At 69.2% G+C, this 112293-nt stretch carries 108 protein-coding genes, 1 tRNA gene, 3 pseudogenes and 1 riboswitch (2 of these 113 running past the window's edge); of the genes and pseudogenes, 66 read left to right on the forward strand and 46 right to left on the reverse strand.

The annotated features are described in order from the left end of the window. From xylB to AB0269_RS01745, 3 genes are all read right to left on the reverse strand, one after another. Positions 1 to 376, reverse strand: the 5' end (the start) of a protein-coding gene (xylB, locus tag AB0269_RS01735; protein WP_366209455.1) for a xylulokinase. Its footprint begins 911 nt before the window's first position; 376 of the gene's 1287 nt are visible here — the first part of the coding sequence; the start codon lies at positions 374 to 376; the stop codon falls past the left edge of the window. Between the two features lies 1 nt (position 377). Beyond that, on the reverse strand, positions 378 to 1565 hold the full coding sequence (xylA, locus tag AB0269_RS01740) for a xylose isomerase (RefSeq protein WP_366209456.1): 1188 nt from the start codon (positions 1563 to 1565) through the stop codon (positions 378 to 380). Between the two features lie 106 nt (positions 1566 to 1671). Beyond that, the gene (locus AB0269_RS01745) at positions 1672 to 2670 is read right to left on the reverse strand and encodes a LacI family DNA-binding transcriptional regulator (protein ID WP_366209457.1); all 999 of its coding nucleotides are present in this window, start codon (positions 2668 to 2670) and stop codon (positions 1672 to 1674) included. A gap of 195 nt (positions 2671 to 2865) precedes the next feature. On the opposite strand from AB0269_RS01745, the gene AB0269_RS01750 reads away from it, so the two are divergent. The 6 genes from AB0269_RS01750 to AB0269_RS01775 are packed head-to-tail and all read left to right on the forward strand — an operon-like array spanning position 2866 to position 11282. After that, positions 2866 to 4152 (forward strand): extracellular solute-binding protein, encoded by a 1287-nt coding sequence (locus AB0269_RS01750; protein ID WP_366210477.1) that lies wholly within the window; start codon positions 2866 to 2868, stop codon positions 4150 to 4152. Positions 4153 to 4160: 8 nt separating this feature from the next. Continuing rightward, entirely contained in the window at positions 4161 to 5171 is a 1011-nt protein-coding gene (locus tag AB0269_RS01755) for a sugar ABC transporter permease (protein ID WP_366209458.1), read from the forward strand. Beyond that, positions 5168 to 6058, forward strand: coding sequence for a carbohydrate ABC transporter permease (locus AB0269_RS01760; RefSeq protein WP_366209459.1), 891 nt, complete (start codon positions 5168 to 5170; stop codon positions 6056 to 6058). The genes AB0269_RS01755 and AB0269_RS01760 overlap by 4 nt, the downstream gene beginning before the upstream one ends. Positions 6059 to 6091: 33 nt before the next feature. After that, complete coding sequence (locus tag AB0269_RS01765; RefSeq protein WP_366209460.1) at positions 6092 to 8506, forward strand: glycoside hydrolase family 3 N-terminal domain-containing protein; 2415 nt, start codon at positions 6092 to 6094, stop codon at positions 8504 to 8506. Then, complete coding sequence (locus AB0269_RS01770) at positions 8503 to 10080, forward strand: glycoside hydrolase family 43 protein (RefSeq protein ID WP_366209461.1); 1578 nt, start codon at positions 8503 to 8505, stop codon at positions 10078 to 10080. The genes AB0269_RS01765 and AB0269_RS01770 overlap by 4 nt, the downstream gene beginning before the upstream one ends. A 35-nt stretch (positions 10081 to 10115) precedes the next feature. Further along, positions 10116 to 11282: an ROK family transcriptional regulator gene (locus AB0269_RS01775; RefSeq protein ID WP_366209462.1), complete on the forward strand. Its 1167-nt coding sequence runs from the start codon at positions 10116 to 10118 to the stop codon at positions 11280 to 11282. 76 nt (positions 11283 to 11358) lie between these two features. On the opposite strand, the gene AB0269_RS01780 is transcribed toward AB0269_RS01775, so the two are convergent. Genes AB0269_RS01780 through AB0269_RS01805 form a run of 6 tightly spaced genes read right to left on the reverse strand, consistent with a single transcriptional unit; the run spans position 11359 to position 17887 of the window. Further along, positions 11359 to 12189: an HpcH/HpaI aldolase/citrate lyase family protein gene (locus AB0269_RS01780; RefSeq protein ID WP_366209463.1), complete on the reverse strand. Its 831-nt coding sequence runs from the start codon at positions 12187 to 12189 to the stop codon at positions 11359 to 11361. Further along, a complete protein-coding gene (locus AB0269_RS01785; protein WP_366209464.1) occupies positions 12174 to 12962 on the reverse strand; it encodes a fumarylacetoacetate hydrolase family protein in 789 nt (262 codons plus the stop codon). Before AB0269_RS01785 ends, AB0269_RS01780 begins: the two co-directional genes overlap by 16 nt. After that, on the reverse strand, positions 12959 to 14125 hold the full coding sequence (gene hpaD / locus AB0269_RS01790; protein WP_366209465.1) for a 3,4-dihydroxyphenylacetate 2,3-dioxygenase: 1167 nt from the start codon (positions 14123 to 14125) through the stop codon (positions 12959 to 12961). The genes AB0269_RS01785 and hpaD overlap by 4 nt, the downstream gene beginning before the upstream one ends. Before the next feature lie 10 nt (positions 14126 to 14135). Continuing rightward, the gene (gene hpaE, locus AB0269_RS01795) at positions 14136 to 15632 is read right to left on the reverse strand and encodes a 5-carboxymethyl-2-hydroxymuconate semialdehyde dehydrogenase (protein ID WP_366209466.1); all 1497 of its coding nucleotides are present in this window, start codon (positions 15630 to 15632) and stop codon (positions 14136 to 14138) included. Positions 15633 to 15644: 12 nt separating this feature from the next. Further along, on the reverse strand, positions 15645 to 16322 hold the full coding sequence (locus AB0269_RS01800; protein WP_366209467.1) for a GntR family transcriptional regulator: 678 nt from the start codon (positions 16320 to 16322) through the stop codon (positions 15645 to 15647). Continuing rightward, positions 16319 to 17887 (reverse strand): fumarylacetoacetate hydrolase family protein, encoded by a 1569-nt coding sequence (locus AB0269_RS01805; RefSeq protein WP_366209468.1) that lies wholly within the window; start codon positions 17885 to 17887, stop codon positions 16319 to 16321. The genes AB0269_RS01800 and AB0269_RS01805 overlap by 4 nt, the downstream gene beginning before the upstream one ends. Before the next feature lie 137 nt (positions 17888 to 18024). Here AB0269_RS01805 and AB0269_RS01810 point away from each other — a divergent pair, with 137 nt between their 5' ends. The 8 genes from AB0269_RS01810 (at position 18025) to AB0269_RS01845 (ending at position 27260) form a co-directional block, all read left to right on the forward strand. Beyond that, positions 18025 to 19398, forward strand: coding sequence for an MFS transporter (locus AB0269_RS01810; RefSeq protein ID WP_366209469.1), 1374 nt, complete (start codon positions 18025 to 18027; stop codon positions 19396 to 19398). A gap of 67 nt (positions 19399 to 19465) precedes the next feature. Further along, complete coding sequence (locus tag AB0269_RS01815) at positions 19466 to 21316, forward strand: FAD-dependent monooxygenase (RefSeq protein ID WP_366209470.1); 1851 nt, start codon at positions 19466 to 19468, stop codon at positions 21314 to 21316. A gap of 68 nt (positions 21317 to 21384) precedes the next feature. Then, positions 21385 to 22356 carry an ABC transporter ATP-binding protein gene (locus AB0269_RS01820; RefSeq protein ID WP_366209471.1) on the forward strand — a complete coding sequence of 324 codons (972 nt, stop codon included), beginning with the start codon at positions 21385 to 21387 and terminating at the stop codon, positions 22354 to 22356. 5 nt (positions 22357 to 22361) lie between these two features. Further along, entirely contained in the window at positions 22362 to 23123 is a 762-nt protein-coding gene (locus AB0269_RS01825) for an ABC transporter permease (RefSeq protein ID WP_366209472.1), read from the forward strand. Between the two features lie 10 nt (positions 23124 to 23133). Continuing rightward, positions 23134 to 24306 carry a histidine kinase gene (locus AB0269_RS01830; protein ID WP_366209473.1) on the forward strand — a complete coding sequence of 391 codons (1173 nt, stop codon included), beginning with the start codon at positions 23134 to 23136 and terminating at the stop codon, positions 24304 to 24306. Then, positions 24303 to 24923: a response regulator transcription factor gene (locus tag AB0269_RS01835; RefSeq protein WP_366209474.1), complete on the forward strand. Its 621-nt coding sequence runs from the start codon at positions 24303 to 24305 to the stop codon at positions 24921 to 24923. Before AB0269_RS01830 ends, AB0269_RS01835 begins: the two co-directional genes overlap by 4 nt. 81 nt (positions 24924 to 25004) lie before the next feature. Continuing rightward, positions 25005 to 25385: a VOC family protein gene (locus tag AB0269_RS01840; RefSeq protein WP_366209475.1), complete on the forward strand. Its 381-nt coding sequence runs from the start codon at positions 25005 to 25007 to the stop codon at positions 25383 to 25385. A 99-nt stretch (positions 25386 to 25484) separates the two neighbouring features. Next, on the forward strand, positions 25485 to 27260 hold the full coding sequence (locus AB0269_RS01845) for a Na+/H+ antiporter (protein ID WP_366209476.1): 1776 nt from the start codon (positions 25485 to 25487) through the stop codon (positions 27258 to 27260). 9 nt (positions 27261 to 27269) lie between these two features. Here the strand turns inward: AB0269_RS01845 and AB0269_RS01850 are convergent, their stop codons facing one another. Both AB0269_RS01850 and AB0269_RS01855 read right to left on the reverse strand, forming a co-directional pair. Beyond that, a complete protein-coding gene (locus tag AB0269_RS01850) occupies positions 27270 to 28118 on the reverse strand; it encodes a PhzF family phenazine biosynthesis protein (RefSeq protein ID WP_366209477.1) in 849 nt (282 codons plus the stop codon). A gap of 38 nt (positions 28119 to 28156) precedes the next feature. After that, positions 28157 to 29824, reverse strand: a complete 1668-nt coding sequence (locus tag AB0269_RS01855; protein ID WP_366209478.1) for a thiamine pyrophosphate-binding protein — start codon at positions 29822 to 29824, stop codon at positions 28157 to 28159. A 148-nt stretch (positions 29825 to 29972) separates the two neighbouring features. Here AB0269_RS01855 and AB0269_RS01860 point away from each other — a divergent pair, with 148 nt between their 5' ends. From AB0269_RS01860 to murQ, 4 genes are all read left to right on the forward strand, one after another. After that, complete coding sequence (locus AB0269_RS01860) at positions 29973 to 30476, forward strand: phosphoribosyltransferase (protein WP_366209479.1); 504 nt, start codon at positions 29973 to 29975, stop codon at positions 30474 to 30476. Between the two features lies 1 nt (position 30477). Further along, positions 30478 to 31551: a DUF998 domain-containing protein gene (locus AB0269_RS01865; protein ID WP_366209480.1), complete on the forward strand. Its 1074-nt coding sequence runs from the start codon at positions 30478 to 30480 to the stop codon at positions 31549 to 31551. A gap of 82 nt (positions 31552 to 31633) precedes the next feature. Further along, complete coding sequence (locus tag AB0269_RS01870; protein ID WP_366209481.1) at positions 31634 to 32521, forward strand: BadF/BadG/BcrA/BcrD ATPase family protein; 888 nt, start codon at positions 31634 to 31636, stop codon at positions 32519 to 32521. Beyond that, positions 32511 to 33455, forward strand: coding sequence for an N-acetylmuramic acid 6-phosphate etherase (murQ, locus tag AB0269_RS01875; protein ID WP_366209482.1), 945 nt, complete (start codon positions 32511 to 32513; stop codon positions 33453 to 33455). Before AB0269_RS01870 ends, murQ begins: the two co-directional genes overlap by 11 nt. 36 nt (positions 33456 to 33491) lie before the next feature. Here the strand turns inward: murQ and AB0269_RS01880 are convergent, their stop codons facing one another. Beyond that, on the reverse strand, positions 33492 to 34142 hold the full coding sequence (locus AB0269_RS01880; protein ID WP_366209483.1) for an HAD-IA family hydrolase: 651 nt from the start codon (positions 34140 to 34142) through the stop codon (positions 33492 to 33494). A 127-nt stretch (positions 34143 to 34269) separates the two neighbouring features. On the opposite strand from AB0269_RS01880, the gene AB0269_RS01885 reads away from it, so the two are divergent. Further along, positions 34270 to 35718, forward strand: a complete 1449-nt coding sequence (locus tag AB0269_RS01885) for a glyceraldehyde-3-phosphate dehydrogenase (RefSeq protein ID WP_366209484.1) — start codon at positions 34270 to 34272, stop codon at positions 35716 to 35718. A 178-nt stretch (positions 35719 to 35896) separates the two neighbouring features. Next, positions 35897 to 36970, forward strand: a complete 1074-nt coding sequence (locus AB0269_RS01890; protein WP_366209485.1) for a winged helix DNA-binding domain-containing protein — start codon at positions 35897 to 35899, stop codon at positions 36968 to 36970. 72 nt (positions 36971 to 37042) lie between these two features. Here the strand turns inward: AB0269_RS01890 and AB0269_RS01895 are convergent, their stop codons facing one another. Next, positions 37043 to 38485: a helix-turn-helix domain-containing protein gene (locus AB0269_RS01895; RefSeq protein WP_366209486.1), complete on the reverse strand. Its 1443-nt coding sequence runs from the start codon at positions 38483 to 38485 to the stop codon at positions 37043 to 37045. A 209-nt stretch (positions 38486 to 38694) separates the two neighbouring features. On the opposite strand from AB0269_RS01895, the gene AB0269_RS01900 reads away from it, so the two are divergent. Then, on the forward strand, positions 38695 to 40470 hold the full coding sequence (locus AB0269_RS01900) for a phosphoenolpyruvate carboxykinase (GTP) (RefSeq protein WP_366210478.1): 1776 nt from the start codon (positions 38695 to 38697) through the stop codon (positions 40468 to 40470). 187 nt (positions 40471 to 40657) lie between these two features. Here AB0269_RS01900 and AB0269_RS01905 read toward each other — a convergent pair whose 3' ends face one another. After that, positions 40658 to 42547, reverse strand: coding sequence for an ABC transporter ATP-binding protein (locus tag AB0269_RS01905; RefSeq protein ID WP_366209487.1), 1890 nt, complete (start codon positions 42545 to 42547; stop codon positions 40658 to 40660). A gap of 109 nt (positions 42548 to 42656) precedes the next feature. Between AB0269_RS01905 and AB0269_RS01910 the strand changes: the two genes are divergently transcribed. Beyond that, complete coding sequence (locus tag AB0269_RS01910) at positions 42657 to 43709, forward strand: S66 peptidase family protein (RefSeq protein ID WP_366209488.1); 1053 nt, start codon at positions 42657 to 42659, stop codon at positions 43707 to 43709. Positions 43710 to 43768: 59 nt separating this feature from the next. Here AB0269_RS01910 and AB0269_RS01915 read toward each other — a convergent pair whose 3' ends face one another. The 8 genes from AB0269_RS01915 to AB0269_RS01950 form a co-directional block, all read right to left on the reverse strand. Continuing rightward, a complete protein-coding gene (locus tag AB0269_RS01915) occupies positions 43769 to 45151 on the reverse strand; it encodes an MFS transporter (RefSeq protein WP_366209489.1) in 1383 nt (460 codons plus the stop codon). Between the two features lie 88 nt (positions 45152 to 45239). After that, positions 45240 to 45593, reverse strand: a complete 354-nt coding sequence (locus AB0269_RS01920; RefSeq protein ID WP_366209490.1) for a Fe-S protein — start codon at positions 45591 to 45593, stop codon at positions 45240 to 45242. Between the two features lie 56 nt (positions 45594 to 45649). Then, positions 45650 to 46144 (reverse strand): 6,7-dimethyl-8-ribityllumazine synthase, encoded by a 495-nt coding sequence (gene ribH / locus AB0269_RS01925; RefSeq protein ID WP_366209491.1) that lies wholly within the window; start codon positions 46142 to 46144, stop codon positions 45650 to 45652. Beyond that, the gene (gene ribA, locus AB0269_RS01930; RefSeq protein WP_366209492.1) at positions 46141 to 47415 is read right to left on the reverse strand and encodes a GTP cyclohydrolase II; all 1275 of its coding nucleotides are present in this window, start codon (positions 47413 to 47415) and stop codon (positions 46141 to 46143) included. The genes ribH and ribA overlap by 4 nt, the downstream gene beginning before the upstream one ends. Then, positions 47412 to 48041 carry a riboflavin synthase gene (locus tag AB0269_RS01935; protein ID WP_366209493.1) on the reverse strand — a complete coding sequence of 210 codons (630 nt, stop codon included), beginning with the start codon at positions 48039 to 48041 and terminating at the stop codon, positions 47412 to 47414. Before AB0269_RS01935 ends, ribA begins: the two co-directional genes overlap by 4 nt. Continuing rightward, the gene (gene ribD / locus AB0269_RS01940; RefSeq protein WP_366209494.1) at positions 48041 to 49072 is read right to left on the reverse strand and encodes a bifunctional diaminohydroxyphosphoribosylaminopyrimidine deaminase/5-amino-6-(5-phosphoribosylamino)uracil reductase RibD; all 1032 of its coding nucleotides are present in this window, start codon (positions 49070 to 49072) and stop codon (positions 48041 to 48043) included. The genes AB0269_RS01935 and ribD overlap by 1 nt, the downstream gene beginning before the upstream one ends. 52 nt (positions 49073 to 49124) lie before the next feature. Beyond that, a riboswitch (FMN riboswitch) is annotated at positions 49125 to 49270 on the reverse strand. Between the two features lie 54 nt (positions 49271 to 49324). Beyond that, entirely contained in the window at positions 49325 to 50188 is an 864-nt protein-coding gene (locus AB0269_RS01945; RefSeq protein WP_366209495.1) for a DNA-formamidopyrimidine glycosylase family protein, read from the reverse strand. A gap of 78 nt (positions 50189 to 50266) precedes the next feature. Next, positions 50267 to 50824: a GNAT family protein gene (locus AB0269_RS01950; protein WP_366209496.1), complete on the reverse strand. Its 558-nt coding sequence runs from the start codon at positions 50822 to 50824 to the stop codon at positions 50267 to 50269. Between the two features lie 268 nt (positions 50825 to 51092). Here AB0269_RS01950 and mfd point away from each other — a divergent pair, with 268 nt between their 5' ends. Continuing rightward, positions 51093 to 54623: a transcription-repair coupling factor gene (gene mfd / locus AB0269_RS01955; protein ID WP_366209497.1), complete on the forward strand. Its 3531-nt coding sequence runs from the start codon at positions 51093 to 51095 to the stop codon at positions 54621 to 54623. Positions 54624 to 54780: 157 nt separating this feature from the next. Beyond that, on the forward strand, positions 54781 to 55377 hold the full coding sequence (locus AB0269_RS01960; RefSeq protein WP_175985784.1) for a gamma carbonic anhydrase family protein: 597 nt from the start codon (positions 54781 to 54783) through the stop codon (positions 55375 to 55377). Between the two features lie 117 nt (positions 55378 to 55494). Here the strand turns inward: AB0269_RS01960 and gdhA are convergent, their stop codons facing one another. Both gdhA and AB0269_RS01970 read right to left on the reverse strand, forming a co-directional pair. Continuing rightward, positions 55495 to 56862, reverse strand: coding sequence for an NADP-specific glutamate dehydrogenase (gdhA, locus tag AB0269_RS01965; protein ID WP_366209498.1), 1368 nt, complete (start codon positions 56860 to 56862; stop codon positions 55495 to 55497). Between the two features lie 123 nt (positions 56863 to 56985). Beyond that, positions 56986 to 59616: a phosphoenolpyruvate carboxylase gene (locus AB0269_RS01970; protein ID WP_366210479.1), complete on the reverse strand. Its 2631-nt coding sequence runs from the start codon at positions 59614 to 59616 to the stop codon at positions 56986 to 56988. Between the two features lie 156 nt (positions 59617 to 59772). Here AB0269_RS01970 and nhaA point away from each other — a divergent pair, with 156 nt between their 5' ends. The 6 genes and pseudogenes from nhaA (at position 59773) to AB0269_RS02000 (ending at position 64577) form a co-directional block, all read left to right on the forward strand. Next, positions 59773 to 60939, forward strand: coding sequence for a Na+/H+ antiporter NhaA (nhaA, locus tag AB0269_RS01975; protein WP_366209499.1), 1167 nt, complete (start codon positions 59773 to 59775; stop codon positions 60937 to 60939). Positions 60940 to 60964: 25 nt separating this feature from the next. Then, positions 60965 to 61621 carry a MazG family protein gene (locus AB0269_RS01980; protein ID WP_366209500.1) on the forward strand — a complete coding sequence of 219 codons (657 nt, stop codon included), beginning with the start codon at positions 60965 to 60967 and terminating at the stop codon, positions 61619 to 61621. A gap of 157 nt (positions 61622 to 61778) precedes the next feature. Then, the gene (locus tag AB0269_RS01985) at positions 61779 to 63053 is read left to right on the forward strand and encodes an ATP phosphoribosyltransferase regulatory subunit (RefSeq protein WP_366210480.1); all 1275 of its coding nucleotides are present in this window, start codon (positions 61779 to 61781) and stop codon (positions 63051 to 63053) included. 9 nt (positions 63054 to 63062) lie between these two features. Further along, positions 63063 to 63242: pseudogene (locus AB0269_RS01990) on the forward strand (cold shock domain-containing protein); the annotation flags it as partial. A 123-nt stretch (positions 63243 to 63365) separates the two neighbouring features. Further along, positions 63366 to 63725 carry a DUF1294 domain-containing protein gene (locus AB0269_RS01995; RefSeq protein WP_366210481.1) on the forward strand — a complete coding sequence of 120 codons (360 nt, stop codon included), beginning with the start codon at positions 63366 to 63368 and terminating at the stop codon, positions 63723 to 63725. Positions 63726 to 63794: 69 nt separating this feature from the next. Further along, positions 63795 to 64577 carry an SGNH/GDSL hydrolase family protein gene (locus AB0269_RS02000; protein ID WP_366209501.1) on the forward strand — a complete coding sequence of 261 codons (783 nt, stop codon included), beginning with the start codon at positions 63795 to 63797 and terminating at the stop codon, positions 64575 to 64577. Here AB0269_RS02000 and AB0269_RS02005 read toward each other — a convergent pair. Beyond that, positions 64555 to 65793, reverse strand: a complete 1239-nt coding sequence (locus tag AB0269_RS02005; protein ID WP_366209502.1) for an APC family permease — start codon at positions 65791 to 65793, stop codon at positions 64555 to 64557. The two genes, AB0269_RS02000 and AB0269_RS02005, sit on opposite strands and share 23 nt — an antisense overlap. A gap of 37 nt (positions 65794 to 65830) precedes the next feature. Then, a complete protein-coding gene (locus tag AB0269_RS02010; protein WP_366209503.1) occupies positions 65831 to 66304 on the reverse strand; it encodes a DUF4442 domain-containing protein in 474 nt (157 codons plus the stop codon). Between the two features lie 106 nt (positions 66305 to 66410). Between AB0269_RS02010 and AB0269_RS02015 the strand changes: the two genes are divergently transcribed. The 9 genes from AB0269_RS02015 (at position 66411) to AB0269_RS02055 (ending at position 74733) form a co-directional block, all read left to right on the forward strand. Further along, positions 66411 to 66761, forward strand: a complete 351-nt coding sequence (locus AB0269_RS02015) for a GntR family transcriptional regulator (RefSeq protein ID WP_366209504.1) — start codon at positions 66411 to 66413, stop codon at positions 66759 to 66761. Next, the gene (locus AB0269_RS02020) at positions 66758 to 67744 is read left to right on the forward strand and encodes a DUF1648 domain-containing protein (RefSeq protein WP_366209505.1); all 987 of its coding nucleotides are present in this window, start codon (positions 66758 to 66760) and stop codon (positions 67742 to 67744) included. Before AB0269_RS02015 ends, AB0269_RS02020 begins: the two co-directional genes overlap by 4 nt. Beyond that, entirely contained in the window at positions 67741 to 68682 is a 942-nt protein-coding gene (locus AB0269_RS02025; protein WP_366209506.1) for a type II CAAX endopeptidase family protein, read from the forward strand. The genes AB0269_RS02020 and AB0269_RS02025 overlap by 4 nt, the downstream gene beginning before the upstream one ends. 52 nt (positions 68683 to 68734) lie before the next feature. Then, positions 68735 to 69415 carry an O-methyltransferase gene (locus tag AB0269_RS02030; protein ID WP_366209507.1) on the forward strand — a complete coding sequence of 227 codons (681 nt, stop codon included), beginning with the start codon at positions 68735 to 68737 and terminating at the stop codon, positions 69413 to 69415. An 89-nt stretch (positions 69416 to 69504) separates the two neighbouring features. Continuing rightward, positions 69505 to 70785, forward strand: coding sequence for a phosphopyruvate hydratase (gene eno, locus AB0269_RS02035; protein WP_366209508.1), 1281 nt, complete (start codon positions 69505 to 69507; stop codon positions 70783 to 70785). Between the two features lie 56 nt (positions 70786 to 70841). Then, on the forward strand, positions 70842 to 71351 hold the full coding sequence (locus AB0269_RS02040; protein ID WP_366209509.1) for a septum formation initiator family protein: 510 nt from the start codon (positions 70842 to 70844) through the stop codon (positions 71349 to 71351). A 39-nt stretch (positions 71352 to 71390) separates the two neighbouring features. After that, positions 71391 to 71912: a DUF501 domain-containing protein gene (locus AB0269_RS02045; protein WP_366209510.1), complete on the forward strand. Its 522-nt coding sequence runs from the start codon at positions 71391 to 71393 to the stop codon at positions 71910 to 71912. Next, positions 71909 to 73219, forward strand: coding sequence for a S8 family serine peptidase (locus AB0269_RS02050; RefSeq protein WP_366209511.1), 1311 nt, complete (start codon positions 71909 to 71911; stop codon positions 73217 to 73219). Before AB0269_RS02045 ends, AB0269_RS02050 begins: the two co-directional genes overlap by 4 nt. A gap of 53 nt (positions 73220 to 73272) precedes the next feature. Beyond that, positions 73273 to 74733, forward strand: a complete 1461-nt coding sequence (locus AB0269_RS02055) for an FAD-dependent oxidoreductase (RefSeq protein ID WP_366210482.1) — start codon at positions 73273 to 73275, stop codon at positions 74731 to 74733. A gap of 69 nt (positions 74734 to 74802) precedes the next feature. Here the strand turns inward: AB0269_RS02055 and AB0269_RS02060 are convergent. After that, positions 74803 to 74875, reverse strand: a tRNA-Leu gene (locus AB0269_RS02060). A 55-nt stretch (positions 74876 to 74930) separates the two neighbouring features. Here AB0269_RS02060 and AB0269_RS02065 point away from each other — a divergent pair. The 3 genes from AB0269_RS02065 to AB0269_RS02075 all read left to right on the forward strand — a co-directional run bounded on the left by AB0269_RS02065 (position 74931) and on the right by AB0269_RS02075 (position 78106). Further along, a complete protein-coding gene (locus AB0269_RS02065; protein ID WP_366209512.1) occupies positions 74931 to 76160 on the forward strand; it encodes an alanine racemase in 1230 nt (409 codons plus the stop codon). Then, the gene (locus tag AB0269_RS02070; RefSeq protein WP_366209513.1) at positions 76157 to 77470 is read left to right on the forward strand and encodes a D-arabinono-1,4-lactone oxidase; all 1314 of its coding nucleotides are present in this window, start codon (positions 76157 to 76159) and stop codon (positions 77468 to 77470) included. The genes AB0269_RS02065 and AB0269_RS02070 overlap by 4 nt, the downstream gene beginning before the upstream one ends. Before the next feature lie 69 nt (positions 77471 to 77539). Beyond that, positions 77540 to 78106 carry a LemA family protein gene (locus tag AB0269_RS02075; protein WP_175985817.1) on the forward strand — a complete coding sequence of 189 codons (567 nt, stop codon included), beginning with the start codon at positions 77540 to 77542 and terminating at the stop codon, positions 78104 to 78106. Between the two features lie 3 nt (positions 78107 to 78109). Here AB0269_RS02075 and AB0269_RS02080 read toward each other — a convergent pair whose 3' ends face one another. Together AB0269_RS02080 and AB0269_RS02085 are read right to left on the reverse strand one after the other, a co-directional pair. Next, entirely contained in the window at positions 78110 to 78583 is a 474-nt protein-coding gene (locus tag AB0269_RS02080) for a hypothetical protein (protein WP_366209514.1), read from the reverse strand. Continuing rightward, the gene (locus AB0269_RS02085) at positions 78580 to 79839 is read right to left on the reverse strand and encodes a crosslink repair DNA glycosylase YcaQ family protein (protein WP_366209515.1); all 1260 of its coding nucleotides are present in this window, start codon (positions 79837 to 79839) and stop codon (positions 78580 to 78582) included. Before AB0269_RS02085 ends, AB0269_RS02080 begins: the two co-directional genes overlap by 4 nt. Before the next feature lie 80 nt (positions 79840 to 79919). Between AB0269_RS02085 and AB0269_RS02090 the strand changes: the two genes are divergently transcribed. Beyond that, on the forward strand, positions 79920 to 81113 hold the full coding sequence (locus tag AB0269_RS02090) for an AI-2E family transporter (RefSeq protein WP_366209516.1): 1194 nt from the start codon (positions 79920 to 79922) through the stop codon (positions 81111 to 81113). Then, positions 81110 to 82339 carry a threonine ammonia-lyase gene (ilvA, locus tag AB0269_RS02095; protein WP_366209517.1) on the forward strand — a complete coding sequence of 410 codons (1230 nt, stop codon included), beginning with the start codon at positions 81110 to 81112 and terminating at the stop codon, positions 82337 to 82339. Before AB0269_RS02090 ends, ilvA begins: the two co-directional genes overlap by 4 nt. 111 nt (positions 82340 to 82450) lie before the next feature. Here ilvA and greA read toward each other — a convergent pair whose 3' ends face one another. Together greA and AB0269_RS02105 are read right to left on the reverse strand one after the other, a co-directional pair. Continuing rightward, positions 82451 to 82939 (reverse strand): transcription elongation factor GreA, encoded by a 489-nt coding sequence (gene greA, locus AB0269_RS02100; protein WP_175985822.1) that lies wholly within the window; start codon positions 82937 to 82939, stop codon positions 82451 to 82453. A gap of 113 nt (positions 82940 to 83052) precedes the next feature. Next, on the reverse strand, positions 83053 to 83439 hold the full coding sequence (locus tag AB0269_RS02105; protein ID WP_366209518.1) for a DUF4307 domain-containing protein: 387 nt from the start codon (positions 83437 to 83439) through the stop codon (positions 83053 to 83055). 67 nt (positions 83440 to 83506) lie between these two features. Between AB0269_RS02105 and AB0269_RS02110 the strand changes: the two genes are divergently transcribed. After that, the gene (locus AB0269_RS02110) at positions 83507 to 83767 is read left to right on the forward strand and encodes a hypothetical protein (RefSeq protein WP_366209519.1); all 261 of its coding nucleotides are present in this window, start codon (positions 83507 to 83509) and stop codon (positions 83765 to 83767) included. Positions 83768 to 83782: 15 nt separating this feature from the next. Here AB0269_RS02110 and AB0269_RS02115 read toward each other — a convergent pair whose 3' ends face one another. Both AB0269_RS02115 and AB0269_RS02120 read right to left on the reverse strand, forming a co-directional pair. Further along, positions 83783 to 84256: an S-ribosylhomocysteine lyase gene (locus AB0269_RS02115; protein WP_366209520.1), complete on the reverse strand. Its 474-nt coding sequence runs from the start codon at positions 84254 to 84256 to the stop codon at positions 83783 to 83785. Positions 84257 to 84286: 30 nt separating this feature from the next. Continuing rightward, positions 84287 to 85021, reverse strand: a complete 735-nt coding sequence (locus AB0269_RS02120; protein WP_366209521.1) for a hemolysin III family protein — start codon at positions 85019 to 85021, stop codon at positions 84287 to 84289. 100 nt (positions 85022 to 85121) lie between these two features. Here AB0269_RS02120 and AB0269_RS02125 point away from each other — a divergent pair, with 100 nt between their 5' ends. From AB0269_RS02125 to AB0269_RS02135, 3 genes are all read left to right on the forward strand, one after another. Next, positions 85122 to 85904, forward strand: a complete 783-nt coding sequence (locus AB0269_RS02125; protein ID WP_366209522.1) for an isoprenyl transferase — start codon at positions 85122 to 85124, stop codon at positions 85902 to 85904. Between the two features lie 58 nt (positions 85905 to 85962). Next, entirely contained in the window at positions 85963 to 87081 is a 1119-nt protein-coding gene (locus AB0269_RS02130; protein WP_366209523.1) for an aminotransferase class V-fold PLP-dependent enzyme, read from the forward strand. A gap of 275 nt (positions 87082 to 87356) precedes the next feature. Continuing rightward, a complete protein-coding gene (locus AB0269_RS02135) occupies positions 87357 to 88631 on the forward strand; it encodes a PhoH family protein (RefSeq protein ID WP_175986134.1) in 1275 nt (424 codons plus the stop codon). A gap of 91 nt (positions 88632 to 88722) precedes the next feature. Here the strand turns inward: AB0269_RS02135 and AB0269_RS02140 are convergent, their stop codons facing one another. The 6 genes from AB0269_RS02140 to xseA all read right to left on the reverse strand — a co-directional run bounded on the left by AB0269_RS02140 (position 88723) and on the right by xseA (position 94029). Further along, positions 88723 to 89556, reverse strand: coding sequence for a DUF559 domain-containing protein (locus AB0269_RS02140; RefSeq protein ID WP_366209524.1), 834 nt, complete (start codon positions 89554 to 89556; stop codon positions 88723 to 88725). Positions 89557 to 89760: 204 nt separating this feature from the next. Beyond that, the gene (locus tag AB0269_RS02145; RefSeq protein WP_366209525.1) at positions 89761 to 91155 is read right to left on the reverse strand and encodes a class II fumarate hydratase; all 1395 of its coding nucleotides are present in this window, start codon (positions 91153 to 91155) and stop codon (positions 89761 to 89763) included. Then, positions 91152 to 91826, reverse strand: coding sequence for a carbonic anhydrase (locus AB0269_RS02150; RefSeq protein ID WP_366209526.1), 675 nt, complete (start codon positions 91824 to 91826; stop codon positions 91152 to 91154). Before AB0269_RS02150 ends, AB0269_RS02145 begins: the two co-directional genes overlap by 4 nt. Beyond that, positions 91823 to 92464 (reverse strand): DUF4245 family protein, encoded by a 642-nt coding sequence (locus AB0269_RS02155; RefSeq protein WP_366209527.1) that lies wholly within the window; start codon positions 92462 to 92464, stop codon positions 91823 to 91825. Before AB0269_RS02155 ends, AB0269_RS02150 begins: the two co-directional genes overlap by 4 nt. Then, a complete protein-coding gene (locus tag AB0269_RS02160) occupies positions 92461 to 92709 on the reverse strand; it encodes an exodeoxyribonuclease VII small subunit (RefSeq protein WP_366209528.1) in 249 nt (82 codons plus the stop codon). The genes AB0269_RS02155 and AB0269_RS02160 overlap by 4 nt, the downstream gene beginning before the upstream one ends. A 42-nt stretch (positions 92710 to 92751) precedes the next feature. Further along, positions 92752 to 94029, reverse strand: a complete 1278-nt coding sequence (gene xseA, locus AB0269_RS02165; protein WP_366209529.1) for an exodeoxyribonuclease VII large subunit — start codon at positions 94027 to 94029, stop codon at positions 92752 to 92754. 75 nt (positions 94030 to 94104) lie between these two features. Here xseA and AB0269_RS02170 point away from each other — a divergent pair, with 75 nt between their 5' ends. From AB0269_RS02170 to AB0269_RS02180, 3 genes are read left to right on the forward strand one after another with little or no spacing between them, the layout of a single operon-like run. Continuing rightward, positions 94105 to 95178: a 4-hydroxy-3-methylbut-2-enyl diphosphate reductase gene (locus AB0269_RS02170; RefSeq protein WP_366209530.1), complete on the forward strand. Its 1074-nt coding sequence runs from the start codon at positions 94105 to 94107 to the stop codon at positions 95176 to 95178. Continuing rightward, positions 95175 to 95687 (forward strand): DUF6264 family protein, encoded by a 513-nt coding sequence (locus AB0269_RS02175; protein ID WP_366209531.1) that lies wholly within the window; start codon positions 95175 to 95177, stop codon positions 95685 to 95687. Before AB0269_RS02170 ends, AB0269_RS02175 begins: the two co-directional genes overlap by 4 nt. 48 nt (positions 95688 to 95735) lie before the next feature. Then, positions 95736 to 96983, forward strand: coding sequence for a hypothetical protein (locus tag AB0269_RS02180; RefSeq protein ID WP_366209532.1), 1248 nt, complete (start codon positions 95736 to 95738; stop codon positions 96981 to 96983). Between the two features lie 53 nt (positions 96984 to 97036). Here the strand turns inward: AB0269_RS02180 and fbaA are convergent, their stop codons facing one another. Next, entirely contained in the window at positions 97037 to 98065 is a 1029-nt protein-coding gene (gene fbaA / locus AB0269_RS02185; protein WP_366209533.1) for a class II fructose-bisphosphate aldolase, read from the reverse strand. Between the two features lie 183 nt (positions 98066 to 98248). On the opposite strand from fbaA, the gene glpX reads away from it, so the two are divergent. Together glpX and AB0269_RS02195 are read left to right on the forward strand one after the other, a co-directional pair. Beyond that, positions 98249 to 99235, forward strand: a complete 987-nt coding sequence (gene glpX, locus AB0269_RS02190; RefSeq protein ID WP_366209534.1) for a class II fructose-bisphosphatase — start codon at positions 98249 to 98251, stop codon at positions 99233 to 99235. A 120-nt stretch (positions 99236 to 99355) separates the two neighbouring features. Beyond that, positions 99356 to 99652, forward strand: coding sequence for a hypothetical protein (locus AB0269_RS02195; RefSeq protein WP_366209535.1), 297 nt, complete (start codon positions 99356 to 99358; stop codon positions 99650 to 99652). On the opposite strand, the gene AB0269_RS02200 is transcribed toward AB0269_RS02195, so the two are convergent. Genes AB0269_RS02200 through AB0269_RS02210 form a run of 3 tightly spaced genes read right to left on the reverse strand, consistent with a single transcriptional unit; the run spans position 99640 to position 102057 of the window. Beyond that, positions 99640 to 100965, reverse strand: a complete 1326-nt coding sequence (locus tag AB0269_RS02200) for a DNA recombination protein RmuC (protein WP_366209536.1) — start codon at positions 100963 to 100965, stop codon at positions 99640 to 99642. The genes AB0269_RS02195 and AB0269_RS02200 overlap by 13 nt on opposite strands. A 55-nt stretch (positions 100966 to 101020) precedes the next feature. After that, the gene (locus tag AB0269_RS02205) at positions 101021 to 101428 is read right to left on the reverse strand and encodes an ankyrin repeat domain-containing protein (protein WP_175985837.1); all 408 of its coding nucleotides are present in this window, start codon (positions 101426 to 101428) and stop codon (positions 101021 to 101023) included. Positions 101429 to 101463: 35 nt separating this feature from the next. Next, the gene (locus AB0269_RS02210) at positions 101464 to 102057 is read right to left on the reverse strand and encodes a 3'-5' exonuclease (protein ID WP_175985838.1); all 594 of its coding nucleotides are present in this window, start codon (positions 102055 to 102057) and stop codon (positions 101464 to 101466) included. Between the two features lie 59 nt (positions 102058 to 102116). Between AB0269_RS02210 and AB0269_RS02215 the strand changes: the two genes are divergently transcribed. From AB0269_RS02215 to AB0269_RS02250, 8 genes and pseudogenes are all read left to right on the forward strand, one after another. After that, positions 102117 to 102857: a class I SAM-dependent methyltransferase gene (locus tag AB0269_RS02215; protein WP_366209537.1), complete on the forward strand. Its 741-nt coding sequence runs from the start codon at positions 102117 to 102119 to the stop codon at positions 102855 to 102857. 137 nt (positions 102858 to 102994) lie between these two features. Next, on the forward strand, positions 102995 to 104068 hold the full coding sequence (gene ychF / locus AB0269_RS02220; protein ID WP_366209538.1) for a redox-regulated ATPase YchF: 1074 nt from the start codon (positions 102995 to 102997) through the stop codon (positions 104066 to 104068). A gap of 233 nt (positions 104069 to 104301) precedes the next feature. Further along, positions 104302 to 104766 (forward strand): ATP-binding protein, encoded by a 465-nt coding sequence (locus tag AB0269_RS02225; RefSeq protein ID WP_366209539.1) that lies wholly within the window; start codon positions 104302 to 104304, stop codon positions 104764 to 104766. Between the two features lie 150 nt (positions 104767 to 104916). Then, positions 104917 to 105197 (forward strand): annotated as a pseudogene (locus AB0269_RS02230) (type II toxin-antitoxin system RelE/ParE family toxin). Next, positions 105184 to 105485 (forward strand): annotated as a pseudogene (locus tag AB0269_RS02235) (HigA family addiction module antitoxin). The pseudogenes AB0269_RS02230 and AB0269_RS02235 overlap by 14 nt, the downstream one beginning before the upstream one ends. A 139-nt stretch (positions 105486 to 105624) precedes the next feature. Next, on the forward strand, positions 105625 to 105906 hold the full coding sequence (locus AB0269_RS02240) for a type II toxin-antitoxin system RelE/ParE family toxin (protein WP_366209540.1): 282 nt from the start codon (positions 105625 to 105627) through the stop codon (positions 105904 to 105906). After that, complete coding sequence (locus AB0269_RS02245) at positions 105893 to 106195, forward strand: HigA family addiction module antitoxin (protein ID WP_366209541.1); 303 nt, start codon at positions 105893 to 105895, stop codon at positions 106193 to 106195. The genes AB0269_RS02240 and AB0269_RS02245 overlap by 14 nt, the downstream gene beginning before the upstream one ends. A gap of 11 nt (positions 106196 to 106206) precedes the next feature. After that, entirely contained in the window at positions 106207 to 106686 is a 480-nt protein-coding gene (locus AB0269_RS02250) for a lincomycin resistance protein LmrB (RefSeq protein ID WP_366209542.1), read from the forward strand. Between the two features lie 86 nt (positions 106687 to 106772). Here AB0269_RS02250 and AB0269_RS02255 read toward each other — a convergent pair whose 3' ends face one another. Both AB0269_RS02255 and AB0269_RS02260 read right to left on the reverse strand, forming a co-directional pair. Then, positions 106773 to 107129 carry a YciI family protein gene (locus tag AB0269_RS02255; RefSeq protein ID WP_366209543.1) on the reverse strand — a complete coding sequence of 119 codons (357 nt, stop codon included), beginning with the start codon at positions 107127 to 107129 and terminating at the stop codon, positions 106773 to 106775. Next, positions 107126 to 108391 carry a DUF6596 domain-containing protein gene (locus AB0269_RS02260; RefSeq protein WP_366209544.1) on the reverse strand — a complete coding sequence of 422 codons (1266 nt, stop codon included), beginning with the start codon at positions 108389 to 108391 and terminating at the stop codon, positions 107126 to 107128. The genes AB0269_RS02255 and AB0269_RS02260 overlap by 4 nt, the downstream gene beginning before the upstream one ends. 196 nt (positions 108392 to 108587) lie before the next feature. On the opposite strand from AB0269_RS02260, the gene AB0269_RS02265 reads away from it, so the two are divergent. After that, on the forward strand, positions 108588 to 108998 hold the full coding sequence (locus tag AB0269_RS02265) for a hypothetical protein (protein WP_366209545.1): 411 nt from the start codon (positions 108588 to 108590) through the stop codon (positions 108996 to 108998). Here AB0269_RS02265 and AB0269_RS02270 read toward each other — a convergent pair. Then, on the reverse strand, positions 108992 to 109333 hold the full coding sequence (locus AB0269_RS02270; RefSeq protein ID WP_366209546.1) for a hypothetical protein: 342 nt from the start codon (positions 109331 to 109333) through the stop codon (positions 108992 to 108994). The two genes, AB0269_RS02265 and AB0269_RS02270, sit on opposite strands and share 7 nt — an antisense overlap. A gap of 101 nt (positions 109334 to 109434) precedes the next feature. Between AB0269_RS02270 and AB0269_RS02275 the strand changes: the two genes are divergently transcribed. The 4 genes from AB0269_RS02275 to AB0269_RS02290 all read left to right on the forward strand — a co-directional run. Continuing rightward, entirely contained in the window at positions 109435 to 110631 is a 1197-nt protein-coding gene (locus tag AB0269_RS02275) for a hypothetical protein (RefSeq protein ID WP_366209547.1), read from the forward strand. A 270-nt stretch (positions 110632 to 110901) separates the two neighbouring features. Further along, positions 110902 to 111318: a helix-turn-helix domain-containing protein gene (locus tag AB0269_RS02280; protein ID WP_366209548.1), complete on the forward strand. Its 417-nt coding sequence runs from the start codon at positions 110902 to 110904 to the stop codon at positions 111316 to 111318. An 80-nt stretch (positions 111319 to 111398) separates the two neighbouring features. Then, on the forward strand, positions 111399 to 111938 hold the full coding sequence (locus AB0269_RS02285; RefSeq protein WP_366209549.1) for a VOC family protein: 540 nt from the start codon (positions 111399 to 111401) through the stop codon (positions 111936 to 111938). A gap of 109 nt (positions 111939 to 112047) precedes the next feature. Further along, positions 112048 to 112293: the start of an alpha/beta fold hydrolase gene (locus AB0269_RS02290; RefSeq protein WP_366209550.1), read on the forward strand. Its footprint extends 312 nt past the window's final position; the window shows 246 of its 558 coding nt (coding positions 1–246); the start codon lies at positions 112048 to 112050; the stop codon falls past the right edge of the window.

The following is a 112293-nucleotide window of genomic DNA, read 5'->3' on the forward strand; positions in this document are numbered from 1 at the left end:
TGATCGTGAAGGATGCCACGGGCACGAGTCCGGTGCGGGCGGCGAGCTGCTCGGCACCGGACTCCGCGATGAGGTCGGCCGCCGCATCCGCCGACCGGGTGTCGTTCCACAGCAGCGCGTCGCGGATCACGCGCCCGTCGGCATCCAGCGCCACCATCCCGTGCTGCTGGCCCGCGATGGCCCAGGCCGCGATGTCGGCCATGCCTCCGGCATCCGCGATCGCGGTGCGGAGCGCCTGCCACCATGCCTCGGGGTCGACCGACGTGCCGTCCGGGTGCGAGGCGCGACCGGTGCGCACGACGGCGCCGGTCGCGGTATCGACCACGACGACCTTGCAGGACTGGGTCGAGCTGTCGACCCCGAGGGCGAGCGGCATCTCAGCGAGCGCCGAGGAGGTGCTCGGTGGCGAGCTGCTGCAGGCGCACGAACCCGAAGCCCTTGCCGCCCAGGTACGCGTCGGCGTCGAAGTCCTCGAACGCGCTGCGGTCGGCGAGGAAGTCGTCGTACGACTCGCCGGGGCTCAGCGTCGGCGTCGAGAGCTCGTCCACCTTGGCGGCGGCCAGAGCCTCCTGCACCTCGGGGTCGGCGCGGAAGGCCGCGGCGCGCTCCTTCAGCAACAGGTACGTGCGCATGTTGGCCGCTGCGGAGTCCCACACGCCCTTCTCGTCCTCGGTGCGGCTCGGCTTGTAGTCGAAGTGGCGCGGACCCTCGTACGCAGGAACCCCGCCGGGGCCGCCGTTCTCGAGCAGGTCGACGAGTGCGAAGGCGTTGTGCAGATCGCCGTGGCCGAACACGAGGTCCTGGTCGTACTTGATGCCCCGCTGACCGTTCAGATCAATGTGGAAGAGCTTGCCGTGGTACAGCGCCTGGGCGATGCCGGCGGCGAAGTTGAGCCCCGCCATCTGCTCGTGGCCGACCTCGGGGTTGAGGCCGACGAGCTCGGGGCGCTCGAGCGAGTCGATGAACGCGATCGCGTGACCGAGCGTCGGCAGCAGGATGTCGCCGCGGGGCTCGTTGGGCTTCGGCTCGATCGCGAAACGGATGTCGTAGCCCTTGTCGGTGACATAGTCGCCGAGCAGGTTCACGGCCTCGCGGTAGCGCTCCAGCGCGGCGCGGATGTCCTTGGCGGAGTCGTACTCGGCGCCCTCGCGGCCGCCCCACATGACGAACGTCTTCGCCCCCAGCTCTGCGCCGAGGTCGAGCTGGCGGAACACCTTGCGCAGCGCGTAGCGGCGCACGTCGCGGTCGTTCGAGGTGAAGCCGCCGTCCTTGAAGACCGGGGCGCTGAAGAGGTTGGTGGTGACCATCGGGACGACGAGCCCGGTGTCGGCCAGAGCGCCCTTCAGACGGTCGATCTGATTCTGCCGCTCGGCGTCGGAGGATCCGAAGGCGAAGAGATCATCGTCGTGGAAGGTCAGGCCGTACGCGCCGAGCTCGGCGAGCTTCTCGACGGCGTGCACGACGTCCATGGCCGGTCGGGTCGGCCCGCCGAACGGGTCGGTGCCGTTGTACCCGATCGTCCAGAGGCCGAAGGAGAACTTGTCGTCGCGGGTGGGGGTGGGCATGGCTGCTCCTCTGCAGGCGGATGGACGAATATAAGTTGTGAGGCACAACATATAACATCCGTCGAGTGTCCGCAATCGCGTCGCGGCGCGTCCGGCAGTGGCGCGGTCAGGGCTGCGGCGGCGCGGTGGATTCGCGCACCACGAGCGTCGTCGGCATCCGGATCGGCTCCGGCTTGTCGCCCTGCAGGACATCGAGCAGCATCCGGACCGCGGCGGTCCCCATCTCGGGGAGCGGCTGGCGCACCGTGGTCAATTGCGGCACGTGCGATGCCGCGTCGATGATGTCGTCGAAACCGACCACGGACAGGTCAGTCGGCACGCGCAGTCCCCGCGCGGCGGCGACGCGCATCATCTCGATGGCGGAGAGGTCGTTGGCTGCGAAGACGGCGGTCGGCGTGTCGGCGAGGTCGAGGATGGCGTTCGCGCCGACGGTCGAGTCGGCCGCGCGATAGCTGCCGTCGACGACGAGCGTGGGATCGAACGGGATGCCGGCCGACTCGAGCGCGCTGCGGTAGCCCTGTTCGCGCTCCTGGGCGGATTCGAGGTCGGTGCGTCCGCGCAGGTGCGCGATGCGCCGGTGACCGAGTGCGATCAGATGCTCTGTCGCTGCGCGCGCTCCCTCGACGTTGGCCACGGTCACCGTGGCGGCGTCTGCGGCGCCGACGTGCGGATCGACCGCCACGATGGGCACCGCGGTCTGGGCGGGGGTGGTGGTCGGGGTCACGAGGATCGCGCCGTCGATCAGGGTCCCGCCGAGGCGTGACAGCGACCGCCGCTCCCAGCCGAGGTGCTCGCCGGCCGAGACGCTCCCGGCGTAGGCGAGCACGTCGTAGTCGGTCGTCTCGAGGGCTGTCGAGACGCCGCGCAGCAGCTGCAGCGCGAACGGCTCGAACTCGGCGACGAGCACGCCGATGACGTTGGTGCTGCGTCTGCGCATCGATGTCGCGACGAGGGAGCTCTCGTACCCGAGGTCCTCCACGACCCCCATGACGTGGGAGAGCGTCTCGGGGGAGACGCCGTACCGGCCGTTGATCGCCTTGGACACGGTCGCGACCGAGACTCCGGCGGCGAGGGCGACATCGTTGATCGTGGTCCGGCGGTTCATGGCATCATGATATCCACCTTCTAGAAAACGTTATCGATATCGATTGACACGCGCTCGGCTCTGGTGTCAGAGTGGGCGCACAGCATATTGGTGTTGCTGGCAACAAATTGGCGATGGGGCACCCTCCCTCCGCCGCATCCCACCGCTCGGCACAGCGGTGCAATCACTCGATGAAGAGGAGACACGGCAATGAAGATGCGCAATGCACGGGTCGCAGCGGCAGCCGTCGCAGCCCTGATGGCGGTCGGGCTGACGGCCTGTTCCGGCGGGACCGGCGACTCAGGCGATGGTGGCGAGACCACGCTCACGATGTGGCACAACTCGACCACCGGCCCGGGCAAGCAGTACTGGGAGGACGCCGCGGCGGCCTTCCACGAGGAGAACCCCGAGGTGACGATCAAGGTCACGTCGATCCAGAACGAGGACATGGACGGCAAGCTGCAGACGGCCGTCAACTCCGGCGACATGCCGGACATCTTCATGGCGCGCGGTGGCGGCAAGCTCGCCGACATCGTCGGCGCCGGCAAGGTCAAGGACCTCACCGACCTGATCGACGACGACGTCAAGACGGCGTTCGGCGATGCGCCCTTCAGCGCGTTCACCGTGGACGGCAAGATCTACGGCATGCCCAGCTCGGTTCTGCCCGGCGGCATCTTCTACAGCAAGGATCTCTTCGAACAGGCGGGGATCACCAGCGAGCCCACGACGATCGACGAGCTCGGAGACGCCGTCGACAAGCTGAAGGATGCGGGCATCGCGCCCATCGCTCTCGGCGCGAAGGACGCGTGGCCGGCCGCGCACTGGTACTACTTCTTCGCCGTGCGCGCCTGCGGTGAGGACATCATCACCAACCTCGCGACGAACCCCGATTTCAGTGATGGATGCTGGCTCGACGCCGCCGAGAACCTCGCGGACTTCGTGGCCACAGAGCCGTTCAACAGCGGATTCCTGACCACCTCCGCGCAGGAGGGCGCGAACTCCTCGGCCGGCCTGCTCGCCAACCACAAGGCGGCCATGGAGCTCATGGGAGCCTGGGACGTCGGCGTCATCGCCGGTCTGACGCCCGACGAGCAGCCACTGCCGGATCTGGGCTGGTTCCCGTTCCCCGAGGTCGACGGCGGCGACGGCGCACCCGGCGCCATGATGGGCGGCGTCGACGGCTACTCCTGCTCGGCGGACTCGCCAGAGGCCTGCGAGCAGTTCCTCAACTTCATCTCGTCGCAGGAATGGCAGGAGAAGTACGCCGTCGCGTTCCAGACGGTCCCCGCATCGCAGGATGCCACCGGCGCCGTCACCGACCCGTCGTTGAAGCCGCTGATGGAGGCGTACAGCAAGGCTCCGTACGTGGCCCTGTGGCTCGACACCGCACTCGGCCAGAACGTCGGAAACGCCCTGAACACGGGCGTCGTCGAGATGCTCGCCGGCCAGGGCGACCCCGAGAAGCTCGTCACGAAGATCATCGACGCCTCGGCGAGGGGCTGATCGGGACGATGATCGAGACTCCGGTGTCGGCTGCTGCCGTGCCTGAGAGCGACGTCCGCACCGGGGCGGGGCACGCGCCCGCCCCGGTGCGCCGGCGCCCTCGCCCCGATTGGCGCAAGCGCGGTGAGATCGCGCTGCTCTCCGGGCCGGCGCTGCTGATGTTCCTCGGCTTCGTCATCTTCCCGGTGGCGATGGCCGCGTTCTACGGCTTCTTCAAATGGAACGGCTTCGGCTGGCCGACCGAGTTCGTCGGTCTGAACAACTATCTGCTCATCTGGCAGGACGAGTCGTTCCGCGACGCCGTGCTGCACAACTTCATCATCGTGGTCCTCTCGCTCGTCATGCAGGGCCCGATCGCGATCCTGTTCGCCCTGCTGCTCAACCAGAAGATCCGCGGGCGCTCGCTGATCCGCGTGCTGATCTTCATGCCCTACGTGATCTCCGAGGTCATCGTCGGCATCGGGTGGAGCCTGATGATGCAGGACGCAGGGGCGCTGAACTCCCTGCTCGATAAGTGGGGCCTCGGCGCACTCCAGCAGTCCTGGCTTGCCGACCCGTCCATCGCGATGTGGACGCTCATGGTCATCATCACGTGGAAGTACATCGGCTTCGCGGTGATCCTCATGCTCGCGGGCATGCAGTCGATCCCGGAGGAGCTGTACGAAGCGGCCGCCATCGACGGCGCCGGTTTCTGGAAGATCCAGTGGAGCATCACGCTGCCGCTGCTGGGTCCGACCATCCGCATCTGGGCCTTCCTGTCGATCATCGGATCGTTGCAGCTGTTCGACCTCGTCAACATCATCTGGGGCCAGTACATCGCAGCGACCGCCGGCACCTCGACGATGGCGACCTACATGTATCAGAACGGGCACCTCGCGGGCAGCTACGGCTTCGGCAACGCGGTCGCCGTCATGCTCTTCCTGATCTCCCTCGTCATCGCACTCGTCTACCAGCGCTTCGTCCTGCGGCGCGACACGGAGGGCGCCGTCACCGGCGCAAGCGGAAGGAAGCGCTCATGACGACCGACAGCCTGAGCACGTCGCTCGTGGTCCAGCCGAAGCGCCCGGACGGCCGGCGCCGAGCGCCGAAGGTGCGCTGGGGCAGCCCCGGCGTGTACCTCATCGCGATCGTGCTGATCTCGATCTGCATCACCCCCGTGCTCTACATCATCATCGGCGGATTCCGCACGAACGCGCAGATCACCGTCGACCCCTCGGGCTTCCCCGCCCCGTGGGAGGTCGCCAATTACGGCGACGTTCTGGCGAGCTCCGAATTCTGGAGCGCGATGGTCAACTCCACTATCGCGGCGGTCGGCACGACAGCGGGCGCGGTGCTCCTCGGCCTCATGGCGAGCTACGTGATCGCGCGCTACGACTTCGGCGGTCGGGGCGTCATGTACGCGCTGTTCGCCGCGGGACTGATGTTCCCGATCACGGTGGCGATCACCCCGCTGTACCTGCTCATCCGCAACCTCGGCCTGGTGAACAGCCTGGCCGGGATCATCCTGCCGCAGATCGCGTTCGCGCTTCCCACGACGATCATCATCCTCGTGCCGTTCCTGCGGGCGATCCCGAAGGAGCTCGAAGAAGCCGCGGCGATCGACGGCGCATCCCGGCTCGGGTTCTTCTGGCGGATGGTGATCCCGCTGAGCCTTCCCGGGGTCATCACCGTCGGCATCCTCGCCTTCGTCGGCTCGTGGAACGGATACATGCTGCCGCTGTTCATCCTCAGCGACCCCGGTCTGTTCACGCTTCCCCTCGGCGTGCAGAACTTCGCCTCGCAGTACTCGGTCGACACCGCGCGCGTTCTCGCGTACACGTCGTTGTCGATGCTGCCGGCGCTGATCTTCTTCAGCCTTTTCGAACGCCGCATCGTCGGCGGACTCACCGGCGCTGTGAAGGGCTGACCTGTGACCGACACGCTTTCGACGGAGACTCCCATGACCGCGGACATCCCCGCCTTCCCGACCGCCTCCCCTCGGGTGAGCGAGCTGCTCGCCCGCATGACGCTGGAGGAGAAGGCCGCCCAGCTCGTGGGCTACTGGTTGGACCAGGGCGGTGAGGTCGTCGCCCCGATGCAGAACGAGATGGGACATGCCGACGCCGGCGTCGCGCTCTCGGACATCACCAGGGACGGCATCGGGCACTACACCCGGGTGTACGGCACCCGCCCGGTCGATCCGGCCGAGCGCGCTGCCTGGCTGTGGGAGGAGCAGCGCCGGCTGAAGCGCGAGACCCGGCTCGGCATCCCGGCGCTCGTGCACGAGGAGTGCCTCACGGGACTCGCCGCCTGGAAGGCGGCATCCTTCCCGACCCCGCTCGCCTGGGGTGCCTCGTTCGATCCGGAGCTCGTGACCGAGATGGGGGCGCTGATCGGCGAATCGATGCGCGATCTCGGCATCCATCAGGGACTCGCCCCCGTGCTCGACGTGATCCGCGATCCGCGCTGGGGCCGTGTCGACGAATGCATCGGCGAAGACCCCTACCTGGTCGGAACCGTCGGGACGGCGTATGTGCACGGCCTGCAGTCCACCGGTGTTCATGCGACGCTCAAGCACTTCCTCGGATACTCGGGATCGCGCGCAGGCCGCAACCACGCGCCGGTCTCCGCCGGGCCGCGCGAGGTGGCCGACATCTTCCTCCCGCCGTTCGAGATGGCGATCCGCGACGGCCGGGCCCGAAGCGTCATGAACAGCTACGCCGAGATCGACGGGGTGCCCGTCGGATCCGATCCGGCCCTTCTGACCGGACTCCTGCGCGAGCAGCTCGGATTCGACGGCGTGGTCGTCGCCGACTACTTCGCCGTCGCGTTCCTGGAGGCCATGCACGCGGTCGCGGCCGACCGCGGCGAGGCGGCGCAGTCGGCTCTGACGGCAGGGATCGACGTCGAGCTGCCCTCCGGGGATGCGTACCTGGCGCCGCTCGTGGATCGCGTTCGGTCCGGGATGCTCGACGAGGCGTACCTCGACCGTGCCGTGATCCGGGTGCTGACGCAGAAGGAGGAACTCGGTCTGCTCGACGAGGACGCCTTCGAGGGGCAGCCGCCGCAGGACGTCGACCTCGACAGCCCGCGCCACCGCGCGGTCGCGCGCCTGCTGGCCGAAGAGTCGCTGGTGCTGCTGTCGAACGACCCGGTTCCGGATGCGGGCGGCCCCGTGCTTCCGCTTGCGGCGTCCGCTCGCCGCATCGCGCTGATCGGCCCGAACGCCGACCGCGCCGAGGCGCTGCAGGGCTGCTATTCGTTCGCGAACCACGTGCTCGCGCACCACCCGGGATACGAGGTCGGGTTCGAGATTCCGAGCGTTCGGGAGGCGCTGGTCGAAGCGCTGCCCGCAGCGGACATCGTCGTCGCCCGGGGCTGCAATGTCGAGGGAGGCGACCGGTCGGGGTTCGACGAGGCGGCCGCTGCGGCTGCCGATGCCGACGTGGCGATCGTCGTCGTCGGCGATCAGGCAGGGCTCTTCGGCCGCGGCACTGTCGGGGAGGGGAACGACGTCGAGTCGCTCGAGCTCCCCGGTGTGCAGAGACAACTCGTCCAGCGGCTGGTGGAGACGGGGACGCCGATCGTCATGGTCATGCTCACCGGCCGTCCGTACGCGATCGGCTGGGCTCTGGACGACGCTGCATCCCGCCCCGCCGCCGTGCTGCAATCGTTCTTCCCGGGCGAAGAGGGCGGACGCGCGATCGCCGCGGTCCTCACCGGCGCGGCATCCCCGTCGGGTCGGCTTCCCGTGAGCCTCCCGCGGTCGGCCGGAGCGCAGCCGTACAGCTACCTGCACCCGACCCTCGGCGGGGCATCCGACGTCACCTCGGCGGACTCGACCCCCGTGCGGCCCTTCGGCTTCGGGCTCGCGTACACCTCGTTCGCGTACGACGACCTGGACGTCGACCACCGCACAGCCACCGACGGACGATTCAACGCGTCGGTCACGGTGACCAACACCGGAGACCGGGCCGGCACCGACGTCGTCCAGCTCTACGCTCGCGACCTGGTCGCCTCGGTCACCCGACCGGTTGCTCAGCTGCTGGGCTATGCGCGGGTGACGCTGGCCGCGGGCGAGTCGCGCCGAGTGAGCTTCGACGTGCCGACGACGCGCCTGGCGTTCACGGATCGTCGCGGTGCGAAGGTGGTCGAGCCGGGTGACATCGACGTGTGGGTCGCCGCGCATTCCGCCGCCGCGTCGTCCACGACCGAGATGGATGCCGCCACCGGCGGAGTGATCTCGAACTCGCGCGGCCGCGACCACCGTGAGATCCCCGGCACAGCCACGCCACGTCGAACCCTGGTGCTCACGGGCGGAGTTCATGTGGTCACCGCCGCTGACGCGCGGATCGTGGAGGTCGCTCAGGAATGATCACGGCATCCAATCCGATCCTCCCCGGGTGTCACCCCGACCCGTCGATCTGCCGGGTCGAGGACGAGTACTTCCTGGTCACCTCGACCTTCGAGTACCTGCCGGGACTGCCGATCATGCGCTCGCGCGACCTGGTGCGGTGGGAGACGATCGGACACGCCGTCGACCGCGCCGGGATGCTGGACTATCGGGGAGTCCCGTCGTCCGGAGGGCTGTACGCCCCGACGATCCGGCACGACGGCGAGCGGTTCTGGATCGTCTGCACGCTCGTCGACCCTGCGGACGCGAGCCGCGGCGGGAATTTCCTCATCACAGCGGCGGACCCCGCCGGCCCGTGGAGCGACCCGATCTGGCTGGATGCCGACGGCATCGATCCGTCGATCGTGTTCGATGAGGACGGGCGGGTGTGGATGCACGGAACGCGTCTCGCCCGCGACCCGCAATGGCATGATCAGACGGAGGTCTGGGTGCGCGAGTATTCGCGCGACGAGCAGACTCTGGTCGGCGACGAGAACGTCATCTGGCGGGGTGCTGTGCACGGTGCGGTCTGGGCCGAGGGCCCGCATCTGTACCGCATCGACGGGCGCTGGTACCTGATCGCGGCCGAGGGCGGAACGGAGTTCCACCACGCCGTAAGCGTCGCGCGGGCGGACTCGGTCATCGGGCCCTACACGGGCACGCGGTCGAACCCGGTGTTCACGCATCGTCACCTCGGACGAGACGCAGACGTCATCGGCGCCGGTCACGCCGACCTGGTCGCAGCGCCGGACGGATCATGGCACGCGGTCATGCTCGCCATGCGAGCGGCAGACGGGCATCACTATCCGCTCGGGCGCGAGACGTTCCTGTGCCCGGTCGCCTGGGAGGACGGCTGGCCCGTCTTCGCGCCGGGGCGGGGACGACTGCCCGACGCCGTCGAGATCCCCTGGGCGGACGGCGAGGTCCCGGCGGGAAGCTGGCAGCCGGATGACCGGCGTGCCGGCGCGGTCGAAGCCGGCGACGCGAGATGGACGTCGATGCGCGTCCTGCCGCACGAGATCGCCACCAGGGACCCGCAGGGCGCGTGGGTGCTTCCCGTCCGTCGCGAGACACTGGCGGACGCCGGCACCGTCGCCTTCCTCGGCATGCGCCAGCAGCACGCCCACGCCGATGCTGCCTGCACCCTCGACGTCTCCGGCCTCGTCGAAGGCGAGCGGGCGGGACTGGCCGTTCGGCAATCGGAGCAGGATCACGCCGTCGTGCACGTGACGAGGACGCCGGCGGGGCTCATGATTCGGGCGACCCACCGGCGGGCGGGCACGGAGGCCGTACTCGGTGAGCGCGTCGAAGACCCGACCGGTTCGGTGCAGCTCGGCGTCCGTGTGCGCGGATACTCCTACGAACTCGTCGTGGGCGGCGAGGTTCTCGGCACCGTCGACGGTCGTGAACTCGACGCGTCATCCACCGGTGGCTTCCTCGGGGTCTGGCTGGGAGTCTTCGCGACCAGCGACGGTCTGCCACCGAGCGGAGCGGTGCGAATCGACGAGTTCCGGTACGAGCCGCACGGTGATGCGATCACCGTGCCGATAGCCTGAGGACACCCGCCGCAGCCCACAGGAATGAGCCATCGATGAAGGAACGCGCGACCGCCGTCGAAGCGGTGCGCCGCACGAACCTGGGCGAGGTGCTGCGGCTGGTCCACCGGCATGGACCGCGATCGCGCTCGCTCCTCACAGCGGACACCGGGCTCAACAGATCGACGGTCGCCGATCTCGTGACGGCGCTCGCCGAGCGAGGGCTCGTGACCGAGCAGGAGCCGGATGGGAACAAGCGCGTCGGCCGCCCGAGCCCCGTGGTGTCGGCGAACCCTGACGTCGTGGCGATCGGCGTCAATCCCGAGGTCGATGCGATCGAGATCGGTGCGGTCAGCCTCGGCGGAGGTCTGCGGACGCGCGCGCGGCTCGAGCTCACCCGCGTGCCGACGGTTGCCGATGCCGTGGCCACCATCGCGGATCTCGTCACGCGCTGGCAGAGCGAGGAACTCAGCGGATGCCGCATCGTCGGCCTCGGCGTCGCCGTGCCGGGGCTCGTGCGGGCGTCCGACGGACTCGTGCGCCTCGCACCGCACCTCGGCTGGCGCGACGAGGACATCGCGACGCCACTCGCGGAAGCCCTCGGGCTGCCGGTGGCCGTCGACAATGACGCATCCCTCGGCGCCAGGGCCGAGCACCTGTTCGGTGCGGCGCGCGAGCACGCCGACGTCGTCTATCTCAACGGCGGCGCGAGCGGCATCGGCGGCGGCCTGATCCTGGACGGGACGCTGATCCGCGGATCCGGCGGCTACGCAGGGGAGTGGGGCCAGACGAGGCCGGGCATCGCGAACGAGGCGCACCGCCGGACGCACGACGGCGTTCTCGAGGACGAGGTCAACCGTGCCCGGCTCATGGCGGCGGCGATGCTGGTCGCCGGTGACGACCACGCGCTCGCCGCGGCGCTCGCCGGCGCCCCAGGGCCCACTGCCGACGAAGAGGTCGTGCGTCAGCGCCGGGTGCTGGCTGCGACGATCAGCAATGCGGCGAACGTCCTGAACCCGTCGATGATCGTGCTCGGCGGGTTCCTCGGCATCCTGCGCGATCGCGACCCCGAGGGCTTCGACGCCGACGTTCGGGAGCGGTCGCTCGCCGTCGCGGCTGAGGATCTCGAGATCGCCTCGGCGGCGCTCGGCCAGGACCGTCTACTCATCGGCGCCGCAGAGGCGGCGTTCGCCGGTCTCCTCGCCGACCCGCTGGGTTCCTGATCCCCTCGAATCCCCAAGGCCGCGCCGAGACTGCACCGAACCGGCGCAGTCTCGGCGCGGCCTTGCAGGCTCGGGATCAGTAGCCGGCGCGCTCGGCCTGGTCGGCGTCCGGGATCCAGTCGGCGGCGAGCTTCTCGGTCGCGCGCGCGAGGATCGACACGTCCGCGGCGACGAGCGCGAAGGATGCTCCGGCGTCGATATAGCGACGCGCGGTGGCCGGATTGAAGGCGTTGACGCCGACGGGCTTGCCCGCGGCGCGGACCTCGGCGATCGTGTGCTCCACGGCGGCGACGACATCCGGATGCTCCTGCTGGCCGAGCAGTCCCATGGAGGCCGCCAGATCGCTCGGGCCGATGAAGACGGCATCCACGCCGTCGACCTCGGCGATCGCGCGGGCGTTGCGCACCGCGGCATCCGTCTCGATCTGCACACTCAGCGAGGTGATCTCGTGCGCACGCTGCAGGTAGTCCTCGATGCGGTTGAACTGCCCGGCGCGCGCGAGCGCGCTGCCGACCCCGCGGATGCCGCGCGGCGGGTAGCGGGTCGCGGCGACGGCGGCTGCGGCATCTTCTGCGGAGTTCACCATCGGCACGAGCAGGTTCTGCGCACCCGTGTCCAGCACCTGCTTGATCCACACCGGATCCGCCGACGGCACGCGCACGACCGGGGTGATCGGGTACGCGGCGACGGCCTGCAGCAGTGCCACGATCTCGGTCAGTCCCAGGGGGCTGTGCTCGCCGTCGATCAGGGTCCAGTCCAGGCCGGAACCGGCCACGATCTCGGCGGCGATGGGGCTGCCCGAGCAGATCCACGCGCCGACGAGGGGGCGCCCTTCGACGGGGCTCAGGGACCGGGCGGACGCGAGGCGCTCGCGGAACGACACCGCAGGCTCTACACGAAACGGCATTCGATCACTCCCATCTCGCGGTAGTCGCACCGCACCTCATCGCCCTTGTGCACCCACATCGGCCTCGTGAACGATCCTGCCAGGATGATCTCGCCGGCCTCGAGCCGCGCGCCGTGCTGGTGGAACTTGTTCGCGAGCCACGCGACACCGGTGGCGGGGTGCCCGAGGACTCCCGCCGCGACGCCGGTCTCCTCGATCTCCCCGTTGCGGGAGAGGACTCCGGGAACCCAGCGCAGATCGATCTCATCCACTCGCTTGCGCACGTCGCCGAGCACCATCGCCCCGTAGGCGGCGTTGTCGCTGATCGTGTCGACGATCGTGCGGCCCTCGAGCTGGATGTGCGAGTTGAGCACCTCGAGCGCCGGCACGGCGTAATCGATCGCGGCCAGCGCATCATCGAGCGTGCAGTCAGGGCCTTCGAGCGGCGTCTTCAGGACGAACGCCAGCTCGACCTCGATCCGGACGTTCGAGAAGTCGTCGAACCGGATCTCGGAGCCCGAGGCGTACACCGTGTCGTCGAACATCACGCCATAGTCTGGCTCGGTGATGCCCGTCGCCTGCTGCATCGCCTTCGAGGTCAGACCGATCTTGCGTCCGACCAGGCGGCGCCCGGCAGCGATCTGCGAATCGCGCCATATGCCCTGAATGGCATAGGAGTCCTCGATCGTCGCATCCGGGTATCGCGCAGTGATGCGCTCGATCACGCCGTGCGTGCGGTCGGCCTCGTCGAGCTCGCCCGCGATCTGCTCGCGCTGCTGCGACGTGAGCGTCACAACTGGTGTCCCAGCTTGTACTCGCCCTGCTTCCAATCCGGCATCGAGCCCTCGCCTTCATCGGGGCGGGTGTACGAGAAGCCGTCGGCGCCGATCGTCACGGCCATCTCGCTGTTGTCCGTTCGGGCGACCACGGGCTGCGGGTTGCCGTCGAGGTCGAGCACGAGCGAGCCGTCGGTGTACCACGACGGCACCACGGGGTTGCCCCACCAGTCGCGGCGCTGATTGTCGTGGACGTCCCAGGTGACGACCGGGTTGTCGGGGTCGCCGGTGTAGTAGTCCTGCGTGTAGATCTCGACGCGGTGTCCGTCGGGGTCGCGCAGATACAGGTAGAACGCGTTCGAGACGCCGTGGCGGCCGGGGCCGCGCTCGATGGCGTCCGAGCGCCGGAGCGCGCCGAGCTTGTCGCAGATCGCGAGGATGTTGTGCTTCTCGTGCGTCGCGAAGCAGACGTGGTGCATCCGCGGTCCGTCGCCGCCGGTCATCGCGGTGTCGTGCACCGTGGGCTTGCGGCGCATCCACGCGGCGTAGACGGTGCCCTCTTCGTCCTGGATGTCCTCGGTGACGCGGAAGCCGAGATCCTGCATGTACTTCACTGCGCGCGGCACGTCCGGGGTGATCTGGTTGAAGTGATCCAGGCGCACCAGCTCGCCGGGGATGTGCAGGTCGTAACGCCACGACATGCGCTCCTGGTGGTCACTCTGGTGGAAGAACTCGTAGGGGAACCCCAGCGGATCGACGACGCGCACCGAGTCTCCGACGCCCTTGACGAAGCCGGACGGGTTGCGGCGGACGTCGCAGCCGAGTTCGGTAAAGAACGCCACCGCCCTGTCGAGGTCCTCGGGCGTGCGGACCCGGTACGAGAACGCGGCGACGGCCGCCACCGAGCCCTTGCGCAGCACGAGGTTGTGGTGGATGAACTCCTCCGTCGAGCGCAGATAGATCGCCTCGTCGTCCTCGGATGTCACGTACAGACCGAGGATGTCGACGTAGAACTCACGGGATGCCGCGAGGTCGGTGACGACGATCTCCATGTACGCGCAGCGGAGGATGTCGGGCGGCGAGGCCTGCGGGGTCGCGACCGGGTTGTCCGTCTCGATCGGGGCCTCCTGGCTCACGTAGTAGCCGGAGGAGGTCAGGGTCATGTCCTTGCGATTCGTCATGTCAGCGTCCTCACTGCTTGCCGAAGACGGGGTTGTGGACCTCGCCGAGGTTGATGTGCACGGCCTGCTGGTCGGTGTAGAAGTCGATCGAGCGGTAACCGCCCTCGTGACCGAGACCGGACGCCTTCACACCGCCGAACGGGGTGCGCAGGTCGCGCACGTTGTTCGAGTTGAGCCACACCATGCCGGCCTCGACGGAGCTCGCGAAGTTGTGCGCGCGCTTCAGATCGTTGGTCCAGATGTACGCGGCGAGACCGTACTTCGTGTTGTTGGCGAGGGCCAGCGCCTCTTCATCCGAGGAGAACGGGGTGATCGCGACGACCGGGCCGAAGATCTCCTCCTGGAAGATCCGGGCGTCGGGCATGACGTCGGCGAAGACGGTGGGTGCGACGTAGTTGCCGGTCTCGAAGCCCTCGGGGCGTCCGCCTCCGGCGACGAGGCGACCCTCGGTCTTGCCGATCTCCACATACGACATGACCTTCTCGTAGTGCTCAGGATGCACGAGTGCCCCGACCTCGGTGGTCGGGTCGTTCGGCAGACCGACCTTGACGCGCTTCGCCTGGGCCGCGTACTTCTCGACGAACTCGTCGTAGATCGACTGCTCGACGAGGATGCGCGAACCTGCGGTGCAGCGCTCGCCGTTGAGCGAGAACACGCCGAAGATGGTCGCGTTGACCGCGGCATCCAGGTCGGCGTCGGCGAAGACGACCGCCGGTGACTTGCCGCCGAGCTCCATCGACAGGCCCTTCAGGTACGGAGCGGCGCCTGCGAAGATGATCTGCCCGGTACGGCTCTCGCCGGTGAACGAGATCAGCGGCACGTCCGGATGCTTCACGAGTGCGTCACCGGCGTCTTCGCCGAGGCCGTTCACGAGGTTGAAGACGCCCTGCGGGAGCCCCGCCTCCTCGAAGATCCCGGCCCACAGGGATGCCGACAGCGGCGTGAACTCGGCGGGCTTGAGCACGACCGTGTTACCGGTCGCGAGCGCAGGTCCGAGCTTCCAGGACTCGAGCATGAACGGCGTGTTCCACGGCGTGATGAGGCCTGCGACGCCGATCGGCTTGCGGTTGACGTAGTTGATCTGGCGGCCGGGCACCTTGAAGGTGTCATCGGCCTGCGCGACGATCAGGTCGGCGAAGAAGCGGAAGTTCTCGGCCGCACGGCGCGCCTGGCCGAGCGCCTGCGTGATCGGCAGGCCGGAGTCGAACGACTCGAGCTCGGCGAGCCGGGCATCGCGCGACTCGACGATGTCGGCGATCCTGTGCAGGACGCGCGAGCGCTCGCGGGGGAGCATCTTCGGCCAGGGGCCCTCGTCGAACGCGCGCTTGGCGGCGGCGACGGCGAGGTCGATGTCGGCCTTCTTGCCGGCGGCGGCGGTGGTGTAGTTCTCGTTCGTCACCGGGTCGAGCACGTCGAACGTGTCGCCGTCTTGCGAGTCGACGAACGCGCCGTCGATGTAGTGCTGGATGTGATCGGGCAGATCTTCGGGGATGCGGGTGTCGCTCATGTTTCCTCCGGTTCAGTGGACGTGCGTGCCGACGGCAGCGTCGGTCTTCTCGCGGGTCAGGTAGGCGTCGAGGGTGGATGCGTGGTGGAGTCTGGCTGCGCGCTCGATCTCGAGCACGGGGGCGCCGTTCTCGATCAGCGCGACGATCTGCTCGTGCTCGCGCACGGACTCCTGGGCCCTGCCGGGGACGAAGCTGAACGTCGAGTCGCGCAGCCTGTTCAGGCGCTGCATCTCGACGGTGACCAGTTCGTGCAGGCGCGGGTTCGGGCACGGGGCGATGAGCGCGGCGTGGAACTCCTGGTTGAGCTGCGTGAACGCCGACGGGTTGAAGTGATCGAGGGTCTCGATCATCCGCTCGTTGATCGCCCTGGCGCGCTGCAGGTCGTCCGTGGTGAGGTGGCGTGCCGAGAGGGCGGTCGCGCTGCCCTCGAGGATGCTGAGCGCCTCCATGCTGTGCCGGTACTGGCTGTCATCGACCATGGCGACGCGAGCGCCGACGTTGTGCTCGAACTGGACCAGCCCCTCGGCCTCGAGCTGGCGGATCGCCTCGCGGACGGGGACCACGCTCATGTCGAGCTCACCGGCGATGCTGCCGAGCACGAGCCGGTAGCCGGGCGTGAACGTCTGGCTGGCGATCCGGCCCTTGATCCAGTGATACGCCTGCTGGGACTTGCTGAGCGCCTTGGTCATGATTCCGCTGGTTCCTGTGCTTCGACAGGCTCAGCAACCGTCTGGGCTTCGTACTTCGCGCGCCACTCGGCGTTCATCGGGAACAGGCCGTCGACCGGATGCCCCGCAGAGACCTGCTCGGCGATCCAGGCATCCTCGTCCTCCTGTGCGAGGGCCGCGTCGGCGACCTCTTCGGCCAGAGCCGGCGGGATCACGATGACGCCGTCGCCGTCGCCCACGATGATGTCGCCGGGCTGCACGGCGGCCCCGCCGCACGCGATGGTCTCATCGACGGCCCACGGCACGTGCTTGCGGCCGAGCACCGAGGGGTGCGCACCCTGCGAGAACACCGGCAGACCGATACGGGCGACCTCCTCGAAGTCGCGCACGCCGCCGTCCGTGACGACGCCCGCCGCACCTCGGCTCCGGGCCCGCAGCGCGAGGATGTCGCCGAGCGTTCCGGTCGTGGCATCCCCCCGTGCCTCGATCACGATGACCTCGCCCTCGCCGACCGCGTCGAACAGGCGCTTCTGCGCGTTGAACCCGCCGCCGTGGGTCTTGAACAGATCTTCTCGGAACGGGACGAAGCGCAGCGTGCGGGCTGTGCCGACGATCTTCGTTCCAGGCAGGTTCGCGCTCACGCCGTCGATGAAGCAGTGGTGGTGCCCGCGCTTGCGCAGCTGGGCGGAGAGCCCGGCCGTCGGCGCCTTCTCGAGCTTGGCGCGCAGGGCGGGGGAGAGGGAGCGCGCAGAGCCGCTCTCCGAGCCCGAGGAGCCGCTCCCTGAGCCCGTCGAAGGGTCGGCGGGTGTCGTTCCGGACCCTTCGACAGGCTCAGGGGCCGGAACGCCCCAGGCTTCACTGCGCTGCAGGTCGTCGACCGCGGGCAGAGACCCGAGAGCCGCATCGAACGGCACATCTCCTTGGGTGACGGTGGTCACCAGGCGACCGGACGTCGGCGCACCGGGGGCGTCCGGGGCATCCACCTCGACCTCGACGACGTCACCCGGCACGATCACCGAGGAGCCCGCCGGGGTGCCGGTGAGGATGACATCGCCGGTCTCGAGCGTGAAGTGCTGCGAGAGGTCGGCGACGAACTGCGCGAGCGGGAAGATGAGGCCTTCGGAGGTATCGTCCTGGCGCAGTTCGCCGTTGACCCAGGTGCGCACGCGGATGCCGTGCGGGTCGATCGTGCGCGCATCGATCAGGTCGGGCCCGAGGGGTGTGTAGCCGTCGCCCCCCTTGGAGCGGACGTTCGAGCCCTTGTCGTTCGCGCGCAGGTCGTAGAGGCCGAGGTCGTTCGCCGCGGTGACGTGGGCGACGTGCGACCAGGCGTCCTCGAGGGCGACGTGACGGGCGGGTTCGCCGATCACGAGCGCGATCTCACCCTCGAAGGCGAGGAGCTCGGTGCCGGCGGGGCGTTCGATCGTGCCGCCGGATGCCGCGACGGAGCTTGCGACCTTGAAGAAGTAGGAGGGGTGGGCGGGGCGCCGTCCGCGCTGATCGGCGCGCGATGCGTAGCTGAGGTGGATCGCGATGATCTTCCCCGGGCGGGAGATCAGGCCCGGACGTGAGATCTGGTCCGTCACAGTGAGCGCCTCCTTGCGTCATGAGCATCACCCTTGTGCGATGTATTTGAAATCGTATATCATCCTGACAACGGGTGGCAAGCATCGGTTCGACACTGCCGCAGCACCCCGACAACGACGTCGTACAAGGAGATTCAATGACTGAGAATCCCGGCTTCACGCCGACAGGCACCATCGCGAGCCCCGCGGATCGGCGACGCGTGGTCTTCGCCACGGTCGTGGGAACCACCGTTGAGTGGTACGACTTCTTCATCTACGCCACGGCCGTCGGGCTCGTCTTCGGAGAGCTGTTCTTCAAGCCGCTCGGCGCCGACAGCATCCTCATCGGCTTCGCCACGGTCGGCATCAGCTTCCTGTTCCGCCCCCTCGGCGCATTCCTCGCCGGCCACTTCGGCGACAAGCTCGGCCGCAAGCGCGTGCTCATGTGGACGCTCATCCTCATGGGCGCGGCCACGGCGCTCATCGGCGTGCTGCCCACCTACGACGCGATCGGCATGACCGCGCCGATCCTGCTCGTGCTGCTGCGCATCCTTCAGGGCCTTTCCGCCGGCGGCGAGTGGGGCGGCGCCGTGCTGATGGCCGTCGAGCACGCGCCGAAGCACAAGCGCGGTGCGTTCGGCGCGTCGCCGCAGATCGGCGTTCCGCTGGGCCTGCTGCTCGCATCGGGCGTCATGGCGATCATGACCGCCATCGCTCCGGGGGAGCAGTTCATCGCCTGGGGCTGGCGCATCCCGTTCCTGCTCAGCGTCGTGCTGATCCTCGTCGGCTACTACGTGCGCCGCAACGTGGAGGAGAGCCCCGTCTTCGCCGAACTCGCCGAGCGCAAGGAGAAGGCGAAGATGCCGATCGTGCAGCTGTTCCGCAAGCACCTGCTGCTCGTGATCATCGCCGCGCTCGTGTTCGCCGGCAACAACGCAGTCGGATACATGACCACCGGCGGGTACATCCAGAACTACTCCACCGACCCCGAGGGCCCCCTCGCTCTCGACCGCGGGCCGGTGCTCTGGGCCGTCGCGGGGTCCGCCGTCACCTGGCTGCTGTCGACCCTGCTCGCCGGTTTCGTCTCCGACCGGATCGGTCGCCGCACGACGTACATCATCGGATGGATCCTCCAGCTCGGCGGCGTGTTCGCCCTGTTCCCGCTCGTGAACACGGGGAACATCGGTCTGCTGTTCGCGGGACTCGCGATCCTCACGATCGGTCTCGGGTTCACCTACGGACCCCAGGCGGCGCTGTACACGGAACTGTTCCCCGCCAGCATCCGCTTCTCGGGCGTCTCGATCTCGTACGCGATCGGTGCGATCGCCGGCGGCGCGTTCGCCCCGACCATCGCCACAGCGCTGGTGAAGGCGACCGGCACGACCATGTCGGTGACCTGGTACCTCGCCGGCATGACGGTGATCGGCCTCATCGCGACGCTCCTGCTCCGCGACCGCAGCAGCATCCCGCTCGGCCCGGACCACGAGGAGGAGCAGGCCGTCAGCCCGATCCACGGTCTCGCCAGGGCCTGAATCATCTCGGGGGCGGATGCCGCGGCATCCGCCCCCGCCAACGAAGCACGTCGAAGAAGGAGTACCGATGCAGTTCCATCACCACGGCTACGTCTCGCAGGATCCGCGCATCGTCGCGGCGGCGGGCACGGGGATCGATCGCCCCGCTGATCTGCCGGACGAGATGGACGTGCTCATCGTGGGCTCAGGACCCGCCGGCATGCTGCTGGCCGCTCAGATGTCGCAGTACCCGTCCGTGACCACGCGGATCATCGAGAAGCGCGAGGGGCGGCTCGTGCTCGGGCAGGCCGATGGCATCCAGCCGCGCAGCGTCGAGACGTTCCAGGCGTTCGGATTCGCCGAGCGGATCACGGCCGAGGCGTACAACATCGGGTGGATGAACTTCTGGGGGCCCGACCCCGAGAACCCGGGCAGCATCGTCCGCACCTCGCGCACCGAGGACTACGGGTACAAGATCAGCGAGTTCCCGCACCTCATCGTCAACCAGGCGCGCGTGCTCGACTACTTCGCCGAGGCCGCGGCGCACGGCCCTGGACGCATCGTGCCCGACTACGGCGTCGAGTTCGAAGGCCTCACCGTGCACGACGAGGGGGAGTACCCCGTGGAGGTGCGGGTGCGCACGGCGACCGGCGAGCGCACGGTCCGCGCGAAGTACGTCGTCGGCTGCGACGGCGCGCGCAGCGGCGTGCGCGAGGCGATCGGCCGCAAGCACGTCGGAGCGTTCTCGGCGCATGCCTGGGGCGTCATGGACGTGCTGGTGAACACCGACTTCCCCGACTGGCGCACCAAGTGCGCGATCAACGCCGAGGCGGGCAACATCCTGCACATCCCGCGAGAGGGCGGCTACCTGAGCCGCGTCTACGTCGACCTCGGCGAGGTCGCCGCCGACGACAATCATCGGGTGCGTCAGACGCCGATCGAGAAGATCATCGAGAAGGCGAACGAGATCCTGCATCCCTACACGCTGGACGTGAAGGAGATCGCCTGGCACAGCGTGTACGAGGTGGGTCACCGCGTCACCGACGGGTTCGACGACGCTCTGGACGCCGAGCGCTCGCCGCGGGTCTTCCTCACCGGCGACGCCTGCCACACGCACAGCGCCAAGGCGGGGCAGGGGATGAACGTCTCGATGCAGGACGGCTTCAACCTCGGCTGGAAGCTCGGCTCCGTGCTCAGCGGCCGCTCGCCGCAGAGCCTGCTGGCGACGTACTCCGCCGAGCGGCAGCCCGTGGCGCAGCAGCTCATCGACTTCGACCGCGAGTGGTCCTCGCTCATGGCCCGCAAGCCCGAGGAGATCTCCGACCCGCAGGATCTCGCCACCTACTACCTGGCGACCGCCGAGTTCCCGTCCGGATTCATGACCCAGTACGCGCCGTCGGCGATCACCGGGGATGCTGCGCATCAGGCGCTCGCAGCCGGGTTCCCGATCGGCAAGCGCTTCAAGTCGTCCGAGGTCGTCCGCGTCTGCGACGGCAACGTCGTGCACCTCGGGCACCACGCCAAGGCGGACGGACGCTGGCGCGTCTACGCGTTCGCCGATGCGGGGGGTGCGCAGGTCCGCGAGTGGGCGTCGGCCGTGACTCCGCTGATCGCCCGGGTCACGCCCGCGGATGCCGATGCGGATGCCGTGATCGATGCGAAGGTCGTCTATCAGGAGTCGTTCGACGATCTGGAGCAGTTGTCCGCCCCGGAGCTGTTCCTGCCGCGCACCGGCCCGCTCGGGCTCATGGACTGGGAGAAGGTGTACAGCGCGGCACCCAACGCGTGGAGTCGCAGCGACATCTTCGACGAGCGCGAGGTCTCGCGCGCAGGCGCCGTCGTGGTCGTCCGCCCCGACCAGTACGTCGCCGCCGTGCTGCCGCTGGACGCCACGGCAGAGCTGGCGGCATTCCTCGAGGGCGTGTTCCTGCCCGCGTGACACGTGTCATGCGGATGCCGTGACAGCGGCCTCCTGATCATGCCCGCCCGTGCGGCCACGCTGGAAGCATGAGCACAACAGCGCACACGCAGCCACGCACGACGCAGGCGGTCGTAGCCCAGAGGGACACCCGCCAGGACGACGCCGTCGTCATCTCGGGCCTGCGGCGCTCCTTCGGCATCGGCGAGCGGGCCGTCAAGGCCGTCGACGGCATCGACCTCAGCATCCGGCGCGGCGAGGTCGTCGCCCTGCTCGGGCCCAACGGGGCCGGCAAGACGACCACGCTCGACATGCTGCTCGGGCTCACCGATCCCAGTGACGGCACGATCACGGTCTACGGGCAGCGGCCCGTGAGGGCTGCGCGCTCCGGCGTGATCGCCGGTGTCCTGCAGACGGGCGGACTGCTGTCGGATCTCACCATCCGTGAGACGGTTGAGGTGATCGCGTCTCTGCACGGCCGCGAGTCCCTCGCCAGGGTCCCCGAGATCCTCGAGCGCACAGAGCTTGCGCGGATCGCCCGTCGGCGCATCGTCAAATGCTCGGGAGGGGAGCAGCAGCGGGTGAAGTTCGCGCTCGCGCTCGTCTCGGACCCGGACATCCTCGTCCTCGACGAGCCGACCGCCGGCATGGATGTCACGGCCCGCCGCCACTTCTGGGACGTCATGCGCGCCGATGCGGATGCCGGGCGCACGATCATCTTCGCCACGCACTACCTCGAGGAGGCCGAGCAGTTCGCCCGGCGCACCGTCGTCATGCATCGCGGCCGCATCGTCGCCGATGCCGCTACGGCGCAGCTGCGCGCCAACCTCGGCGGGCGCACGCTCGCCGCAGACCTCCCCGCAGTCGGGGCGGAGGATCTGGTGCGCGGGCTCGAGCAGACCGACGGCGTCAGCGACGTGCGCGTCGACGCCGAGCGGGTAACGCTGCGGGCGCTCGACTCTGATGCCGCGGCATCCGCCCTTCTGAACGCCGGCGCCCATGACCTGGAGATCGCCGCTCCCACCCTCGAAACCGCCTTCACGGCCCTCACGGAGGACTGACCATCATGACCATGTCGATCTCGCCCACGATGCTGCGCGTCGAGGCGATCCGCCAGATCCGCAACCCTTACACGCTCGCGTTCACGCTCGGGATGCCGGTGGCGATGTATCTGCTCTTCGGGGCGAGCATGGGCTACGGCTCGATGTCGGCCGGCAACGGGAACGTCAAGTTCTACGTGATGGTCTCGATGGCCGCCTACGGAACAGCCGTCGCGATGAGCTCGCTCACCTCGCTCGCCGCGACCGAGGCCAAGCAGGGCTGGGGACGCCAGCTCGGGATGACGCCGCTGAGCACCGCCGGGTACGCGACGATCAAGCTGCTCACCGCCGTCGCATTCGCAGCCCTGGCCGTCGTGCTCGTGTTCGCGGCCGGCATCCTCACCGGAGCCGAGGCCACGGATGCCTGGCGCTGGTGGGCGGCCGCCGGCATCATCCTCGGCATCGGCCTCATGTTCGGGCTCTACGGTCTCGGCGTCGGACTGTTCTTCAACTCCGACACGGCGGCGGCACTGGCATCCATCTCGATGACGTTCTTCGCATTCTTCGGGAACGTCTTCATCCCGCTCGACGGCGTCATGCTCGATATCGCCCGCTTCACGCCGCTGTACGGCTTCGTGGCGCTCAGCCGCTGGCCGCTGACCGAGGGTGTGCTGACCACGGGGCAGACCGATCCGCTCTGGGGGGTCGTGCTGAACGTCGTGGTGTGGCTCGTGATCTTCGCGGTGCTCGTCGCGGCGGGCGTCAAGCGCTCGCGGTCGCGCCGCTAGGGTCGACTGCATGGCGGAAGACGTGACCCGCGACGCGGTGTCGGCCTCAGCGGCCGGCGCCGCGCCGGCGGCATGGGCGGCATCCGGCGCGAGGCGGCCCCGGCCGGGTTCCGGGTCGCCGTGGGAGCGCTACGGCTGGCTGATGGCCGTGATCTGGCTCGTGTTCCTCGTGTACCCGCTCATCCAGCTGGTCCGCTCGGAGGCATCACAGGGATGGATCATCGCGGGGTGGGCGGCGTTCGCGGCGTTCGTCGTCGTCTACGTCGCGGGCTTCATCAACGGCATGAGCTTCGGCGGCGGAGGGCTCGTCGATCCCCCCAGGCCCATCCAGTGGGCCGCCTTCTGCGGAATGATCGCGTGCGCCGCGCTGACCATTCCCAGCATCGGCGGATACGCCGTCGGCTTCCTGCCGTTCATCATGTCGTTCGCCTCGTACGGCCTGAACCGGCTCGCGCACTGGGCCACGGCGGCCGCGAGCGTCAGCGTCACGGCGATGCTCGTGTTCCTCACGCCCGGTGGTCTGTCGTACGTGTCGATCCTCGCGATCATCGTGCTGCTGGGCGTCGTGAACACCGTCTCGACGAGCCTCATCATCCGGTCGGCCGAGGCGGAGCAGCTGGGACTCGAACTCGCCACGAGCGAGGGCCGCGAGGCCGTCGCCCGCGACGTCCACGATCTCGTCGGGCATTCGCTCACGGTCGTGAAGCTCAAGGCGCAGCTCGTGCGCCGACTCATGGACACCGACCCGGAACGCGCGAAGGCCGAGCTGGCCGATATCGAATCCCTCACGGCGGAGGCGATCGCGGGCGTCAGGGCGACGGTCGCCGGCGTGCGCAGCGCGACGCTCTCGGATCAGCTGCAGTCCTGCCGCGACGCTCTGGCCGCCGCCGACATCGCCCTGCGTGTCGAGGGGGATGCCGCGGCCCTGTCTCCGGCGCAGTCGCTCACGGCGAGCTGGATCCTGCGCGAAGCGACCACGAACGTGCTGCGGCATTCCGGGGCGCGGACCGTGACGGTGCGGGTCGCGCCGGGGACATTCGCCGTGATCGACGACGGCCGGGGGATCGGCGGGGCGGAGGGCAACGGGGTGCGCGGGATGCGCGAACGGGCGACGACGGGAGGCGCGACCCTGGCCGTCAGCGCGCCGGAGAGCGGCGGCACGCGCGTGGAGGTGACGTGGTGACGCCGTCCGATCCGATCAGGCTCGTCATCGTCGACGATCAGGCGATGCTCCGCGGGGCACTGGCCGCGCTGCTGGAGCTCGAAGACGACCTGACCGTCGTCGGCGTCGCGGGCGATGGCGACGAGGCGGTGCGCGTCGTGTCCGACGCTGCGCCGGACGTCTGCCTCATGGACATCCAGATGCCGGGCATGGACGGGATCGCGGCGACGCAGGCGGTACGGGCCGCGAGCCCTGCGACCCGGGTCCTCATCGTGACGACCTTCGCCAGACCCGGCTACCTGCGTTCGGCGCTGGATGCCGGTGCGAGCGGCTTCGTCGTGAAGGATGCACCGGCCGAACAGCTCGCCGACGCCGTGCGGCGGGTGCACGCGGGGCTCCGGGTGGTCGATCCCGTGCTCGCCGAGGCCAGTCTGTTCGACGGCGCCAACCCGCTGAGCGAGCGCGAGCGGCAGGTGCTCCGGCTCGCGGCCGACGGCCGGAGCGCCGCGGCGATCGCTGCGGAGGTGTTCCTGTCGGCGGGAACCGTGCGCAACAACCTGTCGGCGGCGATCGGCAAGGTCGGAGCGGCGAACAGGGCTCAGGCGGTGCGCATCGCGCAGGACAAGGGCTGGATCTAGACGTCCGTCCCCTGTGCGATGTCCGACCCCGCGCGTAGCGTTGACCGCGGTCGGGCACAGGCCCGCCAGGAGGAGTGAGTGATGGACTGGAAGATCGAACTCATCCACGTGCCGGTCAGCGACGTCGACCGGTCCAAGGACTTCTACGTGAAGATCGGGTTCAACGCCGACCATGATCAGGTCGTCCACGAGGGCCTGCGGTTCGTGCAGATGACGCCGCCGGGATCGGCCTGCTCGATCGCGTTCGGCGAGGGCCTGGGGCTCGATCTCGAGCCGGGTCAGCAGAACACGATCCAGGTCGTCGTGCCCGACGCGGATGCCGCGCTGGCTCAGCTGCGCGACGCCGGTGTCGAGGCGAACGGGGTCGACGAGCAGGCGTGGGGCCGGTTCGTGACCTTCGACGACCCCGATGGCAACACGTGGACTCTGCAGGAGCTGCCGGACTACAGCGCGCAGGAGTGAACCTCTTCCGTACGCGCACCGACGGGAATACCGTTTGCTTGACGGGCGCTGTGCTTCTTCGCACGTCGCGCCCATTCGTGACGGCAGATGGGCGCGCGCATGGAGGGTCTTGAGGTCACAGTCCTGCTCGGACTGACGATCCTGGTCGGAACGCTGCTGGCGCCGCGGGTGCGCCTCGCGCTGCCGCTGGTGCTGGTCGTGTTCGGCCTGCTGCTCGGTTTCGTCCCGGCTCTGCGCGAGGTGCAGCTGCCGCCCGAGACCGTCCTGCTGCTGTTCCTGCCGGTCATGCTGTTCTGGGAGAGCCTGACGACGTCGCTGCGGTCGATCCGCCGCGACTTCCGCTACATCCTGCCGATGAGCACTCTGCTGGTGGTCGCCTCCGCATTCGCCGTGGCTGCCGTCGCCGTGCTGTTCGGGATGCCGTGGGAGATCGCTCTGATCCTCGGCGCCGCGGTCGCGCCGCCTGACGCCACCGCGGTCGCGGCACTGGGCAGGCTTCTGCCGCGCCGCAGCTTCATGAAGCTCAAGGCCGAGAGCCTGACCAACGACGGCACGGCTCTCGTGCTGTACGCGATCGCCGTCTCGCTCGCCGTCGGCGGGCAGATCACCCCGCTCTCGGTGACCTGGAGCGTGATCGTCTCGTACCTCGGCGGCATCGCCGTCGGCGTCGTGGTCGCCGCTCTCGCCTGGCTGCTGCTGCGGACCCCGCGGGCGACGATCCTCATCAACGTGACGCTGCTGCTCGTTCCGTTCACGGCGTTCATGGTCGCCGAGATGATCCACGCCTCCGGCGTGCTCGCCGTGGTCGTCGCAGGGCTCATCGTCGCGTACATCAACCCGACGATCAGCACCGCCGCATCCCGCCGCCAGGCCGAGACGGTCTGGCCGTTCGGCGTGTTCCTCCTCAACGGCGCGCTGTTCGTGCTCATCGGGCTCGAGGTGCAGTGGGTCGTGCACCAGACCTCGCTGGGCGAGATCGGCTGGCTCGTGCTCGCGACACTCGCCGCGTGGCTCGTGCTGCTCGCGGTGCGGTTCCTGTTCCAACTGCTGGCTATGCCGTTCCAGCGCGTCAGGGCGAGTGCGCGGCCTCCGCGCGGACTGCGGACGCGCATGCAGATCGTGACGACGGTCGCGGGAATGCGCGGCGCCGTCTCACTGGCGATCGCGCTGTCCGTGCCGCTCGCTGCGCCCGATGGTGCGCCGCTGGACGGCCGCGACGACATCATCTTCGTCACCGCAGGGGTCATCCTGCTGAGCCTGCTCGTGCAGGGGCCGCTGCTGCCGGCGGTCGTCCGGTGGGCGCGGTTCCCGGTCGACCACGGCGAGGACGAGGAGTTCGAACTCGCCGAGCGCGCGATCTCGGGCGCCGCCATGACCGCCCTCGACGCGCTGGCCACCGAGAACGGCATCAGCGATGAGATCCGCGACCGCGTACGGCGCGAGGGGTACGAGCGCCTCGAGCTCGCGAATGCGCGGGCGATGGCGAGGGAGCGCGCGCTCATCGATGCCGAGGTCGGGGCGATGGAGGACATGCTCGACGCGCCCGATCCGCTCGCCGACGGGTCGGTCGAGCTCGGCGACACGGCTACGGACGTGCGGGGCTCTGCGACGGACGTGCAGGGTGCGGCGATCAGCGTGCGGGGCACGGCGCTGCAGATGGTCGCGACGTCCACCGACGTCGATCTCGAGCAGCGGTCGCCGATCATCCGTCATGAGGAGTTCGCCCGTCTCAAGCTCGCGGTTCTCGACCACAAGCGCGAGGTGCTGCTCGGCCTGCGCCGCTCCGGTGCCGTGGACGACATGATCGTCCGCCGAATCTCGGCGAACCTCGACCTCGAGCAGGTCCGCGTGCAGGGGCTCGAACCGATCGAGTGACCGGACCGGTCAGCGGATCCGCGTCGCGCCGCCGGTGACCTCGATGCCGCCGGAGTCGGGGATCGTCACGGTGAGCGTGCTCGGCCTGCCGACATGACGGCCCTGCTCGATGCGGATCGTACGCTCGGGGTAACCGTGCTCGCGCAGGTACGCCCCAGTGGATGCCGCGGCGGACCCCGTCGCCGGGTCCTCGGTGATCCGGCCGACCGGGAACAGATTGCGAGCCTCGAAGGCCCCGGGGCGGAGCTCGTGCAGCACCGTCACCGTGCCCAGCCAGCTCTGTTCGCGCATGATCGCCGCGACGTCGGCGGGGGAGAATCGGAACTGATGGAACATCTCGCGGTCGGCGATGACCACGATGGGATGCCAGTTGCCCGCGAACGCCTCACGGACGGGGAAGCGAGGGTCGAGGTCGGAGTCGGTGAGCCCGAGAAGCGCCAGGAGGCGATCGCGCACTACGTCGTCGATGTCGCGCACCTCGGGATCCACGCTGGTGAAGGACACGGTGACAGCGCCGGTTCCGTCGGTCGCGGACCGCAGTTCGACCCGCCCGCCCAGCGTCTCGAACGCGACGTGCCCCGCGCCGTCGCGCTCGGCCAGAGCGACCGCCGTCGCCACGGTGGCGTGGCCGCAGAACGGGACTTCGGCGGCGGGTGACCAGAACCGCACGCGATAGGTCGGCTCATCGGCATCCTGACCGACGACGAACGCGGTCTCCGAGTACCCGATCTCAGCCGCGATCCGCTGCATCGCTGTGTCATCCAGGCGCGACGCATCGAGTACGACACCGGCCGGATTGCCGCCCTCCGGAGTCGCCGCGAATGCGCTGTAGCGCAGGACCTCGGGGTCGTCTGCCATGGCGAGGAGCCTATCGGACCAGGTGACACCGAGCCCTCTCAGCTGTTCACGCGAATGATCTCCTGCTGGTAGGGCGCGACGACGGCGGGGGAGACCCGCAGGTCCAGCAGCAGGAACGGACGCTCCTCGGCGGGCTGCGCAGACCACGTCGCCAGGCGATCCAGGTCGGCCAGGGTCTCGGCGACGACGCCCTCGGCGCCGACTGCGGCGGCGAACGCCGCGAAGTCGACCTGCGGGATCAGCATCGGGTCCTCGGCGAGGCCCTTGAGTCCGTACAGGTGCACCTCGGCGCCGTACGCGGCGTCGTTCCAGATCACGGCGCAGCCGCGACCGCCGGCGGAGCGCACGGCCGACTCGAGGTCGGCGACCGCCATCAGACCGCCGCCGTCGCCGCTCGTGAGCACGATCGTCGATTCCGGACGGGCACGGGTCGCGCCGACCACGCTCGGCCAGCCCTGCCCGATCGCCTGGAAAGCGGTGCCGACCATCATCATCCGGTCGGGGGATGTCACCGGCCAGTACATGTTCGCCCAGCCGATGAAGTGTCCGCCGTCCGAGACGACGACACGATCCGCCGGCAGCAGTTCGGCGATGCGGCGGGCAGCAGACCGCGGGTCGAGCCGGCCGTCGGGTGCGAGGTCGTCGCCGCGGTCATACGTGCGGGCAGCCGCGACATCGACGCTCTCCCGCCACGGCATCCGCCCCTGCAAGGGGAGATCGGGGGAGGTGGGGGAGAGGCGCTCTACGAGGGCCTCGGCGACGAGGCGGGCATCGCCGCGCACGTAGCCGCCGATGTGCGCGTGCGTCGCCGCCGGTGCGACATCGACCTGGAACACCCGCGTCCCGGGGGCGAAGAGTTCGCCGAAGCGCATCGTGAACTGATTGAGCGACGCGCCGAACACGACCGCCACGTCGGCCTCCCGCACGAGCGACATGGCACCCTCGGCGCCGAACCCGCCCGTCACCCCGAGGTCGTACTCCGCTGCGGGGAACACGCCCCGACCGAGCGCGGTGGACGCCGTCAGTGCTCCGACCCGGTCGGCCAGGGCACCCAGTGCATCCCCTGCGCCCGCCAGCCAGGCTCCGCGCCCGGCGAGCAGGAACGGACGCTCCGCGCCGCGCAGCGCCGCAGCGATCTCGTCGAGCATCCCGTTGGCGAACTCGCCCGCGGGGGCGAGCGGCGCGGGAACGCGCGGCGCCGGCGCGTCCGGAACGGCGCCCGCCTCGAGCGACGCGACGTCATACGGGATCGCGAGCACCACGGGCACCCGATACGTGAGGGCGTGCTCGACCGCGATGATCGTCGTCGCCGCGGCATCCGCTCGACCGACGGTATACGTGCGCGCGCCGACGGCGGACGCGAGCGCGATCTGATCGACGTCCCACGGTCGCGGCCCCGACGTCGGCTCGTCGCCGACGACGAGCACGAGCGGGATGCGGGCCTGCACGGCCTCGGCCAGAGCCGTGAGCGTGTTCGTGAATCCGGCGCCGTAGGTCGCCGTGCCCGCCGCGATCCTGCCCGAGGCGCGGTAGTGCGCATCGGCTGCGACGACGGCGCCCTGCTCGTGGCGCACGGCGGTGAACGAAGCGCCGGTATCGCGCTCGAGGGCGTCGAGGAAGTAGGCGTTGCCGTTGCCCATGACGCCGAAGACGTGGTCGACGTGCTGAGCGAGGGTGAGGGCGACGTGCGCGGAGACCGAGGGCATGACGGAGCCTTTCGAGACGGTATCGGGATGGATTCCGTATGTGTCTCGCGCGGCGCTTCGATGCGTCGCCTGCTTCGTGCCCTTTTTTCGAGCACCGGCTCGGCCGGACGTCTCGATTCTATCGACGAAGAGGCGCCAGAATGGTCGCATGACGGCTGACGTGCGCGAGACCCTCACCTGGGATGGATTCGGATCGGCGACGCGGGACCTCGCCCGCAGCATCCTCGACAGCGGCTTCGAGCCGGAGGTGGTGGTCGCGATCGCCCGCGGCGGGCTGCTCCCGGCCGGAGCGATCGCCTACGGTCTCGGCGCGAAGAACTGCGGCGCGATCAACGTCGAGTTCTACACCGGGATCGGCACCGTGCTGGATGCGCCGGAGGTGCTGCCGCCCGAGCTCGACATGGCCTACCTCGACGGGCGCCGCGTGCTGCTCGTCGATGACGTGGCCGACTCCGGGCGCACGCTCGCGCTCGCCGTCGAGCTCCTGGAGGCGAAGGGCGCCGAGGTGCGCTCGGTGACGATCTACACCAAGCCGTCCACGATCATCCAGCCCGACTACGCCTGGAAGGACACGGACCTGTGGATCGACTTCCCGTGGTCCTTCCAGGGAACTGTGCGCGAGGAAGACCTCGGGCTCCTGCCCACGGCCTGACATGTCTGCACGGACATCGCTCCGGCAGCGCATACGCGCGCGGATCGGCGACGCCCCTCCGACGCTCGAGAACGCCGCCCTCCTCGTAGGCGCCGCGTTCTTCGTCGTCGGGTTCGTGGTGTCGATCATCCTGTTCTGGGGGCGCGAGCTCGAGATCGCCGGCGCCTGGTCGATCGGCGCCTACGCCGCGGTGGGCGGAGCCGTCGTCGCCGTCCTGGCCGTTCTGCTCGGCCGCATGACGGTCCGTCGCGGCCGCATCGCGGCGAGCGTGGATCGCCTGACGATGAGAGACGACCGCCTGCGCTGGTACGACGTCGCCGCGATCACGCTCGCGTACGCCGCGACGGCGCTGCTCGGGTGGACCGGGATCGCGGCGCTGCTGGAACTGAGCTTCACGGGCGCCCCGGTCTACGACTTCCCCGGGGCGATCCTCGTCTCGGTGGCCTTCGCCCTGACCGCCTACGTGTGCTTCCTCAGTGCGGCGTCCCTCACCCCGATGATGCTGTCGCTCGTGCTGGCGATCTTCCTCGTGGTCGGGGCGTTCGCGAGCATGCTGACGGCGACCGATCCGCTCTGGTGGCGCGACAACCTCTCGGCCCTGGGCATGGCGAGCAACGACTCGGCCTGGATCTTCAACGGCACGCTCATCGTCGCGGGCGTCATCGTCACGACCGTCTCCCGGTACGCCACCGCCGGTCTCCCGGTCGCGGACCCGCGGCAGAAGCGCGGGCGCCACTACGTGCGGATCGGCTTGATCCTCATGGGCATCTTCCTGACGTGCGTCGGGATCTTCCCCGTCGATGCCTTCTTCCTGCTGCACAACACCGTCGCGACGGGCATGGCGGTGTGCTTCGCCGCCGTGGTGATCGCCCTGCCCTGGCTGCTGCCCTCGATCTCCCGCATCTTCGTCGGCATGGGCTACGTATACGTCGCCGTCATCGCGCTGCTGGGCATCTTCTTCGCCACCGGCTACTACAACCTCACCGCCGTCGAGCTCATCGCGGCGATCCTCATCTTCAGCTGGATCATCGTGTTCCTGCGGGCCGCGGACGACGTGGCCGCCGACGCGGAATGAGCGCGAAGCGCGGCATTATGCATAGACTCTTTACAATTACGCGCCGCTGATCGGCGCATCTCCCTGTCCTGAGAGCCGCCCCATGCCCATCACCGTCGCCGTGGATCTCGGCAAGACCCGTTGCCGGGTCGCGATCATGGATGCCGGCGCCCGGCGCGCATTCACCGGACCGGGCGCCCCTGGGCTGGCAACGCGCGGGGGCGTGGATGCGGCGCTGGCCGCGATCGAGCCGCTCGCCGCGCAGGCGGGCCGGATCGAGGTGCTCGGCGTCGGTGCGGCCGGCGCTTGGGCGGATCCGGATGCCGCGCACGACCTCGCACGATGTCTCGCGCGGTCGACCGGGGTACAGGTCGCCGTCGCATCGGATGTCGTCACGGCTCACGCCGGTGCGCTGGACGGCGGGCAGGGCACGCTGCTCATCGCCGGCACGGGAGCTGCGGCGCTGGGCGTCGATGACAGCGGAACCCGGCTCATCGACGGATGGGGACCCGACATCGGGGACCTCGGCGGTGGATCGTGGATCGGGCGGGAGGGCGTGCGCGCCGCGCTGCGTTCCCGCGACAGGCTCGGGGAGCCGACCGTGCTGTCGAACGCGATCACCGCGCACATCGCTCCTGCTCCGGATGCCGTCGCCTGGCTCGCAGGCGACCTCCCCGTCGCCCGGCAACTGGCCGGCATCGCCCCGCTCGTCCTGGATGCCGCCGCCGACGGCGACCAGATCGCCGCGCAGATCGCCGCGGAGGCGGTTCGTCTGCTCACGGCATCCGCCGTCGCAGCATCCGACCGCCCCGGCGTCGTCGTCCACGGCGGGCTCACCGAGCATCCGTGGTTCCGCGCCGAGCTCGAGCGCTCCCTGACTGACGCCGGCCGTACTCCGGTGCGCGCCCGAGGCGACGCCCTCGATGGCGCCGCCCTGCTCGCGCGGCGCGCCGACACATCTCACGAAAGGTTCGTCCACCGTGTCCGATGACCATCGCTCATCTGATCGCCTGTCTTCGCTGATCGGACAGCTCGCCCGGCTCGACACCGAGGCCGCGACCACCGAGCGGGGCGATCTCGATCTGCAGAACACCGCCGAGCTCGTGCGGCTCATGAACGCCGAGGACCAGCGGGTTCCCGCGGCCGTCGCCGAGCGCGCGGCGGACATCGCCCGCGCCGTCGACGGGATCACCGAGCGCTTCCGCCGCGGCGGCCGGCTCATCTACATCGGCGCCGGGACGGCCGGGCGCATCGGCGTGCTCGACGCGAGCGAGTGCCCTCCCACGTTCGGCACCGACCCCTCGATGGTGATCGGGCTCATCGCGGGCGGAGAGACAGCGGTGCGATCCGCCGTCGAGAACGCGGAGGACGACCGCGACGCCGCGGGCGTGTCGCTGCGCGAACTCGGGCTGACAGAGCGCGACACCGTCGTCGGCATCTCGGCATCCGGCCGGACCCCGTACGTGATCGGCGGACTCGAGTACGCGCGCGGAATCGGAGCGCTCACGGTGGCGATCGCGTCGAACCGCGACTCCGCCATCGGTGCGGCGGCGGAGATCCCCATCGAGGTCGTGACGGGTCCGGAGTTCATCTCCGGGTCCACGAGGCTGAAGTCGGGCACGACCCAGAAGCTCGTCGTCAACATGCTGACGACGCTGTCGATGATCAGACTCGGCAAGACCTATCGCGGGGTGATGGTCGACCTCGTCGCCACGAACGAGAAGCTGCACGCCCGATCGATCCGCACCGTCGCGGAGCTGACCGGCGCCGGCATCGACGAGGCGGATGCGGCGTTGCGGGCTGCCGACGGATCGGTCAAGCTCGCGCTGCTCACGACCATCACGGGCGCCGAGGTGTCCCGTGCCCGCGACGCGCTCGCTGCAGCGGACGGCATCCTGCGCGAGGCGATCGCGTCGCTGAGCTGAACGAGTCGAACGGGCTGAACAGGCAGGGCACGACGCTCAGCCGATCCTGACCTCGAACCCGTCCGCCACGGGCACGATCCCGACCTGCGTGAGGTCGTCGACGTGATGCGCCGGACCGAAGGACGGCGCATGCGGGCCGACGCCGACGACGGTCATCCCGGCGTCGAGGCCGGCGCGGATGCCGGCGCCGGAGTCCTCGAACACGACGCAGTCGGCCGGCGCGATGCCGAGCAGGGATGCCGCGAGCAGGAACCCCTCCGGGTCGGGCTTGCTGTTCGTCACCCGCTCCGCTGTGACCGCGAGTTCGGGGATGGCCAGCCCTGCGGCCCCCATGCGCGCGGTCATGAGTGCGACGTCCGCCGAGGTGACGATCGCGTGGGGGAGGTCCTCCAGTGCGTCGAGCAGGCCGTCGGCACCGGGGATCGCGACGACGCCGTCGGTCTCGGCGCTCTCGCGTGCGAGCATCTGCTGGTTCTCGATCAGGTTGATCTCGTGGTCGCGCTCGGGCAGCAGGATCGCCATGCTCTGCCACCCCTGGCGGCCGTGCACGGTCCGGAGCACCGTCGCGCGGTCCAGGCCGTGCGGCTCCGCCCATTCCAGCCACAGATGCTCGACGACGGCCGTGGAGTCGACGAGCGTGCCGTCCATGTCGAGCAGGGCAGCGCGGGCAGTGAAGGTCGTCGCCATGCATCCAGGCTAGCCCCGGTGAGCGACGGCTCCGTCGCGGACTATCCTGGAAGCATCCCCCGATGTTCCACCCGGCAACCCGCGCGCCGGACGACCTTCGGCGCGCTCAGAACATGCAAGGACGCAGATGAACGACTTCGCGGCACACCGTGATGACTGGTTGGTCAGAGAAGAGCTCGCAGAGCGGATGGTTCCGCTCGTCGGCGCGCTCCGCCGCGATCACGAGGTGGTGACGTCGCTGCACGGGCACCGCCTGCTCGGTCTGTCGACGACGGGCATCATCGAGTTGCACGAGCGGGTCGCCCAGCTCGGCCACGAGGAGCTCGCGCTCGAGGACACCCTCTCGGTGCTCGAGTCGCTTCGCGACCTCGCGCCCGGCGCCTCGTCGATCGACGTCGCGCGGCTCGTCGCCGGGCTCTCCGACACGGATGCTCCGCTCGACGCGTACCTGCGCGAGGTCCTGGCACCTGCCATGGGCGCCGAGCCCGCCGAGCCCACCGACGTCGTGCTCTACGGCTTCGGGCGCATCGGACGTCTGCTCGCCCGCATCCTCATCGCCCACAACAGCGGGGGCAGCGGACTGCGCCTGCGCGCCATCGTCGTCCGGCGCGGATCCGAGAACGACCTCGTCAAGCGCGCTTCGCTCCTCATGCGCGACTCGGTGCACGGCAGCTTCGCAGGGTCCGTCACCGTGGACGAGGACGCCGAGCAGATCATCGCCAACGGCACCCGCATCCAGGTCATCTACTCGAACGACCCGGCATCCGTCGACTACACCGCGTACGGCATCCGCGACGCCATCGTCGTCGACAACACCGGTCGCTGGCGCGACGAGGCGGGCCTCAGCCGCCACCTCGAGGCGAAGGGCGCAGCCCGTGTTCTGCTCACGGCCCCCGGCAAGGGTGCGCTGAAGAACATCGTCCACGGCATCAACGACGTCACGATCGAGGACTCCGACCGCATCGTGTCGGCGGCCTCGTGCACGACGAACGCGATCACCCCGGTGCTCAAGGCCATGGATGAGGCCTACGGCATCGTGCGCGGTCATGTCGAGACCGTGCACTCGTTCACGAACGACCAGAACCTCATCGACAACTTCCACTCCGGCGACCGTCGCGGCCGGTCGGCCGTCCTGAACATGGTCATCACCGAGACCGGAGCGGCCAAGGCCGTCGCCCGCGCGCTGCCCGAGCTCGAGGGCAAGCTGACGGGGTCGGCGATCCGCGTTCCCACCCCCGACGTGTCGCTGGCCGTCCTGCACCTGACGCTCGAGAACCCGGCGACCAGGGACGAGCTCAACGACTACCTGCGCCGCGTCTCGCTGCACTCGAAGCTCCGCCAGCAGATCGACTACGTCGAGAGCCCCGAGGTCGTCTCGACGGACTTCGTCGGCTCGCACCGCGCCGGCATCGTCGACGGGCTCGCGACGATCGCGAACGACCGCGACGTCGTGCTGTACGTCTGGTACGACAACGAGTACGGCTACTCGTGCCAGGTGATCCGTGTGCTCGAGGTCATGGCAGGGTCCCACCCCGTCGTGCTGCCGCCCCGCCGCGAGGTGACTCTGCAGGCTTGAGGCGCAGGCCCCGTATCAGCGGTCGACGCGGGCGGTCAGGTCGGCATCCACGTACCCGGTGAACCCGCGGATCGAACTCCGACGTGCTGTATCGATCCGGTCGGTTCTGGTCGTCTGTGACCGACGGATTCGATACGGCATGAGCGGCGATGTCCGACGCGCAGGGCAGGATGGGGGCATGAAGCCGGAGATGCTGCGTCAGGAGCGGCTGCGGTCGCACCGGCTGTCGGCCCCTGCGCGCTCGGTGGCGGATGCCGCACAGCACATGCTCGCCGTGCAGGCGCAGGAGTTCTGGGCCGGTCGCTGGGCGTTGGCCTCCCGCACCGCGGGCTCGCCGACAGTGAGCGCGGTGGACGGCCTGTTCGACCGCGGTGTCCTCGTGCGCGCGTGGACGCAGCGCGGCACCTTGCACATCGTCCCTGCACAAGACCTCGCGTGGATGCTGCAGGTGACCGGTGCACGCCAGATGCGCGCGCAGGAGCCGCGGCTGCGCGAGCTCGGACTCGACGCCGAGGCGCTGAAGCGGGTCGAGCACGTCGTTCGGACGGCGCTGCGAGGCGGCAACGCCCTGACACGCGCAGAACTCTTCGACCTGTTCGTCGGCATCGGCATCGACCCCGCCGGGCAGCGCGGCGCCCACGCGATCGGAGCCCTAGCGCTGCGCGGCATCATCTGCCAGGGACCGACCGTCGCGCGACCGGGCGGAGTGAGCCGCGAGCAGTACTTCGTGCTCTTCGACGAGCACATCCGCGAGTCCGCATCGCCCGTCGATCCCGCCGCCGAGATGTTCGCGCGATACATCGGCGGGCACGGTCCGGCGACGGCCGCCGACTTCGCATGGTGGGCCGGTCTCACGCTCACGGCGGCGCGCGCCGCGGCATCGGCGGCGCAGAATGACGAGCGCATCCACGAGGTGGACGACGGGCTCTTCGCGGCGAGCAACCGGCCGCGGCGCAGCCCGCGCGCGGCATCCGTGCTCGCGCTCGCCTCATTCGAGGAGTACTACATCTCGTACGCCGATCGCACGGTCGCGTGCCCGCCCGAGGACCTGGCCGCCGTGGGGCCGGGCAAGAACGGCATGGTGCGCCCGATCATCGTCCGCGACGGCGTCGTGATCGGCACCTGGCGGCAGTCGACGGCGATCGGCCGGCACGCCGAAGATCCCATCCCTGAGCTCCTGACGTCAGGCGCCGCGGACGCGGCCGACATCGGCGCAGCGCTCGACCGCTACGCCGCCTTCATCACGGGGTGATGCTGGATGCTTTTCGTCGGTTTCACGCGCTCGGAACCGACCGAAAGCATCCAGCATCGCGCGCTCCGGAGATCACTCCGCTGCGTGCCGATCGAGGAACGCGTAGACCTCGCTGTCATCGACGCCCGGGAACGCGCCGCGCGGGAGCGGCGAGAACATGTGCGTGTGCACGCGGGCGCTGGGCCAGGAGCGGCCGTTCCACCGGTCCGCCAGGCCCGGATCGGGTCGCCGGCAGCACGCCTCGTCGGGGCACGTCGACACCGCGCGGTCCGACGTCTCCCGTCCGCGCCACCACCGTGCGTCGTCGAAGGGCACGCCGACCGTGGCCGAGTACTCGCCGTCGCTGCCCGAACCCGTCTGCGTCGCGCACCAGAACGTCCCCGACGGGGTGTCGGTGTACTGGTAGCGCTCCGTGGTGCGGTTCTGCTGCTCGAATGCCGCCCGTGCCTGGAACTTGCGGCACACCGGCTGACCCTCCACGGCGCCGGTGACATCCATCGGCAGCGGCAGATCGTCATTCTCGTATACGCGCGTGATCGCGCCGCTGCCCTCGACACGCAGGAAGTGCAGCTTCATGCCGAGATGCTCGGTCATGAGATTCGTCATCCGCATGCCCGCAGCCTCGTGCGTGACGCCGAACGCGTCGCGGAAGTCCTCGACCGCGAGGTTGCGGTCCTTCTTCGCCTGCTGCAGGAACGCGATGCCCGCTGTCTCGGGGATGAGGCATGCGGCCGCGAAGTAGTTGATCTCGAGGCGCTGCTGCAGGAAGTCGGCGTAGTCGGTCGGGGGCGTGTGCCCGAGCAGGCGATGCGCCATCGCCTGCAGGGCCATGGACCGCAGGCCGTGACCGCCGGGGATGGATGCCGGTGGCAGGTAGATCCGGCTGTTCTCGAGGTCGGTGACCGAGCGTGTCGAGTGGGGCAGGTCGTTGACGTAGATGAGCTCGAACCCGAGCTTCTCGGCCATGATGATCACAGTCCGGTGGGTGAGTGCGCCGCTGACGTGCCCGGCCGACTTCAGCTGCTTCTCGGCGAGCTTCTCGATGTCGCCGATGTAGTTGTTCTGCGCTCGCATCCGCAGGCGCAGCTCGGTGTTGGCTCTGCGGGCCTCCTCCGGCGTGGCGATCGCCTCGCGCTCCCGGCGCTGCAGTTCGCGATGCAGCCCGAGGATCGACTCGATCGTCTCATCCGGCATCCCCTTCGAGACGCGCACCGGGCTGACGCCGAGCTGCCGGAAGACGGGGCTCGCCTGCGCCTTCTCGAGCTCGATCTCCAGCGCTGCCCGCCGGTTCGGCGGCTCGCCCGAGATGAGGTCGGCGACCTCGGTGCCGGTGGCCTGTGCGATGGACTGCAGCAGAGAGAGCTTCGGTTCGCGCTTGCCGTTCTCGATGAGGCTGAGCTGGGAGCCTGCGACGCCGACCTTCGCGCCGAGCTCGTCGAGGGTGAAGCCCTGCGCGACACGGTGGTGCCGGATGCGATGACCGAGGGTCGTGAGATGGATGCCGGAGCTGCTCATTCCTTGAGCATAGCGAAAGAAGTGCATTTCTTTAGATCGAAAGCGGCCTAAAACACCCGCCTGGGTTCCAGAGAATGGATGCAAGCACCGATCTCTACGATCCCAATCAAGGAGCAGACATGGCTATGGTCGAGACCTTCACCCCTCGCGTTCCCGCGGTCTCCGCAGTGCGAACCCTGGGCGCGGCTCCGACGTATGACACGCCGGCCATGGCAGAGCTCAAGGCATGGGTCGAGGAGATCCGCGAACTCACCCAGCCCGCAGCGGTCCACTGGGTCGACGGCTCGGCCGCCGAGAATGACGCGCTGCTGCGCGGGCTCGTCGACGAGGGCAAGCTCATCAAGCTCAACCCCGAGTGGCGTCCCGGTTCCTACCTCGCCCGCTCGCACCCCAGCGACGTCGCGCGCACCGAGGCGCGCACGTTCATCGCCTCCGAGCAGGAGAAGGACGCCGGTCCCACGAACAACTGGGCAGACCCCGCCGACATGCGCGCCAAGATGACGGGTCTCTTCGAGGGCTCGATGCGCGGTCGGACCATGTACGTCGTGCCGTTCTCCATGGGGGCCGTGGGCGGACCGCTGTCGCACATCGGCGTCCAGGTCACCGACAGCGCATACGCCGTGGCATCCATCGGCATCATGACCCGCGTCGGCGACGCGGTCACGCGTCAGATCGCCGAGGGCGCACCGTGGGTCAAGACGGTCCACTCCGTCGGCGCCCCGCTCGCACCGGGCGAGGCGGACGTCGAGTGGCCGTGCAACGACGACAAGTACATCGTCCACTTCCCCGACTCGCTCGAGGTCTACTCGTACGGTTCGGGCTACGGCGGCAACGCCATCCTCGCCAAGAAGTGCTTCGCGCTGCGCATCGCCTCGGTGATCGCCCGCGACGAGGGGTGGCTGGCCGAGCACATGCTGCTGATCCGCGTCATCGACCCGAAGGGCAAGGCGTACCACGTGGCCGCGGCGTTCCCGTCGGCCTGCGGCAAGACGAACCTCGCCATGCTGCGCCCGACCATCCCGGGCTGGAAGGTCGAGACCCTCGGCGACGACATCGCCTGGATCCGCCCCGGTGAGGACGGCCGCATGTGGGCCATCAACCCCGAGGCCGGCTTCTTCGGCGTCGCACCCGGTACCGGCGAGTCGACCAACGTGACGGCGATCGAGACCCTCTGGGGCAACACGATCTTCACCAACGTCGCGCTCCGCCCCGACGGCGACGTCTGGTGGGAGGGCCTGACCGACACGCCGCCGGCGAACCTCATCGACTGGCAGGGCAATGAATGGACGCCCGACTCCGGCCGCCCCGCCGCTCACCCGAACTCGCGATTCACCGTCTCGGCTGCGCAGTGCCCGCAGATCTCGGACGACTGGGAAGAGGCCGTCCCGCTCGACGTCATCCTCTTCGGCGGTCGTCGCGCCACCAACGTGCCGCTCGTGGTCGAGGCGACCGACTGGACGCACGGCGTCTTCCTCGGCTCTACGATCTCGTCGGAGCGCACCGCCGCCGCTGAGGGGACGCTCGGCGAGCTGCGCCGCGACCCGTTCGCGATGCTGCCGTTCTGCGGATACAACATGGGCGACTACTTCGCGCACTGGCTCCGGGTCGGTCGTGAGCTGCGCTTCGACCGGGCTCCGCGCATCTTCCAGGTGAACTGGTTCCGCCGCGGCGCCGACGGCCGCTTCCTGTGGCCCGGCTTCGGCGACAACGCCCGCGTGGTCGACTGGATCATCCGGCGCATCAGCGGCGAGGTGGCCGCGGTCGACACCCCGATCGGCCGTCTGCCGCTGGTGGAGGACCTCAACCTCGACGGCATCGACGTGCCGGCCGAGGACCTCGAGGAGCTGTTCTCCATCGATGCTCAGGCGTGGATGGCAGAGGCCGACTCGACCGAGGCGTTCTACGACACCTTCGGCGAGACGCTGCCGGCTGCGCTGCGCACCGAGCTCGCCTCGCTCCGCTACCGCCTCGAGAAGGCGCAGTAGCCGCACAAGACCCGCGTCGGCGGGATGGCAGGGACGAACCCATGGCTGAGTGGTCCCGCCATCCTGCCGCCGCGACAAGCCGGGCGCTTCGCGCCCGATCGACCGGGCCTGTCCCGATCTGCTGACGTTTCGGGGGAATCAGTCTGCAGATCGGGACAGCGTCCGCATTCTGTGACGCGTGTGGATGCTACGCCAGCAGCTGATGCCGGGCGAGATCGCGGTACAGCGGCACTTGCTCGACGAGCTCGGAGTGCGTTCCGGTGCCGACGACCTCGCCGTCCTGGAGCACGACGATGACGTCGCTGTCGACGACCGTCGAGAGCCGATGAGCGATCACGACAAGTGTCCGATCGGCCGAGACCGCGTCGATGGCCTCGCGCATGCGCTGCTCGTTCACGCCGTCGAGCGACGACGTCGATTCGTCCAGCAGCAGGATGGGTGCCTCGGTCAGCAGCGCCCGCGCGATCGCGAGACGCTGGCGCTCGCCGCCCGAGAGCATCACGCCGTCCTCGCCGACGGGCGTCTGCAGACCCAGCGGGCCGCGTTCGAGGACGTCGCCGAGATTCACGGCGCGCAGCACGCGCTCGCAGTCGGCGTCGGTGGCGTCGGGGGAGGCGAGGCGCAGGTTCTCGGCGAGCGTGCCGGCGAGAGTCGGAGCATCCTGCTCGACGTATCCGAAGTTCGCGCGCAGCTCGGCGCGCGGATACGTGCGGATGTCGTGTCCGTGCAGACGGATCGAGCCGCCCGTGGGGTCGTAGAAGCGCTCGATGAGCGACAGGATCGTGCTCTTTCCCGCACCGCTCGGACCGACCAGCGCCACCCGGGCGCCGCGCGGCACGTCGAAGGACACCCCGCGCAGCACTTCGGAGTTCTCGACCTGGTGGCGATCGTCGTCCGCCCGCTCCAGATGCGCGTCGACGAGCAGGGTGCGCGCCTCGTTCGCGGCCGCCTCACGGGCGGCGATCACGGCGTCGGGGTAGCGGAACCGCACGTCGCGGAACGAGATGGCGGCGACAGGTGCGTCGTCGTGCGGGTCGTCCGAGAGGGATGCCGCGATGGTGGCATCCTCCTGATCCTCCGTCGGCAGGTCCAGCACCTCCTGGATCCGCCCGAGCGCGCCGAGCGCCTGGCTCACCGACGTGATCGCTCCGAACGTCGTCGCGAGCGGCATGATGAGCATGAAGAGGAACATCACGAACGTCACGAGGGATGCCACGCTGATCGCCCCGGCCGCGACGCGGAAGCCGCCGACGCCGAGGACGGCGAGCAACGACAGCTGCAGCGCGACGCCCGCGATCGGCACGACGAGGGCCGAGACCTTCGCGATCCGCACGCCGATGCCGTACGCCTCGCCCGCGAGGCCGCTGACGGCATCCGTCTCGCGCTCGGTCGCCCCCGATGCGCGCACGGTGCGGATCGAGCCCACCGCGCGCTCCACGGCCGATGCGAGTTCGCCCACCTTCACCTGCTGCGCGGCCGACGCGGTGCGGATCCGGCCGCTGAGCAGCACGACGACCGCGAGCGAGACGCCGACCACCACGACGATGATCAGCAGCAGGAGCGGATCGATGATGAGCATGGCGATCAGGGCGCCGAGGAAGAGCAGGGCGCTGCCGACGGCGTCCGCGAGACCCTGGGTGAGCACGGCGTACAGGAGGGTCGTGTCGGTGCCGACGCGCGAGACGAGGTCGCCGGTGCGGCGGGCGTCGAACTCGCGGATCGGCAGGTGCAGGATGCGGGCGATGAGCTTCCGGCGACTGGAGTGCACCACGGCCGTGCCGGTGCGCTGCAGGAGATAGTGCTGGTAGCCCGAGATCACCGACGAGATGATCACGAATGCGACGAGTGCCCACACGAGCATCCCGAGCGGCTTGCTGTCCTGGACGAACCCGATGACCTGGCCGACGAGCAGCGGCTGGACGAGCGACGTCAGCGCTCCGATGACGCTGAGCACGGCGACGACGATCAGCGTGCGCTTGTGCTCGAACAGGAAGGGGAGGAGCTGGCGGAAGGTGGCGCGCGGACCGTCCTGCGGCGCGCCGCGTCCGCGTCGGCGAGTGGGCGCCGTACGAGACATGCGTGACCTCGATCTGAAGAAAAGGGCTTACCTACGACCGTACTTCCTGTGCGCGGCCTGTTTCACGCCGACGAGACGTGGTTTGCAGCATGAGACGTGCGTTGCCAGCATGGGTTTCATGCAGCAGACCTCGTCTCGTGCAAGAGCGACCCCCGGCGACCACGTCGCCGTCCTCTCGCCCGCGTTCGCCGCACCGGCAGTCGCTCCGGCCCTGCATGAGCAGGCGATGCGCCGGCTCACGGAACTGACCGGTCTGATTCCGGTGGAGTACCCGACGACACGCGAACTCGGAGCCTCGCCCGAGGCGAGAGCGGCGGATGTCAACGCGGCGTTCGCCGACTCGTCGATCAGGGCGATCCTCGCCACGATCGGCGGCGACGATCAGATCCTCGTGGTGCCGCATCTGGATCCTGCGCTCGCACAGGCCGACCCGAAGCCGTTCGTCGGGTACAGCGACAACACGAACATCCTGAACTGGTTGTGGGGTCTCGGCGTCCCTGGCTTCTACGGCGGCTCGACCGCCGTGCATCTCGGTCCCGGCCCTGCGGTCGACGACATCCACCTGCGTTCGCTGCGCGCCGCCCTCTTGGACGGCGGTGAGCTCGAGCTCACCGAGCCAGGCGAGTCCGAGGACGTTGGGCGACGCTGGGAGGACCCGCGCGCCCTCACGGAGTTCGGCGATCGCGTCCCCACCGAACCGTGGGCGTGGGCGGGGCCGGCGAAGCGCGTCGAGGGACGCACGTGGGGCGGATGCCTCGAAGTGCTCGACGGCGTGGCGTTCGCGGACCGGTTGCCGGCGGCATCCGATCTCGAGGGTGCGATCCTGCTCATCGAGACGAGCGAGGAGCGTCCGCTGGCATCCTGGGTCGGGCGATGGATGCGGGGGCTGGGGGAGCGCGGCATCCTCTCGGCGGTGTCGGGCGTCGTCGTCGCCCGTCCGCCAGTGAGCGACTTCGAATACCACCCGTCGCCGGACGAGGCCGAGGCGCTGCGCGCCGCCCAGCGCGACACCGTCATCGAGACTGTCGCCCGCTACAACCCGGATGCCGTGGTCTGCGTCGGGGTGCCGTTCGGACACACCCGCCCGCAGTGGATCGTGCCCTATGGCGGCCGGATGGTGCTCGACGGCTCGGTGCAGCGCGTATTCGCCGACTACCGCTGAAGTAACGCAAGTGACCGCATCTCAGCGTGAGATGCGGTCACTTGCGTTACTCGAAAGGGTTACAGCTCCGCGCTCTGCGCGAGACCGAGGTCTGCCTCGTAGTCGTGGTCCTTGGTCTCGGGTGTGAAGATCAGCGCGATGAACGTCAGCACGCCCATGGCCGCGAGATACACGCCCACGAGCACGGGCGATCCGCCGGCGGCGCTCCACAGCGCCACGGCGATGAACGGCGCCACCGCCGCACCCAGGATCGACGACACGTTGTACGAGATCGCCGAGCCCGAGTAACGGACGTTGGTCGGGAACAGCTCCGGGAGCAGTGCGCCCATCGGGCCGAACGTCGTGCCCATCAGCATGAAACCGATCACGAGCAGCGCCTGGGTGAGGGCACCGGTGAACTTCGGGTCGGCCTGCGGCAGCAGGAACAGGTTGAACGACAGCCCGAACACGATGATCGCCGCCGTCACCCACATGAGCAGGCGGCGCCGGCCGACCGCATCCGCGACCGGACCGGACAGCAACGTGAAGATGCCGAAGAACACCACGCCGATGATCTGCATGAGCACGAAGTCGGTGTACGCGAATCCGAGACCAGGTACGGCGGCGTCGGTCTGCGCGGTGCCGTAGGTCAGCGTGAAGTTCGTCATCAGGTAGAACAGCACGTAGGTCGCCAGCATGATGAATGTGCCGAGGATCAGCTGCTTCCAGTAGTGGCGGAACACGGTCGCCAGCGGCATCTTGCGGATCGCGCCGACCTCCGACGCCTTCTTGAACGTGTCGGACTCGACGAGCTTCAGACGCACCCACAGGCCGATGATGACCATGACGGCCGAGAACAGGAACGGGATGCGCCAGCCCCACGCGAGGAAGGCCTCGGACTTCAGCGACGGGTCCTCGGCGTGCGGCAGCAGCCAGTTGATCGCCAGGAAGATGAAGTTGGCGATGATGAAGCCGATCGGGGCGCCGAGCTGCGGGAACGAGCCGTACCAGGCGCGCTTGCCCTTCGGGGCGTTCTCGGTGGCGACCAGGGCCGCTCCCGACCATTCGCCGCCGAGTGCGAAGCCCTGCGCGAGACGCAGGATGAGCAGCAGGAGGGGCGCAACCCAGTTGATCTGCTGGAACGTCGGCAGAACGCCGATGAGGACGGTCGCGATGCCCATCGTGAGCAGGGATGCCACGAGCGTCGCCTTGCGACCGTACTTGTCGCCGAAGTGTCCGAAGACCATCGCGCCGATGGGGCGGGCGACCATGGCGGCGCCGAAGACGGCGAAGGACGCCAGCAGCGACGCGGTCTCGTTGTCGCTCGGGAAGAACAGGATCGGGAAGACGAGGACAGCGGCCGTCGCGTAGGCGTAGAAGTCGTAGAACTCGATGGTGGTGCCGACGAGGCTCGCCGTGATGACGCGCGAGCGGGGGTTGGCCGGTTTGACGGTGGTGCTCAAGATACTCCTGACGATCGGATGCTCGAAGAACGAGCACCCGGGGAGTTTACGCCTCCCTGAGAATCAGCTGTGCACAGATCGCCGCGTGTTACCGCCAGAGCAGGCCCATGCCCGCGTTCGCGAGCGTCAGGAGGCCGACGAGCCAGAACACGCCTGCGGGCACGGCTTCGCCGCGCTTCTGACGAGCGGACCCCATGCCGAGCATCCCGCCGATGATGACCAGGACGACGAGCTTCACGCCGATCTTGACGTAGTTCAGGTCGTACGAGATTCCCCACGGCGCTGAGAGGGCGAGACCCGCGAGCAGGGCGATGCCGAGTCCCCAGTCCATGATCCTCGTGAACTGGCGCTTGCCGCCGAAGGCCTGGGCCGCCCACGCCCCGAAGAGCACGGCGAAGCCGATCAGATGGATGAATACGACGATCAGGCGCAGGGTCTCCATGCCGTCAGGCTAGCCCTGCGCTCCGGCGTCCGCTAGATAGGCGAACCTCAGTGGGTTCAGCCGCGCGGTCCCTGAGCCTGTCGAAGGGCCCGCACGACCAGGGCGGTGCGCAGCGCGGCGTCCGCAGCCTCGGCGCCCTTGTCCTCCTTCGAGCCCGGAAGGCCCGCACGATCCAGGCCCTGCTGCTCGTCGTCGAGGGTCAGGACGCCGAAACCGACCGGCTTGCCGGCATCCAGTGCCACGCGCGTGAGGCCGTCGGTCGTCGCCGCCGACACGTACTCGAAGTGCGGGGTGCCGCCGCGGATGATGACGCCGAGCGCCACGACGGCGTCCGCACCGCCGGCGAACGCGGCCTGCGCCGCGACGGCGAGTTCGAACGACCCGGGCACACGCACCGTCTCGAACGAAGCCCCGGAAGCCGCGAGCACCCGCTCGGAGCCCGCGATCAGTCCGTTCGTGATGACGTCGTGCCAGGTGCCGGCGATGATGACGACGCGCAGTCCCGTGCCGTCGATCTTCTCGGTGGGGGAAGGTGCTCCCGCGCCGCTCATGCCTGGTCCTTTCCGTGCGCGAGGGCTTCGGCGAGCTCTGCCTCGCCGATGATGTGGCCCATGCGGTCGCGCTTGGTCTCGAGGTACTGGTGGTTGTTGGGTCCGACGCCGACGATCAGCGGGACCTGCTCGATCACGTCGAGTCCGAGCTCGCGCAACTGATTCACCTTGTCGGTGTTGTTGGTGAGCAGGCGCACCTTCGCGATGCCGAGGTCGCTGAGGATGCCGGCGGCCGCAGCGTACTCGCGGGCGTCGGCGGGAAGGCCGAGGGCGAGGTTCGCGTCGACGGTGTCGAGCCCCTCCTCCTGCAGGCTGTATGCGCGCAGCTTGTTGATGAGGCCGATGCCTCGGCCCTCGTGCCCGCGCATGTAGATGACGACGCCGCCGTCCTGCTCGATAGCGTCGAGGGCTGCGTCAAGCTGGGGGCCGCATTCGCACTTGAGCGAACCGAACGCCTCACCGGTCAGGCACTCGGAGTGCACGCGCACCAGAGCGGTCTCGCCGGGCTCACCCGAGACGACCGCGATGTGGTCGGTGCCCGTCACGCGGTCCTTGTAGGCGAGGAAGCGGAACACGCCGTGGTCGGTCGGCACCGTGGCGTCGGCCCGCAGGCTCACGCGGCGCCGTCCGGTCCGGGATGAGGTCACCGGCCCGTCCAGCGGGTCGATCTCGTTGAGATGGCCGATGAGCTGTTCGATCGTGATGACCGGGACGCCGTCGCGCTTGCCGAGCTCCTTCAGGCCGGGCAGGCGCATCATGCTGCCGTCCTCGGCGACGACCTCGGCGATCGCGCCCACCGGCTGGAGACCGGCGAGCTTCATGAGGTCGACGGCGGCCTCGGTGTGCCCGCCGCGCTCGCGCACGCCGCCGTCGACGGCGCGCAGAGGCAGGACGTGACCAGGGCGGATGATGCTCGTCGAGGTCGATGCCGGGTTCGCCAGAACGTTCAGGGTGTGCGCGCGATCCGACGCGCTGATCCCTGTCGTGACGCCCTCGGCGGCATCCACGCTGACCGTGTAGGCGGTCGAGCGCGCGTCCTCATTGGCCTCGACCATCGGAGGGAGGTTCAGGTGGTCGGCGAGATCCGACGGCATCGGGGCGCAGATGAAGCCCGACGACCAGCGGACCGTCCACGCGACCCACTCGGGGGTGGCGAGTTCGGCCGAGAGGATGACATCGCCCTCGTTCTCGCGGTTCTCGTCGTCGGCGACGATGACCGGCCGGCCCGCCCGCAGCGATTCGAGTGCTTCTTCGATGGTGGAAAGGCTCATCGCGAGCCTCCTTCCGGTGCAGCCCGGAACGCCAGCAGGCGTTCGACATGACGGGCGAGGATGTCGGTCTCCAGGTTGACGCGGTCGCCGACGGTGCGGCCTCCCAGCGTCGTGGCGGAGAGGGTTTCGGGGATGAGGGAGACCTCGAGCCAGTGCTCGTCGCCGCCCGCCTCGGTGACCGCACTGATGGTGAGCGAGGTCCCGTCGATCGAGATGGAGCCCTTGTCGACCACGAGCGGTGCGAGGTCTGAGGGGATCGCGACGCGCAGCACGCTCCACTGGTCTCCGGGCCGCACCTCGACGATCTCGCCCGTGCCGTCGACGTGCCCCTGCACGATGTGACCGCCCAGGCGCGCGCCGACCGGCATCGCCTTCTCGATGTTCACGCGGGTGCCGACGGATGCCGTCGCCAGCGCCGACACGTCGAGCGTCTGCTTCATGACGTCGGCGTCGAAGCTCTCGGGCGTCGATCCGACGACGGTCAGGCAGACGCCGGAGACGGCGATCGACTCGCCGTGCACGGCATCCTGCGCAGCCTTCGGTGCGCGGACGGTCAGGCGCCAGCCGTCGCCCGACGGCTCGATGGCGGTGATCTCGCCGATCTCCTCGATGATTCCGGTGAACATCAGAGTTCTCCTTCTTCTGTGCGTACGGGGTGGGCGATCGCGAGCCGGTCGGCGCCGAGCGGCACCCACTCGTCGATCGTGAGCCTGTGCGCTTCGCGGATGGACGAGGCGCCGATGTCGGTCAGGGCGAGCCTGTCACCGCCGAGCAGGACGGGCGCCACATAGGCGAGGATGCGGTCGGCGAGCCCTGCTGCGATGAACGCGCTGGCGAGCGTCGGGCCCCCCTCGACGAACACCGTCTGGAGGCCTCGGGCGTGGAGATCGGCGAGAACCGCGGTCAGGTCGCGGGTGCCGAAGAACAGCGGCTCATGCGGGTGGCGGTGCAGCGCGGCATCCGCCGGCGTCTCGCGAGACCCGATCACGACGGGGACGGGCTGATGATCGAACAGGGCATCGCCGTCGCGTGCGGTCAGCGCCGGGTCGTCGGCCAGCACCGTGCCGGTGCCGACGACGATCGCGTCTGCGACGGCGCGACGGCGGTGCACATCGGCGCGGGCTTCAGCGCCGGTGATCCACTGGCTGGTTCCGTCGGCGGCGGCGGCGCGGCCGTCGAGGCTCTGCGCCCACTTCACGGTGACGTGAGGGCGGCCGAGGCGCTGCGCGGTGAGCCAGTCGGTGATGAGCGCGGTCGCGGCTGCTGCCTGCTCGCCGGATTCGACCTCGACGCCGGCGGTGCGCAGACGCTCAGCCCCGCCGCCGGAGACGGCACCGGGATCGTCGAGCGCATACACGACGCGGGAGACGCCCGCCTCGATGAGGGCGAGCGCGCAGGGCCCTGTGCGCCCGGTGTGGTTGCACGGCTCAAGCGTGACGACGGCGGTCGCGCCGCGTGCGGCATCCGCGGGGAGTTTCGAGAGGGCGTCGACCTCGGCGTGCGGGGTTCCGGCGCCGTGGTGCCAGCCCTCGGCGATGATGTCGCCCGCAGGGGAGAGGATGACAGCCCCGACCTGCGGGTTCGCACCCCGTGGGCCGTGAGCTGCGAGTGCGAGCGCATGCGTCATCGCGCGGCGCTCCGGCTCGGTCACTGCCATCCGTCGTCCTTCTGTCCAGGCTCCGGGGATGACAGAATGCGCGCTTGCGCGCATCGTGCTGCCTCCCATCCGGACTAGCGAGATCTCTCTCGCATCACCGTCGGTCCCGGAATTCCACCGGATCGGAACCTCGGCTCGGCCGAGGCGCTCGCGGACTGTCACCGCCGGTTCGGATTCTCACCGACCCCGGAGCACGTTGATGCTCAGTGTACTCAACGCACGCCGGCGCTTTTCATTCCGCGTCGCACGACGTCATTTCAGCAGGCGGGAGAGCCGCCGGTCGGCGAGCGGCTTGCCTCCGGTCTGGCAGGTGGGGCAGTACTCGAGCGAACGATCGGCGAAGAAGACGCTGCGGATCGTGTCGCCGCAGACCGGGCATGCCTCGTCGCGCCGCGCGTGCACCTGGAAGCCGGCGCGCTTGGCGTCCTTCAGATCGGACGGCGGCTTGCCGGATGCCGCAGCCACGGCATCCTTCAGCGTCGTCTGCATCGCGTCGTACAGCCGGTCGATCTCGGCGTCGTCGAGCTTGCCGCTGATCGCGTACGGCGACATGCGGGCGGCGTGCAGGATCTCGTCGCTGTAGGCGTTGCCGATGCCGGCGATCACGGACTGATCGCGCAGCAGCCCCTTGATCTGCATCCGCCTGCCCTCGAGCAGCCCGGCGAAGACGTCTCGGGTGAATCCGTCGTCGAGCGGTTCGGGGCCGAGACGGGCGATGCCGGGGACATCGTTCGGGTCGCGCCCGACGTACACGGCGAGGGACTTCTTCGTGCCGGCCTCGGTGAGATCGAACCCGCTGTCGTCGTCCAGCGCCACCCGCAGGGCGATCGGCGACTTGCCCGGCTTGATGAGCGTCGTCGGCAGCAGCTCGTACCAGCGGAGCCATCCCGCCTTCGCCAAGTGGAACGCGAGGTGCAGCCTGGGGCCGCACGAGAGCACCACGAACTTGCCGTGCCTGCTCGCGGCCGTGATCGTCGCACCGTGCAGAGCGGTGTTGGGCGGATCGTAGGTCTTGAGCGCCGCGATCTCGCCGACGCTCGTGCGGGTGATCGCGTGCCCGACCGCGCGTTCGCCGAGGAAGTCGACGAGCCCCTGGACCTCCGGCATCTCAGGCATGGGAACATCCTGCCACCGGCCGCCGACATGCGGCCAGCGGTGTTCCCGGATCGGCCGGCGCTGGAGCGGGGAGGTCTCTCAGTCGAGCGCGACCGGCCAGTCCACCGGGGATCGATCGTCGGAGGCCAGGAGGCCAGCGATCCATCCGTCGTCCCGGTGCACTCCGTGCACGAAAGCCTGACGCATGGTGCCCTCGTAACGGAAGCCCAGGCTTCGCGCGAGCCGCGCGGACGGGACGTTTCCGGCTACGGCGCGCCAGCTCTGCCGCACGAGCCCCAGCGTGCCGAATCCCCAATCGGTGACGGCGCGTGCCGCTTCGCCGAGGATCCCGCGGCCTCGGTGCTCCGCCACACCCCAGTAGCCGATCTCCGCCGCACCCTGATCGATGTGATGGAGTCCCACAGCGCCGACCAGCACATCCTGCTCGTAGACCGTCCAGACCGCCTGCGATCCATCCGCCCACCACTCGGCGACGAGCCGCACGAAATCCTCGGCATCGTTTCGGGCGTAGGGACTCGGCACGGACGTGAAGCGCTGGATGTCCGGGTCCTGGCACGCTTCGAAGATCGCGTCGACGTCGTCCGCTGCGGGTGGGCGGAGGACGAGGCGGTCGGTGCGGAGCGTGACGGTTTCCATCCCGGCATCCTATGCAGGCTCGACATCGGAGCGCGCTCGCAGACATCATGCGAGGGGGCGCAAGTAGTGGCCTCGGCGGCCCTGAGGCGACCATTTACGACCCCTCAGTGAATCGCCTGCACGAGCAGGGGCCGCGAATGGCCGCCATACCGGCGCGGATGCAACCGACTGCGACCCCTCTGCGGTGTCGCTTCGCCCCGGCCGTTGGCGGGGTGACGCGCGAGACGGAGCCGTCTCCAGTGTCGGAGGCCGCGTCTAAGCTTGTCTGGTGACTGTTCCCGGGATTCTGCGCGCCTTGGAAGAGGCCACCCTGTACCGCGACGCCCTCACCTGGGCGCAGACGGACGCCGATCTCGGCCTGGTCGACGGCCTCGACGCGCCCGCGATCGCCGGTCTCCTCGACAAGCGCCACAGCGCGGGGCATCCGGCATCCCTCCTCGTCATCGCGCCCACCGGTCGCCGCGCCGAGTCGCTTGCTGCAGCGCTCGGATCATACGTCCCGCATGCTGAGATCCTCAGCTTCCCCGCCTGGGAGACCCTGCCGCACGAGCGGCTGAGCCCCAGCCCCGACACGGTCGGACGGCGTCTGGACACCCTGCGCCGCATCACGACGTGGTCGGGCGAGCGCCCGCTCATCGTCGTCGCCTCAGTGCGCGCCGCCCTGCAGCCGATCGCCGGCAATCTCGGTGACACCGCACCCCTCGCCCTCGCGCTCGGCGCGCGCGGGCTGGAGCTCGACGATGCCATCGAGCAGCTCGTCGAGCGCGCCTACACCCGCGTCGACATGGTGTCCCGGCGCGGCGAGTTCGCCGTGCGCGGCGGCATCCTCGATGTCTTCCCGCCGACGAGCGAGCATCCGTACCGGGTGGAGTTCTTCGGCGACGAGATCGACCAGGTCCGCGCGTTCTCGGTCGCCGACCAGCGCTCGCTGCCGGGTGACGTCGATCTCGTCGAACTGCCCGCGACGCGCGAACTGCTGCTCACGACCGAGGTGCGCGACAAGGCCCGATCGCTCGTCGGCGGCTTCCCCGCGATCGCCGGGATGCTCGAGAAGATGGCCGAAGGAATCCCCGTCGAGGGCATGGAGTCGCTCCTGCCCGCCGTCGCGGGCCCTCTCACCTCGCTCGCCGAGTACTTCGCGCCCGGAACGGCCGTCGCCCTCGTCGACCCCGAGCGGGCGAGTGCCCGCGCGCAGAGCCTGGGTGAGACGAACCGGGAGTTCCTGGATGCCGCGTGGAGCGCGGCGACCTCCGGCGCATCCGCCCCGATCGACCTGGGCGCCGGTGACTTCCTCAGCGTCGCGCGACTGCGCGAGATCGTCCGCGAGCGTGACGGCGTCTGGTGGCGGTTCAGCCCGTTCGCGACCGACGATGCGGATGCCGAGAACATCGACGCGTCGATCATCCCCTCCTTCCACGGCAACGTCGACGGCGCGATCGCCTTCGTCGAAGCCCGCCTGACGGACGGCTGGCGGGTCGTGGTCGTGGCATCCGGCACCGGTCTCGTCGATCGCGCGCGGGACGTGCTCTCCGACCGGGGACTCGCCGCGCGGGCCGTCGAGACTCTGACGGATGCACCGGATGCCGGCGTCGCGACCCTCGTGATCGGGTCTCTCGAGTCCGGGTTCCAGGTACCAGAGGCGAAGCTCGCCGTCCTCACCGACAACGAGTTCTACGGGCGCACTATCGGCGGCGACCAGCGCGTCGTCAAGAAGCTCGCCTCGCGTCGGCGCAACGTCGTCGACCCGCTGCAGCTCAAGAACGGCGACTACGTCGTGCACGCCACGCACGGCATCGCGAAGTTCGTCGAGATGACCCAGCGCGAGGTGTCCACCGGCGGCAGAAACGCGACCAAGACCACCCGTGACTACCTCGTCCTCGAGTACGCGCCGTCCAAGCGTGGCTACCCGGGCGACAAGCTCTACGTGCCCACCGACCAGCTCGACCTGCTCTCGAAGTACGTCGGCGGCGAGGCTCCGACCTTGTCGAAGATGGGCGGCAGCGACTGGTCGGCGGCCAAGGGCAAGGCGCGCAAGGCGGTGCGCGACATCGCGGTCGAGCTCGTGAAGCTGTATTCGGCGCGCATGGCTGCGAAGGGGTACGCGTTCTCGGCCGACACTCCGTGGCAGCGCGAGCTCGAAGAGGCCTTCCCGTTCGCCGAGACGCAGGACCAGCTGCAGACGATCGACGAGATCAAGGCCGACATGGAGCGCGAGATCCCCATGGACCGGCTGCTGTCGGGGGATGTCGGGTTCGGCAAGACCGAGGTCGCGGTGCGAGCGGCGTTCAAGGCCATCCAGGACGGCAAGCAGGTCGCGATGCTGGTGCCGACGACACTCCTGGTGAAGCAGCATCTCGAGACGTTCACCGAGCGCTTCGCCGGGTTCCCCGTGAAGGTTCGGCCGCTGTCGCGCTTCCAGACCGACAAGGAGGCGCGCCTCACCCTCGAAGGTCTGCTGGACGGCTCGGTCGACATGGTCATCGGCACGCACCGGGTGCTCACCGATCAGGTGATGTTCAAGGACCTGGGCCTGCTCATCATCGATGAGGAGCAGCGGTTCGGCGTCGAGCACAAGGACCGCCTGAAGAAGCTGAAGACGAACGTCGACATCCTCGCCATGAGCGCGACCCCGATCCCGCGGACGCTCGAGATGGCGGTCACCGGCATCCGCGAGATGTCGACTCTCGCGACGCCGCCCGAGGACCGGCATCCGATCCTCTCGTTCGTCGGCGCGCGCAGCGACAAGCAGATCGCCGCGGCGATCCGCCGCGAGATCCTCCGCGAGGGACAGGTGTTCTTCGTGCACAACCGGGTGCAGTCGATCCAGCGCGTCGCCGCCGAGCTCGCCGAGCTCGTGCCCGAGGCGCGGATCGCCGTGGCGCACGGAAAGATGGGCGAGCATCAGCTCGAGCAGGTCGTCGACGACTTCTGGGAGCGCAAGTACGACGTGCTCGTGTCGACGACCATCATCGAGACGGGCCTCGACATCTCCAACGCCAACACGATCATCATCGACAAGGCCGACAAGTACGGCCTCTCGCAGCTGCACCAGCTCCGGGGACGCGTGGGCCGCGGGCGCGAGCGGGCGTACGCCTACTTCCTCTACGACGACTCCAAGCCGCTGTCCGAGACGGCCGCCGACCGGCTGCAGACCATCGCGATCAACAACGACCTCGGCTCGGGCATGCAGGTGGCGCTGAAGGACCTCGAACTGCGCGGTGCGGGCAACATGCTCGGGGCCGAGCAGGCCGGGCACATCGCGGGGGTCGGCTTCGACCTGTATCTGCGGATGATCGGCGAAGCCGTGGCGAACTTCCGCGGGGAGGACACGCAGGGCGACGTGGAGCTGCGGATGGAGATCCCGGTGGATGCCCGCATCCCCGAGACGTACATCGACAGCGAGCGACTGCGCCTCGAGGCGTACCAGAAGCTGTCGGCGGCCGCCGCGCCGAGTGCGAAGGACGACGCGATCGACCTCGTGATCGAAGAGCTCACCGACCGCTACGGCACACCTCCCGAGGAGGTCGAGGGACTCATCGCCGTCGCGCGCGTGCGCCGTCGGGCGGCATCGGCGGGCCTCACCGATGTCGTCGTCATGGGGTCGAACCTGCGGGTCGCGCCCGCGCGCCTCGAGGACTCGATGAAGGTGCGGCTGCAGCGGCTGTATCCGAAGGCGAAGATCGTCGCAGGCGGTGAGGCGCTGCTCGTGCCCGTTCCGGAGGACGTCACGATCCTGGAGTGGGTCAGCGCCCTGCTGACGGCGATGTTCCCGGAGTCGGTCGCGGCCGCGGCATCCTGACCGCGCCTTCCCTCGGTCGGCACCCGGCCTTCGGCATCCCGGGCACAACTTCGGATCCGGCGCGCGGCGCGCCGGTGCTGGGCCGGATGCCGCGGCGTGTCGCCGGCGCCGTCCGAAGTTGTGCACGCACGTGGCGTCGTCGGACTAGTCTGGCGGCATGTTGTACGAGCACCTCGGGGCTCGGCCCCGCATCGATGACACCGCCGTCGTCGCGCCGACCGCTGTGATCTCCGGCGACGTGGAGATCGGCCCGAACTGCCAGGTGCTGCACGGCGCCGTGATCACCGCGGAGGGCGGGCCGATCACGCTCGGCGAGCACGTCATCGTCATGGAGAATGCGCTCATCCGCGCCACCGCCGCCAACGCCGTGCACATCGGCGATCACACGCTCATCGGCACCCTCGCGAGCATCGCCGGCGCCACCGTCGGGGAAGAGGTGTTCTTCGCGTCGGGCGCGCGCGTCTTCAACGGGTCGATCGTCGGGGCACGCTGCGAGATCCGCGTCAACGCGATCGTGACCCGCAGGGCCGTTCTTCCCGAAGGCACCGTCGTGCCGATCGGGTGGGTGGCCGCGGGCGACCCGGTGCAGCTGTTCTCACCCGATCAGGCGGATGCGATCGCGGCAGCGCAGCCCGACCTCGACTTCCCCGGGCACGTGTTCGGCGTCGACCGGGACACCCCAGACCTCATGGTGCAGCTCACCGAGCGCTACGGCTCGTCGCTCGCCCGCCACGCCGACGACCAGGCGGTGTGAACGGTGGCAACGTGCACGGATGTCAGCATTGAACACGGATGTCAGTTGAAACAGAGCGTTTTCGACTGACAACCGTGGAATCAACTGACATCCGTACCGGCGGGTGAAGGATTTCCCTCAGATGACGCCCTGGGCGAGCATCGCGGCGGCCACGCGCTGGAAGGCTGCGATGTTGGCGCCGGCGACGTAGTCGCCTCCGACGTCGTAGCGCTCGGCCGCATCGAACGCGGCACGGTGGATGTCGCGCATGATCTCGCGCAGCTTGTTCTCGCTGTCGCCGAACGTCCACTTCTGGCGCGAAGCGTTCTGGCTCATCTCGAGCGCAGAGGTCGCGACACCGCCGGCGTTCGCGGCCTTGCCCGGCGCGAACAGGACGCCTGCGCGCTGGAAGGCCGCGACGGCATCCGGAACGCACGGCATGTTCGCGCCCTCCGAGACGGCGAGCACGCCGTTCCCGATGAGCGATTCGGCATCCGCGAGGCTGACCTCGTTCTGCGTGGCAGATGGCACGGCGATGTCGACGGGGACGTCCCAGACGCTGCCGCCCTCGACGAACCGTGCGCCGGCGCGACGATTCGCGTACTCGACGATGCGTCCGCGCTCGACCTCCTTGATCTGACGCAGCAGATCCAGATCGATGCCGGCGTCGTCGACGACGTAGCCGGACGAATCGGATGCCGTGACCGCGGTCGCACCGAGCTGTGCGGCCTTCTGAATGGCGTAGATCGCGACGTTGCCCGAGCCCGAGATGCCGACGCGCTTGCCCTCGAAGGAGTCGCCCTTCACCGCGAGCATCTCCTGCGCGAAGAAGACCGCGCCGTAGCCGGTCGCCTCTGTGCGCACCTCGGCGCCGCCCCAGCCGGTGCCCTTGCCGGTGAACATGCCCGACTCGTGACGGTTGGTGATCTTGCGGTACGAGCCGAACAGATAGCCGATCTCGCGGCCGCCGACACCGATGTCTCCGGCGGGGACGTCGGTGTGCTCACCGAGGTGGCGGTACAACTCGCTCATGAACGACTGGCAGAAGCGCATGACCTCGGCGTCGCTGCGGCCGTGCGGGTCGAAGTCCGAGCCGCCCTTCGCGCCGCCGATGCCCTGGCCGGTGAGCGCGTTCTTGAAGATCTGCTCGAAGCCGAGGAACTTGATGATCGACAGGTTCACCGATGGGTGGAACCGCAGGCCGCCCTTGTACGGGCCGAGCACCGACGAGAACTGGATGCGGTAGCCGCGGTTCACCTGGAGCCTGCCGGCGTCATCGACCCACGGCACGCGGAACATGATCTGCCGCTCCGGCTCGACGACCCGATCCAGGATGCCGGCCTCGACGTACTCCGGATGCCTCTCGAGCACGGGAGAGATCGTGCCGAGGACCTCGTGCACGGCCTGCTGGAACTCGGGCTCGTGCGGGCTGCGGGCGAGCACGGTGTCGAAAACGGGCTGGACGGACTCGGCGAGCGGGTGGAAGTCGGTGAGAGTGGCGGTCACGCGGGGACGGCTTTCTGGTTCTGTGGCTGAGGGGGCGATCGTGTCGCGTGAATCGGGGGCGCCGGATCGGGCGCGAGATTTCACCTTACCCCGCAGATTTCGGTGCGGTGTTCCGGGTGACGCTCACCCGGTGTTCTGCAGGCCGGCGGCGACACCGCTGACCGAGAGGAGCAGCAGTCGGCGCTGTTCGTCGTCGGCGCCGGATCCTTCCGGAGCGGATGCGGCGGAGCGCAGCTCGCGCAGGGCGCGCAGCTGCAGCAGCGACAGGGCGTCGACGTACGGGCTGCGCAGTGCCACCGCCCGCTGGAGGACGGGCTTGTTCTCCAGCAGCACGCTTCCGCCGGTGAGACGGATGACCCATTCGCGCGTCAGCGCGAGCTCGTCGAGCACGAGCTGGGCGAGGTCGTCGCGGTCGCCGAGGGCGAGATAGCGCCGCGCGATCCGCTCATCGGTCTTCGCGAGGCTCATCGCGACGTTGTCGACCATCGTGCGCAGCAGCGGCCAATCACGGTACGCCTCGACGAGGCGCGCCTCGTCTCCGACGGCTTCGAGCGCGGTGCCGAGCCCGAACCAGCCGGCGAGGTTGATGCGAGCCTGCGTCCAGGCGAACACCCACGGGATCGCCCGAAGATCCTCGAGCGACTCGACGGACAGGCCGCGGCGAGCGGGCCGCGAGCCCAGCGCCAGCAGCCCGATCTCCTCCATCGGCGTCACGGTGGCGAACCACGGCGCGAAGCCGTCGGCCTTCACAAGGTCGAAGAAACGCGAACGGGATGCGGCATCCATCACCTGCGCGACGTCCGCGAAGCGGGCGGCGGCGCTGCTGGTGCGCTCCTCGATCGTCGGCGACGACGCAAGCAGCGTGGCGGCGGCGACCTGGTCGATGTGCCGCATGGCGATGGCCGGCTCGCCGTAGCGGGCGAAGATCACCTCGCCCTGCTCGGTGAGCTTGAACCGGCCGTCGACGGAGTGCGGGGGCTGGGCGAGGATGGCCGAGTTCGCAGGGCCCCCGCCGCGGCCGAGCGCGCCGCCGCGGCCATGGAACAGGGTCAGCGCGATACCGGCATCCTGCGCCCACTGCGCGATCTTCTCCTGCGCCTCGTAGAGCGCGAGGTTCGCGGCGACGGGGCCGACGTCCTTGGACGAGTCCGAGTACCCGAGCATGACCTCGAGGCGGTTCTCGGTCGCGGCCATCCGTGCGCGGAACTCCGGGAACTCCACCACCTCGGCGAGGATGCCGGGGGCCGCCTGCAGGTCGGCGAACGTCTCGAACAGCGGCACGACGTCGAGCACGGGGCCGTCGTCGCCGAGCGCGTGCCGGGCGAGGCGGTGCACGTTCGCGAGATCCTCGGCGGACTGCGTGAACGAGACGACGTACCGCCCGGCCGCACGCAGACCGTAGCGCTGCTGGATGCCGGCGATCGCGCGGAACACCTCGAGCACCTCGAGGGTCTGCTCGCTGAGCTCGCCGCCGGCATCGAGCTCGGCCAGTGCCGCGCGGTGCACCTGCGAGTGCTGGCGCACCTCGAGCTCGGTGAGGTGGAAGCCGTAGGTCTCGACCTGCCAGATCAGATGCTGGACGCCGCCGAACGCGTGCCGCTTGGCGCCGGACTCCGCGAGCGACGCCTGCACCGCGCGCAGGTCTGCCAGCAGGTCCTCCGGTGCGGCGTACGCGTTCGGCGTGCCGAGGCGGGTCGCGGCGACGCGGCGGGCGAACGACAGGACGGCGCGCCGGTGCGGCTCCTCGGGCGACCGTGCGGCGATGTCGGCCGCGACGTCCGGCTGCGCTGCGGCGAAGGCATCCCACAGGGCCGTGACACGGGCGTTCGGCGGGGTGCCCTCGGCATCGAGCGTCAGGCCCCGGCCGATCCGGTCGAGCGCGCGCTCGAGACCGCGCAGCACGTGGTCGGCGGCGATGTCGGCCGCCTCCCGCGTGACGGATGCCGTGACGAACGGATTGCCGTCGCGGTCGCCGCCCACCCACGAGCCGACGCGGACGAACGCGGGGACGACGGGAGCACTCGCGCCCGACTCCTCGCCGCGCAACGCGTCGTCGATGCGGCGGTAGACGTGCGGGACGGTCGTGAACAGGGTCTCGTCGAACACCGACATGACCGTGCGCACCTCGTCGGTGGGCGACGGCTTCTGCGCGCGCAGGGGAGCGGTGCGCCAGAGCGTGTCGACCTCCTCCAGCATCCGGCGCCGGGCGCGACGCTGTTCCGCGCCGCCGTCGCTGGCCGCATCGTGGTCGGTGAGGAGCTCCGAGAGCCGGCGGATGCTCGTCGACACGGCCCGCCGGCGTGCTTCGGTCGGGTGAGCGGTGAACACCGGGTGGAACCGGAGTCCGGACAGGCGCCGCTGCGCCTCGTCGTCGCCGACCTCGCCGCGCAGCTGCGCGTACGCGGCGGCGAGGGTGTCGGGGATCCTGGCGCCGGCGGACTCGTCTGACGGCGCCGGCTGCCCCGCCCGCTCGCGGAGCACACGAACGCGCTGATGCTCCTCGGCGAGGTTCACGAGGTGGAAGTAGCACGTGAACGCCCGCGCCACCTCATCGGCGCGCTCGACGCTGAACGACTCGGCGATCTCGGTCGCGCGATCGAACGCGCCGGTTCCGGGGACGAGGGCGGTCTCCTCCTCGTACGCCTGGATGGTCGCCAGTCGCAGCCGCTCGACGTCCTCGAAGAGACCGGGGCTGCCGCACTCCTGCAGCACCTGCCCCAGCAGGGCGCCGAGCATGCGCACGTCCGCACGCATCTCGTCGGGGATCCCGCGCTCGGCTTCGAATCGCCCGATGACGCGGATGGCCTCAGTGTGAGTGGGTTCGGGGGTCACTCTTCGAGATTAGCCGCGGGCCGTGGGTCCACCTGACCACGTGACGCCGTGCCACGGGGCGGGAATAGCATGGAGCCGATGTCTGATTCCCGGAACCTCCTCCGCTCCCAGCAGTTCCCCGCCGTGCTCCTGCTGGCGGCCGCCGCGCTCGGCCTGCTTCTGGCGAATCTGCCCACGCATGCCCCGATCGCCGCGATGCTGGAGTCGCACATCGCCATCCCCGGCACGGGCATCGACCTCTCCGTCGCGCACTGGATCTCGGACGGCCTGCTGGCGATCTTCTTCTTCGTCGTGGCGATGGAGCTGCAGTACGAACTGACCCGCGGCGAGCTCAACTCCTTCCGCAAGGCGCTGCAGCCGGCGATCGCCGCGGCCGGCGGCGTGCTCGTGCCGATCATCATCTACCTGCTGATCGCCGGGGGAGAGGCGACCGCATCCGGTTGGCCGATCCCCACGGCGACCGACATCGCCTTCGCACTCGGCGTGCTCGCCGTGTTCGGCAAGGGGCTTCCGGCCGCGGTGCGCGTGTTCCTCCTGGCGCTCGCGATCCTCGACGACATCATCGGCATCGTCTTCATCGCCGTGCTTTTCGCCCACGACCTGAACTGGCTGTACCTGCTGCTGGCGGTCGTCGGGGTGGCCGTCTTCGGCCTCCTCTCGCGGATGCTTCCCGAGCGGAACACCGGCCTCGTCGTGGCCGCGATGATCGTCGTCGGCATCCTCGTCTGGGTGTTCGTGCTGCTCTCGGGCATCCACGCCACGATCGCCGGCGTCATGCTGGGTCTCGCGATCGCTCAATCGCCGTCGATGCGCGCTCGGCACGTGCTCGAACCGTGGGTCAACGGCGGGATCCTCCCGATCTTCGCGTTCGTCGCCGCGTTCGTCGTGATCCCGGCGGTCTCGCCGTCCGAGCTCTCGCCGGCGTTCTTCGGCATCGCCCTCGCGCTCCCTGTCGGCAAGATCATCGGCATCACGGTCTTCGGCTGGATCGCCGTGCGGGTGGGCTCGCACGGACAGCCCCCGGCTCTGACCATCACCGATCTCATCGCCGCAGGCACGCTCGGCGGGATCGGATTCACCGTGTCGCTGCTGCTGGCGAACCTCGCGTTCGCCGATGACGCCGCGACGCGCGACCAGGCGATCCTCGGTGTGCTCGTCGGCTCGCTGATCGCGCTCGTGCTGTCCGGGATCATCGTCTCGTCGAGGGCCGCGTGGCATCGCCGGGTCGCCGCAGCGAGTTCCTGACCGTCCGGATCTCGGAGAGGATGCCATGACCGACGCACTGCGCGCAGCAGCGGAGACCATGAAGGCCGTGCGCGAACGCTGCGTGTGGTCGCAGCAGATCACGCACCGCGATCTCGTCCCGTACCTCATCGAGGAGTCGCACGAGGTCATCGACGCTGTCGAGGACGGGACCCGTGCCGACCTGCGCGAGGAGCTCGGCGACCTGCTGTGGCAGGTGCTGTTCCACGCCGCGATCGCCGCGCAGCACCCCGACGACCCGTTCGACATCGACGATGTGGCGGAGACTCTGACCGAGAAGATGGTCAGGCGGCATCCGCACGTCTTCGCGGGCGCGATCGCGACCACGCCCGAGGAGGTGCTCGTGCACTGGAACGCCGCGAAGGCGGCCGAGAAGCGAGAACGGCGCAGCGTTCTGGACGGCGTGCCCGCCGGGATGCCGGCACTCGCCCGTGCTCAGAAGGTGCTCGGGCGGGCGGCGAGGGTGGGGGCGGGCGACGATGTCGCACTCGCCGCGCACGACGCCGCCGAGATCGGCGCCGCACCGGAGTCGGAAGACGAGCTCGGCGACATGCTGCTCATGCTCGCCGCCGCGGCACGCACGAACGGCTGGGATGCCGAGCGCGCCCTGCGCGAGCGTCTGCGGACGCTGGAGGACGAGGTCCGCGACGCGGAGGCGCGCTGAAGCCCGTCCCGAATCCCAGACGACCCGCACGCGCGTCGGCGTGTCCGGCAGCGACACGCCGCGGACGCAGCACTACGTCTGGGAATCGGCGCCGGCGCGTGCCGCGCGTGACACCTGGGAAGATGGAGACGTGGCTACTGTGAACCCGCCGCGCGGCATGCGCGACATCCTCCCCGCCGACAAGGCCCGCCGCGAGCGCCTGCTCGCCGTGATCCGCGAGCGCTACCTGGCGCATGGCTTCGACGAGATCGAGACGCCCGTCGTCGAGGAGTACGACCGCCTGCATGCCGGGATCGGCGGCGACAACGAGAAGCTCTCATACAACATCCTGCGCCGCGGGCTTGATGCCGAGGCGATCCGCGCCGGTGCCGACGACCCGGCGGCCCTGAGCGACCTGGGCCTGCGCTATGACCTGACCGTCCCGCTCGCCCGGTTCTACGCGAGCAACCGCGGGCAGTTGCCCGCCGTGTTCCGGGCGATCCAGATCGGGCCGGTGTGGCGCGCCGAGCGTCCGCAGAAGGGCCGCTACCGCCAGTTCGTGCAGTGCGACATCGACATCATGGGCGACGATTCCGCGCGCGCCGAGGCCGAGCTGATCGTCGCGTCGCTGGATGCGCTCGCCGCCCTCGGGCTCGAGGGCGCGAGCGTGCGCATCAACGATCGTCGTGTTCTCGATTGGATGCTGGATGCCTTCGGCTTCGCGGCCGACGAGCGCCCCGGCGTGCTCATCACGATCGACAAGCTCGACAAGATCGGTTCGGACGGGATCGTCGCCGAGCTCCGCGAGCGGACCCTTCGACGGGCTCAGGGACCGAATACAGAGGCCGTCGAGGCCTTCGACGCGTATCTGCGCCGCCCGCAGACCATGGAGTACCTCCCATACGGCGAGGCGCAGATCCGCAAAGCCCTGCCCGAGAACGCGCCGGACGAGATCGTCGAGCACCTCGTCGGCATCGGTGAGGCCGTCGCCGCCGGCGCGGGATCGGACGCCGACATCCCGCTCGTCTTCGACCCGTTCCTCGTGCGCGGCATGGGCTACTACACGGGCACGATCTTCGAGCTCGCGCATCCGTCCGTGTCGTACTCGCTGGGCGGCGGCGGCCGCTACGACGGCATGATCGGCAGGTTCCTCGGCCAGCAGATCCCCGCCGTCGGATTCTCGCTCGGGTTCGAGCGCCTCGCCGACCTGCTCGAGCCGCAGTCGGATGCCGGAGCCCAGGCGATCGTGCTCGTGCACGACGCCGACGTGCCGCTGGCGGAGCTCATCGCGCACAAGACCGCGCTGATGGAGCACGGCAGGGTGCGTCTGGAGCGTCGCGTGAAGAACTTCAAGGGCCTGCTGGACCGTTCCGCGGCCGACGGCTACACCGCCTTCGCGACGGTCTCGGCCGGTGCCGCCGTCGGCGCGCTTGAGATCAAGCCGCTCGCCTGAGCACCTCTCATGCGCGTTCAGGGGAAGATTCATCGCTGGGACGCCGACCGCGGCTTCGGCTTCATCCGCCGCCCGGATCAGCGCGACGCATTCGTGCACGTTCGGGACGTGCGCGGTGTCGTCCCCGCCGAGGGCATTCGTGTCGAGTTCTCGGAGATTCAGATTGACGGCAAAGGTCCGCGTGCCATCGACGTCCGTCCGGTTCGCGTTGCGCTGACGGACCCGCATCCCGAGCGGGCACCGAGCCGCCCCGTACACGGTGTCAGCCCCGTACACGGTGTCAGGCGCTCGACGGGTCGCGTCGGAATCATCGTGGCCATCGTCCTGATGGCGGCGTGGATAGCCGCTCTGGTCTGGGGCTGGTCCACCGAGCGCATCCCGATCTGGCTGCTCGGTGCGCTCCTGCTCCTGAACCTCATCACCTATGCCGTCTACGCGAGAGACAAGCGAGCGGCTCGGCGGGGAGCCTGGAGGACGAGCGAGGCCGGCTTGCATCTCCTTGCGGTCCTCGGCGGGTGGCCGGGCGCTTGGCTCGCACAGCAGCGACTGCGTCACAAGACCGTCAAGCAGGCGTTCCGAATCGTCTACTGGTTCACGGTGCTGGTGAACTGCGCCGCGGTGGCGGTCATCCTGTTCGTCGGATGGCCGACGGTGATCCAACTGTTGCGGTGACACGACGATCGCACGGTGAGGACGGCGGGCGTTCATGCCGCGTTCACGCGCGTCCGCTCGAATGGGCGCATGATCAGGGTGCGCATCCTGGCGGCCGTGGCGGCGCTCGGCCTCGCCGCGCTCGGCATTCGCACGCTGCTCAGCCGCCAGGCCGCGATCGCCCGTCGTCGTATCGGCAAGCCACTCGGCGAGGTGTCGCTGGACGCCGATCGGGTGTGGAAGAGGTCGTTGGACGGAGCACCGATCGACCTGCTGCTGCTCGGCGATTCCTTGGCTGCGGGCCTCGGCGCCGAGCGCCGCAAGGAGACCCTCGGCGGGCGGATCGCGAAGGCTGTGGCGAAGCGGATGCTGCGCCCGGTGCGCCTGCGGACCGCGGCAGTGGTCGGATCCGAGTCCACGGCGCTCGCCGGGCAGCTCGACGCGCTCCCGGACGGATACCGCGCCGACATCGCCGTGATCGTCGTCGGCGGCAACGACGTCACGCACATGGTTCCGCCGTGGTCGGCGGCGAACGAGCTCGAACGGGCCATCACACGTCTGCAGGAGCTCGGCACCCCGGTCGTCGTGGGCACCTGCCCCGACCTCGGCACGCTGCAGCCCGTCCCGCAGCCGCTGCGCGCCCTGCTCTCGCGCATGTCGCGGCGGCTCGCGCTCGAGCAGACGAGAGTCGCCTGGCGAACCGGCGCGGTCCCCGTCGATCTCCGGCTCGTCGTCGGCCCGACCTTCCGCGAGCAGCCCGACGAGATGTTCAGCCTCGACCGGTTCCACCCGAGCGCCGCCGGCTACCGTCGCACGGCGGAGGCGCTTCTGCCCGCGGTGGAGATGGCTCTCAGGCAGCCCGTGCGCGCGTGAAACGCAGCCGCAGGATCCGATACGCGACGCCGACGAGGATGACCCCCGTGCCGATCAGCGACGCCAGCAGCGGGAGGGTGTTCACGAGCACGAGGCATCCGAGCACACCGAGCACCTGCAGAGCCCGCGGGTACCGCCGCGCGGCCCCCGACTGCCGGAACGCCGCCGCGTTCGCGATGAGGTAGTAGAGCAGCACGCCGAACGACGAGAATCCGATCGCACCGCGGAGATCGACGACGAGCAGGACGACGATCACGATGATCGCGACGGCGATCTCGGCCCGGTACGGGACCTGCCAGCGCGGGTGCACCGCGGCGAGGAACCGCGGCAGATCGGACGCCCGGGCCATCGCCAGGGTCGTGCGGCCGATGCCGGTCAGGAGGGCCAGGAGCGCGCCGAGGGATGCTGCCGCCGCCGCGATGCGGACGACGGGTTCGAGCCCCGTCAGCCCTGCCGCGTCGACCACGGCGGCGAGCGGCGCGGACTGCGCTGCGGCATCCGCGCCGAGCGTCAGCACGACGACGACGGCGACGAGCACATAGACGACCAGCGCTCCCGAGAGCGCGAGCACGATCGCACGGGGGATGCTCCGGGCAGGTTCCACGACCTCCTCGCCCATCGTCGCGATCCTCGCGTATCCGGCGAAGGCGAAGAACAGCAGCCCGGCGCCCTGCAGCACGCCGTACGCGGTGAGGTCGGCGAGCGGCGCGGGCGAGGCCGACGGCGCCGAGGCGAACCCGACCGCGACGACGACGGCGAGCCCCAGCAGCGAGACGACGACGAGGATGCGGGTGAGCAGTGCCGTGCGCGTGACGCCGAAGCAGTTCACGGTCGCGAGAGCGGCGACGGCTAGGGCTGCGACGAGCGGCTCCCACCCGGCGGGAGCCGCGTACGCGGCGAAGGTCATCGCCATCGCGGCGCAGCTGGCGAGCTTGCCGATCACGAAGCACCACCCGGCGATGTAGCCCCACCATGGCCCGATCTCGGCGCGCGCGTACGCGTAGGTGCCGCCGGCGACCGGATGCACGGCGGCGAGCTGCGCCGACGAGGTGGCGTTGCAGAACGCGACCACGGCGGCGATCGCGAGGGCGATGAAGATCCCGGAGCCGGAAGCCTCGATCGCCGGCCCCCACACCGCGAACACACCGGCCCCGATCATGGAACCGAGCCCCACGGCCACGGCGTCGGTGAGGGTCAGGCGTCTGGCGAGCTGCACCCGCTCATCGTGACACGGGCAGGTGAACGGCCGGTGCTCACGCGCTGCGGGCGGCCGTGACCCGCTTCTTCTCGCGGATGTATACCTCGCGGCGCACCTTGGCGACGACGTCGCCGTCGCGGTCGGTGATCTCGGTCTCGAACCATTCCAGGACCTTCTTGCCACCGGCCGCCTTCTCGCGGATCTCAGCCACCCGCTCGGGGGAGACGTGGAAGTGGGCGGTCAGCACGCCGCGGCCGGGCTTGAGGAGTTCGATCTCGCCGCGGGTGTCCCATACGACGTAGTCGCGCCCGAGCTGGTGCATCACGAGCATGAAGTAGTACGGGTCGGTCATCGCCGACATGGATCCGCCGAAGGCCGTCTTGACGTAGTTGCGGGTGAACAGGTTGACGTGCAGTTCGACCGTCGCGTGCGTCCAGTCCTCGCTGAACCGCCGCACACGGATGCCGCTGAAGAGGTTGGGCGCCCACAAGCTCATGCCGAGGGCGAGTCGCCGAGGAGTGATCTTCATGCCTTCAGTGTGTCGGGGCCGACCGGGAGCGCGAAACGGATGTGAGGGTTGCGACAGTTGTTCTAGTAGAACTAGAATTAATAGAAATGAGAACGGAGGTGCAGGAGTGCTGATCAGAATCGATGCGGACAGTCCGCGTCCGCTGTTCGAACAGGTCGCCTCCTCGGTGCGCGGAGGCATCCTCGCCGGCCGCGTCGGGGCGGGGGACCGCCTGCCCGCGGCGCGGGACGTCGCCGAGGCTCTCGACATCAATCTGCACACCGTGCTGCGCGCCTACCAGCAGCTTCGCGACGAGGGTCTCGTCGACCTCCGCCGCGGAAGGGGTGCCGTGATCGCGGCATCCGCGGCCCCGCTTGCTGCTCTCGCCGACGACGTCGCCGGCCTCGTCCGCCGCGCTGCCGCTCTCGGAATCTCGCCCACCACACTCGCCGCCGTCGTCACGGAGATCGAATCATGAACACGTCAGTCGAGGTGCGTCGCGCGCGCCGCGCCTTCCTCATCGTCGGCCTCGTCGCGCCCATCGTCGTCGCCGTGGTCGCGCTGATCCCCATCCTCATCTGGCTTCCCGAACCCCCGGACCAGGTCGTCACGCACTGGGGTGCAGACGGTCCTGACGGCTTCGGCAGCCCCACGATGTACGCCTGGATGCAGGTGATCATCGGAGTCGGCACACCGCTTCTCCTCGCGCTTCCGGTGCTCGCCGTCGCGCGGGACGCCTGGGGCCCGGTCGGCCGCTTCATGGGTGCGCTCTCGCTCGGATTCGCCGCGTTCATCTCCATCGCGATGGCGGGGTCCGTCGCGATGCAGCGCGGGGACGGGGCGCTGGACGGGATCGGCATCGTGCTCGCCGCGAGCACGACAGGGATGCTCGTGCTCGGCGTCCTCGGCTGGTTCCTGCAGCCGCGGGTGATCGTGCGGGCTCCGGCGGCCGCGGCATCCCGACTCGACCTCGCTCCCGGAGAGCGCGCCGCCTGGTTCGGCACGGTGGCGATCGGGCGCGCGGGCGGGATCATCCTCGCCGTGGCCGTGCTGATCATGGTGTGCTCCGCGGTCTGGATGCTCGCGGCGAGCGAGCTCCTCGGATTCTGGATCACCGCGGGCGTCGCGCTCCTCGTCAGCGCGCTGGTCGCCGCGACCTTCGTCTTCCGGGTCCGGATCTCGGCGGCAGGACTCCGCGTCCGTTCCCTCCTCGGGTGGCCGCGGTGGGATGTTCCCGCATCCGACATCACGGATGTCCAGGTCGTCGAGGTCGACCCGATGACGGAGTTCGGCGGCTGGGGTGTGCGCATCGGCCTCGACGGCCGCATGGGTGTCGTCCTGCGCGCCGGCGAGGGCATCCAGGTCACCCGCCGGAAAGGCAGGCCTTTCGTGGTCACCGTCGATGACGCCACGACCGCGGCCTCCGTCCTCAACACCGCTGCTGAAGGAGCCGAATCATGATCCGCATCAGGCCATGGGCCACCGTCTCGTTCATCGTCCTGGCGCTCGGACTCGCGTGGCTCGTCGCCCTGCCGCTGTGGTTCACCGGCGGGCTGGCGAGTCCGCTGTTCGGCATCCTCGTCCCGGTGATGATGTTCACACCCACCATCGCCGCCGTGATCGTCGTCCTCGCACTGCGACCGGTGCCGAAAGGGCAGCGGCTGCGGTTCCTCGGACTGTGGCCGCTGCGACCGGCGAAGCGCGTCGTGTGGATGACGGTGCTCGGCCTGCTCGCGCCGTTTGTGCTCATCCTGGCGACCGTTCTCGTCGCCGCGCTCTGCGGCTGGGTCCAGCTCGACCTCGTGCAGTTCTCGGGGTACGCGGAGATCGCGGAGGCGGCCGTTCCGCCGGGAACCCCGCTGCCGCCGGCCGGCGTTCTGGTCCTGTCGCAACTGGCCCTCGTGCCCGTCGCCGCCGCGACGATCAACGCGTTCGTCGCATTCGGCGAGGAGCTCGGCTGGCGCGGTTACCTCGTCCCCGCGCTGCGGCCTCTCGGCACGTGGCCGGCGCTGCTGCTGAGCGGCGCGATCTGGGGCGTGTGGCATGCGCCGATCATCCTGCTCGGCTACAACTTCGGCCGGATCGACATCACGGGCGTGCTGCTGATGACGGCCGGATGCATCGCGTGGGGGGTCCTGCTCGGGTGGCTGCGGCTGCGCTCCGCGTCGGTGTGGCCCGCCGTCTTCGCGCACGGGATGATGAACGCCTGCGCCGCGATCATCGGCCTCGTCTTCGCGGCAGGGACGACGTACGACATGGCGCTCGCCGGTCCGCTGGGTGCTGCCGGGTGGATCGTGTGCGCCGTGGTCACCGTGCTGCTCGTGGTCACCGGACAGTTCCGCCGCCAGCCCGAGCTCGACGGTGCGCCGGGGCGGCTGCTGTCGGAGCCGCGGGGCTGAGGCGACCGGATCCGGCCTTGACGCCTGCGGTCCCGCCCGATTGGGTGGAGCCATGGCCGAATCGACCCCTGAGAACTGGCGCCGCACGGACGAGTTCCTCTCCGACCTCCTGGTCGGTCACGACCCCGGTCTCGAGGCCGCGCTCGCCGCGCAGACGGACGGAGGACTGCCGGCCATCGAGGTCGCACCCGTCAGCGGCAAGCTCCTCAATCTGCTCGCCCGCATGAGCGGTGCGCGGCGCGTGCTCGAGATCGGCACGCTCGGCGGCTACTCGACCATCTGGCTGGCGAGGGGCGTCGGCGACGGCGGCGAGGTCGTCACGATCGAGGCGGAACCGGCCAACGCGGCCATCGCACGGGCCAGCATCGATGCCGCGGGCGTGGGGGAGCGGGTGGCGATCCGGATCGGCCGCGCCGCCGACGTCCTGCCGACGCTCGCGGGCTCCGATCCCTTCGACCTCGTCTTCATCGACGCCGACAAGGAGTCGAACACGATCTACCTCGACTGGGCCGCGCGCCTCGGGAGAGCGGGCACCGTCGTGGTCGTCGACAACATCGGCCGCGAGGGCGAGATCGTCGACGAGAGCACGACCGACCCGATGGTGATCGGCACGCGCGACGGGCTGCGCATGCTCGCCGAGGATCCGCGATTCGATGCGACGGCCCTGCAGACGGTCGGCATCAAGGGCTGGGACGGCGTCGCGCTCGCAATCGTCGCCTCCTCCGGCTCCTGAGCCTGTCGAAGGCGGGATGCCGCGGACTAGACTGGCCACGGATCGACGACGCTCCACAACCACCCTTTCCCTGAGCAAGGAGCACATACGTGGCACTCATCGAGGCTGTAGGCGCACGCGAGATTCTGGATTCACGCGGCAACCCGACCGTCGAGGTGGAGGTGCTCCTCGATGACGGCATCGTCCAGCGGGCAGCCGTTCCCTCCGGCGCATCGACCGGAGCCTTCGAGGCATACGAGCTCCGCGACGGCGACAAGTCCCGCTACGGCGGCAAGGGCGTCCTGAAGGCCGTCGAGGCCGTCATCGACGAGCTGGGACCTGCCATCGAGGGCGTCGAGGCGAGCGAGCAGCGCATCGTCGACGAGATCCTCAACGAGACCGATGGCACAGACAACAAGCAGCGCACGGGCGCGAACGCCATCCTCGGCGTCAGCCTCGCGGTCGCCAAGGCCGCAGCAGACAGCGCGGACCTGCCGCTGTACCGCTACCTCGGCGGTCCCAACGCGCACGTCCTGCCCGTTCCGCTGTTCAACGTCATCAACGGCGGCGAGCACGCCGACAACGGCATCGACATGCAGGAGTTCTTCCTCGCCCCGATCGGCGCCGAGACCTACTCGGAGTCGCTGCGCTGGGGTGTGGAGACCTACCACGTGCTCCGCAGCGAGCTGAAGGCCGCCGGTTACGCGACCGGTCTCGGCGACGAGGGCGGATTCGCCCCCGACCTGCCCAGCAACCGCGAAGGCCTCGAGTTCCTCATCAAGGCGATCGAGAAGGCCGGCTTCACCCCGGGCAAGGACATCGCCCTGGGTCTCGACGTCGCCGCCACCGAGTTCTTCTCCGACGGCGTGTACCGCCTCGACAACAAGGACTGGACCGGCCCCGAGCTCATCGAGTACTACCAGGGTCTGGTCAGCGACTTCCCCATCGTCACGATCGAGGACGCCCTCGCCGAGGACGACTGGGACAACTGGAAGCTCCTCACCGAGGCGCTCGGCTCCAAGGTGCAGCTCGTCGGCGACGACCTGTTCGTCACCAACCCGCAGCGTCTCGCCGACGGCATCGAGCGCGGTGTCGCCAACTCGCTGCTGGTCAAGGTGAACCAGATCGGCACGCTCACCGAGACGTTCGACGCGGTCAGCCTCGCCCAGCGCTCCGGCTACACCGCGATGCTCTCGCACCGCTCGGGCGAGACCGAGGACACCATGATCGCCGACCTCGCGGTCGCCACCAACGCGGGTCAGATCAAGACCGGTGCGCCCGCACGGTCCGAGCGCGTCGCGAAGTACAATCAGCTTCTGCGCATCGAGGAGGACCTCGCGGACGCCGCCGTGTTCGCCGGTCGCTCGGCGTTCCCCCGGTTCCAGGGCTGAGGCCGTCGAACTGAGGCGCTGAACGCGCGCACGTAGGCACGACAGAAGGGGGAACCATGACCAGGCGTCCGGTTCCCCCTTCTCGTGTCCAGGCGGCATCCGTGCAGGCGCCGTCGCGCCCTTCGCGTCGCCCTCAGGTCGATGTGCGGGACTGGGCATCCGGCATCCGCCTGTCCGGCTTCATGGTCATCATGCTCTCGCTCGTGGTGCTCGGAGCGTGGGTGCTCGTGCCGACTCTGGGCACCTACATCGATCAGCGGCAGAAGATCGCGGCCCTCGAGGCGTCGGTTCAGGTCAGCGCCGATGAGATCGAGGCTCTCGAGCAGGTGCGCGAGCGCTGGGACGACCCGGCCTACATCACGACGCAGGCGCGCGAGCGGCTGTACTACGTCAAGCCGGGCGAGGTGACCTACCTCGTCGACAACGACCTCGACCCCGCCTCGCTCCCGCAGGAGCAGGCTCCGGTGAGCGACGAGCTCGAGGAGCGGCCGGCCGATTGGATGCCGCAGCTGCTGCGGTCCGTCGCCGGCGCCGGCCTCGCTCAGAACGCGACCCCGGCGGAGTAGTCCGGGGTTTCCCAGGGTCGCCTCCCGTAGGCTGAGACGGTGACGACGCCTCCCTTCGCCCCGCCCACGCCCGCCGAGATCGCCGTCGTGTCGGCGCAGCTCGGCCGTCAGGCCCGTGGCGTCGTCGGCATCGCCGCCCGATGCGTATGCGGCAACCCGACCGTCGTCGCGACGAGCCCCCGCCTCGACGACGGATCGCCGTTCCCCACGTTCTACTACCTGACCCACCCCGCGGCCACAGCGGCCATGTCGACGCTCGAGGCGACCCAGGTCATGCCGGAGCTCGCCGCCCTGCTCGCCGACGACGAGGGCGTCGCCACCGCCTACCGCACGGCCCATGAGGCGTACCTGCACGACCGTGCGCAGTTCGGCGAGGTTCCCGAGATCGAGGGCATCTCCGCGGGCGGCATGCCGACCCGCGTCAAGTGCCTGCATGCCCTCGCCGGCCACGCGCTCGCCGCCGGCCCCGGGGTCAACCCCATCGGGGATGCCGCGCTCGAGCGCTCGAGCTGGTCGCCCGCGCGCTGCCAGTGCGAGGACCCGGGGGCTGCGACGCGATGACCTGGAAGGCGATGCTGCGCGGCACCGTCGCAGCCGCGGCGGTCGCGGCATCCATTCTGCTCACCGCGGCCGCGCCGACCCCTTCGCCGTCGCCGACCTCGCCGATCCCGGACGACCCGACCGACCCCGTCCGTGCGCTGGAGTACTGGCTCGACGGCGCGGGCATCCGCGAGGCATGGCAGACCACACGGGGCAAAGGCGTGACGATCGCCGTCATCGACACGGGGATCGGCAAAGTGCCCTCCGCATTCGGGGACGCCGTCGTCGGCGGCACCGACGTGTCGGGCAGCGGCTCTCCCGACGGGCGGTCGCCGGTGGGCGTCGTCGACCGCGATCACGGCTCGTGGGTCGCATCCCTGGCAGCCGGTCGCGGCAAGGCCGACGGCTCCGGCATGATCGGCGTCGCCCCGGAGGCGGATCTGCTGTCCGTCTCGATCGGCTTCGGCGCCGCGGCATCCGTGCCGTTCGTCGATCAGGTCGCCGAGGGCATGCGATGGGCTGTCGACAACGGCGCGGACATCATCAACCTGTCTTTCACGACGAACACCCTGGACTGGGATGAGAGCTGGGACGACGCGTTCCTGTACGCCTACGAGCACGATGTCGTGGTCGTCGTCGCCGCCGGCAACCGCGGCAGCGGCACGTCGATGATCGGCGCTCCTGCGACGATCCCGGGTGTCCTGACGGTCGGCGGCGTCGACCAGACCGGCACCGCGAGCGTCGAGGCCTCGACGCAGGGCATCACGATCGGCATCGCGGCTCCCAGCGAGGGCCTGATCGGCGTCTCAGCCGATGGCGAGCTGGCGCGGTGGCGCGGCACGAGCGGCGCGGCGCCGATCGTCGCGGGCGCGGCCGCGCTCGTCCGTGCCGCCCATCCCGAGCTGGATGCCGCGAACGTCATCAACCGGATCATCAAGACCGCGATCCCGGTCGAGGGAGTCAGCGAGCTTCCCGACCCGCTCTACGGGTACGGGCTGCTCGACGCGGCTGCCGCGGTCGACGCATCCGTCGCGCAGGTCGACGAGAACCCGATGGGCGATCTCGCCGAATGGGTGCGCCTGTACCGCCGTGCCGATGTCGCTCCCGCCCCGGAGCCCGAGGTCGCGCCCGTCGAGGTCACCCCGCTCCCGGCGGCGGATCCGCCGTCCGAGGCGGGTTCCCCGCTCGTTCCGAGCATCGATTCACTGCGGTACGGTACCCTGCCGCTGATCGTGCTCACAGTCCCTGGTATTCTTATAGGGCTAGGCGTCACCGCAGCTGCCCGGCGTATTCGATCGGCGCGCAAGCCAAGCACGCCAGCAGCCTGACGAGGAGTTGTCCTTCTGTGCCTGAGAACAGCACTGTGACCGTGAACAACAGCGTGCCCAAGATCCTGATCGTCGGTGGCGGTTACGCAGGTTTCTACACGGCGTGGAAGCTCGAGAAGCACCTCCGCAAGCGCGAGGCCGAAGTCACCATGGTCGACCCGCTTCCGTACATGACCTATCAGCCGTTCCTGCCCGAGGTCGCGGCGGGTTCGATCGAGGCCCGGCACGCGGTCGTGGCCCACCGCCGCCATCTCAAGCGCACGAACGTCATCACCGCCAAGGTGACCGGCATCGACCACGCGAACAAGGTCGCGACGATCACGCCGCCGGTGGGCGAGCCGTACGAGTTCGCGTACGACCAGATCGTCGTCACCGCGGGCGCCGTCTCGCGCACCTTCCCGATCCCCGGCATCGCCGATAACGCGATCGGGCTGAAGACCATCGAAGAGGCTGTCGCGGTTCGCGACAAGCTCATGTCGAACTTCGACAAGGCCGCGGCTCTGCCCGCCGGTCCTGAGCGCGACCGCCTGCTGACCGTCGTCGTCGTCGGCGGCGGCTTTGCCGGCATCGAGGCGTTCGCCGAGCTCCGCTCGCTCGCCTCGTCGCTGGTGGGCAAGTACCCGCAGCTCAGCTTCGAGGACACCCACTTCCACCTCATCGAGGCCATGGGGCGCATCATGCCCGAGGTCTCGCAGAAGACCAGCGAGTGGGTGCTCAAGGACCTCGCCAAGCGCGGTGCGTACGTGCACCTCGACACGCAGGTGCAGGGCGCCGAGGGCGGCAACGTCGCACTCTCCACCGGCGAGGTCATCCCGACCGACCTCATCATCTGGACCGCCGGTGTCATGGCCAACCCCACCGTCGTGCGCGGCGGAGACCTTCCCGCCGAGGAGCGCGGCCGCATCCAGACTCGTGCCGACCTGCGCGTGGGCACGGCGGATGCCTTCGTCGAGGGCGCCTGGGCGGCCGGCGACGTCTCGGCCGTTCCTGACCTCTCCGGCGGCGGTGTCGGCGGGTACTGCGTTCCCAACGCTCAGCACGCCGTACGCCAGGCCAAGCGCCTCGCCAAGAACCTCACCGCCGTGCTGCGCGGCGAGGAGACCAAGGACTACTTCCACAAGAACCTCGGCGCCGTCGCGGGACTGGGTCTCTACAACGGCGTCTTCCAGTCGGGCAACCTCGCGCTCAAGGGCTTCATCGCCTGGATCGCGCACCGCGGCTACCACGGCCTCGCGATGCCGACGTGGGAGCGCAAGTGGCGGGTGCTCTGGGGCTGGTGGAACAACCTGTGGCTCGGCCGCGACCTCGTCAACCTCGAGACGGTGCAGAACCCGCGCTACATCTTCGAGGAGTTCGCCGCGCGTCCGCGCCCGGTGGCGGATGCCGCTCCTGCAGCGGGGCCCGCCGAGAAGCCCGCAGCCGAGAAGCCTCCTGTGAAGAAGGCCCCGGCGAAGAAGGCGCCCGCGAAGCCCGCCGTTTCGGCCGCCGAGGCAGCCAAGGCCGCTTCGAAGTAGAGTCCGACAACGCAGAAACCGCCCTTCCCCGCAGGGGGAGAGGGCGGTTTCTGCGTTGTCGGCGTTCGGTACCCCCACTGGGACTCGAACCCAGACTGAAGCGATTTTAAGTCGCCTGCCTCTGCCATTGGGCTATGGGGGCGTGACACCTCAGCCTACTCGCGCGTCTGCGCGGGCCGAGGTCGTAGGGTGGGGGAGTGCTCGACCTCACGGCTCTCTCGACGTCGCCCGCCGATCGCGCCTGGGAGGACCCCGCCCGATGGTGGCCGCGGCTGACGGAGGCCACTGCGCATCTGGCGGCACCGGTCGGAGTCATCGACCTCGACGCCCTGCGGCACAATGCGATGGACATGCTGGTCCGCGCGGGCGGCATCCCGATCCGGGTCGCCTCGAAGTCCGTACGGGTGCGGGCGGTCCTCGACGCCGTGCTGCGGATCCCCGGCTATCACGGCATCCTGTCGTACTCGCTCGCAGAGGCGCTCTGGCTCGCCGAGACCCACGATGACATCGTGCTCGGCTACCCGACCGTCGACATGGCGGGCCTCGAGCGACTCGTCCACGACGACGCGGCAGCCTCGCGCATCACGCTCATGGTCGATGACCCGGCCCACCTCGACCTCGTCGACAGCGTCGCCGCACCCGGGTCACGAGCCGCGGTCCGCGTCGCGATCGACGCCGACGCCTCCTGGCGCTCCGCGGCGCTCGGGCACATCGGTGTGCGCCGCTCGCCCCTGTTCACAGCATCCGACGTCGTGCGCTTCGCGCGCACGATCCTCGCTCGCCCCGGATTCGAGCTCGTGGGGCTCCAGATGTACGAGGCGCAGATCGCCGGTCAGGGCGACAACGGCTCGGACGCCCCCGTCATCCGCATGGTGCAGGCGCGTTCGCGGGCCGAGCTGCGCACCCGCCGTGCGGAGATCGCCGACGCGCTCACCGACATCGCCCCGCTGGAGTTCCTCAACGGCGGAGGGACCGGGTCGCTGGAGTTCACCGGCAGCGACGAGTCCGTCACCGAGGCCTCCGCCGGGAGCGGGCTGCTCGGCGGGCACCTGTTCGACGGCTACCGGTCGTTCCTGCCCGCACCGGCGAGCGCGTTCGCCTTCGACGTCGTCCGTCGCCCTGCCGCCGACATCGCCACCGTGCTCGGCGGCGGATGGATCGCCTCGGGCCCAGCCCTCGTCTCGCGCCAGCCGCGCGCGGTATGGCCAGGCGGCCTGCGCACGATGCCGCGCGAGGCGGCGGGCGAGGTGCAGACCCCGCTGCAGGGACGTTCCGCGGCCGACCTGAGGATCGGCGACCGCGTGTGGTTCCGGCACGCGAAGAGCGGCGAGGGCGCGGAGCACATCGACGCGTACCGGCTCGTGTCGGGCTCCGAGGTGATCGATGAGCTGCCCACGTATCGCGGCGAGGGGAAGGCGTTCCTGTGACCAGGCCCGGCGGCACATGGCAGAACTGGGGGCGGTCGGCGTCGATCAGGCCAGCCCGCGTGGAGCGGCCGCGCAGCCCGGACGGCGTGCAGCGCGCCGTGCTTGCAGCGATCGCGCAGGATCTGCCCATCAAGGCCGTGGGCGCGGGGCACAGTTTCACAGGGATCGCCGTCGCCCCCGGTGTGCTGCTCGAACTCGACGATCTACAGGGGCTCGTCTCTGTCGACGCCGGACGGTCGCGGGTCACGCTGCTGGCAGGCACGCGCCTGCACCGCATCCCGCGGATGCTGGCACCGCACGGCCTCGCGATGCAGAACCTCGGCGACATCGACCGGCAGTCGATCGCCGGAGCGATCTCGACCGGCACGCATGGCACGGGCACGGGGTTCGGGGGGATCGCCACCCAGGTCGTCGGCGCGACCCTGATCACGGCCGCAGGCGAGTTCCTGCGCGTCGATGAGAACGACAACGCCGAGCTGCTCCCGGCGGTCGCGCTGGGACTGGGCGCACTCGGCATCCTCGTCGAGGTGACGCTGCAGTGCGTGCCCGCGTTCGTCATGCACGCGATCGACGAGCCGGCCCCTCTCGACGACGTGCTCGATACCGTCCCCGACCGCGCCGCGGCATCCGACCACTTCGAGTTCTACTGGTTCCCGCACACCGAGGTCGCACTCACCAAGCGGCAGACACGGCTTCCGGAGTCCGCACCGCGCAGGCCGCTGCCGGTGGTGGGGCGCTGGATCGACGAGACGCTGCTCTCCAACGGCGTCTACCGCGTCGTCTGCGCCGCAGGACAGGTCGTCCCCGCCGTCACGCCGCCGTTCAGCCGGCTGGCGGTGAGACTGACCGGGGACCGCGAGTACACCGACCGGTCGCACACCGTGCTCACGCAGAGCCGGAACGTGCGCTTCCGCGAGATGGAGTACGCGCTGCCCGCCGAGAACGTCGTCCCGGCTTTCCGCGAGATCCAGGAGCTGATCCGCCGCAAGGGCTGGCGGATCGAGTTCCCCATCGAAGTCCGGTTCGCGGCCGCCGACGAGCTGTGGCTCTCCACCGCGCACGGCAGGCCGAGCGGATACATCGCCGTCCACCGGTACTGGCGCGCCGATCCCACCGAGTACTTCGAGGCAGTCGAGCAGATCTGCCTCGAACACGGCGGCCGGCCGCACTGGGGCAAACTGCACACGCTGGATGCGCGCCAGCTGCGGGAGCGCTACCCGCGGTTCGACGAGTTCACCGCGTTGCGCGATCGGCTCGACCCCGAGCGGCGGTTCGCGAACCGGTACCTGGATCGGGTGCTCGGCGAGTGAGGATGCCCAGTTCACACGCAGGGTGCCTCGGTAGGATGAAGGAAATTCGGTCCAAGGGGGTTGCCTGACATGGAATGGCTCATTCCGGTACTGATCGTCGTCGCGGTACTGGTGCTCGTCGGCATCTACCTCTGGGCGACGTACAACTCCCTGGTCCAGCTGAACGTCCGCGTCGACGAGGCGTGGAGCGGCATCACGGTTCAGCTCAAGAGACGCGCCGACCTCATCCCGAACCTCATCGAGACGGTCAAGGGATACGCCTCGCACGAGAAGGCGGTCTTCGAGAACGTCACGCGCGCCAGGGCCGAGACGCTGGCCGCGACGAGCCCCGGTGAGGCGGGGATCGCCGAGGGCCACCTGCAGCAGGCGCTGAAGAGCCTGTTCGCGGTCGCCGAGGCCTATCCGCAGCTGCAGGCCAGCCAGAACTTCCTTCAGGTGCAGCACTCGCTCGTCGACACCGAGGACAAGATCCAGGCCGCCCGGCGCTTCTATAACGGCGGCGTGCGCGAGTTGAACACCAAGATCAAGGTGTTCCCGAACAACCTCTTCGCCCGCAGCCTCGGATTCACCGAACGCGAGTTCTTCGAGGTGGCCGACGGCGCGGCGATCGCCGAGCCGCCGCGCGTGCAGTTCTGATCGTCACCACACCGACAGCACGACGCCGGCGTTCTTGACCGTCACATCGCCGCGCAGCATCCAGTCCTCGGTGCGGTAGGTCACAGCGGCCGACTCGCCGTCCGTGCCCGTCCCGGTGAGGGTCGCGACGAGCACGCCGCCGTCGGCGTGGAACGTCGGCAGCGTCACGGCGAGCGTCGGCGGTTCCTCGACGCGGAACCGGATGCCGTCGACCTCGGCGAGATCCGCGGCCCAGGGGATCCGGAAGCCGCACGCCTCCGGGATCTCCGTCGCGGGGCGGGTGCACGCCTCGACCACGGCATCCAGTCGCTGCTGGGCCGCGGCCTCCAGTTGCGCATGGCTGAGTTCCACTCCGATTCCGGACACGGATCGCGGGCCTGCGGCCGTGCGCGGCCAGAGCGTCATGACGACGACGGCGGCCACGACGAGTCCGACAGCGACGATCACTGCGACGCCCACGCGCGCCCGTCTGGTCACGCAGGCACCTCGCGATCGTGCACGTGCCGTGCGATCCCGCCGCGCGCGATGTGCAGGGCGCCTGCGACGGCATCGGCCGCGTCACCCCATCCGGAGACGGAGATGTTCTCCAGGCCCTGCCAGGATGCCGCCAGGGCCAGCTCCTGAGCCACGGCCTCGGCGTCCTCGGGACGCGCGTGCGGCTCCCACCACGCCGACTGCACCTGCAGTGTCGACGACGCGCGTTCGGCCTTCAGATCCACGCGGGCGACGATCCGATCGCCGACCAGGACGGGCAGTGAGTAGTAGCCGAAGCGGCGCTTGTCGGCGGGCACGTAGATCTCGATCCTGTAGTCCAGGTCGAACGTGCGCAGTGCGCGTTCGCGGAACCACACGACGGGGTCGAACGGTGTGAGCAGAGCTGCGGCGTCCACGCGGCGCGGGACGATGGCGTCCCGGTGCATCCACGCCGCAACAGGCTTGCCGCCGCGCTCCCACCCGCGCACTTGCACGGGGTTGAGCTCTCCGGCGTCGACGAGGTCATCGATCGCGCGGCGCACCGCCCCTCGGTCACGGATTCGGTAGTAGTCCGCGAGGTCGGTCTCGGTGGCGAGCCCCTGGGAGCGCGCGGCGCGGCGCATCAGCTCGGTGATCGCATCCCGCCGCGGCACCTCGCGCGCACGCACCTCTTCAGGGATCACGTGCTCCTCGAGCGCGTACACCCGCTCGAACCCCCGCCTGCCGCTGATCGCGACGTCACCGATGCGCCACAGGTGCTCGAGAGCGATCTTGACCTCGTCCCAGTCCCACCAGCTGCCTCGATCGCGAGGGGCGTCGGCTCGCAGCTCGGCCGGCCGGAGCGGGCCTCGATCACGAAGCTCGTCCTGCACCCAGGCGAGGGTGCGGGCGTTCTGGCTCGCCCACGAGTCCGGTGCCGACCATCGCCGCCGGAAGTCATCCATGCGGAACCGCCAGAGCGACCAGTCCTCGACGGGCACGAACGTCGCCTCGTGGGCGAGGTACTCGACGTAGTGGGTCGTCCTGGACAGGAAGACGCGATCCAGCAGCGCGGGGTCGTAGGAGCCGAGCCGCGAGAAGAGCGGCAGGTAGTGGCTGCGGGCGAACACGTTCACCGAGTCGATCTGCAGCACCCCGAGGCGTTCCATCACCGTGTGCACGTGCCGTGCGGCGACGGTCGCGGTCGGGCGGCGGCGGGTGAATCCCTGGGCGGCGAGGGCTGTGCGCCTGGCCTGTGCGGCGCTGAGGGTCTCGGACACCCGGTCAGCGTACCCTCAGCGTCCGACAAAGGGACGGCGGCGGCACAGCATCCGCACAGGCCCGCAACTAGACTTGGCCCATGACGGACGAGCGGCGCCCCCGGAAGCGCGATCTCCTGTGGGGTCGCATGCCCACGGATCGGACGGTCTCGACCGAGGCCGACAACACCGTCCCGCTGTCGTTGCGCGTCAGCGCCGCCTACGCCTGGCGCCTGCTGCTGATCGCCGCCGCCGCCGGTGTCATCATCTGGATCGTCATCCAGCTCAAGCTCCTCGTGATCCCGCTGCTCATCGGCATCCTCGTCACCGCGCTGCTGTGGCCCGCGTTCGAGTGGATGCTGCGGCACCGGTTCCCGCGCTGGGTGGCGATCGTGATCGCGCTGATCGGGACCGTCGCGATCGTCTCCGGACTGCTGTGGCTGGTCGGATGGCAGATCAGCCGCGAATGGGCGCAGGTCCAGGTGCGCACCACCCAGGCCGTCGACGAGTTCCGGCAGTACCTCATCGACGGGCCGCTGCACCTCACCGAGACGCAGATCCAGGACTACATCGATCAGGGCTTCGCGCTCATCCAGCAGCAGGCCGAGCTGCTGTGGTCCGGCGCGCTCGCGATCGGCACGACCGCCGGCCACGTGCTCGTCGGCGCGCTGCTCACCCTCTTCATCCTCATCTGTCTGCTCGCCGACGGCGGGGGCATCTGGCGGTGGACGACCAAGCTCTTCCCGCGCGACGCCCGCCCCGCCGTCGACGCGGCCGCACGCAGCGGATGGCGCACGGTCGTCAACTACGCCAAGACGCAGCTGCTCGTCGCCACGATCGACTCGATCGGCATCGGCCTCGGAGCATTCCTTCTCGGGGTGCCTCTGGCGATCCCCGTCGCGGTGCTCGTCTTCCTCGGCGCGTTCGTCCCGATCGTCGGTGCCGTGACCACCGGAGCGGTGGCCGTGTTCCTCGCGCTGGTCTACAACGATCCGCTGAACGCGTTCTGGATGCTCGTCGTCGTCATCGGCGTGCAGCAGTTCGAAGGCCACGTGCTGCAGCCGATCCTCATGGGGACCGCCGTGAAGGTGCATCCGCTCGCCGTGGTCCTCGTCGTCGCCGGCGGATCGATGATCGCCGGCATCCCCGGCGCCCTGTTCGCCGTCCCGCTCGCCGCGTTCGTCAACGTCGTGGCCGTGACGTTGAGCACGGGCTCGTGGCGCACCGGCCGACAACCCGCCGGCGATCTCATCTGGAGCACAGTGCCGCGCGAGCGGCTACGGAGGAATACATGAGCGCAGTCCCCACCCTGGCCGAGTTCGAAGAAGCCGCACGGGGGCTGGAGAGCGTCATCTCCCACACGCCGACGCTGCCCTCCAGAGCGCTGTCCGACATCCTCGGATCGCCCGTCGTGCTGAAGATGGAGAACCTGCAGCGCACCGGGTCGTTCAAGATCCGCGGCGCGGGCCACCGGCTCGCTCAACTCACCGCTGAGGAGCGATCGCACGGCGTGGTCGCGGCATCCGCCGGCAACCACGCGCAGGGCGTCGCGCTCGCAGCGCAGGCCCTCGGCATCCCGGCGACGATCTTCATGCCGCTGGGCGTTCCGGTGCCCAAACTCCTGGCGACCCGCGGCTACGGGGCCGAGGTCGTCCTCGAGGGCGAGACAGTGGCGACCTCGCTCCGGCTGGCCGCCGAGTTCGCGGAGCGGACCGGCGCCATCATGATCCACCCGTTCGACCACCGCGACATCGTGATCGGTCAGGGGACGCTCGGTCTCGAACTGATCGAGGACGCTCCGGATGTCGACACGATCCTCGTCGGAATCGGCGGGGGAGGCCTGATCGCGGGCGTGGCCGCTGCGGCGAAGGCCGCGGCCAAGAAGAACGGACGGACCGTCCGCGTCGTCGGCGTCCAAGCCGAGAACGCCGCGGCTGTGGCCCCGTCGCTCGAGGCGGGGCATCCGGTCGAGATCACCACGCTCCCGACGATCGCCGACGGCATCCTCGTCGCCAAGCCCGGGGACGTGCCGTTCGAGATCATCCGCGACCTCGTCGACGAGGTCGTCACGGTCAGCGATGACGACATCGCCCGGGCGCTGCTCATCCTCCTCGAGCAGGCCAAGGTCGTCGTCGAGCCCGCGGGCGCCGTCGGCGTCGCAGCGATCCTCGCCGGCAAGGTGCACGACACCGGCAACACGCTCGCGGTCCTCACCGGCGGCAACATCGACCCGCTCCTGCTGCAGCGCGTGGTCTCGCACGGGCTGGCGGCATCCGGTCGCTACCTGACGGTCCGCATCCCGCTGCCCGACCGCCCCGGCCAGCTGGCGCGGGTCTCGGAACTCGTCGCCGAGGCCGGAGCCAACGTCATGGAGGTCATGCACACCCGGCACGGACAGGGTCTGCAGATCAGCGAGGTCAGCCTGCAGCTGAGCATCGAGACGCGCGGTGCCGAGCACACGGAGCTGACGCTCGACACGCTGCGCCGGGCGGGTTACGACCCGATCGTCGTTCCGGACTGATCCCGTCCTGCCGAGGCCCGATCGACAAACGACGAGCCGCACGAAACACCAGGGCCGCGCCGAGACAGCGACGAATCGTCGCAGTCTCAGCGCGGCCTTGCGGTCTCGGCGTCAGCCGGCGTAGGTCTCCACGCCGGTGACCTCGACCGAGATCGACTTGCCGTTCGGCGCCTCGTAAGACGTCTTCTCGCCGATCTTGAGGCCCAGGATGGCCTGGCCGAGCGGGCTCGCCTCGCTGTACACGTCGAGGTCGGTGTCGCCGGCGATCTCGCGGCTGCCGAGCAGGAACTGCTCCTCGCCACCCGCGACGATCGCGGTCACCACCGTGCCCGGCTCGACGATGCCCCGGCTCGCAGGGGCCTCGCCGACCTTGGCGGTCTTCAGCAGCTGCTCGAGCGTGCGGATGCGCGCCTCCTGCTTGCCCTGCTCGTCCTTCGCGGCGTGGTATCCGCCGTTCTCCTTGAGGTCGCCTTCTTCACGGGCCGCTTCGATGCGCTTGGCGATCTCGTCGCGACCGACGGTGGAGAGGTGCTCGAGCTCGGCGACGAGCCGATCGTAGGCTTCCTGCGTGAGGAACGGGACCTGAGCGTCTGTGGACACAGCGTGCTCCTTCATCGAACGCCCTTCAGGGCGAGTGTGCTGACCGCCGTCACGGCGGAGGGGATATGCCAAGACGCCCCGGCTCAGTGCCAGGGCGTCGTCTGAAGAGGAGTCTATGCGACCCAGCAGGAGTTCACCAAACCTGTGGTGGCCTCCGCGACGGTCGGTACCGTCGTGCTCAACTGCTGCAGATGCTCGTCGGATGCCGGAATCTCGACGATCCGCCACCCCACGATGCCGAACTCCTCGTCCAGCGCCTCGATCGCGCAAGCGACGTCTTTGCCCTGGCCGCCGGTGACCTGGAACCGCACCGTCACACTGTGCTCGTCGGCGACCTCGAAGCCGAGATCGTCGGCGTCGACGGAGTTCGCGGACTGCATGAACGTCATCCACCCGAACACGCCCACCACGGCGATCACGAGCAGAATTCCGACGATCCACGGGAGCCGCCGGCGACGGGTGCGCCCGTACCGCTCGTCGAGCTCTTGCGCGGTCGTCACGGCGGGTGCCTTTCGGTCGTTAGGCTGGAGTTCCAGGTTACGCGACCTGAGATCGAGAGGCGGACAGATGATGGTGCTCTTCGGAATGGTGCTCACCGGCACCGACACCCCGATGCCGACGCCGTCGATGACCGTCGACCCGAACTCCGTCACCCCCGGGCCCGCGGGCTTCGCGGTGATCGTCATCGTCGTGATCGCCGTCGCGCTGCTCATCTGGGACATGAACCGACGCGTGCGCCGCGTCCGCTACCGCGCCGAGGTGCGCGAGGAGCTGGATGCCGAGGAGGCAGCGGCCCGCGAGAAGGACGAGCAGAACCCGCCGACCTGAGCGGGCCCGAGTGCGTCAGACGCCGACGCGCTCGAACGGGTCGAGGCTGATGCCCTGCTCGAGGATGAGCTTCGACCACTCGCGCGCACTGTGCAGGCTGTGGTCGCGGTAGTTGCCGCACTCGATCGCGCTCACCGCGGGCACCTGCTCCCAGGTGATCTCCTCGGCGATCGCGGTGAGACTGCCGCGCACGGCGTCCACGATGTGCGCGACGTCGGGCTCGCCCCAGGTGATCAGGTGGAAGCCCGTGCGGCAGCCGAACGGCGAGATGTCGATGATGCCGTCCATCCGGTCGCGCATGAGGCTCGCGAGCAGGTGCTCGATCGTGTGGAGTCCTGCGGTCGGGATCTCGCCCTCGTTGGGCTGGACGAAGCGCACGTCGAAGTTCGAGATCGCGTCGCCCTTCGGGCCGTTCTCGACGCCGATCAGGCGCACGTACGGAGCGCGGACAGCGGTGTGATCGAGCGTGAAGCTCTCGACATCGGCCATGGGTCTCTCCTTGGTTCTTGTCGGCGGCGCTCAGCCGGGAAGGCCGAGCGAGGGGGAGTACGGGGCGAGGGAGATCAGCAGGCACGCGGTCCAGTGGCACAGGAACGCCAGCACGGTGCACAGATGGAACAGCTCGTGGAACCCGAAGTGGCCCGGCCAGATGTTCGGCTTCTTCAGCGCATAGGCGACGGCGCCGAGTGTGTAGAGCACACCGCCGACGCACACGAGCACCATCATCGCGACGTTGGCGATGACCAGGTCCACCATGTACATCACGGCCGCCCATCCGAGCACGAGGTACAGCGCGACGTACAGCCAGCGCGGTGCGCCGATCCAGAAAACGCGGAACAGGATGCCGAGGATCGCGCCGCCCCAGACGAGGCTGAGGAGCAGGACGCCCTTCTCCGGCACGAGGGCGTTGACCGCGAGCGGCGTGTAGGTGCCGGCGATCAGCAGCAGGATGTTCGCGTGGTCGATCCGCTTGAGGATGAGCTTGGTCTTCGGCTTCCAGTTGATGCGGTGATACAGCGCGGAGTTGCCGAACAGCAGCAGCGAGCTCGCCATGAAGACGGCGGCAGCCCACTTCGCCGGTGCCCCCTGGGCGAGAACGATCAGCACGATGCCTGCGGCGATCGCGACGGGGAAGGTGCCCGCGTGCAGCCAGCCCCGCCATGTCGGCTTGATCTCCACCTCGGCGTCGGCGGATGCGGCCTTCAGCAGCGGCAGCTCGGGAACAGGAACGGCGTCAGTCTCGGGTGCGCTCACGTGCTCACTCTAAGACGACCTCCATGCCGTGAAGCGCACATATCCGGGATCCACAGCACCATCACACGGGTCTGCGAGGGTTGCGCGGTAGCGTAGGCACGTGAATGCACGTGCGAGCGAGGGCCGGGGCCCGCTGTACCGGCTCTACAGCAACCGCCTCCGACGCCGTCTCGACGCGGCATCCGTCCCGCACCATGTCGCGATGATGATCGACGGCAACCGGCGGTGGGCGAGGCAGCTGGGCTTCGACTCGGCGGCGGACGGCCACCGTGCAGGAGCGGCGAAGATGCGCGAGTTCCTGGGGTGGTGCGATGAGATCGGCGTGCGCGTCGTGTCGCTGTACCTGCTCTCGAGCGACAATCTCCGCAAGCGCGACTCGAAGGAGATCGAGGACCTCATCGAGATCATCGCCGAGCTCGCCGAGTCGCTGTCGCAGCAGGCCGGGTGGCGGGTCAAGCACGTCGGTCGGAGCGATATCCTGCCCGAGGAGCTCGCGCGGGTGCTGCACGACGCCGAGGAGCGCACGAAGGACAACGCAGGTCTCCACGTCAATCTCGCCGTCGGCTACGGCGGACGCAACGAGATCGTGGATGCCGTGCGCTCGATCATCGCGAAGCACGACGCGTCCGGGGGGAGTCTGGAGGACCTCGCCGCGAACCTCACGCCCGAGATGATCGGCGAGCACCTCTACACCGGCGGGCAGCCCGATCCCGACCTCGTGATCCGCACCAGCGGCGAGCAGCGTCTCAGCGACTTCCTGCTGTGGCAGAGCGCGCACAGCGAGTTCTACTTCGTCGAGGCACTGGGGCCCGATCTCCGTCAGGTCGACTTCCTGCGTGCCATCCGCGACTTCACCGACCGCGATCGGCGCTTCGGGCGCTGAAGCCGCCTGGGGCGGACTGCCCATACCCGCCGTCACAGTCCCGTGGGAGACTCATCGAGTGAGCGCATTCGACGACTATCTCGCCACCTTCGACGGCGATCCCGGCTACCTCGACTGGGCCGCGTTCGGGCCGATCTCCCAGGCCGTGCGCGCCGAGGTCTTCGCCGATGCCGATCTGCTGGGCAGCGGACGTCCTTCCTCGCGCAAGCTCGTCGCCGAGCGGCTCGACGAGGCGCGGGCGCTCGCCGCCGAACTGCTGGGCGTCGCCGCCGACACCGTGACGCTGCAGCCGTCGTCGTCGCACGGGCTCATGCACGCGCTGTTCGGACTCACCGGAACCGTGGTCGCATCGACGGCGGAGTTCGCCAGCGTGACGATGACGCTCGAGCGTGCGGCGCAGCTGTCCGGCGGCGATCTCGTCCCGCGCTGGATCACGCCCGAGGACCGGTTCGTGTCGGTGGATGCCGTCGCCGAGGCGCTCGATGACGACGTGACCGCGCTCGTGGTCAGTCACGTCGACTTCCGCACCGGCTACCGCGCCGACCTCGCCGGTCTCCGCGAGGTGCTGGGACCGGACCGGCTGCTGATCGTCGACGCCGTGCAGTCATTCGGCGTGATCGACGACGACTACGCCGCCGCGGACGTCGTCGTCGGCCACGGCTACAAGTGGCTCCGTGCGGCGCGAGGCACGGGCTTCGCCTCGTTCTCCGCGCTCGCGCGAGAGCGGATCGCGCCCGTGCTGTCGGGGCTCGCCGGGGTCGACGGCGGGCTTCCCATCGACGAGCGTCCTTCGCCGGCGGCATCCGCCCGCGCCTTCGTCGTGAGCGGCGCAGATCAGCTCGCCGTCGCGCGGCTGGCGATCGCGCTGCGGGATGTGCGCGACGCCGGAGTCGGCGCGATCGACGAGGCGATCAGCGGGCGCGTCGACGTCATCCTCGAGATCGCGGAGCGCCACGGCATCCCGGTGCTGACCCCGCGCGAGCGTGAGCGTCGCGGCGGGATCGTCGCCCTCGCGCCCGAGGCGCCCGCGGCTGTCTCGGCGGCGCTCACGAACGCCGGCGTCGTCGCCACAACACGGGGCGCGACGGTGCGGGTCGCGGCCCATGCCGGCACCACGGACGACACGCTGCGCATGCTCGACGACGCCCTCGGCACGGTCGTCGGAGCGGGCGCCTGAGCGCGCCCGAGAGTTAATCTGCACGTAACCGACGCTTCGGGCGTGTCGAGTGCGCAGATGCTCGTCGGTGGTCGTACGTTCAAGGCATCGGACACGGTGTCCGGTCGAGTCGGCCCTCAGGTTCGCGACTCGTGACCCCAGGTCGACTCGTGGCATAGCCGGGAAGCATCCCGGGTCGGGAGTGGGTCGTGACCACACGTACAGCACAGCAGTCCACCCGTCAGGCCTCGCGCCGGTCGTCCTCGGACAAGCCGGATCAGGACCTCCGCACGTACGTGCTCGACACGTCGGTGCTGCTGTCGGATCCTCAGGCGCTGTTCCGCTTCGCCGAGCACTCGATCGTCCTCCCGGTCGTGGTGATCACGGAGCTCGAAGGCAAGCGGCACGATCCGGAGATCGGGTACTTCGCCCGCCAGGCGCTGCGCCACCTCGACGAGCTGCGCATCGAGCACGGGCGCCTCGACTTCCCGGTGCCCGTCGGCGAGGGAGGCACCCTCCGGGTGGAGCTGAACAACTCCGACGCCAGCGCGCTGCCCAGCGGCATCCGACTCGCCGACAACGACAGCCGCATCCTCGCGGTCGCCATGAACCTCGCCCAGGACGGTCAGGACGTCACGATCGTCTCGAAGGACCTGCCGATGCGCGTCAAGGCTGCATCCCTCGGCCTCAGCGCGGAGGAGTACCTCGCCGAGCAGGCTGTGGACTCCGGCTGGACCGGGATCGCCTCGCTGAACCTGTCGGGCGACGACATCAGCGATCTGTACGAGAGCGAAGTCGGCATCAGCGAGGACGCCCGCGGGCTCCCGGTGAACACCGGCCTCATCATCCACTCCGAGCGCGGATCGGCACTCGGCCGCGTCACCGGCGACGGCGAGTACCGGCTGGTGCGCGGCGACCGCGAACTGTTCGGCATGCACGGACGGTCGGCTGAGCAGCGCATCGCCATCGACCTGCTGCTCGACCCCGAAGTCGGGATCGTGTCGCTGGGCGGACGCGCGGGAACCGGCAAGTCGGCGCTCGCGCTGTGCGCCGGGCTCGAGGCCGTTCTCGAGCGTCAGCAGCAGAAGAAGATCATCGTCTTCCGTCCGCTGTTCGCCGTCGGCGGTCAGGAGCTCGGCTACCTGCCGGGAGACCAGAACGAGAAGATGGGCCCATGGGGGCAGGCGGTGTTCGACACCCTCGGCTCGGTCGTGTCGGGCAACGTCATGGACGAGGTCGTCGAGCGCGGCCTGCTCGAGGTGCTGCCGCTGACGCACATCCGCGGCCGCTCGCTGCACGACGCATTCGTGATCGTCGACGAGGCGCAGTCGCTGGAGCGGAACGTGCTGCTGACGGTGCTGAGCCGGATGGGCCAGAACTCGCGCGTCGTGCTCACCCACGACGTCGGACAGCGCGACAACCTGCGCGTCGGCCGCCACGACGGCATCGCCTCGGTGATCGAGACGCTCAAGGGACACGACCTGTTCGGCCACGTGACACTCATGCGCTCCGAGCGCTCCGCCATCGCGGCCCTGGTCACCGACCTGCTGGAGGGCGGCGAACTCAGCTGAGCTTTCGCCCCTCGATCTGCGGAGGGTGTCCCGATCTGCTGACGGATTCGTAGTAAATGTCAGCAGATCGGGATCGGGTCCGCAGAACGGGTCAGTTGCGGGCCCTGAGGCGGTCGAGTGCGCCGCATATGGCCGATTGGACGGTCGGCCAGTCGTGCACGATCTGTGCGTAGTCGAAGTGCAGGGTTTCATACCCGAGACGGGATGCTGCGGCATCCCGCACTCGATCCTTGTGCATCATCGTCCCGTCATGATTCTTCTTCCCGTCGGCTTCGAGGATCAGGCGGCCGCCGAGCACGAAGTCGACTCGCCCGACACCGTCGATCGAGACCTGACAGTCGAGGCGGATGCCGAGGACGTGGAGGCGCAGCCGCAGGAGCGATTCCAGGCCGCTGTCGGCATCCGAGCGTGCGAGATCGACGAGCCAGCGAGCGGATGCCGGCAGAGCAGCCCGTACGCGAGCGCGAGCCGCCGCGGACAGCAGACGCTTCCGCCACGCCGACTCGAAGGCGGCGAAGAACGCCTCATCGCCTGCGCAGCGGCGGAAGTGCACCAGCGCGGTCTCGAGGCTCGCGCGCCCGAGGGGAGGTGTGCCGCGGTAGAAGTGCGAGACGCATGCGCAGCCGTCATGCGGGTGCGCATGGCGGTCGGACCCGAGCCACACGTGTGGCACCTCCGTGGTGTCCAGGGCCCAGATCCCGGCCAGCTGCAGCACGCTCGCGCAGGTCAGCGCGCCTCCGTGGGCGGTCGCCGACCGGATGTCGCCGTCGAGCGGTTCGACTGCGAAGACACCGTCACGGATGCGTTGGATCTCTCCGCGTCGCACGCAGTTCGTGAGTGTTCGACGAGTGAAGCCAAGCGTCTGAAGATGAGCGCCGCGAGCGATGCCGCCGAGGCGCCGGATGGTGTCGGACGCGGAGAGCATGCATCACAGCCTGCCCGTTGAGCAGCATCCGCCCTGAGCCACCAGGCGCGAACCGTGCACGGCTTGGCAATCTGCAGACCTGTGCAGGAGGAGTTGTACGCCCCGATCTGCGGAGGGATACCCGATCTGCTGACGAAGTGGTGAGAAACGTCAGCAGATCGGGGACGAGTCAGCGGATCGGGGCGGAGTAAGGGCCGCGGCGCGTCAGCCCGGGTGGGTCATGCTCAGCAGGTCGAGCTTCTCGTCGAGCTGCTCGATCGTGATCTCGCCGCGCTCGACGTATCCGAGGTCGATGACGGCGTCGCGCACAGTCATGCCCTTGGCGACCGAGTGCTTGGCGATCTTCGCGGCGGCCTCGTAGCCGATGACCTTGTTCAGCGGGGTGACGATCGACGGGCTCATGCCGGCGAAGGCCGCGGCGCGCTCGGTGTTCGCCTGCAGGCCGTCGATGGTCTTGTCGGCGAGGACGCGCGAGGCGTTGCCGAGCAGGCGGATCGACTCGAGAAGGGCCGTGCCCATGACGGGGATCGCGACGTTGAGCTCGAAGGAACCGGATGCTCCGGCCCAGGCCACGGTCGCGTCGTTGCCGATGACGCGCGCGCACACCATGAGCACGGCCTCGGGGACGACGGGGTTCACCTTGCCGGGCATGATCGACGAACCGGGCTGCAGGTCGGGGATGTGGAGCTCGCCGAGACCGGTGTTCGGGCCGGAGCCCATCCAGCGCAGGTCGTTGTTGATCTTCGTCAGCGACACCGCGATCGTGCGCAGGGCACCGGAGGTCTCGACGAGTCCATCGCGGTTGGCCTGCGCCTCGAAGTGGTCCTTGGCCTCGGTGATCGGCAGCTCGGTCTCGGCCGCGAGCAGCTCGATGACCTTCTGCGGGAAGCCGAGCGGCGTGTTGATGCCGGTGCCGACGGCCGTGCCGCCCAGAGGCACCTCGGCGACCCGGGGGAGCGCGGACTGCACGCGCTCGATGCCGAGGCGGATCTGACGGGCGTAGCCGCCGAACTCCTGGCCGAGGGTGACGGGGGTGGCGTCCATCAGGTGCGTGCGGCCGGACTTGACGGCGTCCTTCCACAGCTCGGCCTTCGCCTCGAGCGCCACGGCGAGGTGGTCGAGCGAGGGGATGAGCGTGTCGATCAGCGCCTGCGTGACGGCGATGTGCACCGACGTCGGGAAGACGTCGTTGGACGACTGCGAGGCGTTCACGTGGTCGTTCGGATGGACGGCGGAGCCGAGGATGCCGGTGGCGAGCGTCGCCAGCACCTCGTTCATGTTCATGTTCGAGGACGTGCCGGATCCGGTCTGGTACGTGTCGACGGGGAACTCGCCGTCGTGCTTGCCCGAGGCGACCTCGTCAGCGGCCTGCGCGATCGCGTCGGCGATGGCGCCGTCGAGGGTGCCGAGCTCCTTGTTCGCGAGGGCCGCGGCCTTCTTGATCCGCGCGAGAGCGGCGATCTGCGCCGACTCCAGGCCCTTGCCCGAGATCGGGAAGTTCTCCACGGCGCGCTGGGTCTGGGCGCTGTACAGCGCGTTGACGGGAACCCGCACCTCGCCCATCGTGTCGTGCTCGATGCGGAATTCGGTCTCGGTCACTTCGATCCCTCCTGGTCTGCGAGGTCGTCCGTCGACCCCGTGTCGATTCCAACGGTGATGACGGGCACGGCCGTGCCCTCGGAAAGCCGGTAGTTCGCGCCCACGATGCCCAGACGCCCCTCGGCGACGGCATCGCTGATCAACTCGGACGACTGCAGCAGGTTCGCGACGGTGTTGCGCAGGTGCTCGCGTCCGACCTGTTCGGCGTCGATGTCCTCCGGGGTGCTGCCGCCGTTGGCCGCCAGCACCTTGCGCGCGGCGGGGATGATCGGGGCGATGAGCTTCCAGATGTGCGGCGGCAGGGGAGCGGCGTCGATGGCGGTGCCGTCGATCGCTGCTCGGACGGCACCGCACGAGTCGTGTGCGAGCACGACGATGAGTGGGACCTGCAGGACCTCGACGGCGTACTCGAGGCTGCCGACGATGGACTCGCCGATCACCTGGCCGGCGTTGCGCACGACGAACAGGTCGCCCAGTCCCTTGTCGAAGATGATCTCGGCAGCAAGGCGCGAGTCGGAGCATCCGAACAGCGTCGCCATCGGGTTCTGGCCGTCCGCGAGCTCGTGCCGCTTCTCGACGTTCTGATTCGGATGCCGAGGCTCACCCGCGACGAAGCGACGATTGCCGTCCAGCATCTCCTGCCAGGCGGCGGTGGGGGTGAGCGCGGTCATTCTGCCTCCGAAATGGTCTGGATCTGCGGGACGAGCGATTCGGCGAGCTCGGCGGTGGAATCGGCCGATCGCGACCCGTACAGCAGCACGTAGTCGTCACCCGCCTGGGTTCCCAGCGCATAGCTGACGTTGTTGTCGGTCTTGCCGGCGAGCTCGTAGACGTCCCAGTCGAGCCCGCCGATGCGGGTGGTGTCCGTCGGCGCCGATCCGTTCAGCACCTGAGGGGCCCAGGATGCATCGGTGTCGAAGGCCTGACCGATGCGGATGAATCCGCGCTCGCTCTCGTCGGCTGGGGCGAGGGTGACGTTCCACACGGTCGTGGCGCCGCCCTGCAGTTCGGCGGCGTTGACCCGCCAGAAGTCGCCGAGTTCCGGGATGATGACGGGACTGTCCATGGTCGACTCGACGTCGGCGGCGATGCGGGCGACGTCCACCTCGGGGGTGGATGCCGGCTCACCGCGCGGCACGGCGAAGATGATGACGGCGACCACGGCGAGAGTGATGATGAGGGCGGCGATGAGGTTGCGGAACGACTGGCTCGCCCGGTAGTTCCTGCTGAACTCGGCCTTGCGCGCGGCGGTCTCCTCGGGAGTCTCCGGGCGTCCGAGCTCGGCGACGACGGGAGGCTGCTTGCTCACGACTCGTCCTCGTCACCGTCATCGGATGCCTCGGGACGGGTCGCCTCGAGGCGGCGCTTCGCGCCGAGCAGCCACTCCTCGCATCGCGCAGCGAGGGCCTCGCCGCGCTCCCACAGGGCGAGCGAGTGTTCGAGGGTGGGTGCGCCCTGTTCGAGTTCCGCGACGACGCGAACGAGCTCGTCGCGAGCGGCCTCGAACGACAGGGTCTCCACGGGGGTCGCGTTCGGCGCAGTCACGCCTTCCATCCTACGACTCCGCGCCGACGCGGCCCGCCCGCTGCTCGGCCCTCAGGCGGTCTCGGCGATCTCGCCGTCCGACCGGGCGGCGAGCGAGCCCCGGTCCACCGTGATGGTCAGTGCGGTTCCAGCGGGGGCGTCGGCGGCATCCCGCAGGATCACGCCGCCGTCGAGGTGCGCGATCGCGTAGCCGCGGGCGAGGGTCGCCGCCGGCGACAGTGCCCGCAGGGATGCGCGTAGCTCGGAGGTCTTCCTGGAAGCCGCGTCGAGGTGACGGGCGACAGTGTCGCGGCCGCGGGAAAGCAGCAGCCACAGTTCCTGCGCACGGTCGTCGATGATCGGGTCGGGGGAGCGCAGCACGGGGCGCGAGCGCAGCTGCTCGAGCTGCGCGATGTCGTGCGAGATGCGCTGGGTGAGCCGGGAGTTCGCCCGGGCGCGCAACTGACCGATCAGGGCCCGCTGCTCGCCGACATCGGGCACGACGCGCTTGGCGGCATCCGTCGGAGTCGACGCGCGCAGATCCGCGACGTCGTCGAGGATCGGGTGGTCGTTCTCGTGCCCGATGGCCGAGACGACAGGCGTGGATGCCGCAGCAACGGCCCGCACGAGGCGCTCATCGCTGAAGCCCAGCAGCGTCTGCGGGTCGCCGCCCCCGCGAGCGATGATGATCACGTCGACCTCGGGGTCGGCATCCAGTCGCTTCAGCGCCGCCAGGGTCTCGGGTACGCACCGGTCGCCCTGCACGGCGGCGTACTCGGTGCGGAAGCGCACCTGCGGCCAGCGCAGCTCGGCGTTGCGGTGCACGTCCTTCTCGGCATCCGATCGCTCGCCGGTGATGAGTCCGATCACGTGGGGCAGGAACGGCAGCGGCTTCTTGCGGCCCTCGTCGAACAGACCCTCCTGTCGGAGCTGCGCTCGCAGCCGTTCGAGGCGCTCGAGCTGATCGCCGAGGCCCACGTGCTTCATGCTCGAGACGGTGAAGCTGAAATCCCCGGCCTTGACGAAGTAGTCGGCCTTCACCGCCGCGATGACGTGGTCGCCGACAGCCAGATCGGCGGGAATGCGCCCCCGCACGCTGGACCAGATCCTGATCGAGATCTGGGCGTCGGACTGGGTGTCCTTCAGTCTTCCGAAGATGTTGCCGCCGCGGACGTTCCACGAGGTGATCTCACCCTCGACCCAGACCGTGTTCCAGCGTGCGACGAAGTCGCGGATCGTGCCGTTGAGCCGGGCGACGGAGGTGGGGGCGTCGGCCGTCGAGTCGCGGGGCGCGACGGCATCTGCTGGCGGGGCTGCGCCGTTCGCAGGAGATGCCTCGAAGACGGTCATCGGGGTCCTTCCGTGTGCGTGATGCCCGAATCCGCGTCCAGGCCCCTCCATGGCGCCCGTCGGTAGACTCGGAGGGTGAGCCAGGCCACCATACATCTTCCCGTTCCCCGCATCCCTCGGTCGCGGGCGGCGCGGCTTCAGAATAACCCGGTCGACGGACACAAGCGCGTTCTGCTCGCCGCCCCGCGCGGCTACTGCGCCGGGGTGGATCGAGCCGTGGTCGCCGTCGAGAAGGCTCTGGAGCGCTACGGTGCCCCGGTGTACGTGCGCAAGCAGATCGTGCACAACATCCACGTCGTCACCGAGCTCGAGGACAAGGGAGCGATCTTCGTCGAGGAGGTCGACGAGGTGCCGGAGGGCGCTCACGTCGTCTTCAGCGCACACGGTGTCTCGCCTGCCGTCGTGGGCGCCGCCTCGGACCGTGGGCTGCACGCGATCGACGCCACCTGCCCGCTGGTGACCAAGGTGCACCGCGAGGCCGTCCGCTTCGCGCGCGACGACTACGAGATCCTCCTCATCGGTCACGAAGGACACGAAGAGGTCGAGGGGACGGCCGGAGAGGCGCCCGATCATGTCACGATCGTCAACTCGCCCGAGGAGGCGGACACGGTCCAGGTGAAGGATCCGTCGAAGGTCGTCTGGCTGTCGCAGACGACGCTGTCCGTCGACGAGACCATGGAGACGGTCAACCGACTGCGCACGCGCTTCCCCGAGCTGCAGAATCCGCCGTCCGACGACATCTGCTACGCGACGCAGAACCGCCAGGTCGCGATCAAGAAGGTCGCGAAGGACGCCGATCTCGTCATCGTCGTCGGGTCGTCGAACTCCTCGAACTCGGTGCGCCTCGTCGAGGTCGCGCTGGAGTACGGCGCGAAGGCCGCGTACCGCGTCGACTACGCCGAAGAGGTCAAGCAGGAGTGGCTCGACGGCGTCACCACGGTCGGTGTCACCAGCGGCGCGTCGGTTCCGGAAGTCCTCGTCCGCGAGGTGCTGGAAGCCCTGAGCACGGCCGGCTACGAGGACGTCGAAGAGGTCCGCACGGCCGAAGAGGACCTGATGTTCTCGCTGCCCAAGGAGCTGCGTCAGGACATCTCGGGTCAGCGCGACACGCGGGCCCTGGGCGGGCGCACGGGATCCGCCGCCTCATGACCGAGCGCCCGCAGTACGGCGAATTGGCCACGCCGGAGGAGCAGCGCAGACTTGCCGGACTGCCGCCGGTCGAGGAGCAGCCTCCGGCCCCGGCCGCGGCCGCATCCCCGGAGCCGGTCGCGCAGAGCCGCGAGCCCCGTCGGTGGGACAGGATCATCACGATCGCCCTGCTCGTGTACGGGGTCTTCAACGTCTTCATGACCGGCATGTCGTACCTCGACCTGCCCGGTGTGATGAACGAGAGCATGCGCATCCTGGGTATCGAGGGCAAGTTCACGAACTTCGACCAGGCCCGGGTCTGGGGCACGATTGCCGCGATCGTCCTCGTGGCGGGCTGGGTCATCACCGCGCTGATCTCGGTGCGGAGGCTGCGTGCGTCGAAGCTCGCGTGGTGGGTGCCGTTGGTCGGCGCCGTCGTGACGATGCTCGTCGCGTCGGTGTGCATCAGCATCCCCATGGTGGGGGACCCGGCCTTCCAGGCTTACCTGGCCGGCGCCGGCGCGTCCTAGACCTGGCAACCGGTCTGAGGCCGGCGAGAGCCTGGTTAGGCTCGAAGCATGGATCAGAACAGTCTCGGCGTGCAGCTCTCCTACGCTTCCGTGGACCGCGGCGACGGCAGCGATCCACGCGCCGCGGCGACCGAGGTCCTGCGCTCCGTGCGTGCGCTCGCCGCGGTGCGCGACGCGACCATCGCCTGGGGCGACGCGGACGAGGCTGTGCTGCTGATCCCGGTGACCGACGACGATCAGGTCCTCACGCTGACGGACGAGGACACCATCGCGACAGAGCTGACGATCGGGTCGCTCCGGGACGCTTTCGCGGATGCCGGGCTGAACCTGTGGATCGACGGCGGCGAGAGCGTCGACTTCGATGAGTTCGAGGCGGAGTTCACCGCCGATGAGGGATCAGCGGTCGAGCATGTCGACGAGGACCTGCCCGAAGAAGACGAGGACGATCTCGACCCGGAGCTGTTCGAGCCGCAGCCGGTCGATGTCGCGGCCTTCTCGCATCGGGGACCGGTTGCGGCCCGGTTCCTCGCGGAGGCGAACGGCACCGATGTGGTCCATGCCGAGTCCGGCACGTGGTCGCTGCAGCGCTTCCGCACTACCGAGCCGACGGGGGCCTGGCCGTCGTCGGCGGCCGAACTTCCACTGATCGAGCTCAACCGGACCGGAGACGGCGGCAGCTGGATCGAGGTCACGGCCCGCGCCAACGAGACTGTCCCGTTCTGGACGGATGCCGAGCGCGACACGCTGCCGGTTCTCGACATCGCGTCGATCGCCGTGCCCGAGACCGCTGAGGTGTACCGGCGGCTTCTGGCGGAGGGCGACGGAACCAGGGATGAGCTCGAGGTCCTCGGCGCCCGCGGCGTCGTGGACGTCGACGCTGCGCACCGTGCTCTCGTCGCGGAGTCGCTCGGAGGTGTGGTCGGGTCCGAGGCGCGCCTGCGAGCGTTCCTCGCGTCGTTCCGCATTCCAGCCGGCCTGATCGATTCCGCGCTGAGCGCACAGATACCGGTCGGTCAGCGCTTCGCGCCGTCCGGATGGATCGCGGCGATCGGGGAGAGCTTCCTCTCCGGGATCGGAGAGTGGACGCCGCTGACGCGGCGGGAGACGCCGTGGGCGCGGGTCGTCCGGTTCGTGCGCGCGCGGCCCGCGGTCGGTCTCGCGGTCGGCGCTGCAGAACTCGCGAGCGGAGCCGTCCTTGCACGGCGCCGCGGAGTCGGACGCGTGGCCGGCATTGTGCTCATCGTGGATGCGGTCGCGGATCTCGTTATCTGGGCGATGCGCCTGTCGCGTCGATGACGCAGATCAGGCCCCGGACCGTGCGGTCCGAGGCCTGATGCGGGGCGATGCGGTCAGCTCTGCGACTGGCCGTGGCTCCCGAGCTGCCTGGTCGACTCGACGACGCGAGCGGCCATGGCCGACTCGGCGACCTTGCCCCAGGCGCGCGGGTCGTACTGCTTCTTGTTGCCGACCTCGCCGTCGACCTTGAGGACGCCGTCGTAGTTCTTGAACATGTAGTCGGCGATCGCACGGGTGAACGCGTACTGCGTGTCGGTGTCGATGTTCATCTTGATGACGCCGTTGGCGACCGCGGTGGCGATCTCCTCGTCGGTGGAGCCCGAGCCGCCGTGGAAGACGAGGTCGAGGGGCTTGGGGCCGGTGCCGTACTTGGCGGCGACCTGCTCCTGGATCTCGCCGAGGAGCTCAGGGCGCAGCTTCACGCCGCCCGGCTTGTAGACGCCGTGCACGTTGCCGAAGGTGAGGGCGGCGATGTAGCGGCCCTGCTCGCCGAGCCCCAGGGCCTGAACGGCCTGGTCGACATCGGCGAACGTCGTGTAGAGGGCCTCGTTCGAGCCCTCGTGGGTGACGCCGTCCTCTTCGCCGCCGACGACGCCGATCTCGACCTCGAGGATGGCGTTGATGGCCTTGATGCGGGGGAGTAGGTCCTTCGCGATCTCGATGTTCTCCTGCAGCGGCACAGCCGAGCCGTCCCACATGTGCGACTGGAAGATGGGGTTGCGGCCGGCCTTGACCTCTTCCTCGGACGCTGCGATCAGCGGCTCGACGAAGCCGGCGAGCGCATCCTTCGGGCAGTGGTCCGTGTGCAGGGCCACGGTGACCGGGTAGTTCTTGGCGACCTCGGTTGCGTAGCGAGCGAAGGCGAGGGCACCGGTGGCGCGAGCCTTGACCGTGTGGCCGGCGAAGTAGTCGGCGCCGCCGGTGGTCACCTGGATGATGCCGTCCGAGCCCGCCTCGGTGAGGCCCTGGAGCACGGCGTTGATGGTCTGCGAGCTGGAGACGTTGAACGCGGGATACGCGAAGCCACCGGCCTTCGCGCGGTCGAGCATCTCTGCGTACTGTTCCGGGGTGGCGACGGGCATGGAAACTCCTGCGATAGATGAAGCCGGGACAGTGCTCACTCTATCGTCGGTGGTGCGGGATGCCGCCGCCTTCGGGCCGCCCTGTACCCGCGGTCTTCGCGAACGTTAAGAAACGCGATTCCTTCGCGGCATATCGCGCGAAACAGCGGGCGGTCTGACGTGCCCGCTGGCTAGGCTGGCCCCATGGTGAGTCTGACGGCCGATATGAGCCCGCTGCGTCCCGATCGAAACCTCGCACTCGAGCTGGTGCGCGCGACCGAGGCGGCGTCGATCAGGGCGGTGCCGTTCATCGGACGCGGCGACAAGGAAGCCGCGGACGGTGCGGCCGTCGACGCCATGCGAGCGTTCCTGGGGACCGTGAACTTCCAGGGCAGGGTCGTCATCGGCGAGGGCGAGAAGGACAACGCGCCCATGCTGTTCAACGGCGAGGTCGTCGGCTCCGGCCGCGGTCCGGAGTGCGACATCGCCGTCGACCCGATCGACGGCACCTCGCTCACTGCTGCCGGGCGTCAGAACGCCCTCTCGGTCATCGCCGTCTCCGACCGGGGGACGATGCTCGACGCGTCCAGCGTCTTCTACATGGACAAGCTCGTGACCGGTCCTGCCGGTGTGGGCGTCGTCGACATCAACCTTCCCGTCGGTGAGAACATCCGACTGCTGGCGAAGGCACTGGGCAAGCCGGTCGATGAGATCGTCGTCTCGGTGCTGAACCGACCGCGCCACGAGAAGCTCATCGAGGAGATCCGCGAGGCGGGCGCCGGCACCCGTCTCATGAGCGACGGTGACGTCGCCGGCGGCATCAACGCCGCCCGCCACGGCGCGCGCACCGACATGTGCGTCGGTGTCGGCGGCAGCCCGGAGGGCATCGTCACCGCGTGCGCGATCAAAGCGCTCGGTGGGCACATCCAGGGTCGGCTCTGGCCGCGCGACGACGACGAGCGCCAGCGCGGCATCGACGCCGGACTGAAGATGGACCACGTCTACGAGGCCGACGAGCTCGTCCAGGGAGACAACACCCTCTTCGTCGCGACCGGCGTCACGGACGGTCAGCTCGTGGCCGGCGTGCGTCGTGAGGGCAACTACGTCTACACCGAGTCGGTCGTGCTGCGCGGCGCCTCCGGGACGCTGCGCCGCATCTCGTCGGAGCACCTCGTCTCGAAGTGGCTCTGACGCCCGCACCTGCCTCCGCGTAGCGGCCAGGAGCCGCCGCTCCCGCGGTTCTCAGGCATTGCTGGCAGAATGGATGGCGTCGCCGACAGTCTCAGGGCGACACCACCGGGAGGGCAAGAGATGACCACGGGACAGACGGGCAGCGACGAGAAGTCGGCACCGGTGCAGATGGTCACCACCAACACCGGTCGTATTCTGCGGATCTCACCGGAAGACGAAGCCGCCCGCGCTGCCGCGGCTGCGGCCGCGACCACTGCGGCACCGGCGAACATGGATCCCGCGCGCCGGACGGACGTGCTGTTCCGGGTGCGCCGTGCCGAGGGGCATGAGCTGAGCCCGTGGTGGATGGTCGGCGCGTTCCTCGTGACGTCGGGTCTCGTGATCGCCCTGCTGAGCTGGGTTCCCTACAGCGCCTGACCCCTGCCGACCCCATCCGTGATCGAATCGTCGGCGACTCGGTGCCGCACCGATCCGAGGTCGGCTTCGATCTCGACGATCGGTCGGTCGGCTGTCGGCTCGCCGTCGCTTCCCGCGTCGACGGTCAGTTCAGGGGCGGTGAACTTGCGCGGGCTGTTCGTGATCACCGGCGGCGCGGCGTCCAGCGCTGACGCATCGATGCCGGGAAACTGCCGCGCCGTCACGAGTACACGCGTCTCCAACGAACCGGCGAAGCGGTTGTAGCTGTCCACCGTGCGCTCGAGCGCGCGCCGGAGGTCGTCGGCATGGCCGGCTAGGGTGCCCAGCCGGTCGAACAGCTGCGTGCCGAGGGCGAGCAGGTTGCGGGCCTCGGTCGACACCTCCTGCTGAGTCCAGGTGTAGGCCACGGTCTTCAGCACTGCCCAGAGGTTGACCGGTGACGCAAGCGCGACGCGTTTGCCGAACGCGTAGTCGAGCAGCGCAGGATCCTCATCGATGGCAGCGGCCAGCAGAGACTCACTGGGCAGGAAGCAGATCACGAACTCGGGGCTCGCGTCGAGCCCTGACCAGTAGGCCTTCTTCGCCAGCGCGTCGACGTGTGCACGAACCGCTTTGACGTGCTTCTGCATGTGCTGCCGTCGCTGCGCCTCGTGCGCATCGCCGCCCGGCAGCGCTGTCGCTTCGAGGTACGCGTCGAGAGGCACTTTTGCATCGACAGCGATCGAGGTGCCGCCCGGAAGTCGCACGATCATGTCCGGTCGGCCCTGTCCTCGGTCGGACGAGATGGTCGACTGCAGATCGAAGTCGACGTGTCTGGTCAGACCAGCTGCCTCCACGACCCGACGCAGTTGGGTCTCGCCCCACACGCCCCTCGTCGATGTCGAGCGCAGTGCCCCTGCGAGCGACTCGGTCGTTGCGCGCAGCGCCTCATCCGACTCCTGCGCCCTGCGCAGCTGCTCGGCCAGTGAGCCGAACTGCGCATGCCGCTCCTGCTCGAGCGACGCCACCTTGCTCTGCATCTGCTGCAGCGACTCGCGCACAGGGGCGAGCGCGGTGAGCACCGCGTTCTGCTGCTGCACCCGGTCTGCCTCTGCCCGCTGCTGCGCACGGGCGTGCTCGACGGCATCCCGGTACAGGTCGTACTGCCGGTCGCGGTCGTCTCGAGCGGCGGAGAGCTCTGCCTGAACCCGCGCGAGGTCGGTCGCCGTCGCCGACTGCTGCGCTGAGGATCGAGCGGCGCGTGCGAACCACCCGGCGGCGCCCCCGGCGGCGAGGGCCGCGAGAGCCAGAACCACGATCAACAGAGCATCCATACCGCCATGATGCCGACGGCCACGGACATCGCCGTGCAGGCGCCCCGCGGCGTATTCAGTCCGCGGCGTGCTCCTCGAGGATCGCGCGCATGTCGGTGAGTCCGAACTGGTCGGCGATCGCGAGCGCGGAGAGCGTGCCGGCATTCTGATCGGCACCGGCATCCAGCAGCATCCGGAGCAGCGTCTCGTTCTTGCGGAACACGGCGCACGAGATCGCCGTCTGGCCGTTGCCGTTGACCGCATCCAGTGCGGCGCCGCGTCGGATCAGATCCGCGACCGTGTGCTCCTCCTCGGCATAGGTCGCGACGATCAGGAACGTGTCGCCGCGCGGATTCCGGAGATCGATCGGCACACCGGCGTCGATCATCTCGCCGAGCGGTCCGGTGCGCCCCTGGCGCGCGAGGTCGAAGGTGCCCTCGATGACTTCGAGGCTGACGGGGGAGTCGCCGGAAGGATTCGTCATGCTCTCATTCTCGCGTGACGTGAGCGCGAATGCGCTCAGGCCGCACGAGCCTGGGCGGCAGCCGCTGGAGCATCCGTCACCCGCAGGCTCAGCGCCGTCGCGAGCGCGTGCACGTCGGCGGCGCCCATGCGTCGCGCCGAATCGATGACGATCTCCGCGCACGCGCGGGCATCCGCGAGGGCGTCATGGTGCGAGAACTCCGCGAACCCGGCGGCGGCCGCGGCCATCGGCAGCCGGTAGGACTCGAGGTCGTAGACCTTGCGGGCGACCTGCAGGCTGCACAGCGAACGGTAGGGCGGGCACTCCAGGTCGGTGACCTCGGATGCCGTGCGCAGCACCTTCAGGTCGAATCCGGCGTTGTGCGCCACCAGGACGTCGGCTCCGGCGAAAGCGCACAGCCTGTCGAACTGCTCGGTCCAGGTCGCGGCTTGCACGACATCCTGGGGGCGGATGCCGTGGATCCTGATGTTCCACTCCTGGAATTCGTCGTGGCCCGCGGGCGGGCGGATCAGCCATCCCGCCGTCGCGACGACCCGCCCGTCACGGACGCGCACGAGGCCGACGGAACACGCCGAAGCCGGGCTGGAGTTCGCAGTCTCGAAGTCGATCGCAGTGAAGTCCAGGGGCACGTCTTCACCCTCTCCCCGCGCCCTGCTCGATCGGCGCAGGCGCGCCGTAGGCTTGCGGCATGGGCGATGATCGGGCGACATCCTTCGGTGCGGCGGCGGGCGACTACGAGGCGGCGCGACCCGACTATCCGTTCGAAGCCGTGGCCTGGATGCTCGAGCAGCTGCCGCACGGATCGCGCCGCATCGCGGATGTCGGTGCCGGAACGGGCAAGCTGACCCGCGTGCTCGCGGATGCGCCGGACGCGGAGGTGATCGCCATCGATCCGGATGCCGCGATGCTCGCGCAGCTGCGCGAGAGCGTGCCGGGGGTGCCGACGTTCCTCGGCACGGCCGAGCGACTGCCGGTTCCGGATTCGAGCCTGGATGCCGTCGTGCTCGGCCAGGCCTGGCATTGGGTCGATCCGGTCATGGGGTCCGCCGGGATCGGGCGAGCGATCCGCTCGGGCGGAACGCTCGGGCTCATCTGGAATCTGCGGGACGACAGCGCGCCGTGGGTCATGCGTCTGACCGAGATCATGCGCACCTCTCCCGCGTCGGGCATGTTCGACGGGGACGGGCCGACGGTCGGCGAGCCGTTCTCTGCGCTCGAGGAGCGGTCGTGGCGCTGGGTGCGTCCGATGACCCGGCCGCAGTTGCACCGGATGGCCGGCTCACGGAGCTTCTTCATCACCGCAGCGGAGGAGGTGCGCCGCGGCATCCATGACGAAATGGACGTGCTGTTCGACGAGCTCGGCCTGCACGGCGACGCCACCATCGACCTCCCGTACGTGACGCGCGCGTTCCGCGCCGTCCGCGCGTGAGCCGCACGAGCCGAACGGCTCCGCCCGCCCCCGTGCACAGCTTCGGAGCGTGGCGCCGACACGCCGCGTGATCGCGCCGGACGACGGCGTGCCCCGCGCGGCATCCGAAGTTGTGCTCGCCGGTAGACTCTTACCCCGTGGCTCTCACTATCGGAATCGTCGGCCTGCCCAACGTCGGCAAGTCCACCCTCTTCAACGCCCTGACCAAGAACGACGTGCTCGCGGCGAACTATCCGTTCGCGACGATCGAGCCGAACGTCGGAGTGGTCAATCTCCCCGATTCGCGTCTGGAGGTGCTGGCGGGCATCTTCGGCAGCGAGCGGATTCTGCCGGCGACCGTGTCCTTCGTCGACATCGCCGGCATCGTCCGCGGCGCGAGCGAGGGGGAGGGGCTCGGCAACCAGTTCCTCGCCAACATCCGCGAGGCGGACGCCATCGCGCAGGTCGTGCGCGGCTTCGCCGACGATGACGTCGTGCACGTCGACGGGGCGATCAACCCGCAGGGGGATCTCGAGACGATCAACGCCGAGCTCATGCTCGCCGACCTGCAGACCGTTGAGAAGGCGCTGCCGCGGTACGAGAAGGAGGTCAAGCAGAAGAAGCTCGACCCGTCCGTCCTCGAGGCGGCGAACGCGGCGAAGGATGCTCTGGAGCGGGGCGCCCTGCTGTCGACGTCGGGCATCGACCTTGCTCCGATCAAGGAGCTGGGCCTTCTGACCTCGAAGCCGGTCATCTTCGTCTTCAACGTCGATGAGGCCGTGCTGACGGACGCCGCCCGCAAGGCAGAGCTGGAGGCACTGGTCGCACCGGCCAAGGCGATCTTCCTCGACGCGAAGATCGAATCCGAGCTGATCGACCTCGACCCTGAGGACGCTGCCGAGCTGCTGGCATCCACCGGTCAGGACGAATCGGGGCTCGACCAGCTCGCCCGCATCGGCTTCGACACACTGGGTCTGCAGACGTATCTGACCGCCGGTCCCAAGGAGGCCCGCGCCTGGACGATCGGCAAGGGCTGGAAGGCGCCGCAGGCCGCCGGTGTCATCCACACCGACTTCGAGAAGGGTTTCATCAAGGCCGAGATCATCTCGTTCCACGACCTCGTCGAGACGGGGTCGGTCGTCGAAGCCCGCTCCAAGGGCAAGGCGCGCCTGGAGGGCAAGGACTACGTCATGCAGGATGGCGACGTGGTCGAGTTCCGGTTCAACGTGTAGCGGAACTCCCATCCGCACGGGGAACACGGCTGCGCGAGCGTCGTGGATATCGACGTCGGGGAGATGGACTACTGCCTCCATGCGTCCGAGTTGAGCATGCCGCTCGCGCCTGGACGGGTTCGGGCAGGCTCGTACTGACGCGGATTGGTCTTCGGGCGCGAGCCGCTTCCCGTGGACACGCCATCGGTGCGGTCGAACAAGTCGGCCAGGGGTATGTCCGTAGACTGATACCCATGGTTCGGGTCGTCTTCATGTGCGGACCGGCGGGGTCAGGCAAGTCGACCGTCGCTCGTCGGATGGAGGCAGACGGATTCGTTCGGCTCTCGTTCGATCAAGAGGCCTGGGGCAGGGGCATCCGACACATGCCGCTGACAGATGATGCGCATCGCGAGATCGAGATCGAGCTCCGACGTCGTCTCGTGGATCTCGTCGAAGATGGACGTGAGGTCGTGCTCGACTTCTCCTTCTGGTCGCGTGCCATGAGGGAGGAATGGAGGCATGTGCTGGAACCGTTCGGGGTGGTTCCTGAGACGGTCTACCTTTCGACTGACCGTGAGACGTGTTTACGGCGTGTGGCCTCGCGCAGACGCTCACACAGCGACGATTTCGCTCTGGATACGGCGACCGCCGCAAGGTACTTCGATCACTTCGAGCCTCCGACTCCTGATGAGGGACCCGTGACCGTGCTTGTGGTGTGATCTGTCAACCAGGAAGAGCCCGGTGCCACGAGATCCCCGCCTGTCGGGTGCATCAGTCGCCGAATTCCAGAGGTTGGTCCGTGCGAGGCTCGGCCCGAGCTCAGGTTTAACGTCTAGCGCTATTAACGGCCCGCGGTATACCCCGGTCGCGTGATCAGATCGTTCGGTAGCAAGGAGACCGAACGGCTGTGGCGTCGTGAGCGCGTGCGCTCGATCGATCCGAGGATCCATCGAGTCGCGTTGCGCAAGCTACGCCAGGTGGGATCTGCGGCGGTGCTCGATGACCTTCGCGTCCCACCCGGCAATCGGCTCGAGGCGCTGAATGGTGATCGAGCCGGTCAGCGCACATCGGGACCAAAGACCAGTGGCGGATCTGTTTCGTGTGGACGGACGCCGGACCGGAGGAGGTGGAGATCGTTGACTACCACTGACAAGATCGAGCCGATCCACCCGGGCGAGGTCCTCATGGAGGACTTCATCGAGGGCTTGGGATCACGCAGAACAAGCTCGCCGTGTCGATCGGGGTGCCGCCGCGGCGGATCAACGAGATCGTGCACGGCAAGCGGGGGATCACCGCAGATACCGCGCTGCGACTCGCGAAGTACTTCGGCACCTCGGCGGAGTTCTGGATCAACCTGCAGAGCTGTTACGAGCTCGACCGTGCGGAGGATCTCGCTGGGGAGCAGATCGCTGCGATCACGCCGCTGGAGGTCGCGTGAGTGTGACTGATGCCTCGCCTGAGCGGGCTAGCCTTGCGCTGCACGGATTCTGGCGGTAGATGGCTGTAGGTGCCGGAACGTGGTGGAGTTCCGGTTTAACGTCTAGCGTTAATGACGGCGTCCGTTATATGCTGGACTCGTGATCAGATCGTTCGGCGGCAAGGACACCGAGCGTCTGTGGCGTCGTGAGCGCGTGCCGTCGATCGATCCTCGGATCCTCCGGGCGGCGTTGCGCAAACTTCGTCAGTTGGGATCAGCGGAGGTGCTCGAGGACCTCCGCGTTCCACCCGGAAACCGACTCGAAGCGCTGAAAGGTGATCGGGTCGGCCAGTACAGCATAAGGATCAACGACCAGTGGCGGATTTGCTTTGTGTGGACTGATGCTGGACCAGAGGAGGTGGAGATCGTTGACTATCACTGACAAGATTCCCCCGATTCATCCGGGGGAGGTCCTCATGGAGGACTTCATCGAGGGATTCGGGATCACTCAGAACAAGCTCGCGGTATCTATCGGAGTGCCGCCGCGTCGGATCAATGAGATCGTGCACGGCAAGCGGGGGATCACCGCGGACACCGCGCTGCGGCTGGCGAAGTACTTCGGCACGTCGGCTGAGTTCTGGATCAACTTGCAGAGCTACTATGAGCTGGATCGCGCAGAGGACGCTGCAGGGGAGCAGATCGCGTCGATCATGCCACTGCAGGTGGCATGACGCTTGGGGGGATGGACGCCGACGAGGTCGTCCGCATCGTCGACTGGCTCGACGAGCGCTCCGTCGTGTACCAGGTGAACGGCGGCTGGGCTGTTGATGCCTTGGTCGGATTCCAGTCCAGAACCCACGGAGACCTGGACCTCTTCGTCGACGCTACAAAGGTCGAGACCCTCATCGAGTGGCTGTCCGGTCGCGGGTACGAGGTCGTCGAGGATTGGCTGCCGATCCGTGTGGAGCTGCGATCGGGCGATCGGGCTGTCGACATCCATCCGATGGAGCTGGATGCGGCCGGTGACGGTGTCCAGAGGGGGTTCGGGGACGAGATCTTCGCCCATCGTGCGCGCGATCGTGCTGAGGGGATGATTCGTGGTCGCCCAGTGGTCGTAGCGACTGCGGCGATGCTCATGGCGCTGAGGTCGGGATACGAACTCCGGCCTGAGGACCATCACGATCTCGACCTGCTCCGGGACCTGGGCGACGGTAGAGGATGAGCGACGGTCGACGCTTGCGCACACCGCTAACGCTGACGTAACCCGGTGGAGTTCCGCTTCAACGTCTAGCTCATGCTTGTCGCCGGTCACTCCTCATCCCACGGCAGCCTCACCTGCGGCAGGATGTAGATGCGGCCGAGGGTGGCGACCGGATGCTTCGTCATGTACTCGGCGGCCTCGTCGATCGAATCGGCGGTGATGAGGTCGTAGCCGGCGAACCACTCCTTGAACTCGGGGAACGGGCCGTCGGTGATCAGGGCCCGGCCGTCACGGACGACGACGGACTTCGCCTGCTCGGGACCCGCGACAGGTGCACCCTCGCCGAGACGTCCCGCCGCTTCGCCCTCGGCAGCCCAGCGTTCGAGCATCGCCTGGTCCTCGGACGGGGGCAGATCGGTGCCGGTGGGGTCGGACATGTGGATGACGAGGTACTTGCTGCTCATGAGATTTCTCCATTCGATGGTGCGAGCTGATTTCGTCGGCGGATGAGGTGAGCCGTCTCGGCGGTGTTCCCGGCCAGATCGATTGCGCGGTCGTACGCCGCTCGGGCGTCGGCGGAGCGGCCGGTCGCGCGCAGCAGTTCCGCACGGGTGACGTGGAACGCGTGGTGGCCGTCGAGCTTGTCGGTGAGTCGGTCGACGATCGCGAGAGCGAGGTCGGATGAATCGTGCTCGGAGAGCGCGATGGCCTTGTTGAGGGTGACGAGTGGACTCGGGTCGATCTCCTCGAGCCGGGAGTAGAGGCTCGCGATGCGCGCCCAGTCGGTGTCACGCGGATGCGGGGCGGTGACGTGGACGGCATTGATCTCCGCGAGCAGCCGGTACCTGCCTGAGGGCTCATCAACCTCCCGTGATCCGAGCAATCGCAGACCCTCGACGATCAGATCTCGGTCCCAGGACCCACGATCCTGCTCATCGAGCCGCACCAGTTCACCGTCGGCCGAGACACGGGCCTGAGAGCAAGCGTCGGTGAGCAGCATCAACGCGAGCAGACCGACCACCTCGGCATCGTCGGGCCGGAGTTCATGTGCGAGCCGCGTGAGCCGGATCCCCTCGGCGGTCAGTTCGTGCCGGATCGCGGGCGTATCGGGGCCGGAAGCGAGGTAGCCCTCGTTGAAGACGAGGTACAGCACCACGAGGACGGCATCGATGCGCGCGGGGAGGTCCTCCGCCGCGGGGAACGCGAAGGGGATGCCGGCCGCCTTGATCTTCGCCTTCGCCCGGCTGATCCGCTGACCCATGGTCGTGTCCTGCACGAGGAAGGCATGGGCGATCTCGGCGACGGTGAGCCCGCCGACGATCCTCAAGGTCAGTGCGACGCGCGCGTCGAGCGGGAGCGCCGGATGGCAGCAGATGAACAGCAGCCGAAGCCGATCGTCCTCGATGGCGCCGGTCGGGGCGGCGGGTTCCGGATCGTGCAGCCGCAGCGCCTCCCGATGCTTCTCGTCTCGACGCGCCTCACGTCGCAGCCGATCGATCGCCCTGCGATTCGCTGTCGTGGTCACCCACCCGGCAGGGTTCGGCGGTATGCCGTGTGCCGGCCAATGCTCGACTGCGGTCGCGAACGCCTCCGCGGTCATCTCCTCGGCCAGGTCGAGATCTCCGAACCGCCGCGTGAGTCCCGCGACGATCCGCGCCCACTCCTCGCGATGCGTGCGCGCGATCACCGTCGCGACATCCCGAGTGCTGGCCTGGGTTTCGGGCATGGTCATCATCTCCTCGCTGCGTCTGCTCTCCGTGTGGGCCGTTCAGATACATGGCGGACGCCCTTCCTGATCGGGCCGGAATCGTTGCATCCGGCTATCAGGACCACGAACGGGGGCGGCTCATTTCGACACCGGCTCGACAGGTCCGAGTGCGCTGCAGACCCTGATGTCGGAGCCCGGGCCTATCCTGGGCGGCATGCCCGATCTCGACGACATCCGCCGCATCGTGCGCGGACTGCCGGATGCCGAAGAGCGAGAGCGCCCGAGCGGCACGACCTGGTTCGTGCGCGGCCGGATGTTCGCCTGGGTGGCTCGGCCCTGGCCCAGCATCCCGGACGACATGCGCGAGATCATCGGCACCGAGCTCGTGGTCTCGTTCAAGGTCGCCGAGCACCTCGACGCTCAGGCGACGAAGCACACCTTCCCCGACGTCGTGCTGCGCGAGACGTCGAAGTGGGTCGAGCCGAAGATCGCCGTGCGGATGGAGCGCATCGAGCACGACCATCTCGTCGAGATCGTCACGGAGGCGTGGCGGTCGCAGGCGCCGCGAGCCGTACGCCGGGCGTGGGAGGATGCCGCAGGCAACGGTCCCGACGACTCTCAGTAGAGCCGCCGGGTCTCCTGCGGCCAGCCGCACGCCTCCGCGATCCGCCCGGCCCAGTACCTTGCGCGCTCCTCGTCGGCGACGTCGACGATCGTGAGCCCGCCGATGTACTGCTCGCCGCGCGCGTACGGCCCGTCGGTGATCTCGATGCTGCCGCTGCGCGCATCCGCGGTGAACGCGTTGTCGAGCTCCTCGTCCACCCCGCCCGCGCACACGTACTCGCCCGCGGCGCGGATGTCCTCGACCACAGCGTTCGCGAGCGGCCCGCGTTCGCGGAACCACGCCTCGCTGTGATCGCCGACCCACTGCTGATGGAAGTAGATGATGTACTGCGTCATGAGTGCCTCCACTCGGTCATCGGCTGCCTGCAGGCTACCGCTCCCATCCCGCCCGAGGATGACCGGCCGAGCGAATCCGCGTGCGGAGATAGGCTCGGGGCATGCGCCGCCCGCACGAGCACCCGTCCGCAGCGGCAGACGAGCGGTTCGCCCTCGTCCTCGGTGCGCTGACCATGTCGGAGCACGACCCGGCCGTCCGCCGCCTCTCCGAGGCGTTCGGCGGCGAGCCCGACGGCATCCGCGAACGTCTGATCGGCGAACCGGCCGTCGTCTCGCGCCGCCTGGGCTTCGCCTCCGGAGCGGAGATGTTCGTCCACGACGACACGGTCGTCGCGGTGGTCCTCGATCTCTCGTCCGGACCGGATGCGCAGGGAGGACTCGACCTGTCCGATTGGATCCCGGGACTCGACAACGGCTCGACGGTCGAAGACTTCAAGAACGTGTTCGGAAAGAGCTGGTGGTTCGGGGGCCACAGCTCGCGATGCTTCCCCGTGGACGGTGCGTTCGCCCGCTTCGTCACGGTCGGGCACTCGACGCAGCTCGACCGGGTCGTCGTGAGCCCGCAGGAGCTGCGGGCCGCCCCGTGCCCGGAGGACGAGGACTGCGAGGCATGCGCCGATCTCGTCGTCCGTCGCGGGCCCGCCGCCGACTTCGACCTCGAGGCGACGATCGAATCGCTCGCCGATGCCGTGCAGGACGATCGCCTGCGTGAGGACGCGCACTGGGTGCGACTCGCCGATCTCACCCTGCTGCATTCCTCGGGTCTGATGGATGCCGTCGAGAGCCAGTTCCTGTGCCGCACGTGCGGGCGGGTCATATGTCTCACGCTGCGTCGCGACGCACCGCCGGCCGTCACCCACGCCACCGTGGATGCCGCGATGCGCCGTCACCTCGGCGTGATCCCTCCCGTCGAACTGTGGGGGGATCCGGAGCGCATCGACGCGGCTGCTCGTGCCTTGCGCTATGTCGACCACCGGCCGGGTTCGTGGTTCCTCCTCGAGAAGGAGGGACGTCTGCACCTCGACGCCCGCTACTCCTCGGGGATGGTCGACGGCTCGGTGCTCGTCCTCCTCGACGAGAGCGAACGCGAAGGCTACCGGTCAGGAGGGACCGAGTACCTGTCGGAACTGGCGAGGCGGATCGATGACAGTTCGCCGCACCGCGAAGGATCGCCGTACTACGCGAGAGATCTCCTGCGCGGCGCGGACGGCGCCGCCTATCGCGCCGAAGTCACCGCCGCGATCGTGAATCACTCCTGGGTCGCCGAGCAGCGGCGGCGCTCGGGGACATCGACGTAGGCGCTGCGGGGGAGTCGCCGATGGAGCACGTGTACGAGGAGCATCACCCCGACTCGCCTGTGCTCCAATGCGTGTGGCAGGCACGGGCCACGAAGGACGAGCGCTACCTCGTCCCAGCGGTCGAGTACTGGGACATGTGGTTCGCGCGGTCGCGCGGTGGAGAGATCGTCGCGGGGCTGTCCGGCCCCTCAGTGGGCCACCGCTGGCTCCGCTCGACCATCGGGGAGCACAGCTGGGGCATTCAGCTAGCCCCACATCGTCCTGCCCGGGGTGAGCAAGCAGCTCCTCCTGGGCGGCGAGCAGCGGCTCGTCGTCGACGCCGGTCGGATCACGGTCGCCGGGACGGCGTTGCCGTTCCCCGAGTTCGCGGACCTCGAAGCCTTCACGGACCGCCTCGTGGAACTGGATGTCCTGCGGTGCGATGACGATGTGCGCCGCATGCTCTCCGGTGACGACACGGGCTACTCGGAGCGGCACCGGCAACGCCGCGTCCGCGACTCCACCGGGCTCACTCGCAAGCAGATCGAGCAGCTGTCCAGGGCACGGGAAGCATTCGCCCTGCTACTGCAGGGCGTGCCGCCGAGCGTCAGCGCGGCGCGATGCGGGTTCGCCGACCAGGCGCACCTCACGCGCTCGCTGAAGACGTTCCACGGCCAGACGCCGGCTCAGGTGCTGTCCGGTCGATGATGGCGGAAACGTTCAATACGGCGGCCATCACCGAGCGATGGACTGAGGGCATCGCATCCCCACCAGGACAGGAGCACACGATGACCGCACCCGCAGCCCCCGAGGGTTACGCCACCGTCAACCCGTTCATCATCACCTCGGACGCCGACGCGCTGACCCGGTTCGTGATCGAGGTCTTCGACGGCGAGGAACGAGCCGAGGTCCGCACGATCGACGACGACGGGCTGCTGCTCCAGTCCGAGGTGCGCGTCGGGACGAGCACCATCATGCTCGCCGAGCGGAAGCCGGACTGGCTTTTCACGCCGAGCCTGCTCCAGGTCTACGTCGACGACCTTGACGCAGTGCTCGAGCGCGCTCTCATGCGTGGGGCGCGTCTGGTGACGAAGCCGACGGATTTCTTCGGCACCCGGTTCGCCCGCGTGCAGGACACGAGCGCGAACCTGTGGTGGATCTGGCAGCACGGCGAGGCGGTCTGGGACGGTCAGGACGGCGACGGCGACTGGGCGGCCGAGAGCGCGGATGAAGGCTGGGCCGAGGTGTCGCCCGAACTCGCTTACATCCACGACACGCTGCTGGAGGCGATGACCGCCCTGCGCGATCCGAGGGGTTCGCAGAGCTGACTCGGCCCTGTACCGAGGCTCCCGATCGCCGACCAGGACCGCCGGGTAAAGTTGTGACGTTGCCCCGTGCGCCGGGCCCGAGGCAGAGGATCGAGGAGGACGTCGCACCGTGACGCAGCAGAACATCGTCGATACCCAGGGGCGACGGGTCTCCTTCGTCGAAGAGGGCGAGGGGCCGGTTTCGCTCGTGCTCGTCTCTGCGCGGGACCTCGACGGCGACGGCCTCGGTGTCGTCGCGCATTATCTCGCCGAAGAGGCCGGGTTCCATGTGATCCGGGTCAGCCTGCAGACCGAGTATGCCGTCGCGGCAACCGACGATCTCCTCGCGCTGCTCGACGGCCTCGGCCTCGACGAC

Origin of the sequence: Microbacterium sp. NPDC077644, from assembly GCF_040702785.1 — a bacterium.
In the GTDB taxonomy this organism is placed as follows: domain Bacteria; phylum Actinomycetota; class Actinomycetes; order Actinomycetales; family Microbacteriaceae; genus Microbacterium.

Coding starts and splice junctions, on each gene's coding strand:
- xylA (WP_366209456.1), bottom strand. CDS start 1,565: ATGCCCACCCCCACCCGCGACGACAAGTTCTCCTTCGGCCTCTGGACG.
- AB0269_RS01745 (WP_366209457.1), bottom strand. CDS start 2,670: ATGAACCGCCGGACCACGATCAACGATGTCGCCCTCGCCGCCGGAGTC.
- AB0269_RS01750 (WP_366210477.1), top strand. CDS start 2,866: ATGCGCAATGCACGGGTCGCAGCGGCAGCCGTCGCAGCCCTGATGGCG.
- AB0269_RS01755 (WP_366209458.1), top strand. CDS start 4,161: ATGATCGAGACTCCGGTGTCGGCTGCTGCCGTGCCTGAGAGCGACGTC.
- AB0269_RS01760 (WP_366209459.1), top strand. CDS start 5,168: ATGACGACCGACAGCCTGAGCACGTCGCTCGTGGTCCAGCCGAAGCGC.
- AB0269_RS01765 (WP_366209460.1), top strand. CDS start 6,092: ATGACCGCGGACATCCCCGCCTTCCCGACCGCCTCCCCTCGGGTGAGC.
- AB0269_RS01770 (WP_366209461.1), top strand. CDS start 8,503: ATGATCACGGCATCCAATCCGATCCTCCCCGGGTGTCACCCCGACCCG.
- AB0269_RS01775 (WP_366209462.1), top strand. CDS start 10,116: ATGAAGGAACGCGCGACCGCCGTCGAAGCGGTGCGCCGCACGAACCTG.
- AB0269_RS01780 (WP_366209463.1), bottom strand. CDS start 12,189: ATGCCGTTTCGTGTAGAGCCTGCGGTGTCGTTCCGCGAGCGCCTCGCG.
- hpaD (WP_366209465.1), bottom strand. CDS start 14,125: ATGACGAATCGCAAGGACATGACCCTGACCTCCTCCGGCTACTACGTG.
- hpaE (WP_366209466.1), bottom strand. CDS start 15,632: ATGAGCGACACCCGCATCCCCGAAGATCTGCCCGATCACATCCAGCAC.
- AB0269_RS01800 (WP_366209467.1), bottom strand. CDS start 16,322: ATGACCAAGGCGCTCAGCAAGTCCCAGCAGGCGTATCACTGGATCAAG.
- AB0269_RS01810 (WP_366209469.1), top strand. CDS start 18,025: ATGACTGAGAATCCCGGCTTCACGCCGACAGGCACCATCGCGAGCCCC.
- AB0269_RS01815 (WP_366209470.1), top strand. CDS start 19,466: ATGCAGTTCCATCACCACGGCTACGTCTCGCAGGATCCGCGCATCGTC.
- AB0269_RS01820 (WP_366209471.1), top strand. CDS start 21,385: ATGAGCACAACAGCGCACACGCAGCCACGCACGACGCAGGCGGTCGTA.
- AB0269_RS01825 (WP_366209472.1), top strand. CDS start 22,362: ATGACCATGTCGATCTCGCCCACGATGCTGCGCGTCGAGGCGATCCGC.
- AB0269_RS01830 (WP_366209473.1), top strand. CDS start 23,134: ATGGCGGAAGACGTGACCCGCGACGCGGTGTCGGCCTCAGCGGCCGGC.
- AB0269_RS01840 (WP_366209475.1), top strand. CDS start 25,005: ATGGACTGGAAGATCGAACTCATCCACGTGCCGGTCAGCGACGTCGAC.
- AB0269_RS01845 (WP_366209476.1), top strand. CDS start 25,485: ATGGAGGGTCTTGAGGTCACAGTCCTGCTCGGACTGACGATCCTGGTC.
- AB0269_RS01850 (WP_366209477.1), bottom strand. CDS start 28,118: ATGGCAGACGACCCCGAGGTCCTGCGCTACAGCGCATTCGCGGCGACT.
- AB0269_RS01855 (WP_366209478.1), bottom strand. CDS start 29,824: ATGCCCTCGGTCTCCGCGCACGTCGCCCTCACCCTCGCTCAGCACGTC.
- AB0269_RS01860 (WP_366209479.1), top strand. CDS start 29,973: ATGACGGCTGACGTGCGCGAGACCCTCACCTGGGATGGATTCGGATCG.
- AB0269_RS01865 (WP_366209480.1), top strand. CDS start 30,478: ATGTCTGCACGGACATCGCTCCGGCAGCGCATACGCGCGCGGATCGGC.
- AB0269_RS01870 (WP_366209481.1), top strand. CDS start 31,634: ATGCCCATCACCGTCGCCGTGGATCTCGGCAAGACCCGTTGCCGGGTC.
- AB0269_RS01880 (WP_366209483.1), bottom strand. CDS start 34,142: ATGGCGACGACCTTCACTGCCCGCGCTGCCCTGCTCGACATGGACGGC.
- AB0269_RS01885 (WP_366209484.1), top strand. CDS start 34,270: ATGAACGACTTCGCGGCACACCGTGATGACTGGTTGGTCAGAGAAGAG.
- AB0269_RS01890 (WP_366209485.1), top strand. CDS start 35,897: ATGAAGCCGGAGATGCTGCGTCAGGAGCGGCTGCGGTCGCACCGGCTG.
- AB0269_RS01895 (WP_366209486.1), bottom strand. CDS start 38,485: ATGAGCAGCTCCGGCATCCATCTCACGACCCTCGGTCATCGCATCCGG.
- AB0269_RS01900 (WP_366210478.1), top strand. CDS start 38,695: ATGGCAGAGCTCAAGGCATGGGTCGAGGAGATCCGCGAACTCACCCAG.
- AB0269_RS01905 (WP_366209487.1), bottom strand. CDS start 42,547: ATGTCTCGTACGGCGCCCACTCGCCGACGCGGACGCGGCGCGCCGCAG.
- AB0269_RS01910 (WP_366209488.1), top strand. CDS start 42,657: ATGGGTTTCATGCAGCAGACCTCGTCTCGTGCAAGAGCGACCCCCGGC.
- AB0269_RS01920 (WP_366209490.1), bottom strand. CDS start 45,593: ATGGAGACCCTGCGCCTGATCGTCGTATTCATCCATCTGATCGGCTTC.
- ribH (WP_366209491.1), bottom strand. CDS start 46,144: ATGAGCGGCGCGGGAGCACCTTCCCCCACCGAGAAGATCGACGGCACG.
- ribA (WP_366209492.1), bottom strand. CDS start 47,415: ATGAGCCTTTCCACCATCGAAGAAGCACTCGAATCGCTGCGGGCGGGC.
- AB0269_RS01935 (WP_366209493.1), bottom strand. CDS start 48,041: ATGTTCACCGGAATCATCGAGGAGATCGGCGAGATCACCGCCATCGAG.
- ribD (WP_366209494.1), bottom strand. CDS start 49,072: ATGGCAGTGACCGAGCCGGAGCGCCGCGCGATGACGCATGCGCTCGCA.
- AB0269_RS01945 (WP_366209495.1), bottom strand. CDS start 50,188: ATGCCTGAGATGCCGGAGGTCCAGGGGCTCGTCGACTTCCTCGGCGAA.
- AB0269_RS01950 (WP_366209496.1), bottom strand. CDS start 50,824: ATGGAAACCGTCACGCTCCGCACCGACCGCCTCGTCCTCCGCCCACCC.
- AB0269_RS01960 (WP_175985784.1), top strand. CDS start 54,781: ATGTTGTACGAGCACCTCGGGGCTCGGCCCCGCATCGATGACACCGCC.
- AB0269_RS01970 (WP_366210479.1), bottom strand. CDS start 59,616: ATGCGTGCGGACGTGCGCATGCTCGGCGCCCTGCTGGGGCAGGTGCTG.
- nhaA (WP_366209499.1), top strand. CDS start 59,773: ATGTCTGATTCCCGGAACCTCCTCCGCTCCCAGCAGTTCCCCGCCGTG.
- AB0269_RS01980 (WP_366209500.1), top strand. CDS start 60,965: ATGACCGACGCACTGCGCGCAGCAGCGGAGACCATGAAGGCCGTGCGC.
- AB0269_RS01985 (WP_366210480.1), top strand. CDS start 61,779: ATGCGCGACATCCTCCCCGCCGACAAGGCCCGCCGCGAGCGCCTGCTC.
- AB0269_RS02000 (WP_366209501.1), top strand. CDS start 63,795: ATGATCAGGGTGCGCATCCTGGCGGCCGTGGCGGCGCTCGGCCTCGCC.
- AB0269_RS02010 (WP_366209503.1), bottom strand. CDS start 66,304: ATGAAGATCACTCCTCGGCGACTCGCCCTCGGCATGAGCTTGTGGGCG.
- AB0269_RS02020 (WP_366209505.1), top strand. CDS start 66,758: ATGAACACGTCAGTCGAGGTGCGTCGCGCGCGCCGCGCCTTCCTCATC.
- AB0269_RS02025 (WP_366209506.1), top strand. CDS start 67,741: ATGATCCGCATCAGGCCATGGGCCACCGTCTCGTTCATCGTCCTGGCG.
- AB0269_RS02030 (WP_366209507.1), top strand. CDS start 68,735: ATGGCCGAATCGACCCCTGAGAACTGGCGCCGCACGGACGAGTTCCTC.
- AB0269_RS02040 (WP_366209509.1), top strand. CDS start 70,842: ATGACCAGGCGTCCGGTTCCCCCTTCTCGTGTCCAGGCGGCATCCGTG.
- AB0269_RS02050 (WP_366209511.1), top strand. CDS start 71,909: ATGACCTGGAAGGCGATGCTGCGCGGCACCGTCGCAGCCGCGGCGGTC.
- AB0269_RS02075 (WP_175985817.1), top strand. CDS start 77,540: ATGGAATGGCTCATTCCGGTACTGATCGTCGTCGCGGTACTGGTGCTC.
- AB0269_RS02090 (WP_366209516.1), top strand. CDS start 79,920: ATGACGGACGAGCGGCGCCCCCGGAAGCGCGATCTCCTGTGGGGTCGC.
- ilvA (WP_366209517.1), top strand. CDS start 81,110: ATGAGCGCAGTCCCCACCCTGGCCGAGTTCGAAGAAGCCGCACGGGGG.
- AB0269_RS02110 (WP_366209519.1), top strand. CDS start 83,507: ATGATGGTGCTCTTCGGAATGGTGCTCACCGGCACCGACACCCCGATG.
- AB0269_RS02115 (WP_366209520.1), bottom strand. CDS start 84,256: ATGGCCGATGTCGAGAGCTTCACGCTCGATCACACCGCTGTCCGCGCT.
- AB0269_RS02140 (WP_366209524.1), bottom strand. CDS start 89,556: ATGCTCTCCGCGTCCGACACCATCCGGCGCCTCGGCGGCATCGCTCGC.
- AB0269_RS02150 (WP_366209526.1), bottom strand. CDS start 91,826: ATGACCGCGCTCACCCCCACCGCCGCCTGGCAGGAGATGCTGGACGGC.
- AB0269_RS02160 (WP_366209528.1), bottom strand. CDS start 92,709: ATGGAAGGCGTGACTGCGCCGAACGCGACCCCCGTGGAGACCCTGTCG.
- xseA (WP_366209529.1), bottom strand. CDS start 94,029: ATGACCGTCTTCGAGGCATCTCCTGCGAACGGCGCAGCCCCGCCAGCA.
- AB0269_RS02175 (WP_366209531.1), top strand. CDS start 95,175: ATGACCGAGCGCCCGCAGTACGGCGAATTGGCCACGCCGGAGGAGCAG.
- AB0269_RS02180 (WP_366209532.1), top strand. CDS start 95,736: ATGGATCAGAACAGTCTCGGCGTGCAGCTCTCCTACGCTTCCGTGGAC.
- fbaA (WP_366209533.1), bottom strand. CDS start 98,065: ATGCCCGTCGCCACCCCGGAACAGTACGCAGAGATGCTCGACCGCGCG.
- glpX (WP_366209534.1), top strand. CDS start 98,249: ATGGTGAGTCTGACGGCCGATATGAGCCCGCTGCGTCCCGATCGAAAC.
- AB0269_RS02195 (WP_366209535.1), top strand. CDS start 99,356: ATGACCACGGGACAGACGGGCAGCGACGAGAAGTCGGCACCGGTGCAG.
- AB0269_RS02200 (WP_366209536.1), bottom strand. CDS start 100,965: ATGGATGCTCTGTTGATCGTGGTTCTGGCTCTCGCGGCCCTCGCCGCC.
- AB0269_RS02205 (WP_175985837.1), bottom strand. CDS start 101,428: ATGACGAATCCTTCCGGCGACTCCCCCGTCAGCCTCGAAGTCATCGAG.
- AB0269_RS02215 (WP_366209537.1), top strand. CDS start 102,117: ATGGGCGATGATCGGGCGACATCCTTCGGTGCGGCGGCGGGCGACTAC.
- AB0269_RS02225 (WP_366209539.1), top strand. CDS start 104,302: ATGGTTCGGGTCGTCTTCATGTGCGGACCGGCGGGGTCAGGCAAGTCG.
- AB0269_RS02250 (WP_366209542.1), top strand. CDS start 106,207: ATGGACGCCGACGAGGTCGTCCGCATCGTCGACTGGCTCGACGAGCGC.
- AB0269_RS02255 (WP_366209543.1), bottom strand. CDS start 107,129: ATGAGCAGCAAGTACCTCGTCATCCACATGTCCGACCCCACCGGCACC.
- AB0269_RS02260 (WP_366209544.1), bottom strand. CDS start 108,391: ATGCCCGAAACCCAGGCCAGCACTCGGGATGTCGCGACGGTGATCGCG.
- AB0269_RS02265 (WP_366209545.1), top strand. CDS start 108,588: ATGCCCGATCTCGACGACATCCGCCGCATCGTGCGCGGACTGCCGGAT.
- AB0269_RS02270 (WP_366209546.1), bottom strand. CDS start 109,333: ATGACGCAGTACATCATCTACTTCCATCAGCAGTGGGTCGGCGATCAC.
- AB0269_RS02275 (WP_366209547.1), top strand. CDS start 109,435: ATGCGCCGCCCGCACGAGCACCCGTCCGCAGCGGCAGACGAGCGGTTC.
- AB0269_RS02285 (WP_366209549.1), top strand. CDS start 111,399: ATGACCGCACCCGCAGCCCCCGAGGGTTACGCCACCGTCAACCCGTTC.